We start from the raw sequence: 113852 nt of genomic DNA on the forward strand, positions 1-113852 counted from the left end.
GGGGTTACGGCGGTCATAGCGTGGGGGAAACGCCCGGTCCCATCCCGAACCCGGAAGCTAAGACCCACAGCGCCGATGGTACTGCACCCGGGAGGGTGTGGGAGAGTAGGTCACCGCCGGAACACCATTAACGGTCGAGGACCCCCACCAACAGGTGGGGGTCCTCCCGCATTTAAACCAAAAAGCCCCGGATGACTCAGGCGGGCAGTTCTGGCATATGCCTAAGAACCATGGAAAAACCTTGGGAATTCCGTTAACCGGTGGAACCTTGGGAATACCTTTAAACGGCCAGCTATTTTGGCCATCGGCATTGAGAGACCGGAATTCACCGGCTAGGGTTTGGATTCCTACGGACCACTAAGGCGCAGGGTGCGTCGACCGGACCTTATAGGAGTCCCGCGATGCGCGTAGATCCTGTTTTCGCCTCGGGCAAGAACGCAACTAAGAGGCATCGTTTGACCCGTTCCTTTGCGGGGCGCCGAGGGATTTCCCTGGCGTCAGTTGTCTTCCTGGTGGCTGCCACAATTTCCCTTATTGCCGGCCCCGCAGAAGCCGCCACGCTGACCTTTTCTACCACGGCTGACGCCGTCGTAAAACGTGACAGTCCCACCATCAACTTCCGCACGGCAACTGGCCTCAAGGCTGATAATTCGCCGGTCGAAATGATCTTCCTCAAACTCACGGTTACCGGCACTGCCGGCAGCACCGTGACCGGCGCCAAGCTCCGGCTGTTCGCTACGGATCCATCCAACTCAGGCGGCCAAGTCCAACGGGTCCTCAACAACTCCTGGAGTGAGAACACGATCACCTTCAACAACGCGCCCGTTGCGGAAACGCCGATTGTGGCGTCGCGCGGCGCTGTTGCGGACAACACCTATGTGGAGTTCGATCTCTTCAGCGCGATTAAGGGTGACGGGACGTATTCGTTCCGCATCAGCAACACATCCTCCGACGGCGTCATTTACAGTTCCAAGGAAACTTCCGTCACCACGCAACGGCCTCGATTGACCGTCACCACAAACGCGACGCCGCCGCCACCTCCTCCGCCGCCGCCGCCACCGCCTCCGCCCCCCGGCGACAACCCCTGCGGCACTGCGACCGCCCCTCCGGCGAAATACGACCACGTCATGTGGGTGCTCTTTGAGAACAAGACCTATTCACAGGTCATCGGGAACGCCAGCGCGCCGTACATGAGCACAAAGGCGACCCAGTGCGCCTCGGTGACCACCTGGAGCGACGCCGGCACGGGATTGCCCTCATTGCCGAGCTATCTGGCCATGACCTCGGGCAGCACGCAGGGCGTCACTTCCGATTCGAGCCCGAGCGGCCTGCCGCCCATTACGGCCGACAACATCTTCCGGCAGGTGCGTACGTCCGGCCAGTCCTACAAGAGCTATATGGAGGACATGCCGTCGAATTGCCGGCTGAGCGCGTCCGGGCTGTATGCCGAGCGGCACAACCCCGAAATCTACTACCAAGGGACGGGGGACAGGGCGGCATGCGCGGTCAACAATGTGCCCCTGGGCACCGTGAGCGCCGGGCAGCTGGCGGGCGACCTCGCCAACAACACTCTGCCGAATTTCTCCGTGGTGGTGCCGAATGTTTGCAATGACATGCATGACTGCAGCGTCGCAACGGGCGACACCTGGCTCTCGCAATGGCTGCCGGTCATCCTAAACAGCCAAAGCTACCGGGCGGGACGCACGGCGATATTCGTGCTTTTTGACGAAGATACTCCGGTACCCAACTTCGTGGTGGCACCATCCGTGGTCCCGGGCACCGTTATCCAGGGCAACTACAGCCACTACTCCCTGCTCCGGACCACCGAAGAAATGCTGGCCATCGGCCTGAAGTTGCAGAACGCCGGCACGGCCCTGAGTTTCCGGTCGCCGCTGCGCATCTAGGCGCTGCGGGTGATTCCCAGCAGAGTCTCGGAAAGCTCCCGGCGCCGGTGGAACGAACTCCCAGTTGCACTCGTTAGAATTCGACGGGGCTGGATTCCCAAAGACCAGCCCACCGCTTCGTTCTAAGGACACCTCAATGCCCGAGCGCACTATCGTCATCACCGGAGCCAGCGACGGCATCGGCGCGTCCGCCGCGCGGACCTTCGCCCGGCAGGGGGAACGTGTGGTCGTCGTCGGGCGTTCCGCGCAAAAGACCGAGGCGATTGCGAACGAAATCGGCGCTGATTTCTTTGTCAGCGACTTCGCCGACCTTGCCCAGGTGCGGACCCTGGCCGCGCAGCTGAAGGAAAAGTACCCGCGGATCGACGTCCTGGCGAACAACGCCGGCGGCATCATGGGGCCCCGTGAGCTCACCGTGGACGGCCACGAGAGAACCTTCCAGGTCAACCATCTGGCTCCGTTCCTGCTCACCACCGAGCTGATCGAGGTGCTGACCGCCAGCCAGGCCACCGTCATCAACACCTCAAGCGTCGCGAATTCGCTCTTCGCCAAGTTCGACATCGACGACCTCGACGCGGCCAAGAGCTACTCCACCAACCGCGCCTACGGCAACGCCAAACTCGCCAACATCCTCTTCACCGCCGAACTGCACAACCGCTACAACACCGAGGGGATCTCGACGGCGGCGTTCCACCCCGGCGGCGTGGCCACCAACTTTGCGGCCGACTCCACAAGCCCCATGCGCCTGGCCTACAAGTCCTTCCTCAAGCGCTTCATGCTGACCCCTGACCAGGGCGCGGACACCCTTGTGTGGCTCGCCAACGCCACCCCGGGCCACGACTGGATCTCCGGCGCCTACTACGCCAAACGGACGCTCTCGAAGGCCAACAAGCAGGCCTACGATGCGGGCCTGGCGAAGGCGCTGTGGCAGCGCAGCGAGGCGATGGTGGCCCAGGACCTCGACAAGCTGGACCAGGGTTCGGATCACGGCGCTTGAGCCTGACCGGAAACAGCGAATTCGTGGGTTAGCATTTTCCTGCCCCTTGCCGATCCGCGGCTGAGGGCTTCTACCTGGGGGAGTGCTCTTAAACGTGCGCCTGAAGAAATTGCTTATCGCGTCCCTGGCGGGTACCGCCGTCGTCCTGAGCGCCACGGCCGTGCCGGCATCCGCCGCGCCGGCGCCGAAGTCGTACAAGAACTGCACGGAGCTGAACAAGGTGTACCCGCACGGCGTCGGCAAGAAGGGCGCCCGGGACAAGACCAGCGGAAAGCCGGTCACCACGTTCCGCGTCGACAACACCCTGTACAACCTCAACGACGGCGGTTTCCGCCAGTACGATCTCGACCGTGACAACGACGGCATCGCCTGCGAAAAGCGCTGATCGGACCAGTCGGGATCCTCGCCAACGGCGGGGATCCCGACTGCTTTAACCGGCTACTTGAAACGGCGACGGCTTTTGACCGGCCACGGCGCTTGGGGCAGGAGGGGGACGGCTGCTGCCCGGCGCCGCCGGGCTCCCACCTACTGCGCGGCGTCGACCTTGTCCAGGGCGTTCAGGGCACTCTCCATGGTCCCGGCCAGGTGGCTGGCGGGGGCCGGCTTGGCGAACAGGTAGCCCTGCAGGGAGTCGCAGCCGCGGTCCATCAGGTATTTGGCCTGCGCGGGCGTCTCGATGCCTTCCGCCGTGACTTTCAGGCCGAGGGCATGCGCTGCGCTGATCATGGTGGCGAAGAACGGGAGCTGTTCCTGGCCGGTCTTGATCATGGCCACGAAGGAGCGGTCGATCTTGACCTTGTCCAGGGGCAGTTCCTGGAGCCGGCCGAGCGTGGAATACCCGGTGCCGCAGTCGTCCATGGCAATCCGGACACCGGCGCCGCGCAGCTGCCGCAGCTGGCCCAGCACGTCCGAGGAGGCGTCGAAGAACACGCTCTCCGTCAGCTCAAGCGTGAGCTGGCGCGGGTCAACGCCCGTGGACGCGGCAATCGCGAGCACGTCCGCGGCGAAGTCCCGGTGCTGGAACTGCAGGCCCGAGACGTTCACGGCGACGCTGTAGGCAGGATCGCCGGCCAGCCAGGGCCGGATCTCGGCGCAGGCGCGGCGCAGGACCTCGTCGCCGATCTCGCGGATCAGGCCGCTCTGCTCCGCGACGGGCAGGAACTGGTTTGGCGGCACCAGCCGCCCGTGCCGTTCCCACCGCGCGAACGCCTCGAACTGCACCACCGAACCGATGCCGGGAGAGACCACGGGCTGGTAGTGCACCGAGATCTGGCCCAGTTCGACGGCGCGCCGCAGCCCGGAATCGCCGTCGGCCTTGTGGGCCGCGGTGTTCAGCATCTCCGGCCTGAACCGCATCCAGTTGTTCTTCCCGGCAGCCTTCGCGGCGGTCATGGCGGCGTCGGCCTGCCGCAGCAGTTCCGCGCCGTCCAGCATCTGCCCCGACTTCGACGCCAGTCCCATGCTGACGCCGGGCCGGACCATGGAGCCGCCCACGCGCAGGGGGGCGTAGAGGGACTCGGCGATCCGTTTGGCCACCGCGTCCGCGTTCAGGCATTCGGTGAGCAGCACCGCGAACTCGTCGCCGCCGAGCCGGGCCACCGTGTCATGCGGGCGGACGCAGTTGCGCAGCCTGGATGCCACCTCCACCAGCAGTTCATCGGCCGCGGAGCGTCCCAGCACGTCATTGAGGTGCTTGAAGTCATCGAGATTCAGCAGCAGGATGTCCACCGGATCCGGGCGGCGCAGGGCCGCGGCGAGCCGCTCATTGAAGAGGGGGCCGTTGGGCAGCGCCGTCAAGGGGTCGCGGAGCGAGCCCGCCTTGAGTTCGTCGTCGTGCTCGGCAAACGCCGCAGGAGCGGCCGCCGCTGGACCTCCGGAAAGAGAAGCTCCCGCTGCACCAGAAGTACGACGGCGGGCAAAGTCGCCGCTGAGGGTGCGCCCGGCGCCCGGGTTCCGCCCTGCGGCGCCGCGGATGGAGAGGGCCACGGACGTTCCGGCGTCGGCTCCTCCGGCCAGGGCGGGGACCAGCGAGCACGTGATCTCAACGGAGAGTTCGGTGCCGTCGGCGCGGCGGCCCGAGCCGGCGAACGGGGAGCCGGGGGACGGGGAGCCGGCGGACGGCGAACCAGGGCTTGCGGCCTTGGCCAGCCCGGCCAGGACGCCGTGGAATTCCTCCCGCGAGGCCTCGGCCAGGAGCATGCTGTGGTCCGCGCCGAGCAGCTGCGCCCGGGGGTAGCCGAAGAGCCGTTCCGCGGCCGCATTGAGGAAGGAAATGGCTCCGTCCTGGGCGACCAGCAAAAGTGCGTCCGGGCTGTACTCCAGCAGTTGTTGTGCGAAACCAGCTTCCACGATGTCTAACAGCCCCCCGGCGATGAGTACGGATAGCGGGCACCTTGCGGAGAGCAGGCGCACCGCCGTTCCGCGGCCGAATTCACGAAGGCGATGGTCCCGTCCGCGGTCAGCAGCAGAAACGCATCAGGACCCTGCTCCAGCAGGTCTTCACCAAATCCAGTTCCCACGACGATACCGGCCCCCAAGCGACGGAAGTTCATTGAGCGATGATGTTCCCGGCCGAGGTGCCCGGAGCAATGCGTTTCACTGAATCATAGGGTCCTTCGGTCCCGTGTCCAGCACATTGGGCACGGAACTTTGCGGGTCACCGGTTGCCGGGTACCCGATCGCCCCGCAGCGCGGCGATGGCCAGGGCCGCCCGGTCCAGCGCGGGCTGGAGTGTGGCCTCCGGCTGGGGGCCCGAAAACAGGAAACCCTGCAGGGAATCGCAGTGCAGACTCATCAGGTAGCGGGCCTGGGCGGCCGTTTCCACGCCCTCCGCGGTGACGGTCAGCCCCAGTCCGTGGGCCATCCCGATCATGGCGTTGAGGATGGGGAGCTGCTCGGTGCCGGTGTTGATCATGGACACAAACGACTGGTCGATCTTCAGCGTGTCCACGGGCAGGCCCTGCAGGCGTCCCAGGGAGGAGAAGCCGGTGCCGAAGTCGTCCAGCGCCACGCGGGCGCCGGCCGCGCGCAGGGTCATGAGCTGCTGGATGACGTGGCAGTCGTCCTCGAAGAAGACGCTCTCCGTGACCTCCAGGATCAGCTGGCGCGGGTCCACGCCACAGGATTCCGTCACGGCCATCACCAGCTCGGCGAAGTCCCCGTGCTGCAGCTGGACGCCGGAGACGTTCACGGCCAGGGACCGGGTGGAGTCCTCGTCCAGCCAGGGCTTGAGTTCCGTGCAGCCGCGCAGCAGCACCTCGGTGCCGATCTCGACAATGAGTCCGCTGCGTTCCGCCGCCGGAATGAAATGCTTGGGCGGAACGAGCGCGCCGTCGCGCACCCAGCGGGCCAGGGCCTCGACCTTAGTGACGGTCCCGCTGCCGGCGGAGACGATCGGCTGGTAGTGGACGGCGATCTGTCCGCTGTCCACGGCGCGCCGCAGGCCGGCCTCGAGGTCATTGCGGTCCACGAGGGCCTTCATCATCTCCGGCTTGAAGCGCATGTACCGGTTCTTCCCGGCGGTCTTCGCGGCGTACATTGCGACGTCGGCACGGCGCAGGAGCTCGGAGGCGTCCACTTTGGACTCGCCGATCGAGGCGAGCCCCAGGCTGAGGCTGGGCCGCAGCATGGTGCCGTCGATCCACACGGGGACGCGCAGCGAGTCGACGATCCGGGCGGCGACCGCCTCGGGCTCCAGCGAGTCGAGCAGGAGGACCACGAACTCGTCGCCGCCCAGCCGGGCCACGATGTCACTCGGGCGCACGCACGCGCGCAGGCGCCGGCCGACCTCAATGAGCATCTGGTCCCCGGCGTGGTGGCCGAGGATGTCGTTGACTTCCTTGAAGTCGTCCAGGTCCAGGAGCAGGACGTCGACGGCGCCGCCGTGCTGGTCCGCCAGGGCGCTGGCGAGGCGGTCGTTGAACAGCTGGCGGTTGGACAGCCCGGTCAATCCGTCCCGGAAGGCCAGCGCCTTCAGCTGTGCGGACTGTGCGGCGAGGTCGGCCATGGCCCGGGTGATCCGGTCCTGGGCAACCTTGGCCGCGGTAACATCCCGGAAGCTCCAGACCCGTCCGACCACCTGGTCCGCGACTTTCTGCGGGCGGGAATAGCGTTCAAAGGTCCGGCCGTCGCGGAATTCCAGGATGTCGTGGCTTTCCGCCGCGGGATCGGCGTAGAGGGCCTCGACCTTCTCGACGAACTGGGCCGGATCCCGCAACTGGTCCAGGACGAAGGCCATGACCGCCTCGTCCTCCCCGGTGGCCAGCATCTCCCGGGGAATGCCCCACATGGTGACGAACTGATTGTTGACGCCGGCGATCTCGCCGTCGCTGCTGACCACCAGGATGCCGTCTGCGGTGGATTCGAGCGTCGCGCTCAGCAGCGACATGGCCTCGCGGAGGCTGTCATCGTTCTCCGGCCGGTGCGAGGTGTCCCGGACCGCGGCGATCATGCTCGCGGAACCATTACCAGTCCCGTCCCGGGCGCCTGTACCGGTGAAGAAAATAGATCCGGCCACCTCGGCCTGGAACTCCGTACCGTCCCGCCGCACCCCGTAGGCCTCCACGGGCGCAGTGTCAGTGTCAGTTCCGGCGGCAGCGGCGTCGCCGTCGGTGTGGGCGCCGCGGCGGAGGTTGAAGAACAGCCGCTCAAGGCCGTTCCGGAACCCCTCGGCCAGGAGCATGCGGTGGTCCGAGCCCACGAGTTCCCCGCGGGCGTACCCGAACATGCGCTCCGCGGCGGTGTTGACCATCCTGATGGTCCCGTCCTCGGCCACCACCAGCAGGGCATCGGGGCTGGACTCCACCAGGTCCCCGTAGCCCGGGACCGCGGCGGATACTGTCTTGGGGACTGTCTTGGGGACTGGGCCGGGGGCTTCCTCCGGGTACGACGACGCCGTCACCCGGCTACCGCCGTGCGAACCTGAGACCACCAACGAGACATTTAGAACCCTCCCATCGGGAAATCATAGGCGTCGGAAGCCTCCCTTGGGTGTCAAGAGGGTGTCAACACGTGGGCGGGGCCGGATCCGTGCCCGTGGCGCAGGACCAACCGCCCAGTTGCGCTATCACCTAGGGTGCTTAAAACCCCGGTTTGGCAGCCCTAAGTGATAGGGCAACGCGGGGGGAGCGGCCCACCTGGGACTCTCGAATCGCGGCCTTGTAGTGGCCCACGAGTTCGGCGCCGAGCACGGACCACGTCCGGCCCTGGACCGAGGCGTGCGCGGCCGCGGCGAACGCGCGGCGCTTGGCGTCGTCGCCCATCAGGTCCATTACCCGGGCGCGGAACCCGGCCAGGTCGCCGGGCTCGTACAGCCAGCCGGTCCGGGAGTTCTCCACGAGGTCCAGCGGGCCGCCGCGGCCCGTGGCCACCACCGGCACCCTGGACGCCATCGCCTCCTGGATGGTCTGGCAAAAGGTCTCGAACTCGCCGGGATGGACGAAGAGATCGAACGAGGCCACTGCCCGGGCGAGGTGGTCGCCGCCGAGGAAACCGGTGAAGACCGCCTGCGGCAGGGCAGCTTCCAGGGCGGGCCGCTGGGGCCCGTCGCCAATGATCACCAGCCGGGTCCCGGGAACATCCGCCAGCACCGCCAAATCCTCCACCTGCTTCTCGGCCGCCAGCCGGCCCACGTAGCCGATGATGCGCTCGCCGCCGGGCGCCACGGAAGCCCGCCAGCCGGCGTCGCGCTTCGCTGGGTTGAACCGCTGGGTGTCCACGCCGCGCCGCCACATGTCCACGCGCGGAATGCCGCGGCCGCGGAGCTGGTTGAGCGCGAAAGTGGAAGGAACCAGGGTGCGCGAGACCAGCAGGTGGATCTGGTCCACCCGGTTCCAAGCCCAGTTCTCCAGGAAGTGGACGCCGTAGCGGCCCGCATAGCCGGGCACCTCGGTCTGGTAAATGGCGACCGTGGGGATGCCGAGCTGGTGGGCGGCCTGCGCTGCCCGCCAGCCGAGCACGAACGGGGACGCGAGGTGCACGACGTCGGGCGCGTAGTCGGCAAGGATTCGCTTGACCCGATACACACCGCCCATCGCCACCCGCAGATTCGCGTAGCCGGCCAGCGGGAGCGAGGGGAGCCGGAGGACGCGGGCGCCATAGACCTCGTCCGATGCATCCGTATCCTGCGTGGACGGCGCGATCACCAGCACCTCGTCCCCGCGCTCCTGCAGATGCTCCAGCACGCGCAGGATGGAGTGGGTGACCCCGTTCATGAGCGGCAGGAATGATTCGGCGACGATTGCGATCCTCACCCCTCCACGGTGCGGGCGGCGGTTTGCGGCGCGGGGGAGCAGGCGTGGCCGGGAGGGGAAGAGTGGGTTAACAGGCGGGCGAACTCAGGAGGGAACGCCACAGGGCGCGCAGAAAGGCGGGCGGTTGCCGGGAACTAGTCGGGCACCCTTACGTGGGCGCAGTTCAGCGCGGCCATGCGTCCACGGCGCAAACCCCACGAAGCAGAGGTGCCGGATGGCATGACGAAAGTCGAGCTACAGCGGGTCGGGCCAGTTGCCGACCGGGAAGCGGGCACGGATGCCGGAAACCGGACCGCAACGCGCACGCTTGTTGCCTTCCATCAGAAATACCTCCAGAGGCTACGGAACTTCAGAATACGCCCGTCGCCTCCTACCGTCCAGAGGGTCAATCGGCCTTGAGGACATCCGGAAGTTCGTCCACAAACACCGTCTGCGGCGGCTCAAAATAGATGACCAGTACCTGCTCGCCCACGGCGAAAACGCTGGTCTTGTCGAAGGGGTGCGCGTGGAACGCACTGGTTCCGCCGCGGACCGGCAGCATGACCTCGCCGATGGTGCCCGGACCGATCCGTCCGGTGACGCGGCCGATCTTTCCGGTCAGGCTCCGGTCAACATCCTTATGCATCAGAACCCCAGCACATCAGAATCCCAGTACATCAGATCCTCCGGTTCCCCGCGCGCATTCCCGCCCCTACGCCTCAGGCGCCTTCGCAGGCCGTTTCCCGCCATCCCGGGTGTTTTTGAGGGCCGTGGAGAGCGCCGGGAGGTAGTCGCCCACCTGTGCCAAAATACCCCCGATCATCCGGTTGACCCCTTCGCCGCCGTTGAGGACGGTCATCTGGCCGACGTGTGCAAAGGGTTCGGCGGCCGCCGCCACGATCGCCGGCATGTTCTCGGCGAGCTGCTGGGAGATGACGGCGTCCTGGTTGGTGCCCAGTGCTTCGGCGCGGGCCTTGATGCCTTCTGCCTCGGCCAGTGCCTTGGCCTTGATGGCGGAGGCGGCGGCATCGCCGCGGGCCTTCGTGGCGGCGGCCTCGGCCTCGCCGGTGACCTTGGTGGCCCCAGCCGCTGCTGCTGCCGCCGTCGCGTTCGCCTGCGCCTGCACCTCGGTCCGCCGGGCGTTGGCCTGGGCCTCGAGCTCGGTGCGCCGGGCCAGCGCCTCGGCCGCGCTGATGTCCGCCGATTTCTGGCCTTCCGCGTCGGTGCGCTTGGCGTACGCCCTCGCGTCGGCGGGCTTGCGGACGGTGGTCTGCAGTTTCTGTTCCTCCCGGTCGGCCTCGAGCTTGGCCACCTCGGTTTCCTGGACCACCACCTGCTGGCGGGCCGTCGCGTCGGCCAGCGGCCCGGCCTGGGCCGCGTTCGCCTTGGCGCGCTCGGCGTTGGCCTGCGCCTCGGACTGCCGGATCGCGGACAGGCTCCGGGCGTCGGCAATCAAGGCCTCGGCCTCCGCTTCCTTTTCCGCCGCCTCGCGGTTCCGGGTGGCCTCTGCGATGCGGGCCTCCATCTTGACCATGGCGATGTGCGGCTTGGCGATGTTCTGGATGTAGCCCGTGGGGTCCTGGAGGTCCTTGATCTGCAGCGAATCGACGACGAGACCCAGCTTCTCCATTTCGACGCCGCTGGCGCTGCGGACCTGGGAGGCCAGCTTGTCGCGCTCGCGGATGATTTCCTCGACCGTCATGCTGCCGATGATCGAGCGCAGGTGGCCTTCAAAGACGTTGTATACCTGGCTTTCCATCTTGGGCTGCTGGCCCAGGAAGCGCCGCGCGGCGTTGGCAATGAACGGCGGGGCGTCGCCGATCTTGTAGATGACCACGCCGTCGACAATCACCTGGATGCCCTGGGAGGTGACGCAGGAGACCTTGAGTTCGGTTTCGTTCAGCGTCAGGGACAGCGGCCGCACCGTCTGCAGGCCCGGCAGCACCAGGGCCCCCTTGCCCGTGACGATCTTGAAGTCCATCCCTTCACGGGTTTCCAGCGTGCCGCGCGTCAGCCCGGAGATGATGAGGGCCTCGTTCGGTTCCGCCACCTTCCACATCAGTTTTGTTGCCACCCAGATGACGCCGACGACGGCGACCGCCCCCAGGATGATCGAAATGAGCGGATACAAAAATGACAAGTCCGGCATAACCAGGTCCTTTCACGGCGGTGGAAAAGATATTAAGCAAAGCCCCAAACGATGCTGCTGGTAGTCCCCGGCCGGCCTGGAGGCAGGAATTCCCACGCCGCCCAGCCAGCTGTTGTACACAGTCTGTGGTGCTTCCGGCCGGGAGTCCAGCAATTCGACAATGTCCGGGCATACGCCCAAGTCCCGCCGGTGCCTAAAGCCCCTGTTGGGAGCCTCCGCCGCCGTGCCAGCGTGGAAGAGGGTGCGGGCGTTGAAGGGCGGACGAGCGCGCGTGCCTGAGTGAGCGGGGAACGGCGGAGGCCATGAGTGCCTGCCCGTGAAAGGGGTGATGGGTGATGCTCGGCTCTCCCCCCGGGACGACACGGACGGCCGGGATCGCGTGGGACATCTGGCGGGCCGGTCGGGCAAGCCAGGATAAGATCGACCGCCGGCAGCGCGACCGGCTCGCCGCGCTGGTTGAGTGCGCACGGTCCTCCTCGCCCTTCTACCGCAGGCTGTACCGGGACGTCCCGGACACGGTCCCGGACTCAGCCACGGACCGGGCCAAGGACCGGGCCCAGGACCTGGGCAGGTATTTAGGGGAGCTGCCTCCGGTGGGCAAGCGCGAGCTCATGGAGAACTTCGATGACTGGGTGACCGATCCCCACGTCACGCTCGCTGGGCTGAAGCACGACCTGCTCGATGACCCGTCGCGGATCGGCGGCCTCTACCGCGGACAGTACCTCGTGGTGACGACGTCGGGGTCCACCGGTGAACCCGCGGTCCTGGTCCATGACCGGACCTCGCAGCTGGTGGCCAGTTTCCTGGGCCCGATCCGCGAACGGCGGACCCTGATGGCGGCCAAGGAGGCGCGGGCTTTCCTGCACCGGGGGCTGCGGGCCGCGGCGCTGATCGCGGACGGAGACCACTTTGCCGGCATCGTGCTGACCGAATCCGCGCGGCGGCACAGCCCCCGCATCGCCCGCCGGGTGCGCGTATTCTCCGTGCTCCGGCCGTTCCCGGACCTCGTGGCGGACCTCAACGACTTCCAGCCGACAGTGCTTTACGGGTATCCGAGCGCCATGGTGCAACTGGCCGCCGAACAGAGGGCGGGACGTCTACGGATTCATCCGCTCCTGGCGGTCGCGTCCGGGGAGAGCCTGGCAGCCCACGCCGCGGCCGAGATCGAGGCGGCCCTCGGCTGCCGGGTTACTGAACGATACCTTGCCTCCGAGGCGCTCGCCCTGACCAGCCGTTGCCGGCAGGGGCTGCTGCACGTCAATGCGGACTGGAACATCGTGGAGCCGGTGGACGACGCCTTCCGGCCCGTCCCGCCCGGCGAACTCTCCCACACGGTGCTGGTCACCAACCTGGCCAACCGGGTCCAGCCGCTCATCCGGTACAACCTGGGCGACCGGGTGCAGCTGGCTGCCGGCCCGTGCGCCTGTGGCAGCCCGTTTCCCACGCTGCGGGTCGAGGGCCGCAGCGGCGGCGTGCTGAGCTTCGCTGCCGCCGACGGGGCAAGGTCGGAAGGGACAAGGTTGGAAGGGACAGGATCGGACGGGACAGGGTCGGACAGGACAGGGTCGGACGGGGCAGTGCCGGCCGGCAAAGTGGTCACCGTGTTGCCGTTGGCGCTGGGCACGGTGATCGAGGAGACCGCCGGCGTCCGCCGGTTCCAGGCGATCCGCACCGGGCCGCGCTCGCTCACCGTGCGGCTCGAGCTCTGGCCGGATGCCGCGACGACGGCCGTGCGGACGGCGGTGGGGGAGCGCCTGGGTGCGTTCTTCGCGGCCCAGGGCGCCGCCGGCGTCGACGTCCGCTTTAGCGATGAGCCGCCCCGGCCGGACCGCAGCGGCAAGTTCCGCGAGGTGTGGTCCGCCTGAGCCGGCTGCTGCTGTCGCGGCTGTTAGGGCTGTTAGTGCTGTTCCAGGATCCGCCGGGCGTCCTGCTGGGCCTGGAGCTGCTCCGGGGTCACGGACTGTCCGGTCAGGAACCCGGCGGCGGCCATGATCCGGCGCAGCTCCGCGACGCTGCGCGGCGTCCGTACCCCGTGGTGCGCCATGGCGTGGCAGTTGGCGCAGAGCGGGACGAGGTCTGTGATGGGGTCAAGTTCATACCCGCTGCCCAGCTGTGATGCCGGGACCAGGTGGTGGACCGGGATGAAGTCCTTGCCGATCTCGCCGTAGGCGATTTCAAACGAGAATCCGCACGCGGCGCAGCTGGTCCCGTGGTGGGCGACGCAGACCCGCCGGGCGTCCGGACTGTGTTCGTACTTGTTTACTTCGACCCGGGTGACCGCCGCCGCGGGGACGGTGCCGGGCACGGGCTGGGTGGGGTCAGCCGGCAACGGTCCAAACTCACCCCAGAGGCCGCGGAGCAGGGGCTCGACGGCGGGGTCGACGGCCAGCGCGGGGCCGTGAAGGGCTTCCCAGTCGATCCCTGGCACGGCCTCGGCGAGGACCCCGGTCGGGATCTGGTCGCCGGCGGGCAGGAGGGCGTCGAAGTCCACCTGGAGGTAGAGCGGGGATGCGCTCTGCGTGCCGGCCGGTGCGCCGGCCCGGGCGCCGGCCCGGGCGGCGCTCGCGGAGTCCGGTGCCTGGGCGCGGAGAGCCTGCCGTTCCGAGACGATAACGCCGTGGCCGATCAGACCGCGTCCGTGGCGGCCCTGGAGCACCAGCCACGCGTCCGTGCCGGCGGCGTTGCCGGCGTCGCTGTCGAGAGACGTCCCGACGTCCCAGCTGGCCAGGTGCCGGCCGGTTTCGGCGACCTCGTCCAGCACGGCCGGGTAGATCCAATCGTTCCATTCGTCGGGGTCCCAGACGAGGATGATTGCTGTCATCTGCCCATTGTCGCAGTGCCCGGACTGCCTGCGGCATTGTTGAGCGGCCCGGTCGGCCCGGTCATGCACGTGGCGTTGAGGGTGTCCTCCGCGATGGACTCCATCTGGTGCAGAATGTGGGTGTCCCCGCGTGGGAGCGGTTCCGGCGGGTAGGCCACGGCCATGGTGAGCTGCCGGGTTCCGTCCGCGCTGGTCATGGTGATGGTGCCGTAGCCGGGCACGTCGCCGGGATGGCCGTAGTAGAAGTCGTTGGTGCACAAATCGTTCCAGCGGACCACGCCGAGTCCGTACCTGGCGTAGAGCGGGCTCTCCATTTGCGTGATCGTGGCCGGCTTGAGCAGCTTGTTCTGCAACAGCGCCCGGTAGAACGTATTCACGTCCGCCACGGAGGACACCATGCCGCCCGCGGCGTTGTCGATCTGGGCGGCCGGATAGGTGACGTCCAGTTGTTTGCGGTCCAGCGCGATGTAGCCGTGGACCATGGACGACGGCGCCGGCCCGGCCGCCGTCATCAAGGTCTCACTCAGGCCCAGCGGCTCGATGATGTCGGTGCTGATCACCTCGCCGATCCGCCGGCCGCTGAGGCGCTCGACGATCAGCGCCAGGGCAATGTAATTCGAGTTGGAGTATTCAAATCCCTGGGCCAGCTTCGCCTGCCAGGAGATCCGCCCCGCCATGGCCAGCAGATCCGCCAGGCTCACCTTGGTGGTCAGGGCTTCGCGCACCGTGGCCGGATCGAACAACGGCCCGTCCACCGACGGCATGCCGGAGCGGTGCTGCAGCAGCTGGCGGACGGTGACCGGTCCCGGCGGGTGCATCACCTTGTTGAACTCCGGCAGGTAGGTGCTGACCGGCGCATCCAGGTCCAGCCGGCCCTCCTCGGCCAGTTTGAGCACGCAGACGGCCACCATGGACTTGGTGACCCCGCCGATGTGCACCGGGTCCGTTATCTCGGCCCGGGACGGGCTGTTCAGGTTTCGGACCCCGTAGGCCGCGGACCACTCGTCCCCGCCCACGCGGACCTGGATGAGGACGGCCGGGGCGCCGTCGTCGAGCAATCTCCTGCCGAACTGTTCGAGCACGGCCCGGTAGCCGGAATCGGGCGACACCGGCGCCGGCGGTTTCGGCCCGGGGACGCAGCCGCCGAGGGCGGCCGTAAGCACGACGGCGAGGATTGCGGCCGTGAGCCGGCGGGATTTTGCGCGGATCCAGACCATCGGCATGAGGGTCCTTCTTGCAGGTCGGGAGTGCAGTCAGGGCAGGAGAATGCCCCCAGCCAGGCACAGTCCTAATGCTTGTGATGGTCCTCAGGCAGACATCAGCCGACCAGAGCCATAAGTCACGGGTATGGATTCGACGTTGCCTGCGACATTCCGAGATCGCGGGCAACCGGCGCAGCGGGCTCAAAGCCTTCGACCATCCGTATAGTCCCGGCCCGGCACTGGAGCTATTCGGTCCGTCTTGGTAGCTTCAACGCATGGCCATCAAACTTGAAAACGTCGGTATTGCGGTTCGGGACCTCGAAGCAACAATCGCCTTTTTCACCGACCTCGGTCTCACCGTCGTCGGCCGTGATACCGTCAGCGGCGAGTGGACCGACACTGCCGTCGGACTGGACGGCAACCACGCCAAGATTGCGATGCTCCAGACCCCGGACGGTCATGGCCGACTTGAGCTCTTCGAATACATCCACCCTCAAGCGATCGAGTCGAACCCAACCCGTCCCAACGACATCGGAATGCACCGCGTGGCCTTCTCGGTCGACGACATCGACAAGGCCCTTGAAGTAGCTGCGAAGCACGGATGCCGTCCGCTACGGGGTGTGGCGACCTACGGTGACGTCTACAAACTCACCTACCTCCGAGGTCCCAGCGGAATCCTCGTGATGCTCGCCGAGAAACTGAAAAAAGACTGACACCCGGATCGGCCCGAGCAGGGGCGTGAAGGGATCAGAAGATGCGCCGATCCGGAAAGACTGCATCATGGGCGGTCCCGCCGGCCCTGCGTGGCTACAGGATCGAGTGGCTGCGCCACGACGTGGTGGCCGGCGCCGCGCTCTTCGCGATCTTGGTCCCCGCTGGCATGGCGTACGCCCAGGCCGCCGGCCTTCCACCGGTGACCGGCCTGTACGCGACGGTAGTGCCCCTGCTTGTCTACGCGGCGGTCGGGCCATCGCGTGTGCTGGTGCTGGGCCCGGATTCCGCGCTCGCTCCGATGATCGTGGCAGCCTTGATTCCCCTGGCCGCGGATAACGAGCAGAAATCCGTGGCCCTGGCCGGTCTCCTCGCCATACTGATTGGCGGCATCTTGCTGCTCGGCTCAGTGCTGAGGTTGGGAATCGTCACTGGACTGCTGTCGAAGCCCATCCGGCTCGGCTATCTCAACGGCATCGCCTTGCTGGTGGCCGTGTCCCAACTTCCCACCCTCCTGGGGATCTCCGTGGAAGGCGGTACACCCTGGGAAAAACTCATCGCCGCCGCGCCGAAGGTGCTTGCCGGCGAGACCAATTTGACGGCACTGCTGCTCGGCTTGGTCTCGCTGGCGCTCATCTGGGTTCCCCGCCGGCTGAAATGGAAGGTTCCGGGCGTGCTCATTGCGGTGGTTGTGTCCTGCCTCGCCGTGGCAGCGCTGGGACTCCAAGAGCGTTTGACGGTCACAGGTGCCCTCCCGCAGGGGCTCCCTGCACCGGCCCTGGGCGGAATTGGCTGGGCCGACGTCCTGACACTGCTGCCCGCTGCCGCCGCAATCGCCCTCATCGTCTTCGTTGATACCGGAACCCTGGCCCAATCCCTGGCGGCCGCAGAGGGCGGCAGGGTATCCGGCAACCACGAAATGGCAGCCTTGGGCGCGGCGAACGCTGCCACCGGGCTGCTCGGCGGCTTCCCGGTGTCGGCCAGCACGTCCCGCACGCCGGTGGCAGTCGAGTCCGGGGCGAAATCCCAGCTCACGGGGGCCGTGGGCGCCGTCCTGGTGCTCGGCTTCATGCTCGTGGCGCCCGGCGTCACCGAGTTCCTGCCGGCCACAACCCTTGCCGCCATTGTCATCGCCGCAGCCGCCGCAATAGCCGACCCGGCCGGTGTGCGACGGCTCATCGGCATGAGCCGCAGTGAATCGTTGGTGATGCTCGCGGCCTTCCTGGGGGTGACCATACTGGGCGTCCTCCCGGGCATCGCCGTTGCCATCGGCTTGGCAATTCTGGACTTCCTGCGGCAGGCCTGGGACCCCTACCGTGCTGAACTGGTGGACGTGCCCGGGATCCCGGGGTACCACGACGTGAGCCGTCATCCGGAAGGGGACCGCATCCCCGGCCTGTTGATCCTGCGCTTCGACGCACCGCTGTTCTTCGGCAACGGCGCCTTGCTGGGGTCCTTCGTGCGCAACGAACTGGACCAGGCGGGGGACGGCATAGAACGCGTGGTGCTGGCGGCAGAACCAGTGACGGGAATCGACACGACTGCACTGGACGAGTTGGTGCAGCTTGACGAATGGCTGGACCGGCACGGCGTGGACCTGGTGTTCGCCGAGCTCAAAGACCCGGTCAAAGACAGATTGTTGCAGTACGGCATGGGCGCGCGCTTCTCTCCCGAACATTTCTACCCAACTGTGAGCGAAGCAGTGAGGGCGTTCCAACGGGAGAAAAGGGAGGGGTAGGGAACGGTTGTCCCCGGTCATCAGCCAGTTCGGTCACGGGCTCAGCCGACGGCGCGTGCGCCTAGAGGCGCACCCGCCACCGCAGGATGGTCGCGGTGCAGGTTTCCGAGGGCTGAGGCGCCCTGCGGCGACCCCAGCTCCTCGAAGAACTCCACGTTGGCGCGCACGTAATCCGCCCACTCATCCGGGACATCGTCCGAGTAATAGATCGCCTCGACCGGGCAGACGGGATCGCAGGCGCCGCAGTCCACGCATTCGGACGGGTGGATGTAGAGCGAGCGTTCACCCTCATAGATGCAGTCCACCGGGCATTCGTCGATGCAGGCCTTGTCTTTGACGTCCACACAGGGCTGGGCGATCACGTACGTCATGGCTGGCTACACACCCGTGTAGACGGTCTTCCCCCACGTGAAGAAGTCCAGTGCGGACTTCCCCTGTTCGCGGAACGTGTTGGTGGAGGAGTCCTTGACGCCGCCGAACGGCACATTCAGGTCCAGGCCCGCCGTCGGACGGTTGACCTTGATGACCCCGGCCTGGGCGCGGGCGGCGAAGTCCGTGGAGAACGCCAGGGAGTCGGTGCAGATGCCGGCGGTCAGGCCGTAGCGGGAGTCGTTGATCGCGGCGAGCCCGGCCTCGTAGTCCGGGACCTCGAGGACGGCCACGACGGGTCCGAAGATCTCTTCGGTCACGGCGGCGTCGTCGAAGGGCAGGTCCGTGAGGATGGCGGCCGGGAAGAGGAAGCCGGTGTCCGTGCCGCCGTCGTACTCGCCGTGCAGCAGCGTGGCGCCGCGTTCGACGGCGGTGCGTACCGCGGCCTGGTTCTGTTCGAACTGCTGGCTGCTCACCACGGCGCCCATCTTTGCGGCTTCGAGGCCGTCGCCGGCGGTGTACTGCGCGGCTTCCTCGGTGAGAGCCGCCAGGAATTCCTCGCGGATGCCGGGCGTGACGTAGACGCGGGACGTGGCGGTGCAGGCCTGGCCGGTGAGGCCGAACGCGCCGGCCGCCACCACCTGGGCAGCCTTGCGGGGATCGGCGTCGTCCAGGACCAGCACCCCGTTCTTGCCGCCCATTTCCAGCTGGACCCGGGCGCGGCGGGCGTTGAGGATCTCCTGCAACCCGAGCCCGACGTTGGTGGAGCCGGTGAAGGACAACCCGGCGATGCGGGGATCGCGGGCCAGGGCGTCGCCCACCACGCGGCCCTTGCCGTGGACCACGTTGAACACGCCGGCGGGCAGCCCGGCGTCCTGCAGGGCGCGGGCCAGGTGCGTGGCGGAGAGCGGCGTGAGCTCGGCCGGCTTGATGACCACGGCGTTGCCGCTGATCAGCGCCGGCGCGGACTTCCAGGCCGGGATGGCGATGGGGAAGTTCCACGGCGTGATGAGCCCGACGACGCCGAGCGCCTCGCGGCGGGTGGTGATGGTGGTGTCCGGCAGGCCGCTGGGCAGCACCTCGCCGGTGGCGGCCCAGCCGAGGGAACCGAAGAAACGCAGCACGTCGGAGGCGCGCTTGACCTCGCCCTTGGCCTCGGCGAGGGTCTTGCCCTCTTCACGGACGAGGTCCTCGGCGATGGCGGCCTGGCGCTCCAGGAGCAGGTTGCCGGCGGCCATCAGGATGGCGCCGCGGGACGGGGCGGGCATGGCTGCCCAGGCCGGCTGCGCGGCGGCGGCGGCGGTGATGGCGGCGTCGACGTCGGCTGCGGTGCCGCTGGGGGAGAGGGCGGCGAGCTCGCCCGGGCGGGCCGGGTTCATCCGCTCGGTGTCCGCCCCGCCGAGCCATTCGCCGTTGATCAGGTGCCGGGCGGTGAGGAGGTCCCGGGCTGTTGCGGTTGAGGTGTCTGTGTCGGTGGAAGTCATGGTGATCCTTCGTGAGAGTCGGAGCAGGGTGTGTGCTGAGTTTTCAGCGCCTGTGGCTAGAGCCCGCGGATCAGGCCGCCGTCGCAGCGCAGTGCCACGCCGGTGATGTAGGAGGCCGGCGCGCTGCAGAGAAACGCCGCGGCGGCGCCGAATTCCTCGGGTTCGCCGTAGCGCCGGGCGGGGATGGTCTTGCGGGATTCGAGCTGGATTTCCTCGGGCGTGGTGCCGCGCCGTTTGGCGGCGGCCTGGTCCAGTTCCGCGACCCGGTCCGTGGCGATGCGTCCGGGAAGGAGCATGTTGACCGTGACGGCGTCCAGCGCCACCTCGGCGGCGAGGGTCTTGAGGTAGCCGGCCAGCGCCGCGCGGCCGGTGTTGGACACGGCCAGGTTCGGCAGTGGTGCCACGACGCCGCTCGACCCGACGGCCAGGATCCGGCCCCAGCGCCGTTCCCGCATGCCCGGCAGGATGTGCGAGACCAGGGCGTGATGCGGTTTGACGAGTTGTTCGAACGCCGCGGCGATGTCGTCCGCGCCGAGCGTGGCGGCCGCGCCGGGCTTCGGCCCGGGACCGTTGAGGACCAGGATGTCGATGGGCCCGAGTTCCGCGACTGTCTGCTCGACGGCGGCGGCCACGCCTTCGGCGGTGCTGAGGTCCGCTTCGATGGCGACGGCGCCCGGTCCGTAGGCGTCCGTCAGTTCGGCCACGATCTCCTTGGCGCGGACTTCGCGCCGGCCGGTGATGGCCACCCGGACGCCTTCGGCGGCGAGGGCCCGGGCGATGGCGAGGCCCAGGCCGCCGGTCGAGGCGGCCACAAAGGCGGTCTTTCCGCTGATTCCGAAATCCATCAGTTCCTCCCCGCCGTGGTCAGCACGGCGGCCGGGTTCGGGCCGAGGGCCTTGGCGGCCTCGGCCAGGTGGGTGCGCAGCCCGGTCCGGAGAACCTCCGGGAACGGCGCGGCCGGTGCCCGGACGCCGGCGTCGGCAATGAGTCCGCGCTGGTGCAGGCATTCCTTGCGGATCGCCAGCGCGATTTTCGCCTGCTGCTCGAAGTTGATCAGCGGCAGGTAGGGCAGCAGGGCATCGCGGGCGGCCTCGTAGCCGTCTTTCTGCCAGGCCTGCACGCAGGCGATGAGCGCTTCCGGGTAGGAGAAACCGGTCATCGCCCCCGCGGCGCCTGCCATGAGCTCGTCCAGCAGCCCCTGGCCGCCGAGGCCGCCGAAGACAGAGACGTCGAGGGCTGCGGTGAGGTGCCCGATCGCCACGGACGTGGGCGGGGCCTCGGCCTTGACCGCGGTGACGAAGCCGCAGGCCTGCACCACGGCAATGAGCGCCTCGGTGCTGATGTGGACGCCGCTGGCCAGCGGGTAGTCCTGCAGCACCACGTTGGCGCCGGTGGACTGGTGGATGGCGTTCAGGTGCGCGATGACCACACCGGGGTTGGCGGAGTTTGCCTGGACCATGACGGCCGACAGCCGGTCCCCGGTGGCGGCCTGGATGGAACGGATTTCATCGACGGCCGTGCCGGTGAAGAGGGAAGTCACCCCCACCACGAGGGGCAGGCGCGTTTCCTCCACGACCACTTCCAGGACCAGGCTGCGCTCGGCCGCCGTCAGGGCCGCGGCCTCGCCGAACACGCCCAGGACCGTGAGTCCCGTGGCGCCGATCGACTCGTAGTAGCCCACAAGCCCGGCCAGGCTGTCCGTGTCGACATCCAGGGTGCTGCCCTGGAACGGTGTGGCGACGACGCCCCACACGCCGGGTGTCAGTGACTCCCGCATTGGTTTCTCCTTCTAAGCTCTTGTTGTTCTTCGAGCGGCTGAATCTTCGGGCCGCGGAACGGCTAGCGGCCCGGCCAGTGAGGCGCGCGCTTCTCCTGGAAGGCGCGGACGCCCTCGGCGGAGTCTTCGCTGTCCAGCGCCGCCATGAGGGCGGGGAGCCGGAGGCCGCGGGCCTCGGTGGCGGTCAGGTGCGCGGTCTGCGTGACCATCTGCTTGACCGCCCGGACCGAGGTGGGGGCGCAGGCGAGGATCTGGTCCACCCAGCGCTGTACCGCGGCGTCGAGCTGGTCCGCGGGGACCACCTCATTGACCAGGCCCATGGACTGCATCTCTGTGGCCTCGGCCTTCCGCCCGGTCAGGAGCATGCCCATTGCCTGGGTGTACGGGATCCGGCGCACCAGCTGGTGGATGCCGCCGTCGAGCGCCAGACGCCCCACGCGCGGTTCCGTCAGCCCGAAGCGGGCCGTGTCCGCGGCGATCACGATGTCCGCGCCGAGCACGATCTCCATGCCGCCGCCGAGCGCATAACCGTTGACCCGGGCGATCACCGGGATGTCCAGCGTGGTGCGCAGGCTGAGCCCGCCGAAGCCGTTCGGGTCCAGGCCCGCCCAGTATTCGAGCCCGGTCTTGTCCACGGCGGAGGCGGACATGTCCGCGCCGACGCAGAAGGCCCGGGTTCCGGCGCCGGTGATGACCACGGCGCGGACGTCCGGATCGGCTTCGAGCTGGTCCCAGATCTCGTTGAGCCGGGCCTGCGCGCCGCCGTCGACGGCGTTGAGCACATGCTGGCGGTCGATGACCACGGTGGCGACGTGGTTCTCGATGGTCAGGGTGACCTGGTCAACGGCGGTGGGAACTGAGGCGGTCGTCCCGGCCTCTGAAACGGCGGTCACCGAAGGACCCCCAGCTGCTGCAGGCGCTCGATGGTCTCGGCGTCGAAGCCGTTCTCCAGCAGCACCTCGACGTTGTGTTCGCCGAGGCGCGGGGCCACCCGGCGGATGGTGGGCGGGGTGGCGGAGAGCCGGATGGGCGCGTTGAGCATCTTCACGGTGCCGACGCCGGGGTGTTCTGCCTCGACGATCATGTTGTTGGCGTGTGTCTGCGCATCGGCCAGGGTCTGCTCCAGGGTGTGCACCGGGGCGTTGAGCAGCCCCTGGTCTTCGAGCCGGGAGGTCCAGTATTCGGTGGTGTTGGTGGCCATGCGCTCGCGGAAGATCGCCTGCAGTGCCGGCTTGTGCTTGAACTGCTGTTCGAGGTTGGCGAACTCGGGCCGCAGCGTGAGGTCCTCGTCCAGGCCCAGGGCCTCGGAAATGCGCAGCAGCGGGTCCGGGGTGAAGCCGCCCACCATGCAGACGGCGCCGTCGGTGGTTTCAAAGACGCCGCTGAGCGGCATGGCGCCCCAGTTGACCTCGTAGCCGCGGTTGAGCTGCATGCAGGCCTCCTGCATCTGCAGGTGCAGCATGGAGTCGTACATGGTCACCTCCACCTTCTGCCCGACGCCGGCGGACTCGCGGGTGCGCAGTGCCAGCAGGATGCCCTGCATGAGGTGCATGCCCGTGATGTAGTCGCACAGCGTAGTGGGGTAAATGGCCGGCTTCATGTCATCCGACTCGCGCCGCCACATGACGCCGGAGTAGGCCTGGGCGATCGCGTCCTGGCCGCCCTTGTGCGAGTAGGGGCCCTCGGGGCCGAATCCGGTGCCGGAGGCCCAGATGATGCCCGGGTTCTGCTCCTTCAGGTCCTCGTAGCCGAAGCCCATCCGCTCCATGACGCCGGAGCGGAAGTTGCTGACCACGACGTCCGCGTCGGCGAGCAGCCGGCGGAGGACGGCTTTGCCGTCATCGGTGCGGGTGTCCACCGAGATGCTGCGCTTGTTCCGGTTGATGGACAGGAAGATCGGGTTGTCCTGGCCGTCCTTGTCCGGGAACGAGTTGCGGGAGATGTCCCCGGCGCCGGGGCGTTCCACTTTGATGATGTCCGCGCCGTAGTCGCCCAGCAGCTGGGTGCAGGACGGGCCCATGAAAACCTGGGTGAAGTCCACGATCTTGATGCCGTCCAGGGGGAGCGGGGTGCCAGCCGGCTGTGCCTCCGTGGCGGCCGCCGTCGTGCCTTCTGCCGTTGTGCCTGAGAACAGGTCGTCGATGACGGTGCTCATGCCCCCACCACCGCGTCCACGTCAAGGGTGGCGTTCGACGACGGGACGTCGCCCGGGTCCGCGCCGTGCCGGCGCATGCCCTGCTGGATGTCCAGGGCGGAGACGTCGCGGACGAGGGTGCCGTTCTGGATCGCCAGCGCGGCGGCGACGCCGACTGCCTGGCCCATGGCCATGCAGGGCGGGATCTCGCGGGACATCTTCTGGGCCTCGGGGGTGGCGGAGTAGTGCCGGCCGGCGACGAGCAGCTGGTCAACTTCCTTGGGCAGCAGCGAGCGGAAGGGGTAGTAGTAGTCGCGGCCGCGGGCCACGGTGTCGGCGAAGTGGCGGCGGGAGGTGACATCTTCCTTCGTCATGACGTACTCGCCTTCGAGCAGGCGGGTCTGGCGCACGCCCATCTGGGACGCGACGTCGAGCATGTAGCAGTTCTCGAAGCCGGGCAGGTTGGCGCGGACGTAGTCCACGGCCTCGGTGATGCGGTCCCGCGCGGCGAACTCGGCGGCCGTCATGTCCGCCGGGTCGACGCCGTCGAACCCGGTCATGTGGGGTGCGTTGCACCAGACGACGCCGTCGATGGGGGTCTTGAGCCACCACAGTTCCCAGGCGCCGCCGAGGAGGCGCTTGATCTTGCGGTTGATGGCGCGGGCTTCCTTCGGGTTGGCCTGTTCGAAGGCCTCCGCGGCGTTGGTGTCCACGTTGCCCAGGCGGAAGACGAGCGTGGTGAGGTAGCTGTCCTTGACGTAGCTGGCGCCGGCCCGGGAGGCGACGTCGATGTCGCCGGTGGTGTCGATGACGACGTCGGCCATGAAGGCCTGCGGGCCGGATTTGGTCTCGCAGATGACGCCCTTCATGACGCCGTTGTCCACGATGGGGCGGGAGAACCAGGAGTGCAGGCGCAGGTTGACGCCGGCCTCGCGGACGAGGTCGTTGGAGACACGCTTCCAGCCGTCCGGGTCGAAGGCTGCGGCGTAGCAGACCGGCTTGGGGGTGGTGTGGGAGTGGAAGTCGAAGGTGCCGTAGCGGCCCCACTTGTTCCACAGTTCCTCGGAGGTCTTGCGGTCATCGGCCGGCGGGACGATCGCCAGGCCCAGCTTCTGCAGCCGCTCGACGTACTCGGAGACGATGCCGGTGACCGTGATTTCCTGGCCGTTGATCATGTCATCGAGCACCAGGACCATGCCGCCGGAGGCGAGGCCGCCCAGGGAGGAGTAGCGTTCCAGCAGCGTGACAGAGGCGCCCGAGCGGGCCGCGGTGACGGCTGCGGCCACGCCTGCGGGGCCACCGCCGACGACGAGGACGTCGGAGCGGGAGATGACGGGGGCGGTGAGGTCCGCCGTGGTGGTGCTGAGTTCCAGCGACGACATGGCTGTGGACGGGTTCATGGGGGATCCTTACTGTTTCGGCCGAAGTGCCGTTAGAGGCGTGCCGTGGGAACGGGTGCCGTTGGAACGGTGCCGGTGACGTAGAAGACGGTGCCCGGCAGTAACGCGGCAACGCTGACCGCGAAATCGACCCGGCAGAGGGTATGACGCATCGCGGCCCGTTGCGGGCCGTGGTGCGGGCTATTGGAGGGTTCCGGCGGACGCTGCGGTATAGAAGAGGCGTCCGGACTGGAGAAAGGTGACGGCGGCTAGTGCCGGCGGATCACCACGCGTGAGGTGCGTTAACCCAGATTGCTACGCAGACCTCTTCGTAGCTGTTCTTGTACCAGTGGGGCGTATCCGAGGAGAAGGTGATCGAATCGCCTTCTTCCAAGGTGTACTTCTCGCCGTCCAGGAAGATGTCCTTCCGGCCGGAGAGCACGATGCCGAATTCCTCGCCGCTGTGCCGGAAAGGAGTGGCGCTGGTGTCGTGGCCTGGCGGACTCACGATCCATTGGGCCTCCAGCGCACCGTTGAGGTCCGGGGTGAGCAGTTCATAGACTGCTTCACCGACGGACTTCTTGGTGACGCCCTTGAGGTTCCGCCGCTCGGCCTTGCGGACCACGGGGGACCTGGTTTCCTCCTGTCCGAGGAAGAACTTCCCCACCGGAATGTCCAGGCCGTGTGCCAGCTGCGCCAAGGTGGTGAAAGAGGGATTGGCCAGTCCGCGTTCGATCTGGCTGACGATCGCCGGGCTGAGGCCAGTGACTTCCGAGAGCTTCGCGAGGGTCATTCCTTTGTCCTTGCGCATGTTGCGGACCTTGTTGCCGACGGTGGCAAGAAGGACGCTTGTGCCGGCGGGGGAATGTCCCGTGACGATTTCGTTGGTCATGCTCCGACTCTCTCTTGGTGAGCTAACACACATAACTATAGTGAAAACTTTTAGCGAATCAAGGTTTTAGTAAATATTTTTGCGGTTCCGGGCTGAATCTGCGCCTGACGTGGGACTTTGTCACCCGGCCTGGGCCCGGCCTGCCGCGGGCGGACGGGACTTCTCCGAAAACCATTGACTCTGTGAAGATCTTCAATATAGTTGTGTGAGCCGCAACACTTTGGGCAGGAACGCTTCAAACAGGTTAGGGTGCACAGCCTTCTGGCGGAAGGTGCATCCGACCCGCGAACCCGTTCCTTTCCTTAAGCAAAGCTGCCGTGACATCTGCCAAGCCATCCGCAGAGCACGATGTTGGCCGGTCACCAGGGACCAGTTCCTTGTTGCCGAGCTGGATGGCCCGTTTGCATTCAAGCGCTACGAAGAGGCATGCGTAGCTATCTGGGCTAACTCGCCTCCCATGTGGCGAGCCGGTCCCGCCCCGCGGACCAAGCCAAACGATAGTTTCGATTGCCGGCGACCCCAACAGGGGTGCCCGCCGGCAATCCGTACCCTCACGCACCCCGAAAGTGCGGGGGAAGGAAAAAGGAATCATGACTGACACTGTCGTCAAGACTGACCTGGAGACCGGCCGCAACTCCCGGCTATCTCCGGAAGTCCGCCGGGGACTGCTCGGCCTTGGACTTGGAAACACCCTGGAATGGTACGACTGGATGGTCTTCGGCCTGCTGTCGGCCTTCATCGGACCCAAGTTCTTCCCGTCGCAGGACCCCGTTGCCGCGACGCTGAGCGCGCTCGCAGTCTTTGCCGTCGGCTTCGCGTTCCGTCCGCTGGGCGGCATCCTGCTCGGCACCTTCGCCGACAGGATCGGACGACGACGGGTAATGCTCTGGTCCATCATGATGATGGCGATCACCACCCTGATCATTGCCGTGTCGCCGACCTATGACCAGATTGGCCCCGCGGCCGGCGTCATCCTGCTGGTCTGCCGCATCGTTCAGGGCATCTCCACCGGTGTCGAAGCTCCGCTGTCCACCGCCCACGCCGTCGAACTCGTCCCCGAAGGACGCGAGGGCTTTGTCGCCGGCATCATCTCCTTCTACGTCAACGCAGGCATCCTGCTCGCCTCGCTGGTCAGCTACCTCTCGTCCCTGATGCTCGGCGGGGCCGTCATGGCCGACTGGGGATGGCGTGTGCCGTTCATCGTCGGCGCGGCCTTCGGCTTCGTCGTTGTCTACCTTCGCCGGACGCTTCCGGAAACCATGAAGCCGGAAGAATTGGCGAACAACTCCGCCAAGACCGTCTGGGGTGGAGTGCGCAAGCACTGGCTCAGCGTCCTGGCCATCACCTTCGTCGTCGGCGCGGCGCAGGCCTACAACTACGCCTGGAACACCGGCCTCCCGACGGCGGCCCGCACCGGCTTCAAGGAGGACGCAACCGCCGTCTTCGCGCTCACCACCATCCTCGGCGTCGTGCTGGTTGTCGGCAGCCTCATCATCAGCAAGGTCGCTGACGGCAAGTCGATGTCCAAGTGGTTCCTGATCACCCGTGCCCTGGCCATTCCGTCCGTCTTCCTGATGCTGATGTACGTCAAGCCCGGCATCGCCGGCTTCGCGGCCGTCCTCCTCGGCGGCTCGGTTGTGCTGGTCCTGAACATGACGCTGTACAACGTGGTCACCAGCTCCCTGATGCCGAAGGGTTGCCGCGGCGCCGGCACCGCGCTCGGCTACGGCCTGGGCGTCGCCCTCTTCGGTGGCACGGCCTCCTACCTCCTGGTCTGGCTCCAGTCCATGAACGCCTCCTGGATCTTTCCCGTTTACGTGGCCGTCCTGTCGGCGCTCAGCATCGTCTTCTACCTGCTCGCCCGGAAGAAGAACGGCATCTTCATCGGCCGGTAGAGCACGCAGCCGGCCACGACCACGGCCGGCCACGAAAACAGCCAGTTACCAAAACAGCCAGGCCAGAACACAGGCACGCAAGAACAGCGGTAAGCAGGAACGGAAAGTGGGAACCCTCATGAACGCCAGTCGCCCGGACACAAACGGTTTGCAGGCAAACGTGATCTCCTTTGATCTCGACGCCTCCGACGTGGAGCTTTACGAGGCAGCGCGCGCGCTGTTGCTCACCGCCCACCACAGCGAGAACCACCGGGTGGCGGCCGCCATGCGCGGTGAATCGGGGGCCATCTATCTCGGACTGCACCTTGGCGCCAAGCGCATCAATGTGTGCGCCGAATCCAGCGCCCTCGCCAATGCCCGCATGGCCCAGGAGCCAGCAATCCACTCCGTGGTAGCCGTCAGCATGGACGGGCAGGGACACCCCCAAGTCACCAACCCGTGCGGCCTCTGCCGGGAACTGCTGCGTTCTTACGGAACCGAGACGTCTGTACTGGTCGATGCCGGGGGCGAGGTGGGCAAGGTCCGGATCAAGGAACTGCTGCCCTTTCCCTGGATGCGTGCCACCGAAACGGAATGGGACACTGTTCCGCCCCGCGTTCAGGAACACGCAAGCTAACGAGCCGCCGCGGCACCCGCATCATCACCGGCGGCAACGGCAGCGGCAGGGCATCACGGAAGGCCGGGACTCACAAAGTCCCGGCCTTCCGGCGTGCCGGGAGGCTCCGCCGTCGGGCAGCCCCAGACGCCACACAGAAAGCTGGTGCAGCGGCCGCGTTTCCGCTAAACCACTGCACCAGCAGGTAGTACGAATTTTCTGAATACTATGAAACGTTACTCATTCGCGGCTCCCTATGTCCCGGGGGTTGATGACCGGGTCTTTACGTCTTCTTCCAGGTGCCTTGTCATCAGCCAGCCTGCGCCGGCCATTACTACGCCCATCACCATAAAGGCCCAATTGTCCATGGTGTTCAGCGACAGGAAGTTGGCCGCCGAATCCACGCCGACGATGAAACCGTAAATGCTAAGGACGATGTACAGCAGACCGGAGCCCATGAGGAAATTCCGGGCGCCCATGGCAGTCCGGGACATGGTCAGGCCGGTGGCGCCGATCGCGAGCTGAACGATGTTCAGCAACATCGACACCTGGAACAGGCCCAGGAACAGGGCCTTGGAATCGGGCCCGAAGAACCTCAGTTCGCTGTAATTCGTAGTGATGCCGGGGATGAACCCCAAGATGCCCACGACGATCAGGACGATACCTGCACCCATGCCGACGTTCTGTACATCTGTCCGACCAAAATGAACGCCGTGCGCATGAGGAGATGCGGTAGTCATTATCTGCCTCCAACCACTGATTGCGGACATTTACAATTTTACGACCGGGGTGTGCAAAAAGCGCCGGGGGCCCCCGACGGCAAATCCGGCGGATCCGGCCAATGTGCCTGTCGGAAACCGGCCGGGTGCCGGGCCCGTGGCACCATGGATCTCGATGAAACTGCGCGCTGATCAGACCGGACAACGTGGCCTTCCCATGCCCCTGTGGCTGCAGGGTGCCCTCGAGTCCGCCCGGGCCGCCGTCATTTCCGCCCTCGTGGTGGTGGCCCCGATTGTCATGGTCTGGGCCACGGCCGGATTCCAGCATGACGGATTCGATGTCCTGGCGCGCCTGGCCGGCCAGGCCTGGCTGCTGATCCACGGCGTGCCCCTGCTGCTGGACACCGCCGGTGCCGGGTCCGCCGCGCAGCCGGAATCCGGGACGCTCTCGCTCATTCCGCTGGGCCTGGCCCTCATCCCGTTCCTGCTCGCCTGGCGCGCCGGACGGCGCCTTGCCCGCGCCTCATATACGGACCAGCTCTGGCAGGCGCTGCTCGGCTCCTGGCTGGCGTATGCCGGATTCGGGATTGCGACGGGCTTCGTCTGCCGCACGGCCGACGTCGGCATCAGCCTGTGGGCCGCTGCGTTCATTCCCCTCGTCCCGTTCGGGCTCGGCATGGTGGTGGGTGCGCGCCGCGAGGCCGGGTCGTGGAGCCGGCTGATCGGCGTCGACGCCGTGGCCTGGCTGTCCCGTACCAGCCAGCACTCGCGTTGGGCCGGATCCTACCTGGGCTCGGCCATCAAAGCCGGATCGGTGGCGCTGATGGCGAGCCTGGCGATGTCCGCCGCGCTGCTGGCCGTCGACCTCTTCATCCACTGGAACCTTGTGGTCGCCGTTTATGAAGGGCTCGACGCCGGCGCCATGGGCGGCGGTGTCCTCACCATCGTGCAGCTCGGCTTCCTGCCCAACCTCGTCGTCTTTGCCCTGGGCTGGATCTCCGGCGCGGGGTTCGCCCTGGGCGTCGGGTCGCTGGCCGGACCACTTGGGACCGCCGTCGGGCCGCTGCCGTCCGTTCCGGTGTTCGCCGCGCTGCCGGCCGGTTCCCTCGACTTCGGCTTCGTGGCCCTGGTGGTGCCGGCGCTGGCCGGGGCGCTGGCCGGCTGGTGGTTCCTGCGCGAAGGCGAAAACCACTTCGATGAATGGCTGTCCATCAAGATCCGGGCCCGCTGGTTTACCGCCGCCGCCTCCACCCTGGTGCTGGGTGCGGTGATCGGCTCCGTCGCCGGGCTGCTCGCGGCGGGGCTCGCCTGGCTGGCCGGCGGTTCGGCCGGCATCGGTCGGCTGACGGAGATCGGGCCCGACCCGCTGCGCACGGCACTGTTCGTGGCCGCGGAGGTCGGGATCGGCGTCGTGATCGGCTACGCGGCCGGACCGTGGCTGGAACGCCAGCAGAAGCTGCGCGAGGCAGACCTGGAGACGGTCAGCAGCCGCTAGCGCGGAGTGGGTGCAGCTGTTAGCGCAGCTGCGTGGGCAGTTGCGTCGGCAGGGACTTCTCCAGTTGCGTCCTGCATTCCGAGGTTGCCTGCTGCGTCAGGGCGTAGCGGACGCACTGCTGGTAATCGCGGATCTGGTTGAAGAACAGCGTCGAGGCCAGGACCACCAGCAGCATCACCGCCGAAGCCACCAGCCCGGAGATCGCGCCGTACAGAACCAGCCGCGATTCCTTGTATTTCACCGCCCGGACCAGCACCACGATGCCCAGCACAATCCCCGCCACCGTGAGCAGCGCCGTCAGCCACACGTAACCCACGTCGAGCTGGAAGACGAAGAACGAGCCCAGCACCGCGATGACGAACAGCCGGAACAGGGTGTGCGTCAGCCGCGCGGAATCTTGTGCTGCCTGGCCGGCCGGTTGCCGGTCGGACTGGCCGCTGCCGGATTCCGTGGGGGGATTCATGTTTTCCAGCCTACGCGAGCGGCCCCATAAGCTAGGACCATGCGCATTGTTGTCCTCGTTTCCGGCACCGGCTCCAACCTCCAGGCAGTAATCGATGCCGTTAAGTCCGGCGCGCTCGACGTCGAGATCGCCGCCGTCGGCGCCGACCGGCCGGGGACGTTCGGGGTGGAACGCTCCGCCGCCGCCGGGATTCCCACGTTTGTAGTGGACTTCAAGGCCTACCCGGACAGGGCGGCCTGGGACGCGGCCCTGACCGAGGCCGTCGCCGGCTTCGCCCCGGATGTGGTGGTGTCCTCGGGCTTCATGCGGATTGTCAGCGCCGACTTCATCGACGCGTTTGGCGGCAAGTACCTCAACACCCACCCGGCGCTGCTGCCGTCCTTCCCCGGCGCCCACGGTGTCCGCGACGCGCTGGCCTACGGCGTGAAGGTCACCGGCTGCACGGTGCACTGGGCCGACGCCGGGGTGGACACGGGCCCCATCATCGCGCAGGAAGCCGTGGCGGTCGGGGACGGCGAGAGCGAGGAATCCCTGCACGAGCGCATCAAGGTGGTGGAACGCCGACTCCTGGTCTCCACGCTCGCTTCCCTCGCCGCGGACCACACCCCCGCCTGATTTCGGCGCTGCCTGGTTCCCGCGATGCGCTATCACGTGGGGTGGCTATCAGCGCCCAGAACAGCCTGAAGTGATAGCGCATCGGGTGGTGGGCGCGTTACTCGAGCCGGCGCTGCTTCGTCTCGGGGGCGAAGAACGCCATCCACAGCACGGAGAGCAGCACGAGGCCGCCAGCCAGTGCGAACGACGTCGCGAGCCCCAGTTCCGGCCACAGGAAGGCCGCGAAGATCAGCGGACCGAACCCGGCGCCGAGCCGGGAGAACGTCGAGGCCCAGCCGAAGCCGGAGCCGCGCAGTTCCGTGGGGTAGAGCTCGGAGACGTAGGTGTAGAGCACCGGGATGGCCACCTGCACCACGAAGCCGAACACCAGGAGCCAGAAGACGGCGGCGGTGGGGATGTCCACCACGATCGCAACAATCACCAGCGTCAGCGCGGACAGCGGGCCGGTGATCGCCAGGATCCACTTGCGGCCCACCCGCTCCACCAGCAGGGCGGCCACCACCACGCCCAGGAGTCCGACGGCGGCCATCGACGCCGTGGTCAGGAAGGCCTTGTACTCCTCGAAGCCGGCGCCGATCAGGATCCGCGGCATCCACGTCAGCGACAGGTAGTAGACGAGCAGGATGCTGAAGAACAGGGCCCATGCCGCCGTCGTGATCTTCCAGTTGAACTGCCAGAGGGCGCGCAACTGCGTCCACGCGCTCCCTGCCGAGAGGCGTGGCGCATCCTGCGGTGCCGGCAGGCTGTAGACGCGGGCCTCGGCGCCGGTGGCCTGGACCAGGGCGTCGATCACCTTGGCGGCCTCGTCGCGGCGGCCCTTGCGGATCAGGAACAGCGGGGATTCCGGCACGCTGCGGCGGATCCAGAACACCAGCAGCGCCGGAAGCACCATGACCAGCATGGTCAGCCGCCAGTCCGCGAAGGCCGCGACCAGCCCGGCGGAGACAAAACCGCAGAGGGCCGCGCCGATCGGCCACCAGCCGTCCATCGCGGTGAGCACCCGGCCGCGCTGTTTGCGCGGGGTGAACTCGCCCACCAGCGCGTAGTCCACCGGGATGCAGCCGCCCAGGCCGAACCCGGCCAGGAACCGGAACACGACAAACCACATGAAGTCGGGGGAGAGGGCGCCGAGCACGGTGAAGATGGAGAAAATCAGGAGGGTCGCGGTGAAGGCCTTCTTGCGGCCGATGGTGTCCGCGATGGTGCCCCAGACGAACGCGCCCAGGGCCATGCCAATGAGGTTCGCCGTGCCGATCCAGGCGGCATCGCCCGGGCTCAGTGACCAGTGCTTGGACAGCAACGGAATGAGGATGCCGTTGAGGGTCACGTCCCAGGCATCGAACATGAAGCCCAGCCCGCCGATCAGGAAGATCCGGCCTTGGACCTTCCACTGCCACGGCAGTTCCTGGACCACCTGTTCGCCGCTGGGCACAGTGGTGTACGTGTTCATCTTGGCCTCCTGTGAAAACTCTACGTGGCCGGGCCGCGGCCCGCGCGTGCTTCACACTCCGGCGCGCGGGAGGGCCCGGCGGCGGGACGCGATAAACTTGCCGCATCCCCACCACCCGCGGCCCCGCCGCGATATAAGACGGAGACTTTTGTGAGCTTCACTCAGCTTGACCGTGTATCCATCGACCGAGTTCCCATCCACCGGGCACTGATTTCGGTCTACGACAAGACCGGTCTGGAGGAGCTCGCTCAGGGCCTGCACGCCGCCGGCGTCAAGATCGTCTCCACCGGCTCCACGGCCAAGAAGATCGCCGCCGCGGGCATCCCCGTGCAGGAAGTCGAGGAAGTCACCGGCTCCCCGGAAATGCTGGACGGCCGCGTCAAGACCCTGCACCCGCGCGTGCACGGCGGCATCCTCGCGGACCGCCGCGTCCCGGCCCACATGCAGACCCTGGCGGACATGGAGATCGAGCCGTTCGACCTCGTCATCGTCAACCTCTACCCCTTCGTGGAGACCGTGAAGTCCGGTGCCGCGCCGGACGACGTCGTCGAACAGATCGACATCGGGGGCCCCGCGATGGTGCGCTCAGCCGCGAAGAACCACGCCGCCGTCACCATCGTGGTGGACCCGGCGTCCTACGGTGCCGTGGTGGAGGCAGCCGCCTCGGGCGGTTTTGACCTGAAGACCCGCCGCCGGCTCGCTGCCAAGGCGTTCGCGCACACCGCGGCCTACGACACCGCCGTGGCCACCTGGACCGCCAGCCAGTTCCGCGACGAGGACGGCGACGGCGTGATCGACTGGCCCGCCTACGCCGGCCTGGCCCTGGAACGCTCCGAGGTGCTCCGCTACGGCGAAAACCCGCACCAGCAGGCCGCACTGTACGTGGACAAGGCCGCCCCGGCCGGCATCGCCCAGGCCGACCAGCTGCACGGCAAGGCCATGAGCTACAACAACTTCGTCGACGCCGACGCCGCCCTGCGCGCCGCCTTCGACTTCGCCGAGCCCGCCGTCGCCATCATCAAGCACGCCAACCCGTGCGGCGTGGCCGTGGGGTCCGCGGCCGCGGCCGACCCGATCGCCGACGCCCACGCCAAGGCCCACGCCTGCGATCCCGTGTCCGCGTTCGGCGGCGTCATCGCCGCGAACCGCACCGTCACCGCCGGGATGGCACGGACCGTCGCCGGCATCTTCACGGAGGTCGTCATCGCTCCGGGCTTCGACGACGAGGCAGTGGAGATCCTGTCCAAGAAGAAGAACATCCGCCTCCTGGCCCTCCCGGACGGATACGGCCGCTACCCGACCGAGTTCCGCCAGGTCTCCGGCGGCATGCTGGTGCAGGCCACGGACAAGGTCGACGCCGACGGCGACACCCCCGCGAACTGGACCCTGGCCGCGGGCGACGCCGCCGACGCCGCCACCCTGGCCGACCTCGCGTTCGCCTGGACCGCGTGCCGCGCGGCGAAGTCCAACGCCATCCTGCTCGCGGACAACGGTGCCGCCGTCGGCATCGGCATGGGCCAGGTCAACCGGCTCGATTCCTGCAAGCTCGCGGTCGAGCGCGCCAACACCCTCGGAGTCACCGTGGAGTCCGATGTCGAGGGTGCAGGCGGGGCGGCTGCCGTTCAGGCAGAACCAGGCGCCGCCGGTGCACCGGAACGGGCCCGGGGCGCCGTTGCGGCGTCGGACGCGTTCTTCCCGTTCGCCGACGGACTGCAGATCCTGGTCGACGCCGGCGTGCGCGCCGTCGTCCAGCCCGGCGGCTCTGTCCGGGACGAGGAAGTCATCGCCGCAGCCAACGCCGCCGGCATCACCATGTACTTCACCGGAGCCCGCCACTTCTTCCACTAGGGCTCGCCCACTCGGTTAGGGCTCTTACACTCGGGCTGCGGTTCGCGCACAAGGGACCAGCGCAAGAGACCCCCAAGAGACCCCCGCATAAAAAATGGACATGCCCTCCCTATCCGGGGGACATGTCCATTTTTTGTGCCATCGAGTGGGCTGATGGCCAGTGCCGGGGACATGCTCATTCTTTCCGCGGGACATGCTCATTTTTCGCGGCAAAGAGTGGGCATATGGGGGATATGTCCAGGCTTCGGAATGTGGGGAGGGCATGTCCCGTGCGACCCGGGGCTGCCTGGACCGGCCGGGGGACATGCTCATTCGTTCCCAAGCGCCGAGAAGCCACCCGGGAGGACATGTCCATTCCTAACACCAAGGCCCGGACATATGGGGCATATGTCCGGGCCTGGGTGTTAGCGGAGGGCATGTCCAGCGGGCGGGGGCGATCCGCCGCCGCAGATAGAGCCAGCGCGGGGCCACTGCGTCCTCCCCACTGCTGAAGATGGGACGCAATGACCCCGCGCTGGGGTAAACAGGGTAGGCAGGGGAAACAAGCCAGGCCGCGCTGCCCCCGCGAACGGAGCCCGGCCCCGCGAACGGCCCCCGCGAACGGAGCCCGGCCCCGCGAACGGCCCCCACGAACGCTGCCCCCGCGAACGGCCCCCGCGAACGGCCCCGCGAACGGCCCCGCGCTCCGGCCCCCGCGAAAGGAGCGCGGCCCCGCGCGAACGGTTCCCGTGCCCTCAGGTCAGGAAGCGGCCGCCGTGGTGTAGGCCTGCTGGATCACGCTGCCCCAGTACGGGCCGTACATCGTGGTGGACTTGCTGCCGTAGCCGTAGCTGTTGATGGAGTTCTGGTAGCCGGCGGCGCTGGTGCCGATGAACCACGGACCGCCTGAGGAACCGCCGGTCATGTTGCAGGGGATCCCCTGGGTGTTGAACTGCGGGTTGTAGGGATCGTTCGTCGCGGTGCCGGAGCAGCTCTTGAGGGATTCACCGTTGAAGGGCGCTGCGGCGGGGTAGCCGAATGACTTGTAGCTCAGGCCGCGGGCGGCGTTGAACTGCAGCCCGGAGCCGCCGACGACGTCGCTCAGGTACTGGCCGTTGAGCGTGGACATGACGGCGAAGCCGGTGTCGTAGGTCATGTCACCCGAGGAGCTCCACTGGGTGGGGGCGTAGAGGGCCTTGGCCGTCCACTTGCCGTAGGGGGCCGCGCCGTTCAGGTACGCCGGGACGAACGTGAACTTGGTGGCGAAGGCGCCCGGGCCCTCATTCACGCAGTGCCCAGCCGTGGAGACCGTGCTCTTGTTGCCGGAGGAGACCGAGTTGCCGGAGCAGACGTAGTTCGTCCCGCCGAGGGTGAAGAAGACCTTGCCGATGTGCGGGACGGGGGTTTCGCTCGCATTGGTCTTGGTCTGGAGCGTCTGGGATTGCAGCTTGGGAGCCGCGGCCTCGACCTTGCTCGGCGCGCCCGTTTCCGCCGGGCCCCTGGCCGCGGCGGCCTTGCCGCTGCGCTTCATGGCCCTGTCGGCCAGGACGTCGCCGGGGACGGCGCTGCGCATGCGTTCCGCGGTCCAGTAATCGGCCGCGCCCGTCTCGGTGACGGTGTGGCTGGCGACATCGGAGGTGGAAACCGGTGCCTTGGCCGGTGCGGGGGAGGCCGTGGCCGCCCCCGCGGCACTCAGGGCCAGCAGCGCGGCGGCCGAAAGAGTCAGCAGGCTGGTGGCCAGAGTCTTGGGTGTTCTCATGGGTGTCCTAACCGGTGGAAAAGGGGGGCGGCCGCTGTTGGCGGCCGCTGGATGGAACGAAACTACGGCAATTTGACTAACCTGTAAAGTAACCTGTCAATTTTTGTTATGCCGTGTCGGGATGTCACTCATCCGTCCGCGCACGACGCCGGTAGGCGCCAACGGGGGCACCTCGGGTAAGTTAGGGGTGTTGAGATAACACAAGATTCCGGAAATACCCAGACCTTCAGGGAGACGCCCGCGCAATGGCAAAGATTATCTATACCCACACCGACGAAGCGCCGATGCTGGCCACCTATTCGTTCTTGCCGATCATTGAGGCGTTCGCCTCGACGGCCGGTGTGGAAGTGGAGACCCGCGACATCTCGCTGGCCGGCCGCATCATCGCCGTGTTCGGCGACTACCTCACCGAAGAGCAGCGCCTCAGCGACGCCCTGGCCGAGCTTGGTGCCCTCGCCAAGACGCCCGAAGCCAACATCATCAAGCTGCCCAACATCAGCGCCTCCGTGCCCCAGCTGAAGGCCGCCATCGCCGAACTCCAGGGCCACGGCTACGCGCTGCCGGACTACCCGGACAACCCCTCCTCGGACGAGGAAACGGACATCCGGTCCCGCTATGACAAGATCAAGGGCTCCGCCGTGAACCCGGTCCTGCGCGAAGGCAACTCGGACCGCCGCGCCCCGCTCTCGGTCAAGAACTACGCCCGCCAGAACCCGCACAGCATGGGCGCCTGGACGCCGGAGTCCAAGACCAACGTGGCCCACATGGACGCCGACGACTTCCGCTCGAACGAGCTGTCCGTGGTGATCGAGGCCGACACCAACATCAAAATCCAGCTCGTCAAGGAAGACGGCACCGTCAAGGTCCTCAAGCGTGCCTTCCCGGTCCTGGCCGGCGAGGTCATCGACGGCACCGTGATGCGTGCCTCGGCCCTGGATGAGTTCCTCGCAGCCCAGATTGTCCGGGCCAAGAACGAGGGCGTGCTGTTCTCAGCCCACCTCAAGGCCACCATGATGAAGGTCTCGGACCCCATCATCTTCGGGCACGTCGTCAAGGCCTACTTCGCGGACCTCTTCGCCACCTACGGTGAGCAGATCGCCGCCGCCGGCCTGAGCCCCAACAACGGCCTTGCCTCCATCCTCAACGGCCTCGAGGACCTGCCGGAGGAGATCCGCGGCGACGTCCAGGCAGCCATCGAAAAGGGCCTCAACGAGGGCCCCGAACTCGCGATGGTCGATTCCGACAAGGGCATCACCAACCTGCACGTGCCCTCCGACGTCATTGTCGACGCCTCGATGCCGGCCATGATCCGCAGCTCGGGCCACATGTGGGGCCGCGACGGCCAGGAAGCCGATACGCTCGCCGTCCTCCCGGACAGCAGCTACGCCGGCATCTACCAGGTCGTGGTTGATGACTGCCGCGCCCACGGGGCCTTCGATCCCACCACCATGGGCACCGTCCCGAACGTCGGCCTCATGGCCCAGGCCGCCGAGGAATACGGCAGCCACGACAAGACGTTCGAGATCCAGTCCGCCGGTACCGTCCAGATCGTCGACGACGCCGGCACCGTGCTGATCGAGCACAAGGTTGCCCCGGGCGACATCTGGCGCGCCTGCCAGACGAAGGACGTGCCGATCCGCGACTGGGTGAAGCTGGCCGTCACCCGCGCCCGCGCCTCCGCCACGCCCGCCGTCTTCTGGCTGGACAAGGGCCGCGCGCACGACGCCCGGATGATCGCCAAGGTGGAGGAATACCTTAAGGACCACGACACCGAGGGCCTGGAAATCGCCATCATGTCCCCGGATGAGGCCACGGCCTTCACGGTGGAACGCCTCCGCAAGGGCGAGGACACCATCTCGGTGACCGGCAACGTGCTCCGCGACTACCTCACCGACCTCTTCCCGATCCTGGAACTGGGCACCAGCGCCAAGATGCTTTCCGTGGTGCCGCTGATCAACGGTGGCGGCCTGTTCGAGACCGGCGCCGGCGGATCCGCCCCGAAGCACGTCCAGCAGTTGCTCAAGGAAAACCACCTGCGCTGGGACAGCCTGGGTGAATTCCTCGCACTGGCCGTCAGCTTCGAGCACCTCGCCACCAGCACCGGCAACGCCCGCGCCCAGGTCCTGGCCGACACCCTGGACCGCGCCACCGGCACGTTCCTGCTGGAGGACAAGTCCCCGAAGCGCAAGGCCGGCGAGTTGGACAACCGCGGCAGCCACTTCTACCTGGCCAAGTTCTGGGCCCAGGAACTGGCCAGCCAGAACGACGACGCCGAGCTCGCCGCGGCCTTCGCCGCCGTTTCTGACGCGCTGAACTCCAATGAGGACACCATCACCGGCGAACTCCTGGCCGTCCAGGGTTCCCCGGTGGACCTTGGCGGGTACTACCGGCCGGATGCGGCCAAGGTCGCAGCGGTCATGCGCCCCTCGGCGAAGTTCAGCGAAGTGCTTGCGACGCTGACCAAGTAGTCCCAGCCTCAACGCTCCGGCAGCGCGGTAGGTCGCCACGCAGAACGCCCCGCCTCCCGAAAGGGAGGCGGGGCGTTCCGCTGTTCGTCCGGCGGAGTAAACAAACCAGCCAGATCAGTGCGAACGTCCGGTCAGCGCGGCTGGTCGTGGCCGAAAGGCGGCTCGGGGGCGAGGTCGGGATCGGCGTCCACACGCTCGAAGGCAGGTTCCGCGCCATATCCCACTTCTTCTTGGAGCGGCACGGCGGTGGTGGTGCCCGGGGCGACTCCGTCCACACGTCCGCGCCATCCGCCCGTCTCGGCCCCGCGTTCTTCGATGAACTGCTTGAATTTCTTCAGGTCGGCAGCAACCTGACGGGAGTCAAGGCCGATGGCCGCGCCGATCTTTTCCGCCGCCGAGTCCGGCTCCCAGGTCAGCTCGACGTTCACCTTCGTTGCGGCCTCGCCGAGATCATCGAACCAGACGGTGCCGGCGTTCCGTGGTTCATCAAGGCTCTCCCACGACACGCGCTGGTCCGGTTCCTGCGCGGTGATCCGCGCATCGTACTCACGCCGGACTCCACCGATGCTGGTCTTGAAATGCACAGTGGTGTCGTCCAGCTGATTAACCGATTCCACGCCGTTCATGAAGTGCGGAAATTCCTCGAATTGCGTCCACTGGTTGTAGGCCTGGCTTAGCGGAACATTGACTTCGATGGATTCCTGAACTGTTGCCATGCAGGCGTCACTCCTTCGATTGGCGGACCGCGGTCCGCGATTCTTGTCGTTGACCGGCATAAAGCCGTTCCTCCACGCTAGCGGGCTTCCGCTGAAATGGTAAGCAGGCTGACGATAGTGGCGGCGGAGGCGCCGCGTTCGGTCTGCGGCCAGGTCGATGCCGGTCGCGGCCTCAGGTGTCGTGGAAGCCCGTCCGGCAGCAGGGTAATCAGCGCGCCTTAGCCCTTACCCTTCCCTTTGTCCTTCGACTTCCCCTTTCCGGCCGGGGCCGGGGCCGGGGCCGGGGCGACGGCGGTCGGGGCCGTCCGCGGGGCAGCGACCTGGGCTGCTGCCTGGGCCGCGGCAGCCTGTTCAGCCGCTGCTTTGTCGGCTGCCGCCTTGTCAGCCGCTGCTTTTTCTGCAGCCTTCCGGGCCGCCTCGGCCGCCTGCTGCGCGGTAAGGTCCGCCCGGACGGCGTCAATCGATGACTTGATGCTCTGGTGGCGTCTGAAGGACACCTCGCCGCTCGCGGCGACGGCATCCAGCCGGGTCAGCAGCTCGTCAAGGTGCTTCAGGGAACCCTCCGGGTCGTTGGCGGCTGCAGCCTCGCTGACAGCCAAGACTTCGGACTGAAGTTGACGGGCCGCGCCGCTGCCCAGTTCGGGGGCGGGGGAGCCGCAGCCGGCCAAAGCCCCGGCGGCCAGCAGTCCGGCGAGGAGGCTTGCGGACACCCGATACCTCACCCCGCCGCGGTCTTGCCCGGCGGTTCGCGAATCGCTCATGGTTCCACGCCCTTCTGCAGTTCCCTCAGGTGATCGCCGAGCGGTCCGGTGACGGTGGGGTAGGGGACGACGTCGGGCGCCGCGGGGGCGGACAGGGCGACCGCGATCGTCGCCACGACGGCAAGGACTGCCAGCGCGGCGAGCAGCACGGCCACGCGGGTGCGCGGCCGGGCCCGGAGGAACCATGCGGCCCCGCGCGACACGGAGCGGCGGCGCGGCCGCAGCGGCAGGGCATCCGGGTCCAGCGAGTTCAGGGGGCGTGTTCCCGACGCCGCAGCCGTTGCGACTCCGGGCCTGGATGGGCGGGGCCGCCTGGCCGGCGGGGCCGGGAGGACCCGGGTGGGTTCCGCTGTGACCGGTCCCGGCAGCGATCCGGGGGAAACGAGGGCCACACGGAAGGCTGCCTCGAGATCGGCGGCCGCGGGGCGGTCCAACGGGTCCAGGACGGTCATGGCCTGGATGAGCCGGGCCCACTCCTCGGGCACGGCGTCCGGAATGACGGGGGCGCGGTGCAGGCGGGCCACGGCGGATTCGACGGCGCTGCCCGGGTACTCCACCTCGCCCTTGAGGCATTCGAGCAGGACCAGGCCCAGCGAGTAGATATCGCTCGCCGGACCGAGGTCGGCACCGCGGGCCTGTTCGGGACTGAGGTAGGCGGCGGTTCCCACCATGGTTCCAGTGGCCGTCAGCCGGGTCCCGTCGATGATCCGGGCGATGCCGAAGTCTGTGAGCTTGGGCCGAAGCGGCTCTCCCGGCCGGACCGGCACCAGGAGGATGTTGGCGGGCTTGATGTCCCGGTGGACGATGCCGAGGCCGTGGACGTAGGCGAGGGCATCGGCGATCCCGGCGCCGACCACGGCCAACTCGGCCAGCGGGAGGGGGCTGTGGCGGATCCGGGTCCGCAGATCCTGGCCGTCCACGAGCTCCATGGTCAGGAAGGGCCGGGGCTCATCGGGAATCCGGGTGTCCGTCCCGGCGTCGAACAGCGTCACCAGGCTTGGATGATTCAGGGTGGCCAGCAACTCGATCTCCGCTTCCTGGCGGCGAAGCTCGTCAGGATCCGCCGATTGCGGTGCAAAGAGTTTCAGGGCAACGTCCCGGCCAAGGTTCAGGTCCTTGGCCGTGTAGACCGACGCCATGCCGCCCCGGCCAATCACCTCCCCCAGCTGGTAGCGGCCGCCCAAGGGCTCCGCCGTGATGCTGTTGGGCGAACTGTTCACGATGTCCCCGTATCTTCCGTGTGCGCACAGACGGCGCACCTAAAGAATGATAAGGGTAATTAGTATCCACTTCTGTTCAGAGGGGACCTCCGGTCCCGGCGCCGAAGCGTATTCCCTCACCGGACGCCCCGAGGACGCCCCTCCGCCGGAGCATGCCGTTGGGTCCCCCAGCGGACCCAACGACCTCGCTCCGGCGGTACAGGACCGTGATGGGAGCGGTGGCATGCGCTAGGGCGGGCGGAGCTTGCAGCCGGGCCTCGGCTGCGGACCGGAGCGCTCCGGGTGGGCGGGCGCTGAGGGGGTCAGGCCGGCGGGAATTGGGGTGCCGGAAGCCCGGCGGTGGACGGTCGTGTCCATGGGGGATTCTCCTGGGTGACTGTTGGCGGGCGGCAAAGGCAGCCCGACGGGCCGTGCTCTGTGGAGGCAGAGACGGCCCGACTAGTCAGGAGAAGAACCGGGATCAGCGGTAACGGCTGCGTACTCGTGCTGGAGCGGTCCGCCGATGGCGTCGACCCCGATGGTGGGCAGGTAGAAGACCAGGCTGGGCATCCACGCAGCCGTTCCGGCAGGCCCGCCGCCGGAGTGCCCGCTGCCGGACCCCGAGCCCGGAGCCGGCGGGAGTGCGTCAGGCGCAGGCAGTCCCGTTCCGCCATGCCATGGGCCCGGACCCGGGTTGCCGGAGGGAGCCGGCGGTTCACCGGTCCCGGCAGGGGCCTTGGCCGGCGGGGCAGCGCCGGACTGGACAGCTGCCGCGCCCCGGGGTTCAGGGATCAGCAAGGCGGGATAAGCAACCGTGGCACCCGGGGAAGGAGATGCCGGGAAGGAACGGGCCGCCACGGTGCCGGTGGGAGCAGGCGCCGGCAGTTCAGCTGGGGCTGCGTTGGCGGCCGTTGCTTTTGCGGCGCCCGCGGGTGCCGATTCGCCATCGACGGCGGCCGGCGTCCCCGCCGGCGATCCCGCCGCGACGTCGCCGCCCGGACCGATGCCGCCTGGAACGACGCCGTCTGGTGGCCCGGCCGCCGGGTCGCCGGGGAGCGGAGCTGCTGGCTCCGGAACCGGGGCCGCGGGGTCGCCCGGGAACGGAGCTGCTGGATCCGGAGCCGGGGCCGCGGGGTCGCCGACCGGCGGACCGACGCCGGGAACCGGTACCGCAGGGTCCACCACCGGCGGAACAACACCGGGAACCGGACTCGCAGGGTCCACCACGGGCCCGGTTGCGGGCGGGGTGACTGCCGGCGCAGGGAGCGAAGGGTCAGGGAGCGCCGGGGAGGGGAGTGCCGGGTCCGGTGCCGCCTGCCCAGGGGCGGGCGGTGGCGCGTCGGGAACCGCCGGGTCAGGGGCGGTGTCCGCGGGCCCGTTCGGGTCGGCAGGAACGACGTCCGCGGAAGCTGCAACCGGCCCCGGAACAGCGCCCGCCGCCCAGGTGGCCGCCGGGACCGCGGGGAGGTCCACGGAAACCACGCCGTCGAGGGAGGGAACAGGGAGGTCGTCGGCGTCCGTACAGGAGGCGGCGGCCGCGCTCTCCCCGGCGCCGTCGGCCGTCCCGTAGAACGCGCAGGCGTCGTCCGCCTGCGCGGCTGTGCAGGTCAGTGTCAGCCACGCGGCGCCGGCGACGGCGGCCAAAAGCACGCGGCGCAAGGGGCGCAGGGGGCGCACGGTGCGGCCCGCGCGGGAGGACGCTGCTGCAGGATCCATGCGCGCACCCCCGCTCCCGGAAGACTGGACAATTGCCTACAGGGTAAGTCGGCTCCAACAGGAGAGTCCAGAGCGGGGCCGAAACTGTAGGCATACCGAGACACTTGGAATGCGCCGGGTCCGTTGCCTGGGGCGTGGAAAGTGGGAGGCGGTTAGTGGGCGTCGTTGGGGTAGCTCACGCCGAGCTGCGCGCGTACGCCGTCGAAAAGCCGCATGGTGTTCAAGGAGTCCTCCAGCGGCATGACCGGGCTCTCGGTGAGGCCCTGCTGGATGCACCGCGTGACCTCCCGGAGTTCGTAAGTGTAGCCACGTCCCACCACCGTGAACCGCTCCGTCCGTGGCCCCTCGAAGCCGATCCGGACCAGCAGTTCCTTCGGGTTGTTGATGGAGCCCGGGCTCTGGAGGTAGCCCTTGGTGCCGGCGACGGTGGCCGTGCGGGGGCCAAAGGCCATCAATGACGAGGTCAGTTGGGCCTGGGCGCCGTGGTGGTAACCGAGCGTCAACGCATTCTGGGCATCGACGCCGTCGTCGTTCAGCCAGCCGGTGGCGCTGACCGTTTGCGGGAACCCCAGGGTGCCGAGCGCCCAAAGCAGGGGATAGACCGTCATGTCAAGCAGGGCGCCGCCACCGTCCTTGGGTGCCCAAAGCCGGGAACCGGGCGAGTACGGTGCCGGAAAGCCGAGGTCGGCGCCGACCCATTTCACCTCGCCGATCTCGCCCGAGGCAGCGATCTCGAACGCCCGCTGCATGCTGGGCAGGAACCGGCTCCACACCGCCTCCATCAGGAAGACTCCGTTGGTCCGGGCCGCCGCGATCAACTCGGCTGCTTCCCGGGCATTGATCGTGAGGGCCTTCTCGCACAGCACGTGCTTGCCGGCGTTGAGGGCGGCGAGGGCTATCTTGTGATGGTGGGCGTGCGGGGTGGCAACGTAGACGACGTCGACGGCGTCATTGGCGAGCAAGCGGGCGTAGCCACTGGCGCCGTCCTGGTCACCGTAGGCGTGGACAAAGCCGTAGTCGGCCGCGAACGCGTCCGCGGCCGCCTGTGTGCGGGAGCTGACGGCGTACAGTTCCGCATCCGCCAGCAGCCCAAGGTCGCGTGTGACCGAAGCGGCGATCCCGCCGGTGGCGATGACGCCCCAGCGCAGCCTGGCACCGGTGGCTGTGCGGGGATCCTGGTCCGGCTGGCTGAAGAGCCACGGCTTTGCGATGAGGGCAGACATGGTGCCATCTTCTCACCCAGGGGCGGGCGGGCCGCAGTGTTGACGGCCCTGGCATGGCGGAGTTTCGACGCGGAGATCCAGTCTCACGAAGTTCAGCCCCGGCGGCTCGACGCCGGAGCCGCGGGCGAGCCCCCAAGGCCTGCCCGCAGCTCCCACGCCGAATCCCCCGCAGCTCCGCCGCCGGAGTCCCGCAGCCGCGCGGACCTCAGGGGGTCGGCCGCGGCTGGAGTTCAGCAGCCGGCCGGTCCTCAGCCGGGCAGGGCCGCCGTCGCACGGGTCCGGGCCGTTTCCTCCGTGAGCCGGCCCTGCTGGAGCCGGAAGCGCCGGTCCGTCTTGTTGGCCAGGGCACGGTCGTGGGTGACCACCAGGATGGTGGTGTTGTGGTCCCGGCTGAGCGTGCTGAGCAGCTCGATGATGTGCTCGCCGGTCTGCTCGTCCAGGTTGCCGGTGGGTTCATCGGCCAGGATCAGTTTGGGTTCGTTCGCCAGCGCCCGGGCGATCGCCACCCGCTGCTGCTCGCCGCCGGAGAGCCGGTTGATGCGCCGCCCGTGCTTGTCCGGATCGAGCTGGACCTGTTCGAGCAGCTGCCGGGCCCGCTCGGCGCGCGCCGCCTTGCGCACGCCGGCGAATTCCATCGGCAGCATCACGTTGTCCACGGCCGAGAGGTTCGGGATCAGGTTGAACTGCTGGAACACGAAGCCGATGTCCCGGCGCCTGTAGTTGGTCAGTTTCCCGTCGGGCATGCTGGCCAGGCTCACGCCGTTGACCACCACGTCGCCGCTGGTGGGCTTGTCCAGCGCCCCGAGCAAGGAGAGCAGGGTGCTCTTGCCGCTGCCGCTCTTGCCCACGATCGAGGCCAGCGTGCCCTGCTCGAGCTCGAAGCTGACATCGTTGACCGGCTTGATGGTCCGGTCGCCGGACTTGAACGTGCGGACCAGGTTCTTGACTTCGATCATGGCTATTCTCCTCGGAGGACTTCGATGGGACGGATGCGGGCGGTGAGCAGGGCCGGGACGAGCGCGCCGATGATGGCGACGCCGAAAACTGCGGCGATGCCCGCGGCGATCACGCCGGGGGAGGCGCTCGCCGTCACGGAGGTCAGCAGCTGGCTTGCCCCGCCCAGCGGTCCGCCCGCCCCGCCCGGGAACCCGCCTCCGGGAAAGCCGCCAGCGCCGCCGCGCTGGCCGGTGGCCGCCGCGCTCGTGCTGCTGCTTGAACTGATGAGGGCGCTGGCGATGCCGCCGCTGGCGAAGGAGGCGACGGCGGCGCCCACCACGCTGCCCATGGCCACCAGCACGAGTGCCTCCAGCACAAACTGCAGGCCGATGGTGCGGTTCGGAGCGCCGATGGCCTTCAGGACACCGATCTCGCGGCGTCGTTCGCGGACCAGCATGACCATGATCAGGAGGATGATCAGGCCGGCGGTGCCAAGGGCCGCGACGAAGGCGATGAAGGAAATGTTCTTGACGCTGTCCAGCGAGCTGACGGCGGTCTCAAGGTTCCGCTGGCCCTGGGTGACGTCGGCCTTGTCGGAGCCCAGGGCCGCCTGCAGGGCGGTCTTGGCGGCGTCGACGTTTTCCATGCTGTTGACCGTGACGATCATGGTGGAGAGTTCGTCCGGCAGCCCGGCGAGGGTCTGGGCGGTCGGCAGCGTCACGTAGAGCGCATTGTTGCCGAACGCGGTCCCGGCGTCGAACAGCCCCTGGACGGTGAAGGTTTTATCACCGATGGTGAACGTCGAGCCCACGCTGAGGCTGTTCTTGGTGGCCAGGGTGGTGCCCAGCAGGGCGCCGGTGGACGCGGCGGTGTAGTTGCCCAGGCCGGTGCCCTGCGTCAGCTGCAGTGCCTTGCCGGTGGAGTCCACCTCGGCGCCGATGCCGGTTGCCGTGATGGGCAGCGAGAACGCCGGCGCCGCCTGCGCGGTGCTGCCGGTACTGCCCGAGGTGGTGCTTCCGGAGGCGCCGGTACTGGCTTGGTTACGGTTGCCGAGGGTGCCGGCGTCGACGGCGGCCGTGAGGCTCGTGGTGACGGAGGTGGCCGACTGGCCGCCGGGGCCGCCTTGGCCTGTCCGTCCTGACGCGGCCTCGGCGGCAATGTCAGCGGCGTTGCGCAGGCGCAGCGCCTTGGTGCCGACCACGCTGCTGACGTTGGGGACGGCCGCCGCCGTGGCTGCCTGGGCGGATGTCAGCGGCTCGCCGCCGCCCTCGAACCCCTGGCCGCCGGCCGGGTTCACGGTCAGGACCGTGCCCACCGAGGCGTTCAGCTCGGCAACCTTGCCGGTGACGGCCTGGTTGGCCACGAGCATGGCCAGGGCAAGTCCAATGGCTACGGCCAGGACCGCCACCACGGCGGCCGTCCTGACCTTGTTTCGAAAGGCGTTGCCTACACTCCGGGCAAGAACGCTCACGGTGCTCCTAGTTTTTCTTGAGTGACTTTGGGGGGGTATCTCCTGCCGGGCCCGATGCCCGGCGCTGGTCCCACAGTGGTACGGGCCGCTGTGCGAACCTCCCCCGGGAGCTATGGATCTGCTGTGAAGCCGGTTGCTGCAGGCAAGGTCACCGCCAAGGTCACCGCCAAAGTCACCGCCAAGATCACTGCCAAGGTCACCGCCGGCGCACCACGGCCAACGCACCACTGCCAACGCAAGAGCCCCGGCCCTCCCTTGCGGGAGAGCCGGGGCTCTGTACTCTGGCGCGGCCGGTGAAGCGGTCGCCCAGATAGGGAACTACTGCTTGGTGATCGGGCCGAGGACCGGATCGTTCTCGTACGCCGTGTGGACGTTGTCCTTGGTGACGATGACCGGCTTCAGCAAGTACGCGGGAACAACCTTGTTTCCGTTGTTGTAGGACTTGTCGTCGTTAATCTCCGGCGTCTTGCCTGCCTGGACGTCGTTGACCATGGTGATCGAGTGGTCAACGAGCGCATTGGTGTCCTTGTTGATGGTGGAGTACTGCTCGCCCGCCATGATGGACTTGACCGACTCAACCTCGGAGTCCTGACCCGTGACAACCGGGATCGGCTTGCCGGCGGCCTTGACAGAGGTGATGATCGCGCGGGCCAGGGTGTCGTTCGGGGACAGCACGCCGTCAAGCGGGGCGCTGCCGTACGTTCCGGCGAGCAGGGTGTCCATGCGCTTCTGGGCGTTCTCTGCCTTCCAGCCCTGGGTAACGGCCTGTTCGAAGCTCGTCTGGCCCGAGAGGACCTTGAGGGTGCCGTCGTCGATCTTCGGCTTCAGGACGCTCATGGCGCCGTCGAAGAAGACCTTCGCGTTGGCGTCGTCAGGGGAACCTGCGAAGAGCTCGATGTTGTACGGGCCTGCCGGCTTCTTGCCCTTCATGCCGTCCAGCAGCGCCTGGCCCTGGAGTTCACCGACCTTGAAGTTGTCGTAGGCCACGTAGTAGTCCACGTCCGGGGTGTTCAGGAGCAGACGGTCATACGCGATGATCGTGGCGCCGGCATCCTTGGCCTGCTTGAGCTGGGTGCCCAGCTGCGCACCGTCGATGGCACCGACGATGATGAGCTTGTCGCCCTTGGTGATCATGGCACTAATCTGGTTCTGCTGATCCGAAACGCCGCCATTGGCGAACTGCACATCCGGCTTGTAGCCGGCCTTGGTGAGGCCGTCGTTGAACAGCTGCTCCGCCAGAACCCAGTTTTCCGAGGTCTTCTGGGGCAGCGCGACGCCGATCGACGAGCCCTTCGGGAATGCTTCGCCTCCGGAGCTCGAACCGCCGGTAGTCCCGGTGTCGGAACGGCCGCAGGCCGTCAGCGCCAGTGCCGCAATAGCAGCGATTGCTGCTGCCTTTCCTGCTTTACCAATCATTCGCATTGCTTGGTTCACTTTCTTTTGGTGGTGTGCGGAGAATTGTGGGGTTGGGGAGCCGCTCAGGCTCCCCTGGAGATGACGTCTGTGGTTTGGGTTGTCTCGTCGGCCTTGATCTCGTTACTGCGGCTGAAGTTCTTCATCAGCATCCCGACGACGGACCTCTTGCCCTGGGTCTTGTTGTAGACGTCGAAGGCGACGGCGATCAGGAGCACCAGGCCCTTGATGATCTGGGTGAGGTCGGCGCCGACGCCGAGCAGCTGCAGGCCGTTGTTCAGGACTGCCATGACCAGGCCGCCGATGATCGAGCCGATCACGGTGCCCACGCCACCGGTGACCGCGGCGCCGCCAATGAACACGGCGGCGATGGCGTCCAGTTCCCAGCCGACGCCGTCGAACGGGCCTGAGGCGGTGGAGCGGCCGACGAAAATCATGCCGGCGAGGCCGGCCAGGAAGGACATGTTCATCATGACCAGGAAGTTGACCTTCTTGGACTGGACACCGGAGAGCTCGGCGGCGTGCCGGTTGCCGCCGACGGCGTAGATGTGGCGGCCGATTACGGTCTTGGAGGAGATGAAGCCGTACACGAGGACCAGGACGGCCAGGATCAGGCCCGGCACGGGGAAGGAGGTGCCCGGCCGGCCGGTGGCAAAGAGGTAGGTCGCGTAGAGGATGGCGCCGGAGATCAGCACCAGTTTGAGGACCATGACCCACGCTTCGGGAACCTCGGCACCGAGGGCCTTGGCGTTGCGGCGGGAGCGGATCTCGCTGAAGATCACGAACGCGACGCCGAGCAGGCCAATGAGCATGGTGGGGTTGTTGTAGCCGGTATTCGGTCCAAACTCGGGCAGGTAGCCGGAGCCGATGTACTGGAAATCCGTGGGAACCGGGATGGTGTTCGACTTGCCGACCAACTGGTTGGCGCCGCGGAAGATCAGCATGCCGGACAGCGTCACGATGAACGCGGGGATGCCGACGTAGGCCACCCAGAATCCCTGCCAGGCCCCGATCAGTACGCCGAGCCCGAGCCCCATCAGGACGCCGATGTACCAGGGCAGCCCCCAGTCGCGGATGAAGAGTGACACGCAGACACCCACGAAGGCCGCGACGGAACCGACCGAGAGGTCGATGTGCCCGGCGATGATGACCAGCACCATGCCGATGGCGAGGATCAAGATGTAGGAGTTGCCGTTGAAGAGGTTGATGACGTTGCCCGATGTGAGCGTGCGGCCCTCCGTGAAAATCTCGAAGAACACGATCAGCGCAACCAGGGCGAAGATCATGCCGAATTGGCGGGTGTTGCCGCCAAAGAGCTTCTTGAGCGCGTTCATTGTTTCAGTCCTTGTGTCCGGGGTGTTCGGATTGTTCTGGTTTGTCCCAAAGGGTCAAGCGGTCTTGCGGGCGGACGTCATGAGTTTCATGAGGCTTTCCTGGCTGGCTTCGTCCTTGTTCAGGACGCCGGTGATGGCGCCTTCGAAAATCGTGTAGATCCGGTCCGAGAGGCCCAGCAGCTCGGGCAGCTCCGAGGAAATGACGATCACGGCCTTGCCCTCGTTGGCCAGCTTCTGGATGATGCCGTAGATCTCGTACTTGGCCCCGACATCGATCCCGCGGGTGGGTTCGTCCAGGATCAGCACGTCCGGGTCGGTGAACATCCATTTCGCCAGCACGACCTTCTGCTGGTTGCCGCCGGAGAGCTTCGCGACGCCTTCCTCCACGGAGGGCGTCTTGGTCCGCAGCGACTTCCGGTATTCCTCCGCGACGGCGTATTCCTTGTTGGCGTCCACCACGAAGTTCTTGCTGATCTTGCGCAGGTTTGCCGAGACCGTGGTGGCCTTGATGTCGTCCAGCAGGTTCAGGCCCAGGGACTTGCGGTCCTCGGTGACGTAGCCGAGACCGGCGTCGATCGCCTGGCGGACGCTCTTGAGCTGCAGTTCCTTGCCGTCTTTGTAGACATGGCCCGAGATGAAGCGGCCGTACGAGCGCCCGAACACGGACCGGGCCAGTTCGGTGCGTCCGGCGCCCATCAGGCCCGCGAACCCGACGATCTCGCCGCGGCGGACGAAAAAGCTGGAGTTCTTGCAGACCAGGCGGTCCTGGATCTGCGGGTGCCCGACGTTCCAGTTCTTCACCTCGAAGAGGACATCGCCGATCTTCGGCTCGTGGTCCGGGAACCGGGATTCCAGGGTCCGGCCCACCATGCCCTTGATGATGCGGTCCTCGTCGACGCCGTCGGCCTTGACGTTCAGGGTCTCGATCGACTTGCCGTCGCGGATGATCGTGATTTCATCGGCGATCTGTTCGATCTCGTTGAGCTTGTGCGAAATGATGATCGAGGTGATTCCGCGGCCCTTGAGGCCTAGCATGAGGTCCAGCAGGTGCTGGGAGTCGGACTCGTTCAGCGCCGCCGTGGGCTCGTCCAGGATCAGGAGCTTGACCGACTTGTTCAGGGCTTTGGCGATCTCGACCAGCTGCTGCTTGCCGACGCCGATCTCCTTGATGGGGGTGTCCGGGTCCTCGCGCAGCCCCACCCGGGCCAGCAGTTCGGTGGACCGGGTCCGGGCCTCGGCCCAGTCGATCACGCCGCGCTTGGTGGGCTCGTTGCCGAGGAAGATGTTCTCCATGATCGACAGTTCGGGGATGAGCGCGAGTTCCTGGTGGATGATCACGATGCCGGCGTGCTCGCTGGCCCTGATGTCCTTGAACTCCTGGACTTCGTTCTGGTAAACGATGTCCCCGGTGTACGTGCCGTAGGGGTACACGCCTGAGAGCACCTTCATCAGGGTCGATTTCCCGGCGCCGTTCTCACCGCAGATGGCGTGGATCTCGCCGGCCTTCACCCGCAGGCTCACATCGGCCAAAGCTTTAACGCCGGGGAACTCCTTGGTGATGGATCGCATCTCGAGGATTAGCGGATCACTGTGCGTGTTGAGGGACGTCATCTGCCCTTACGCCTCCAATGCATGACTTCGTTGTCCGCCCCTGCAAACCGCAGGGCCGTCTGATGGAAAAGTAAACTGGATCACAGCCCTTGTCGTCAAGTCTTTAACGCAACAGCCACATAACGAAATGGTTAGTTTCGCCGGATTCCGGCGTGCTGGAAGACCAAAGCCGTGGCCCCGAGGGCCTCGGCCCGGTCGCCCAGGGACGACATCGTGAGGGTGGTTGTCTCGCCTATGACCGGCACCGCGTGGCGGATCAGGCCGCGCCGGATCGGGTCCAGCAGCAGCTGGCCAAGGCCCGCCAGCGGGCCGCCGACGACAATGACCTCGGGGTTGATCAGGTTCGCCACGTTGCCCAGCGCGCGCCCGACGGCGAGCCCGGCGTCGTCCACGACACGGAGCGTGGCGGAGTCCTTCTCCAGGGCCTTGCGAACGATGTCCCCGGGCGAGAGTGGCCGGTCCTCGCCGCGGCTCAGGAGTTCGATCATGGTGGTGGTGGAGGCGATGGTTTCCAGGCAGCCGCGGTTCCCGCAGCGGCAGATCAGCCCGTGCTCGTGGATGGTGGCATGGCCGATTTCGCCGGTGATGCCCACGTTGCCGTAGTACGGGACGCCGTTGAGGATCAGCCCCGCGCCGATGCCCGAACCGATCTTGAGGAACATCAGGTTGCTGATGCCGCTGTGCGGCCCCCAGGTGACCTCGGAGAGGGCGCCCAGGTTGGCGTCGTTGTCCACGAAGACGGGGAGTTCCAGCGCTTCTTCGAGGCGTTTGAGGATGTTGATGCCCACCCATTCGGGCAGGATCGCGCCTTGCGCCACGGTGCCGGTGCGGCGGTCGATCGGGCCGGGAATTCCGACGCCGGCACCCACCAGGGCGCTGCGTTCCACACCACTGTCCGTGAGCAGCCGGTCCAGCACGCCGACGGCGGCCTGGATGCCTTCCTCGGCGTGGTGGCCAAGGGGCAGCAGGACAGACTCTTCGGCGATCACGTGGTAACTCAGCGAGGCCAGCACGACGCGCAGGTGGCGCCGGCCGAAGTCGATTCCGACGGCGACGGCCCCGTTGCTGTTGAGCCGGACGTTCAGGGCGCGCCGCCCGGAACTGGTGATCGGTTCAGTCGAGGCCAGCCCAGCGTCCTGCATGATTTTTACGATGTTCGAGACCGTGGCTGTCGAAAGCCCGGTCTGGCGGGCCAGTTCCGCCTGCGTAGATGGGCCCGCGAGGAGGCATTCGATGATCCGCTGCTGGTTCAAATGCCGGAGGGCGGACTGCGATCCGGGGTTCTTGGTTCGGCTCCTCGTTGAGCGCGTTGGTGAGGGCATGCTATGAAGCGTGACGCATTCGCGCCTTGTAGTCAAGAAGTTAACGCAACGATAACGGCCGCGCCGGTCGAATGCCGGGGAGAGAGCGGTCAGTAGCCGCCGTCTCCGCGGCAAGGACGTTCTGCCCCGCTGGCACGCTGTCCGGGTGGAATTGCACCACACCCCGCGTTCCGGGCCGCGGCTACTCTGGTCGGGAGAGCCCGCCGCGACCAGCGGAGGCGTCCGGAAACGTGAGGTGGTAACGGTGCTGCTGGCCCTGATGCAGGCGAACTCCGCCGTGCTGGACATCGAGGCGAACTGCGCCGCGGTGGAGGTCGCGGCGCGCAATGCGTCCGCCGCGGGTGCGCAGCTGCTGGTGACCCCGGAACTCTTCCCCGTGGGCTACGCGCCGCGCCGGCTGCGGGAGGCGTTCGATCCCGGCAGGTTGCCCGCGCTCCGGGAAGTCCTGGCCGGCATCGCGCGGCGCAACACCATCGCCCTGGTCTACAGCCTGCCCGCGGTGACACCGGCCGGCGGGTGGCATATTTCCGCCACCCTGGTCGACGAGGCGGGCGACGAGCTGCTCAGTTACGACAAGGTGCACCTGTTCGGCCCGGACGAGCGGGCGGCGTTTACGCCCGCCGCGGCTGCCCCCGGCGTCGTGGATTTCCACGGGCACAAAACGGCGCTGGTCATCTGCTACGACATTGAGTTTCCCGAGTCGGCGCGGGCTGCCGCCCTGCGCGGCGCGGACCTGCTGCTGGTGCCGACGGCACTCGCCGGCGGATTCGACGTCGTGCCGCAGGTGCTGATCCGGGCCCGCGCCCTGGAGAACCAGCTGACGGTCGCCTACGCCAATCACACCGGTTCGGAGGATGATTGCGACTTCCGCGGCGGCAGCGTCGTCGCGGGCCCGGACGGCTCGGTCCTGGCCGCGGCCGGAGCGGGGCCGGAACTGTTGTTTGCCGAGCTGGGTGAGCCCGGCCGCGCCGCGGCAGACGGCATCGAGGACGCCGTGGACTACCTGCGCGACCGCCGCCCGGAGATCTACCGCTCCTGGGAAGTCTGACCGGCGGCGGACGCCTGACCTGCGGTGGCCGGTGCGCCGGACGTTGCTGGGGCGGCCGGGGTGGGCGGATCAGGCTCGGCCTGGTACTGCAGGGCGATCCAGAGTTCCGCGCGCGCCTGGGCCTGGTTGAGATCAAGGCCCAGCAGCTCAGCGATGATGCCGATCTGCCGGCGGACGCTGTTTCGATGCAGTCCCGTGGCCTTTGCTGTGGCGTCCCAGCTTCCGTTTTCGCCCAGCCAGGCCCGCAGGATGCCGAGCAGGCTGTCGCGGCGCTCCGGCTCGAGGGCGAGCAGGGGTGCCAGCAGATGGCCCGCCAGCAGGGTGCCGGCAGCCGGTCCCAGCAGGCCGGCCACCGACCACGTCACGTCGTCCGCCCGGACGCTCCGGCGGCTCGTGAGAACGCGGTTGCGCAGTGAAGCGGCGTGCCGGTAGGCCTCCGGCAGGTTCGCGAAATCGGTGCCGCTGCCGATCACAAGGCGCCAGCCGAGCCGCTCGACTTCTGCGAGCAGGGCGTCGTCGACCTTTAACCGGGTGATGGCGGCAAAGCCGTACTCGGTGAGCTCCACCAGTTTGGTGTCGAACAGCCGCCGCCACTCCAGCAGCGCCCGCACCGGAGCCTCGCCCGGTCCGCCCGGGGTCCGGGAGCCGCCCGGGGTCCGGGCGCTGTCCGGGGCGGCGTCAATCCGGAGACCCTGTACGACCCGCAGCTGGCCGGACCGGGTGGAGGAGATGCTTTGGGCCAGCAGGTCCTTGAACCCGTTGACATGCCGTGCGGATCCTGAGGCCACGCTCTCCGGGTGCAGCAGCAGCGCCGTGGCCAGCTGGCTCGGGGCCAGGGAGCCGCTGATGCGCTGGCGGACCAGCAGTTCCAGCAGCCCGACCGCGGTGGAGACAACGCTGTTCTGGGCCGGGGTCAGCGGGGCGTCCGTGCCGAGGATGAGCGCGCCGAGGTTGGCGTCCCGGGTGCTGCGCAGCGGATACCCGAAGACCAGGGACGAGCCCACGGCATCGAACGAATCCATCTCCACCCGCGGACCGCTGCCGGCGAGCAGCCTGGCCAGCAGCGGCTGCAGGTCGGCGGAGTCAACGCCCGGCACGGTGCCGGCAGCGGCGCCGGCGGCCTGCGGGCCGGGGGAGGGGCCCGAACCGCGGGCGCGCACCCGCCCGTCGGCGCCGACCAGCACGGCCCAAACCGGGACGCGCTGGACCAGGGCCGCGAGGAGTTCGTGCTCGGGGCGCGCGGACAAGACCGCGCGCATGAGCTGCCGGCTGGTGTCGGCCAGCTGGCGGAAGGTCTTGGCGTTGTCTGACTCGAGGAGCCGGGAGAATTCCAGTCCCAGCGCGGCGAACGGGAGGCTCTCCGGGATGGCGACCAGGGTCAGGTTGTGCTGCCTGCAGGCCCGCACCACGGGATCGGGCACGGCGTCGAAATACGGCTCCAGCCCAAAGCCCAGGGCGCCCACGCGGGCCTGGACCAGGCGCCGCACGTAAGCGTCCACCGCATCCTCGCTGCCGCCCCCGCCCACGAACGGCAGGCCGGCCGTGAGCAGGAACTCGCCGTCGAGCAGGTAGGGGGTGGGATCTTCCAGTTCGCTGGGCTCCACCCAGCGCAGGCGCTCCTGGCCGTTGCCGCCGTCGTGCACGACGGCCAGTGCGGACAACTGGCCCAGGAACTGCGCCAGCGTGACGAAGCCGAGCCGCTCCGGGTCCTCAGCAGCCACGGCCGCGGCCCCCGTGCCGGCCGCCTGGCCGGCGGGGTCCAAGTGCATTAAGTCTCATGAGTGAAGACTACAGGTCATTTTGCACAACCTTGAGAGGTGGCTCACACGCCTAGGGTTGGTTCGGGAAACCGACCACTACTGAAGATAAGGACGTCAACGATGACTGTGCCAACTCTGATCGGCGAACGCCCGCCGGCGGAAGCCTCCCGTCCCGGGCTCACCGCCCAGCTCCTGCGCCGCAAGCCGATCGGACAGCTGGTCCGCGAGGCCGAGACCGGACACGGCGGCACGCGGCTGGTCCGCAGCTTCGGTGTCCTGCAGCTGACCATGATCAGCGTCGGCGCCACCCTGGGCACCGGAATCCTGGTCATCCTGGGCCAGTCGGTACCGCTCGCCGGCCCGGCCATCTGGATCTCCTTCGCCATCGCCGGCTTCGCCGCCCTGCTCTCCGCCGTGTCCTACGCGGAAATGGCCGGCCTGGTCCCTGCCGCCGGTTCCAGCTACTCCTACACCTATGCCACCATGGGCGAGGGCATGGCCTGGATCTGCGGCTGGTGCCTGGTGCTCGAATACGCCGTCTCCGTGGCCGCCGTCGCGGTCGGTGCGGGCCAGTACGTCAACGAGGCCCTGGCGGTCTTCGGCCTGGAACTCCCGGACGCCATCTCGCAACCGCCGGGAGCCGGCGGCGTGCTGAACGTGCCCGCAATCGTGATTGTCGCCCTGGCCACCGTGCTGTTGGTCCGCGGCGCCAAGGAGAGCGCCTGGATCAACACGGCGATCGTCCTGGTCAAAGTCGGCATCCTGCTGTTCTTCTGCGCCGTGGCCTTCACCGCCTTCAACGGCGGACACTTCGAACCCCTCATGCCGATGGGCGCCGCCGGCGTCTCGGCCGCAGCCTCCCGGGTCTTCTTCTCCTACATCGGCTTCGATGCAGCCTCCACGGCCGGCGAGGAGGCCCGGAATCCCAAGCGCGACCTCCCGCGGGCCATCCTGCTCTCCATGCTGATCGTCACCAGCATCTATGTGCTTGTGGCCGTCGCCGCCATCGGCGCGCGCCCCTGGGGCTGGTTCGACGGTACCGAGGCGGCCCTCGTGAAGATCCTTGAGGAAATCACCGGCCAGCCCTGGGTTGGCGTGGTGTTCGCCGTCGGCGCCGTGCTCGCCATCGCCAGCATCGTGCTGACCGTGCTGTACGGGCAGACCCGGATCCTGCTTTCGATGTCGCGCGACGGCCTGGTGCCCAAGGTCTTCGGCCGGATCTCGGCCCGGACCGGCACGCCGGCTGCCGGAACCCTGATCGTGGGCACCGCCGTCGCACTGACCGCCGGCCTGGTGCCGCTCGGTGCCCTCGCGGACGCGACCAGCATCGGTACCCTGTTCGCCTTCGCCCTGGTCAACGTGGCAGTCATTTACCTGCGGCGGACCCGGCCCGAACTCACGCGCAGCTTCCGCGTCCCGCTCTTTCCGCTGACACCGGTTCTCGGCGCCCTCATGTGCGCCTACCTGATGGCCAACCTCGGCGCCGAGACCTGGGCTGTGTTCGGTGCCTGGATGCTCGTTGGCTGTGCCGCCTACTTCGGCTACGGCCGGAAGAACTCCAGGGTGGCTGCGCTGAGCCACGAGGACTACCTTGACCTATCAAGCCGCCACCCTGACAACACCACCACACACGAGGAACTGAAGGCAGAGATCTCATGACCATCGCCACCGAACTTCCGGCTCCCGAACCCGCTGCTGAGGCGGGCGCGGCGCCCGTCACCATGCTGAATCCGGACTTCCCGTTCAGCTACGACCACTACCTCGCCCACCCGGAGGGCCTGGGATCGGTGCCGCCCGAGCTCTACGGGACCGAGGTCGCCGTCGTCGGTGCCGGACTGTCCGGACTGGTGACCGCGTATGAGCTCATGAAGCTCGGCCTGCGGCCCGTGGTCTACGAGGCCGACAGGATCGGCGGCCGGCTGCGGACCGCCAGTTTCCCGTCCGCGCCGGGCATCGTGGCAGACCTCGGCGGAATGCGTTTCCCCGAATCCGGCAAGGCCTTCTACCACTACGTGGACCTGCTCGGGCTGCAGACCCGGGCCTTCCCCAATCCGCTGGCGCCGGCGACCTCCAGCACGGTGATCGAGCTCGCTGGCCAGAAATACTATGCCGAGACCGCGGCAGACCTGCCGCCGTTCTTCCGTGAGGTGGCAGACGCGTGGAAAGCCGCCGTGAACGACGGCGCCGGGTTCGCCGAGATGCAGGACGCCATCCGCGCCCGGGACACAGCCCGGATCAAGGAACTCTGGAACGCGCTGCTCCCGCAGCTGGACGAGCAGACGTTCTACGGCTTCATCGCCGGCAGCGACTCCTTCAAGGAAGCCGGATTCGCCCACCGCGAGGCCTTCGGGCAGGTGGGATTCGGCACCGGCGGCTGGGACACCGACTTCCCCAACTCGATCCTCGAAATCCTTCGCGTGGTCTACACCGACGCCGATGACCGGCACCGGCTCATCGACGGCGGCGCGCAGCGGCTCCCCGAGGCACTGTGGGAGCACGCGCCTTCGGGTATGGCCCACTGGCCGGACGGCACCTCGCTGGCGTCGCTGCACGCAGGCGCGCCGCGCGGCGCCGTGGACCGCATCGCCCGCGACGGCGGCGGGGACTTCCGGATCCGGGAACGCTGGGGTCGCGAATCCGCCTACCCGGCGGTGGTGACCACCTGCCAGTCATGGCTGCTCTCGACCCGGATCCACACGGACGAGGCCCTGTTCCCCGCCGAACTGTGGACGGCGATCGAACGCTCCCACTACATGCAGTCCTCCAAAACCTTCGTCATGGTGGACCGGCCGTTCTGGAAGGACATCGACCCGGCCACCGGCCGCGAGGTCCTGTCCATGACGCTGACCGACCGGCTGAACCGTGCCACCTACCTGCTGGACAACGGCCCGGACCAGCCGGCCGTGATCCTGCTGTCCTACACCTGGAACGACGACGCGCTGAAGTGGCTCTCGCTCACCGCGGAGGAACGGGCGGAGCTCATGTTGCACTCGCTGGAGCAGATCTACCCCGGGGTGGACATCGCCAGCCACATCGTGGGCCAGCCCATCACCGTCTCGTGGGAGGCCGACCCCAACTTCATGGGCGCCTTCAAGGCCAACCTGCCGGGACACTACCGCTACCAGCAGCGGCTCTTCACGCACTTCAAACAGGACGGGCTGCCGGCCGAACAACGCGGGATCTTCCTCGCCGGCGACGACGTCTCCTTCACCGCCGGCTGGGCCGAGGGAGCCGTCACCACCGGGCTCAACGCCGTCTGGGGCGTAGTCAACCACCTCGGTGGCTCCACCCCCGCCGGGAATCCCGGACCGGGCGAGCTGCTCTCCGAGCTCGGGCCGATCGCCCTGGACTGAACGGCGCCGGCCCCGGCGCTGGTTTCCTCAGGCGTTGTGAAGTTCGCGGTGCGCGCGTGCCAGTTCCTGGTAGTGGGCGGCGTTGTGCTGGACACCGGCGAACTCCTCGTCGCTGAGCTCGCGCCGGACCTTGGCCGGAACGCCGGCCACCAGCGAGCGGGGCGGGATAACGGTGCCCTCCAGCACCACGGCACCGGCGGCGATGAGGGACCCGGCGCCGATCACGGCCCCGTTGAGGATGGTGGCGCTCATGCCGATCAGGCAGTCGTCCTCAACGGTGCAGCCGTGGACCACGGCGCTGTGGCCGACGCTGACCCGCGCACCGACGGTGCAGGGGAAGCCGGGGTCGGCGTGCAGCACCACGTTGTCCTGCAGGTTGCTGCCGGCGCCGACGGTGATGGCGGCGGTATCGGCGCGGACACTGACACCGTAGAAGGCGCTCGAGTTCTCGGCCAGGGTGGCGTTGCCGATCACGGACGCCGTGGGCGCGACGAAGGCGGAGTCATGGACGGCCGGAGTGGTACCGGCGAATGCGTAGAGGGGAGCCATGCCTCCAGCCTAGGACACACCGCCGCCCCCCGTCAGGCGGGGGAGCGGAGCACCGTGAAGCCCTCGCCGCGCGGGTCGCCTGAGGTGCGCGGGTCGCCTGAGCTGCGCGGGTCGGGTGCGGGGAGTACGACGGCGATCGGCGCGCCCGGTCCGGCCACCCGCCCGAGTTCGCGGACGACGTCGTCCCACTGTTCCGGGGGCAGGCCCGCCAGGGCGTCTACCGCCCACACCGAGTCAAACGCGGCATCGGCGAACGGCAGGGAAACCGGTCCCGCCACGGAGGCTTCCAGCCCGTGGGATCGGGCGATGTGGATGTTCTCCTCGGACTGGTCGACACCGGTGAAATGGATGCCGGACTGCACAAAGTGCAGCCCGTCGGCGCCCGGGCCGCAATCCAGGCCCAGCACGCCGTGCCGGCCCTCGTTCTTCAACAGCGCCACAAACGATTCGAGCCGGTCCCTGCGGGAGGATTCCATAGCTCCAGTTAATGACCGCTTCTAGTTAAAGACAACCGTCCGGTTGCCGTCGAGCAGGACGCGGTGCTCGGCATGCCACTGCACGGCCTGGGCGAGGGTCCGGCCCTCCACATCGCGGCCCATCTGGACGAACTGCTCCGCGGTGCGCCGGTGGTCCACCCGGATGACTTCCTGCTCGATGATGGGCCCCTCATCCAGGGCCGCCGTGACGTAGTGCGCCGTGGCGCCGATGAGCTTCACGCCGCGGGCATGCGCCTGGTGGTAGGGCTTGGCACCCTTGAAGGAGGGCAGGAACGAGTGGTGGATGTTGATGGCCTTGCCCGTCAGTTCGGTGCAGAGCTCGTCCGAGATGATCTGCATGTACCGGGCCAGGACGGTGAGCTCGATGTCGTGTTCCTTCATCAGGACCCGGAGGGCGTCCTCCGCCTGGATCTTGGTGTCCGGGGTGACCGGGATGTGGTGGAACGGGATGCCGTAGAACTCCGCCAAACCCTCGAGGTCGCGGTGGTTGGACACGATGGCCGGAATGTCGATCGGCAGGGTTCCGGAGCGCTGCAGGAACAGCAAGTCATTGAGGCAGTGGGCGGACGTGCTGGCCATCAGCAGGGTGCGGACCTTCCGGCCGGCCGGGTTGAGGCTCCACTGCATCCCGAAGGCCTGCGCCACAGGTTCCAGCGCCGCCTGCAGCTCCGCCTGGGCCGCCGCCGTCGTCGCCTCCACCCGCATGAAGAAGGTGCCCGTTCCCTGGCTGCCGTACTGCTGGGAATCTGTAATATTGCAGCCCGCCACCAGGAGGGCCCCGGCGACGGCGTGCACGATGCCAGGCCGGTCAGGGCAGGAAAGAGTCAGGATGTAGGAGGCAGTCAGGTTCTCATCAGTCACGAGGAACAGCCTACCTGCGCTTCAAGGGCAGTTTTGAAAGGGTTTTGGTAGTGTTAACCCGTCGCAACTGGCGTTGGATGGCTAACCATCAGGGAGCGGCACTCACGAAGACCACGGATCGTACGCCTGGGCCGAGGGTCATGTCTTACCGGTCGGCAGCATCACCGCTGCCGCACCGTTGCTGGTGCCCGCACGGGGTGCCGGCCGCCGCTGTCGCGGCCCGCTGTTAAGGGGCCCGTAATCAAGGGGCGGCGCAACGGGCCAGCCGGTAGCCTGACCAATAGCCGTACCCGTTGCCAACCAGGAGTTCCTCGTGACTACTACCACCGCCACCTCAGCCGCCGTGAGCAACCAGCCGCTGGCCGAACTCGACCCTGAAATCGCCGCCGTCCTGGCCCAGGAACTTGGCCGCCAGCGCGGCACCCTGGAAATGATCGCTTCCGAGAACTTCGCCCCGCGCGCCGTGATGGAAGCCCAGGGCTCCGTCCTGACCAACAAGTACGCCGAGGGCTACCCGGGACGCCGCTACTACGGCGGGTGTGAATACGTCGACGTCGCCGAGCAGCTCGCGATCGACCGCGTCAAGGAACTGTTCGGCGCCGAATACGCCAACGTGCAGCCGCACTCCGGCGCGCAGGCCAACGCCGCCGCGCTCGCCGCCATGATCACCCCGGGCGATAAGATCCTGGGCCTGTCCCTGGCCCACGGCGGGCACCTCACCCACGGCATGAAGCTGAACTTCTCCGGGAAGCTCTACAACGTCGCCGCCTACCAGGTCGAGGAAGATGACTTCCGGATCGACATGGACAAGCTGCGCGAGCAGGCCATCGCCGAAAAGCCCCAGGTGATCATCGCCGGCTGGTCCGCTTACCCGCGGCACCTCGATTTCGCGGCCTTCCGTTCGATCGCCGACGAGGTCGGCGCCCTGCTCTGGACCGACATGGCGCACTTCGCCGGCCTGGTCGCCGCTGGGCTGCACCCGAGCCCGGTCCCGTACTCCGACGTCGTGACCTCCACCGTGCACAAGACGCTGTCCGGTCCGCGCTCCGGCGTGATCCTGGCCAAGCAGGAGTGGGCCAAGAAGCTTAACTCCGCCGTGTTCCCCGGCCAGCAGGGCGGCCCGCTCATGCACGTGATCGCGGCGAAGGCCGTGGCCTTCAAGATCGCCGGCACGGAGGAATTCAAGGAGCGCCAGGAACGTGTGCTCGAAGGCGCCAAGATCATCGCCGAGCGCCTCGGCCAGGCCGACGTCGCCGGTGCGGGCGTCTCGGTCCTGACCGGGGGCACCGACGTGCACCTGGTCCTGGTGGACCTGCGCAACTCCCAGCTGGACGGCCAGCAGGCCGAGGACCTCCTGCACTCGATCGGCATCACCGTCAACCGCAACGCCGTGCCGTTCGATCCCCGCCCGCCGATGGTCACCTCCGGCCTGCGCATCGGCACACCGGCCCTGGCCACCCGCGGCTTCGGCGCCGAGGAATTCACCGAGGTGGCGGACATCATCGCCACGGCGCTGAAGTCCGGAGCTGCCACGGAGATCGAACCCCTGCAGGCCCGCGTGGACAAGCTCGCCGCCGATTTCCCGCTGTACCCGCAGCACGAGCAGTGGTAGGCCATGACTTCTTCGCACACCGCAAAAACGGCTGAAACTGCACGGATCCTTGACGGCAAGGCCACCGCCGCCGCCATCAAGGCCGAGCTGACCGAGCGCGTGGCAGTGCTCAAGGCCCAGGGCATCACGCCCGGGCTGGGCACCATCCTGGTGGGCTCCGATCCCGGCAGCACCTGGTACGTCGGCGGCAAACACAAGGACTGCGCCGAGGTGGGCATTACCTCCATCCGCCGCGACCTGCCGGAAGAGACCAGCCAGGACGAACTCCTGGCCGTGGTCCGCGAGCTCAACGAAAACCCGGAATGCACCGGCTACATCGTGCAGCTGCCCCTGCCCAAACACATCGACCAGGACGTCATCCTGGAGGCCATGGATCCCGAGAAGGACGCCGACGGCCTGCACCCGATGAACCTGGGCCGGCTCGTGGCCAACGTCAGCGGCCCCATGAAATCCCCGCTGCCGTGCACGCCCAAGGGCTGCGTGGAGCTGCTGACCCGGCATGGGATCGACCTGAACGGCAAGCGCGTCCTCGTGGTGGGCCGCGGCGTCACCATCGGCCGTCCCGTGGGTCTGCTGCTGACCCGGAAGGACGTCAATGCCACGGTCATCCTGGCGCACACCGGAACGGTGGACCTGCCGGCGGAACTGCGGCAGGCCGACGTCGTAATTGCCGCCGCCGGGCAGCCGCACATGATCAAGGCCGCGGACCTCAAGCCCGGGGCGATCGTGCTCGACGTCGGTGTCAGCCGGGTCGATGACGGCAGCGGCAAGGCAGTGGTCACCGGCGACGTGGACCCCGCTGCGGCCGACGTCGCCGCCTGGCTCTCGCCGAACCCCGGGGGAGTGGGGCCCATGACCCGCGCCATGCTGCTCGCCAACGTGGTGGAAACCGCGGAACGCCAATGGGCAGAGAAAAACCGCTGGGCAGAGGAACGCCGCCCGGGGCGCGACTAAGGCTCCCGCGGTGGTTGGGCCGGCTTTCGGCGGGCCCAACCACCGCAGGATTCCGCACGTTCTACCGCCGGCCGGCATAACGGAACGGATACGTCAGGAGTTTTTACGAAAAGACTCTTTCATAGTTTGCGGGGATCCACTACCGTGGTGCGGGTGTCCGAACTTGCCTCTAAAGAATCACGCGCGAGCAGCCCCTCCGACGCCGCTCTCCCATACGTCATCACTGCCGAGAACCTGACCAAACGTTACGGCGACGTCACCGCCGTCGACGGCATCTCCTTCCGCGTTCCCGCCGGGGAAGCGTTCGGCCTGCTGGGCCCCAACGGCGCCGGCAAGTCCACCACGATGAAGATGATCGGCGGGGTCTCGCAGCGCACCTCCGGCAGCCTGAACATCATGGGCCTGGACCCCGAGCAGCACGGGCCGGAGGTCCGCGCCCACCTCGGCGTCGTGCCGCAGCAGGACAACCTGGACGAGGAACTGAAAGTCCGGGACAACCTGCTGGTCTACGGCCGCTATTTCGGCCTGCCCATGAGCTACCTCAAACCCAAGGCCGACGAGCTGCTGGAATTCGCCCAGCTCACCGACAAGGCCAACTCCAAGGTCGATGCCCTCTCCGGCGGCATGAAGCGGCGCCTGACAATCGCCCGCTCGCTCATCAACGAGCCCCGGATCCTGCTGCTGGACGAGCCGACGACCGGCCTTGACCCGCAGGCCCGGCACATCCTCTGGGACCGGCTGTTCCGGCTCAAGGAACAGGGCGTCACCCTGATCCTCACCACGCACTACATGGACGAGGCCGAGCAGCTGTGCGACCGGCTGATTGTGGTGGACAAGGGCAGGATCATGGCCGAGGGATCGCCGGCCAGCCTGATCCGCGAATACTCCACCCGCGAGGTCCTGGAACTGCGCTTCGGCTCGGAACGCAACGCGAGCGTCGGCGCGGAGCTCGGCGGCATCGGCGAACGCGTGGAAACCCTGCCGGACCGGGTGCTTATCTACGCCCACGACGGCGAGGCCGCCCTGGAGCAGGTCACCGCCCGCGGCCTGCGTCCGGTCACCTCACTGGTCCGCCGCTCCTCACTCGAAGACGTCTTCCTGCGCCTGACCGGCAGGAGCCTCGTTGACTAAGAAAGAGCAGCTGGCTAAGCCAATTCAGGCAGCGGGCACGACGGCGGGCGCCGCGGCGGCGGGGACGGCCCTGCGCGCGCACTCGCCGGAAGTCTCGGCCGCCCGTGCCCGCCGCTGGGGCGCGTTCTACTACGCCGAACAGGTCCTGCGGGTCATGAAGGGCTACGGCTGGACCATCGTGATGTACGGCGTGGGACAGCCGGTGGCCTACCTGTTCGCGATGGGCGTTGGCCTGGCCACCCTGGTCGAGTCCAACGGCACCGGCGTCTTCGGCGGGGTCAGCTACCTGACGTTCATCGCGCCGGCCCTGCTGATCTCGGCCGCCGTCATGACGGCCGCCAACGAGTTCACCTTCCCCGTGATGGACGGCTTCAAGTGGCGGCGCGTCTACTACGGCCCGCACGCCTCACCGCTGACTCCCGAGCAGATCGCCGGCGGCCAGATCATCGCCGTGACGGTGCGCTTCCTGCTGCAGTCGGCCATCTACTTCGCCGTCGTCGCGCTCTTCGGCGCCTCGCCCGGCGCCTGGGGCTGGGTGTCGATCCTCATCGCCACCCTCGCCGGCCTGTCCTTCGGCCTGCCGCTCATGGCCTACGCGGCCACCATCCAGCACGACAAGGGCCAGTTCGCCATGGTCATGCGGTTCATCGTCATGCCGTTGTTCCTGTTCTCCGGCACGTTCTTCCCGCTGGAGACGCTCCCGCTCGCAGTCCGCTGGATCGGCTGGATCTCACCGATCTGGCACGGAACCGAGCTTGGCCGCGTGGTCAGCTACGGGTACGAGGAAGAGCCGTGGCTCACCGTCGTCCACATCCTCTTCCTGCTGGGCCTGGCGGCTGCCGGCTGGATCCTGACAAAACGCCAGTTCGCCAAAAGGATGGCCTCATGAGCGTCCTGACGGGAAGTTTCAACACAGGGGACCACAGCGTCACCGAAGCCGCGCGCCGCCGCCGCTTCGGGCCCATCTACTCCCGCAACGTCCGCGCCGTCGTCGCCCGCGGGCTCATGGCCACCAAGAGCAGCAACTGGATGGTCATGGTCTCCGGGTTCTTCGAACCCGTGCTGTACCTGATCTCCATGGGCGTGGGCCTGGGCGCCATTGTCGGGTCGGTCCAGGGCCCGGGCGGGCAGGAAATCAGCTACGCCGCGTACATCGCGCCGGCGCTGCTGGCCGTGTCCGCCATGAACGGCGCCGTCTACGACTCCACGTGGAACGTCTTCTTCAAGATGAACTTCGCCAAGCTGTACCAGGGCATGCTCTACACCTCGCTGGGGCCGCTGGATGTCGCCATGGGCGAAATCTTCCTCGCCCTGCTGCGCGGGGCCATGTACGCGACCGGCTTCACGGCCGTCATGGGCCTGATGGGCCTCATCACCACGCCGTGGGCCATCCTGATGATCCCGGCCTCGGTGCTGATCGCGTTCGGCTTCGCGAGCTTCGGCATGGGGATCACGAGCTACATGAAGACATTCCAGCAAATGGACTGGATCAACTTCGTCATGCTGCCGATGTTCCTCTTCAGTGCCACGTTCTACCCGCTCAGCGTCTACCCGCAGTCCATCCAGTGGCTGATCCAGGCCATGCCGCTGTGGCACGGCGTGGAACTGCTGCGCCAGATCAGCGTGGGGGTGTTCACCCCGGCCACCGCCGTGCACATCGGCTACTACCTCGTCATGATTGCCCTCGGCGTCCTGCTCACCACGAGCCGGCTGCGCAAACTGTTCCTCAAGTAGCCGTCCTTCCAAAAAGGAGACCCCATGATCGGAAAATGGCAGGCCCTCGTCATCGACTGCGAGGACCCGGACAAGCTCGCCGGCTTTTACCAGGAGCTGCTGGGGATGATCCGGGTGCAGGAGGACGAGGAATGGATTTCGATCGGCGACGCCGCCGACCGTCCCGCCGTCGCCTTCCAGCGGGTGGAACGGCTGGTCCGCCCGCAGTGGCCCGACGCCGAGCACCCGCAGCAGATGCACGTGGACGTGCTCGTCGGGGACCTCGACGCCGCCGAAGCCGAGGTGCTCCGGCTCGGCGCCACCAGCCTCGACGCCGGGACGGAAACCTTCCGGGTCTACACGGACCCCAGCGGCCACCCGTTCTGCCTGGTCCTGACCTAAACGCTGGTCCTGACCTAGGCCGGGCGCCGGGGCGGCGTTCGCCCGGGGTGGAAGCGCAACGGGCGGCCGGCCCCGTTTGCGATAATGGGCTCATGCAATCTCTGGGTAGCTCCTCGTCCACGTCCAACGACACCACGGCCCGCGGCCGGTTTTCCATGTTCCGCATCAGCGGGCCGGGGCTGCTGGTCTTCATCATCGCGTTCGTGGTGGCCGTGATCTTCGCGGCCAACCAGAACGATGTCGTGGGCTGGATCGTGGCGATCATCGCCGGCTTCTGGCTGGCGCTGGCCTCCTTCGTCGTGTTCAGCATCCAGAAGGCCGCCAAGAAGGCCGGGGCCAGGCTGAACGAGGCCCAGAACGCGTTCAACGCCGCAGCGGGCCGGCCGCCCGCGGCAGGCAGCGCGGACCACGGCGGAACCCGCGTGGTGAGCGAAAGCCGCGCAGCGGACAGCGTCCGCGACATGAAGCTGGACCACTCCTTCAAGATTGTCCAGGTCCAGGTCCGGGTGGTCGAGCAGGAGCGGGCGAAGGGCGACGCGGCGGACCGCGACACGATCAGCCGCGCCCTGGAGACCATCGAGATCACCGCCACCAACGCGCGGGACATGATCAAATCCTCGGGCGGCGATGACGCTCCCGTCAGCGGAACCATCATCGACTAGAGTGGATCGGGTGAGCTCGGCATTGAAGAAGGACCACCTTCGCATCGCGTCAGTCAACGTCAACGGCCTCCGTGCCGCCTACAAGAAGGGCATGGCGGAGTGGCTTGAGCCGCGCGAGGTGGACATCCTGTGCCTCCAGGAGGTCCGCGCGCCGGACGCGATCGTCGAGGAACAGCTCGGCGAGGGCTGGTACATTCTCCATGCCGAGGCCGAGGCCAAAGGCCGGGCCGGCGTTGCCATTGCCTCCCGGGAAGAGCCCCTGGCCACCCGGGTGGGGATCGGCGATGACTTCTTCGCCACGGCCGGACGCTGGGTCGAGGCGGACTACATCGTGCGGGACGCGGACGGGCAGGCTTCACAGATGACCGTCGTGAGCGCCTACGTGCACTCGGGCGAGGCCGGCACTCCCAAGCAGGACGACAAATTCCGTTTCCTCGACGTCATGGCCCAGCGGCTGCCCGAACTCGCCAAGCACAGTGACCACGCGCTGGTGGTGGGCGACCTCAACGTCGGCCACACGGAGCTGGACATCAGGAACTGGAAGGGCAACGTCAAACGTGCCGGCTTCCTGCCGGAAGAGCGGGCCTATTTTGACCGCTTCTTCGGCGAGGAAATCGGCTGGAAGGATGTTCACAGGGGCCTGGCGGGTAACGTCGACGGCCCCTACACTTGGTGGTCGCAACGGGGCCAGGCCTTCGACAACGACACCGGCTGGCGCATCGACTACCACATGGCCACGCCCGCTCTCGCTGCTGCCGCAGTGTCAGCCGTTGTTGACCGGGCAGCGTCCTGGGACACACGCTTCTCCGACCACGCCCCGCTGGTAGTGGACTACCGGCTCTAGTCTTAAGGCTTCCACGAATGACCACCACTTCAACTGCGACCACTGTGGCCCAGGCCGGCGTCGCCCCCGACGCTCAGACTGCCACCGCGAAGGACGCCTCTGCGGCCACCGCGGCCCGGCACCGCATCCTCTCCGGCATGCAGCCTTCCGCCGACTCCCTGCACCTGGGCAACTACCTCGGCGCCCTCGTGAACTGGGTCCGGATGCAGGACGAGTACGACGCCGTCTTCTTCATCCCTGACCTGCACGCGATCACCGTTCCGCAGGATCCGGCCGAGCTGGCGCACCGCACCCGGGTCACGGCCGCGCAGTACATTGCCGGCGGCGTCGACGTCGACAAGTGCACGCTCTTCGTCCAGTCCCAGGTTCCCGAGCACGCCCAGTTGGCGTGGGTCCTGAACTGCATCACTGGCTTCGGCGAGGCGTCCCGGATGACCCAGTTCAAGGACAAGGCGCACAAACAGGGATCAGACCACGCCAGCGTCGGGCTGTTCACCTACCCCATCCTGCAGGCAGCGGACATCCTGCTGTACCAGCCGCACGGTGTCCCCGTCGGTGAGGACCAGCGCCAGCACGTGGAACTCAGCCGTGACCTGGCCCAGCGGTTCAACTCCCGCTTCGGCGACACGTTCACGGTGCCGCAGCCCTTCATCCAGAGGGAATCCGCGAAGATCTACGATCTGCAGCACCCCACCGCCAAGATGTCCAAGTCTGCGGAGTCGCCGGCGGGGCTGATCAACCTGCTGGACGAGCCCAAGGTCACGGCCAAACGGATCAAGTCCGCCGTGACGGACACGGAGACCGAAATCCGGTTCGACCGGGAGGCGAAGCCGGGCGTGTCCAACCTGCTGACCATCTACTCCTCGATCACCGGGCAAAGCGTCGACGCCCTCGTCACCGCCTATGAGGGAAAGATGTACGGCCACCTGAAGGCGGACCTCGCCGAGGTGGTCACGGAGCACCTGACCCCGATCCGGAACCGGGCCAAGGAGCTGCTGGACGATCCCGCGGAGCTGGACCGGCTGCTGGGCCTCGGCGCGGACAAGGCCCGGGAGATTGCCTCGCTGACCCTGCGCGACGTCTACGCCAAGGTGGGTTTCCTGCCCTACGCCGGCGCCCAGGGAGTCCGCTAGGTCAATGTCCTCCGTCAGCAAAGTCACCGCGAAAGCCGCCACGTCGAACGGACAGCGCAGCGAAGGCATCAGCATCGGTGTGATCCTGAGGTTCCCGGCGGACATCGCCGAGGAGCTCCAGCGCTGGCGGGCATCCTTCGGGGATCCCATGGCCGCCGTCGTCCCGGCCCACATCACTCTGGTCACCACCACCATGACGAAGGACTGGGCCGCGACCCAACGCCATGTCCGGGACGTGGCACGGCGGCAGGAGCCCTTCACTGTGACCATCGCAGGGACCGGGTCTTTCCGGCCGGTGTCCCCGGTGGTCTTCCTGAACGTAGAGGACGGCTTCGGGGACTGCGTGAACCTGCACCGCCAGCTGCAGTCCGGCCCGCTGGAGCGGGAACTGCCGTTCGGCTACCACCCGCACGTCACCGTGGCCCACGATGTCGCCCCGGAAAGCCTCGACGAGGCCGAAACGGTCCTGAAGGATTACAGGGCCACGTTTCCTGTGGCTAGCATGGGACTTTACGAGCACGATGACAACGGCATCTGGCAGCTACGGGAAGAGCTTGATTTTGGGACCAAACCTGACCACGACAGAGGCCCGGACGGCACCGCCGGCGCCCGATAAGCCGCCGCTCCCCACCGATCTGGCCGGGCTGAAACTGGAAGTCATCCGCAAGAGGGTCGAATGGGGCCGGGCCCGGCGCTCCGGCGGCGGCATGGTCGCGTCTCTGATCGCGATGATGAACTGGCTCCTGGCCCGGCTGAATATGCTGCTGCCCCTGCGCGCATACTCGCACTACCTGCGTCAGCGTGGCCCGCTGTTGAGTGCCGGCATCGGCTTCCGGATGTTTTTCTCCATCACGGGCCTGTTGGCCACTGGCTTGTCCTTGGCCGGCCTCGTGCTCAGCGACCACCCGGCCCTGCTGGACCAGGTCATCAGGAGTGTGGCCGCCGCCGCGCCGGGCCTGCTGCAGGTCGACGGCAGCGAGGGGCTGGTTGACCCCTATGCGCTGCTGAACCCCACCAGCCTGGGTTGGGCCGCCGGGATCGCCGCCGTGGTGACGGTGTTCACGTCCCTGGGCTGGATCAGCGGCATCCGCGACGGCATGCGGAGCATGATGCAGCTCGGCCCCTTGGTGATGAATCCGATCCTGCAGATACTCAAGGACGTCGGCACGCTGCTGCTGATGGGGTTGGCCCTGGTAGTCAGCTCCGCGGCCTCGCTGATCTTCGGCACGGCCGCCGGATGGGTTACCGAGCAGCTGGGCCTCGAGCCGCTAGTTGCCGGGCCGCTGACGACCTCCGTCACGATCCTCGTCCCGCTGCTGCTCGGCTGGGGCACCGCCCTGATCATGTACCGGGTGGCCGCCGGGCTGAAGCCGACCCGGCGCTCCCTGCTGGAAGGGACCACTCTCGCCGCGGTGGGCACCACCATCCTCCAGATCTTCAGCACCCAGCTGCTGGCCAGCGCCGGCAAGAACCCCATTCTGGCGCCCTTCGCCATCATCATCGGCCTACTGATCTGGTTCAACCTGGTCAGCCAGGTCTACGTGATCTGCGCCGCGTGGGTGGCGATCCGGGAGGAGGACCTCAAGGCCGGGCCCGCCGCCGCGACCACCGGCTGGGGTGCCCGGCGCGTCCAGCCGGGTAAAACCCCGGTCGAGCAGCGGGTCCGCCGCAGGCCGCTGGCCGCCGCGTTCAGGCGTCGAGGTACTGGTCGGCCCACGCCGAAATAATCCTCGCCGCACGGGCCGCCTGGCCTTTGCCGGTCAGGAGATGGTCGCTGCCCTCCAGCGAGACGAAGCTGCGCGGGTGGCGTGCCGTCTGGAAGATGGTGCTGGCGTTTTCGATCCCGACCGTATTGTCGGTGGGGGAGTGCAGCACCATGAGTGGCTTGTGCAGCTGCCGGATGCAGTCCGTCAGGTCCGCGTTCTCGAGATCCTCGACGAAGTGCCGGCGGATCTCCACCCGCTTGCCGCCGAGATCCACCTCGGCGCTTCCCTCGCTCAGGATGCGGTCCAGGGCCGCGTCAAAGACGTGGGCCACGTGCTTGGGGGAGAAGGGGGCACCCACGGTGGCCACGGCCCTCAGCTCCGGGATCTGCCGCGCGGCGGACAGGACGGCCGCGCCGCCAAACGAGTGGCCCACCAGCAGGGAAACCCGCCGGTCTGAGTCCCGCATGAATTCGGCGGCCTTGACGGTGTCGGCCACCTTGTGGCTGAAGGACCCCTCCGACCACATTCCCGCCGACTCTCCGAGCCCCACGTTGTCGAACCGGAGCATGCCCACGCCGTTGTCCGCCAGGGCCTTGCACATCCGCGACGCCGAGGGGCTGTCCTTGCCCAGGGTGAAGCCGTGCGAGAACACACCCCAGCCCTTGACCGGGCCCTCCGGCAGGTCCAGCACGCCGGAGAGCCGCTCGCCGGTGGAACCCAGGAACGAGACTTTTTCTGAGTGGGACAAAGTGTCCCCTTTCGTGTGAGGGCGAATCATTGAGGGCCGAAACGACGGCGGCGCCCCCACCCGGAAGGTGAGAGGCGCCGTCGTCGGTAACTACTGAAGGTGAAGCCGGTAATGCGGGCCGGGGAACCGGTCCTTAGACCTTGCGGGACAGGATGGCCTGCTTGACCTCAGCGATCGCCTGCGTGACCTGGATGCCGCGGGGGCATGCTTCGGTGCAGTTGAAGGTGGTGCGGCAGCGCCACACGCCTTCCTTGTCGTTGAGGATCTCCAGGCGCATGTCGCCGGCGTCATCACGGGAATCGAAGATGAAGCGGTGCGCGTTGACGATCGCCGCCGGGCCGAAGTACTGCCCGTCGGTCCAGAACACCGGGCAGGACGAGGTGCACGCGGCGCACAGGATGCACTTGGTGGTGTCATCGAACCGTTCGCGGTCCTCGGCGGACTGCAGGCGTTCCTTGGTGGGCTCGTGGCCACGGTTGATCAGGAAGGGCATGACTTCGCGGAAGGACTGGAAGAACGGCTCCATGTCCACGATCAGGTCCTTCTCCACCGGCAGGCCCTTGATGGGCTCGACCGTGATGGGCTTGGACGTGTCCAGGTCCTTCAGAAGGGTCTTGCAGGCGAGGCGGTTGCGGCCGTTGATGCGCATGGCATCGGAACCGCAGACGCCGTGGGCGCAGGAACGGCGGAAGGAGACGCTGCCGTCCATCTCCCACTTGATCTTGTGCAGGGCGTCCAGGACACGGTCGGTGCCGTACATGGTGACCTTGAAGTCATCCCACGTGGCGTCCTCGGAGACCTCGGGGTTGTAGCGGCGCACACGCAGGGTGACGTCGAAGGACGGGATTTCCCCGCCCCCGCCGACGCCGGCGGGCAGGTCGATCTTGGATGCTGGCTCAGCGAGTTCAGCGCTCATCTTAGTACTTCCTCACCATCGGCTCGTAGCGCGTAAAGACCACCGGTTTGGTGGCAAGCCGGATGCCGGCAATCGACTCGGCGGAACCGTCCGCCGGGGCGTGGTCATCCTTGTACGCCATGGAGTGCTTCATGAATTTTTCGTCGTCGCGCTCGGGGAAGTCCTCGCGGAAGTGGCCGCCGCGGGATTCCTCGCGGTGCAGGGCCGCCACGGTCATGACCTTGGCGAGCTCGAGCAGGAAGCCCAGCTCGACGGCCTCGAGCAGGTCCAGGTTGAAGCGCTTGCCCTTGTCCTGGACGCTGATGCGCTGGTACCGCTCCTCGAAGGAGGCAATGTCCTTCAGGACCTGGTTCAGCGTGTCGGCGGTGCGGAACACCTGCATGTTGGCGTCCATGGTGTCCTGCAGTTCCTTGCGGATCGCAGCGACCTTCTCGGTGCCGTCAGAGGTGCGGACGTGGTCCAGCAGGTTCAGCGTGTAGGCCTCCGGGTCAACGGGGAGCTCCACGAAGTCGGCGGTCTTGGCGTACTCGGCGGCGGCGATGCCGGCGCGCTTGCCGAACACGTTGATGTCCAGCAGCGAGTTGGTGCCCAGACGGTTGGAGCCGTGGACGGAGACGCAGGCGACCTCGCCGGCGGCGTAGAGGCCCGGGACCACCGTGTCGTTGTCCTGGAGGACCTCGGCGCTGATGTTCGTGGGGATGCCGCCCATGGCGTAGTGCGCCGTCGGGAACACCGGAACCGGCTCCGTGTACGGCTCCACACCCAGGTAGGTGCGGGCGAACTCGGTGATGTCCGGCAGCTTGGCATCGATGTGCGCAGGCTCAAGGTGCGTCAGGTCCAGGAGGACGTAGTCCTTGTTCGGGCCGCAGCCGCGTCCCTCACGGACTTCGTTGGCCATGGAGCGGGCCACGATGTCGCGCGGGGCGAGGTCCTTGATGGTGGGCGCATAGCGCTCCATGAAGCGTTCACCCTCGGAGTTGCGCAGGATCGCGCCTTCGCCGCGGGCGGCCTCGGAGAGCAGGATGCCCAGGCCGGCCAGGCCGGTCGGGTGGAACTGGAAGAATTCCATGTCCTCCAGGGGGATGCCCCGGCGGAACGCGATGCCCATGCCGTCACCGGTCAGGGTGTGGGCGTTGGAGGTGGTCTTGAAGACCTTGCCGGCGCCGCCGGAGGCGAACACCACGGACTTGGCCTGGAAGACGTGCAGCTCGCCGGAGGCGAGGTCGTAGGACACGACGCCGGCGACGCGCTTCTGCTTGTACGGCGTGCCGTCCTCGCGGACGGCGTCCTCTTCGACGGTCAGCAGGTCCAGGACGTAGTACTCGTTGTAGAACTCGACGTTGTGCTTGACGCAGTTCTGGTAAAGGGTCTGCAGGATCATGTGGCCGGTGCGGTCGGCGGCGTAGCAGGCGCGGCGGACCGGTGCCTTGCCGTGGTCGCGGGTGTGGCCACCGAAGCGGCGCTGGTCAATGCGGCCCTCGGGCGTGCGGTTGAACGGCAGGCCCATCTTTTCCAGATCCAGGACGGCGTCGATCGCTTCCTTCGCCATGACCTCGGCGGCGTCCTGGTCAACCAGGTAGTCGCCGCCCTTGATGGTGTCGAAGGTGTGCCACTCCCAGTTGTCTTCCTCGACGTTGGCCAGGGCTGCACACATGCCGCCCTGCGCCGCGCCGGTGTGGGACCGCGTGGGGTACAGCTTGGTCAGTACTGCTGTTCGGGCGCGCTGACCTGATTCGATCGCCGCGCGCATCCCGGCGCCACCGGCACCGACGATCACGACGTCGTACTTATGGACCTGCATACCAGACGCTCTTTCTCTCAAAATTCGCTATAAACCACCGGCAGGCCGCGCCTGCCCGGTGAAGTCTCGTGCAATCTGCGCCTGCGCTCGGCAGGCAAGATCAGTTGCCGTGACGGACCGCGGATTCCTGCCCGGACGGGCTGCTGTCCGCGGCGGTTCCGCCGCTACGGCTGAACCATTACGGCTGCGCCGCTAAGGCGCGGGGCAGAAACCGCCGGGAAGCTGGACGCCGTTGGCCACGGGGCACGGATTGAACGTGAAGATGACCAGGGTGCCCAGGATGATGATGACCGTGGTGGCCGCGTAGAGCACAATCTTCAGCCAAAGGCGCGTTGCGTCCTTCTCGGCGTAGTCATTGATGATCGTGCGGACGCCGTTGGTGCCGTGCAGCATGGCGAGCCACAGCATGGCCAGGTCCCAGACCTGCCAGAACGGGTCGGCCCACTTGCCGGCCACAAAGCCGAAGTCGATCGCGTGGATGCCCTCGCCGACCAGCAGGTTCACTGTCAGGTGGCCGAAGATCAGCACCACCAGCACGACGCCGGAGAGGCGCATGAAGAGCCACGCGAGCATCTCGAAGTTGCCCTTGGAACCGCCAGTGCGGCGGTACTTGGGCTGGATCTTGCCGCTACTGGGTTTTCCACTGCTGGGTTTTCCGCTGCGCGGACTCTGAATGGTTGCAGTCATGGCTTAGTGACCTCCAAGGGCGAGGGACAGGTGGCGGATGGAGAAGCCGACCATGACGACGACCCAGAGGCCCAGGACCGTCCAGAGCATCTGACGCTGGTACTTGGCACCCTTCTTCCAGAAGTCGACGGCGATGATCCGCAGGCCGTTGAAGGCGTGGAACACGATCGCCGCGACAAGGCCCGTTTCACCCAGGGCCATGAGGGGGTTCTTGTAGGCACCAATCACTGCGGTGTAGGCCTCGGGGGACACACGCACCAATGAGGTGTCCAGCACGTGGACCAACAAGAAGAAGAAAATCACTACACCGGTAATGCGGTGTCCAACCCAGGACCACATGCCTTCACGGCCGCGGTACAAGGTGCCAGCTGGTTTTGTCGGCACTGAATAAACCTCCCTGCAACACAGCGGCGCTGGCATGGGATCCACGCGGGGGGAACGCCTGCTGCGAGAGCACTCGTAAGCTCAAGCCTAAATCTAGGCTTCGCTAACAGCTTATTCAATTTGGGAACTCCTTGTTGACCGGCCCCGGCGCGGTTTTGCGTTTGTTTTGAGACGAACGCCACATTTGGCTGTGGTCGCAGGTGCCTGTAGGGCCGGATCCCGGCTCAATTCGGACCGAATTGGCCGCCGTCGGCTAAAGTAGCCGTGATGACTACAGACAAAGTGACAAGCCAGGATTCACCGCTGGACCGTTTTATTGCGGTCATTCCGGCGGGCGGAGTGGGGACCCGCCTCTGGCCCCTGTCACGGGCAGCAGCCCCGAAATTCCTTCACGACCTCACCGGTTCGGGCAGCACTCTGCTGCGCGCGACCTATGACCGCCTCCAGCCCGTCGCCGGCAAGCACGTGCTGGTGGTGACCGGCTCCGCCCACAGGGCAGCCGTCTGCCGCCAGCTGCCTGAGGTCCTGGAAGCCGACCTCGTCCTGGAGAGCGAACCCAAAGACTCCGGTGCTGCGATCGGCCTCGCCGCGGCCATCCTCCACGAGCGGGACCCGGACATCATCATGGGCTCGTTCGCCGCGGACCAGGTCATCAGCCCGGATGACCTCTTCCAAGACGCGGTCCGTGAGGCCGTCTACACCGCGGCCGCGGGCAAGATCGTCACCATCGGCATCAAGCCGACCCATCCCTCCACCGGATTCGGCTACATCCGGTCCGGCGCGAACCTCCACATCCCGGACGCGCCCAGTGCGCAGTCCGTGGTGGAGTTCGTGGAGAAGCCCAGCGAGGAAGTGGCCCAGGAGTACGTCGACAGCGGCGAATATGTCTGGAACGCGGGTATGTTCGTGGCCCCGGTCTCGCTGATGCTCAAGCACCTCGAAGCCAACCAGCCCGAGCTCTTCGCCGGACTCCAGGAGATCGCCAAGGCCTGGGACACTCCGGAACGCGACGCCGTCACGGCCCGGGTGTGGCCCACGCTGCCCAAGATCGCTATTGACTACGCCGTCGCCGAGCCCGCCGCCGCCGCCGGCGACGTCGCCGTGGTGCCCGGAACGTTCCTCTGGGACGACGTCGGGGACTTCGCCTCCGTGGGCCGGCTCAACAGCGCCAAGGAAGTCGACGAGGTCACGGTCCTGGGCGAGGGCGCACGCGTCTTCACCGAGAACGCGAGCGGCGTGGTGGTCTCCGATACCAAGCGGGTGATCGCCCTGATCGGCATCAAGGACGTCGTGATCGTTGACACCCCGGACGCCCTGCTGGTCACCACCAAGGAACACTCGCAGCGGGTCAAGCAGGCCGTGGATGCCATCAAGGCCAAGGGCGACACCGACGTCCTGTAGCCGGAGCAGAGCGGATCACGGCCTGTGCAATGTTCAGCAATCCGTAACGCGCCGTACCCGATGCCGCTATTCTTTGGCCGCTCGATAGAGTTATTCCGTGCGCAACTATTCGACTGAAGCTGAGCCCACGACTCTCGTGGGGCCGTGGCTGGAGCCCCTCCTGCCGGAGCTGATCGCTTTCCGCCGCGACCTCCATGCGCATCCGGAACTTTCGTTCAAGGAGTTCCGCACCACCGACAAGCTGGCGAAGCGGCTCGAGGAAGCCGGGCTCAAGCCGCGCCGCCTCGAGGGCACAGGCCTGACGGTCGACGTCGGACAGGGTCCCATCGCCACCGCACTGCGCGGGGATATCGACGCCCTGCCCATCATCGAGGAAACGGGCCTTGAGTTCGCCTCGAAGAACCACGGCGTGACCCATGCCTGCGGCCACGACGTCCACACTGCCACCATGCTCGGGATCGCGCTGGTCCTGCAGCGCATGCACGAGGCCTCCCCGCTGCGCGGAACCGTCCGGATCATCTTCCAGCCGGCCGAGGAGACCATGCCCGGCGGCGCCACCTCGTGCATCGAACAGGGCGTCCTGGAAGGCGTGCCGCGCATCCTGGCGCTGCACTGCGACCCCCGGATCGAGATCGGCAAGATCGGCACCCGGATCGGGGCGATCACCTCCGCCTCGGACACCATCAAGATTGAACTTTCCGGCCGCGGTGGCCACACCTCGCGCCCGCACCTGACCGAGGAGCTGGTCTTCGCCCTGGCGCAGATCGCGGTCAACGTTCCCGCAGTGCTCTCGCGCCGCGTCGATGTCCGCAGTGGCGTGTCCGTGGTCTGGGGGCAGATCTCCGCGGGCTCGGCCCCGAACGCCATCCCGGGCAGCGGCTACATGGCCGGCACCATGCGCTGCCTGGACCGCGACGCCTGGCACGACGCCGGCGAGCTGCTCGACGACATCATCCGGCAGGTCGCCGAGCCGTACGGCGTCGATGTCCACCTGGAACACACCCGCGGCGTGCCGCCGGTGGTCAACTCCGAGCACGAGACCGCGCTGATCGAGGCCGCGGCCCGCGCCGAAATCGGCGAGGGCGCCGTGGTCCTGACCCCGCAGTCCATGGGCGGGGAAGACTTTGCCTGGTTCCTGGCCGACACCCCCGGCGCCATGATGCGCCTCGGCACGAAGACGCCCGGCGGGGAAGAGTATGACCTCCACCGCGGTGACTACATCGTCGATGAGCGGGCGCTGGGCCTGGGCATCCAGGTGCTCACGGCGGCGGCCCTGCGCACCATCCGCGACCTGTAAGCCGTTCCGCCCGGACCCGTACAGCGGGCCCGCCCTGCTGCACCCGGCCAGGACCGCCGCGCGGAGTTTCCCCACCTTTGCCGGCACGACGCCGGGACACGCCGGCGGTTGCGGGCCGACACGCCGGCGGCACCCGTCAAACATCGGGAAACTCGGCGGCCGCGGCTGGGAACGGTGCCGCGGCTGGCCCCCTGCACACCTGTTACCTGTTCCCGCTGCGCAATTCAGTTGTGCACAATTGAATTGCACACAACTAAATTGTGCAGTAGGGTGGAATCATGACCACCTCAGAAGAGGCCCGCACGGGCGGCCCGGAAGCGCTCCGCCTGAACCGGCAGGTGTGCTTTGCGATGTACTCTGCCTCACGTGCCGCCACGGCCGCCTACCGGCCCATGCTCGAGGAGCTCGGGCTGACCTACCCGCAGTACCTCGCCATGCTGGTGCTCTGGGAAGCGGAGCCGCGCAGCGTGCGTGAACTGGGGGAGGAGCTGGGCCTGGACTCCGGCACGCTCTCGCCGCTGCTCAAGCGGCTCGAAGCGCTCGGCCTCGTCCAGCGCCGCCGCTCCGCCGAGGACGAGCGCCGCGTGGAGATCTTCCTGACCGACGCCGGCGCCGCCCTGAGCGCCAAGGCCAGCGGTATCCCGCAGCGACTGGCAGACGCCGCCGGGCTCACCGCCGCGGAACTGGACCAGCTCCGCGACACCCTGGGCCGGCTGACGAACGCGCTTCACGCCTCCCATTAAGCCCTTCCCTTAAGCCCTTCCCCCTCCACCACCCTTCCCAGGCCCACACGGCCGACGTCGAAATCGCGGGAGGCGTGCCAACTCGCCGGAAATTTACGGCGACTCCGCAGGCTTCCGGCGAGTTCCCACTGAACCCCTTCTTCCCGCCGACAGAACGGAAACCCCATGAAGACCCTTTACACAGCAGAGGCCCTGGCCTCCGGCGAAGGCCGCGACGGCACCGCCATCAGCAAGGACGGCAAGCTGAGCGTCACCCTTGCCAGCCCGGTCGAACTCGGCGGTGACGGCGCGGGCACCAACCCCGAACAGCTCTTTGCCGCCGGTTACGCGGCGTGCTTCCACTCCGCCCTGCGCCTGGTGGGACGCAAGGAACGCGCCGACCTGACGGACTCCGCCGTCGCCGCCAAGATCCACTTCGGCGCCCTCGAGGACGGTGCCGGCTATGGTCTGGCCGCCGAACTTGAGATCGCCCTGCCCGCCGTGGACCGGGACACGGCCGAGGCCCTCGTGGCCAAGGCCCACCAGATCTGCCCGTACTCCAACGCCACCCGCGGCAACATCACTGTCGACATCACCATCCTGGAGGTAGCCGCATGAGCAACAACACCGAAACTCTCACCCTTCCCGCCACCACGCGCGAGATCCAGCTTGCGTCCCGCCCCCACGGCCGCCCCGTCCCGGCGAACTTCCGCCTCGCCGAGTCGGCGCTGCCAGAACTGCAGGACGGCCAGGTCCTGGTCCGCAACCTGTTCATCTCGGTGGACCCGTACATGCGCGGACGCATGAACGACGTCAAGTCCTACTCCGCGCCGTTTGCGCTGGATAGCGCCCTCGACGGCGGCGCCGTCGGCGAAGTCATCGCGTCCCGGGCCGAAGGGCGCGCTGTGGGCGACACGGTGGTGCACGGCCTCGGCTGGCGCGAATACGCCGTCGTCGATGCAGCGGCCACCACGGTGGCGCGCACCGATCTTGCCCCCGCGTCAGCATTCCTCGGCGCCCTCGGCATGACCGGGCTGACCGCCTACGCGGGACTGCTGAAGGTCGCGGAATTCAAGCCCGGCGACGCCGTGTTCGTCTCGGGCGCCGCCGGCGCGGTCGGCTCGCTTGTCGGGCAGATCGCGAAGGCCATGGGCGCGTCCAGGGTGATCGGCAGCGCCGGCTCGCCGGAAAAGGTGGCACGCCTGCTCGAACTCGGCTTCGACGCCGCGTTCAACTACCACGACGGCCCCGTGGCGGAACAGCTCGCCGCGGCCGCGGGTGAGCGCGGGATCGACGTCTACTTCGACAACGTCGGCGGCGAGCACCTCGAAGCCGCGCTGTCCGCCCTCACGGTCGGTGGCCGGGTGGCCATGTGCGGGGCCATCGCCCAGTACAACGCGACCGAGCCCACGCCGGCGCCGCGGAACCTCATGCTGGCGATCGGCAAGCAGCTGACGCTCAAGGGCTTCCTGGTGGGCGGCTACTGGCAGCACATGGCCGAGTTCGTCGAGACCATGTCCGGCTGGCTGGCCGACGGAACGGTCCGCTACGACGAGACGGTGGTGGACGGGCTGGAAAACGCCCCGCAGGCCTTCATGGACCTGCTCGACGGCGCCAACACCGGCAAGATGCTCGTGCGGCTGTAGCCTGACACCCGGCAATCGCCGTGCCGCCACATACGCCTCCGGCGCCGGTTCCTGCGGGGACCGGCGCCGGAGGCGTATGTGGTCGCGGCGGGCACCGGCTACCTCTAGGTAACAAGTTCTCAACAATCTGGGCATTCGCCGGGACGTGTGTTATCGGGACGTGGCGCAGGCCACTACAGTAGCTTGCATCAGTGCGCCTCGGCGCAGTGCTGCGAAATCCATCAGTGACAACAGAGATCAGCGGAACACCGCAGACAGACACTCATTGAACTTCCGTCGTAGCGCCTACTCTTTCTTCCTGGAGGAAAATTGAAGAACTCTCTGCGTGCCACCTTTAAGCGCGGATCAATGGCCGGCGTCGCCACCGCGGGCGCGGCTGCACTCCTGCTGACCGGTTGCGGGGCTGCCCCGGAGGCCAGCACCGCCACCCAGACCGCCAGCGACTTCAAGGGCTGCATCGTGTCCGACTCGGGTGGGTTCGACGACCAGTCGTTCAACCAGTCCTCCTACGAGGGCCTGAAGAAGGCCGAGAAGGATCTTGGCATCAAGACGGCCGAGGCCGAGTCCAAGACCAACAACGACTTCGAGCCCAACCTGCGCGCCATGGTCTCCGCCGGCTGCAACCTGACCATCACGGTCGGCTTCCTGCTCGGTGACGCCACCAAGGCCCAGGCCACCGCGAACCCGGACAAGCACTTCGCCATCATCGACTTCGGCTACGAAACCCCGGTCGCCAACGTCAAGCCGATCATCTACGACACCGCCCAGGCCGCATTCCTGGCCGGCTACCTCGCAGCCGGCACCACCAAGACCGGAACGGTCGCCACCTTCGGCGGCATCAAGATCCCCACGGTCACCATCTTCATGGACGGCTACGCCGACGGCGTGAAGTACTACAACGAGAAGAAGGGCAAGGACGTCAAGGTCCTTGGCTGGGACAAGGCCAAGCAGGACGGCTCCTTCACCGGCGACTTCGAAAAGCAGGACAAGGGCAAGCAGTTCACCCAGAACTTCCTGGACCAGGGCGCCGACATCGTCATGCCCGTCGCCGGTCCGGTCGGCAAGGGTGCAGGCGCGGCCCTGCAGGAAGCCAAGGCAGCCGGCAAGGACGTCAAGCTCATCTGGGTTGACTCTGACGGCTTCCTCACGGCACCGGACTACAAGGACATCATGCTCTCGTCCGTCATGAAGCAGATGGGCGAGGCCGTCGAGACGGTGGTCAAGCAGGACAAGGACGGCCAGTTCACCAACAAGCCGTACATCGGCACGCTCGCGAACGACGGCGTCCAGCTTGCCCCGTTCCACGACATGGATTCCCAGGTTCCGGCCGAACTGAAGTCCGAGCTGGACCAGATCAAGAAGGACATCGCCGACGGCAAGCTGAAGGTTGAATCTGCAGCCAGCCCGAAAGCCTAACTTCCTCCGCTAAGCGCCACGGCCCGTCCGGTCATCACCGCACGGGCTGTGGCGCTTTTCGTTGCGGCCCTTAGTGCCTCAGATCCCAGGCACTAAGCTGGTGCTGCAGCGCCCCTACGCGTCCGGACCAAGCCTTCCGGACACCTCGAGATTGGTCAGAGTTTTGAAACTTGAACTCAAGGGCATTACCAAACGCTTCGGCTCCCTGGTAGCAAACGATCACATCGATGTGGTTGTTGAACCCGGGCAGATCCACTGTCTGCTCGGTGAGAACGGCGCTGGCAAGTCCACGCTGATGAACGTCCTCTACGGACTGTACGAGCCCACAGAGGGCGAAATCCTCATCGACGACAAACCGGTCACGTTCCGCGGCCCCGGCGACGCCATGGCGGCCGGCATCGGCATGGTGCACCAGCACTTCATGCTGGTCCCCGTCTTCACGGTCGCGGAGAACGTTGCCCTGGGAGCGGAGACCACCAAGACCGGCGGATTCCTGGACCTGGATGACACCCGCCGGAAAATCCGGGAGATCTCCGACCGGTACGGTTTCGACGTCGACCCCGACGCGCTGATCGAAGACCTCCCCGTGGGCGTGCAGCAGCGCGTGGAGATCATCAAGGCACTGGTCCGCGACGCCAAGGTGCTCATCCTCGATGAGCCCACAGCCGTGCTGACCCCGCAGGACACCGATGAACTACTGGACATCATGCGCCAGCTCAAGAGCCACGGCACGTCGATCGTCTTCATTTCCCACAAGCTGCGTGAGGTGAAGGCCGTTTCGGACACCATCACCGTCATCCGGCGCGGCAAGGTAGTGGGCTCGGCCGATCCCGGCGCCTCGACCACCGAGCTGGCCTCCATGATGGTGGGCCGGGCCGTGAGCCTGACCCTGGACAAGGCTCCCGCGAATCCGCAGGAGACCACCTTCGAGGTCAAGGACCTCACCGTCATCGCCCCCAACGGCCAGCACGTGGTGGACGGGATCAGCTTCGGAATCGCCCGCGGCGAGATCCTCGCCGTCGCCGGCGTCCAGGGCAACGGCCAGACGGAACTGACCGAAGCCATTTTGGGCCTGCACGAGCGGGTCCACGGCTCGATCACCCTCGACGGCGAAGAACTCGTGGGCCGCAGCGTCAAGGAGGTCCTCAACGCCGGCGTCGGGTTCGTGCCGGAGGACCGCTCCCTCGACGGGCTGATCGGCACGTTCTCCATCGCCGAGAACCTGATCCTGGACCGCTACGACCAGGCGCCGTTCGCCAAGGGCATCAGCATGAGCCCGGCCAAGGTCCTGGAGAACGCCAAGACCCGGATCGCGGAATTCGACGTCCGCACCCCGTCCGGCTCACTGGCAGCCGGCACCCTGTCCGGCGGCAACCAGCAGAAGGTCGTCATGGCCCGGGAGCTCTCCCGGCCGCTGCGGCTCTTCATCGCCTCCCAGCCCACCCGCGGCGTGGACGTGGGCTCCATCGAGTTCCTGCACAAGCGGATCGTCGCGGAGCGGGACCACGGCACGCCCGTCATGATCGTCTCCACCGAACTGGACGAGGTGATTGAACTCGCCGACCGGATCGCCGTGCTGTACAAGGGCCGGCTGGTCGGGATCGTCCCGGCCGGCACCGGGCGTGACGTCCTGGGCCTGATGATGGCCGGCGTTTCCCCGGACGAGGCCCAGGCCGACGCCGCAGGCAGGCACTCGGCCCGATCCCTTTCTGAAAACCCGGCCACGAACGCAGCAGAAAACCCGGCCGGCACCCCGGCCGAAAACCCCGCAACGAAGCCGGCCATGAACCCGGCCCCCGCCGCCCCGTCCGTGCAGGAGCCCGGCTCCGGCGCCGTAGGAGACCCCCATGAGTGAGAACACCGAGCCGCGGTCCGCGGCCGCACCGGACCCGGACCAACTTCCGGCATCGCAGGCCACCGACGTGGAGCCTGAACCGCTCGAGGACGATGCAGACTTCGTCACCTCGCTGGACACCGCGGGAGGCGCCCACCAGCCATCGGCCGTTCCGGTCTCGACCCAGAGCGGAGCTCTTCCGGGTGCCCCGGAAGAGGAGTCGCTGCTGCGCAAGATCTTCACCGGCAACGGCATCGTGACCATCCTGGCGGTGCTGCTCGCGCTGATCCTGGGCGGTCTGCTCATCGCCATGACGGACAAGGTTGTCGGCACCACGGCGGGCTATCTCTTTGCCCGGCCCAGTGACTTCCTCATCGCCGTCTGGTCCGCCGCCACCGATTCGTACGTCGCCCTCTTCCAGGGCGCGGTCTTCAACCCCCGCGGGAACGGCGTGGCCGGACAGTTCGCCCCCCTCATGGAGACGCTGACCATCGCCACCCCGCTGATCACCGCTGGCCTCGGCGTCGCCCTGGCCTTCCGCGCGGGCCTGTTCAACATCGGTGCGCAGGGCCAGATCATCATGGCCGGCATCCTCGCCTCGTGGGTCGGCTTCGCGCTGCACCTGCCGCTGGGGATACACCTGCTGCTGGTCCTGGTGGCCGGCGTCATCGGCGGCGCCGTCTGGGGCGGCATCGTCGGCGTGCTCAAAGCCCGGACCGGCGCCCACGAGGTCATCGTGACCATCATGTTCAACTACATCGCACTCTATTTCCTGCGCTACCTGCTCGACACGGACTTGTTCCAGCGTCCGGGGGCGGACACACCGATATCGCCCATCGTGGACCCCAGCGCCGCGTACCCGCTGATCTTCGGCAGCCAGTACCGGCTGCACCTCGGATTCCTGCTGGCCATTGCGGCCACCGTGTTTGTTTCGTGGCTGCTGAACCGCTCCACGCTCGGTTTCGAATTCCGTGCCGTCGGGGCCAACCCCAAGGCGGCCCTGACCGCCGGCATCAACGTCTCCCGGGCCACGATCCTGGTGATGACCATTGCCGGTGGCCTGGCCGGCCTGGCCGGCGTGGCACAGGTGGCGGGCACCGAAAAGGTCCTGACCGACGGTGTTGCGGCAACCTACGGCTTTGACGCGATCACGGTCGCGCTGCTGGGACGGTCCTCGCCATGGGGCACCTTCGCCGCCGGCCTGCTGTTCGGGGCCTTCCGCGCAGGCGCTGTCCAGATGCAGATCCAGACCGGAACTCCGATCGACATCGTGCTCGTGGTCCAGTCGCTCATCGTGCTGTTCATCGCGGCGCCGCCGCTGGTCCGGGCGATCTTCGGACTCAACCCGCGCAAGAAGAAGGCCGCGACCGCCGGCAAAACCAAGCAGGCCGCAACCACCGGAGGTGCCGCATGAGCACAACAGCAACCTCGCCCGTTGAAGGAAAACCACAGCCGGAGAAGAACCACAGGCCGACGGTGTCCGCCAAGCCCGTGACTTGGAAGTTGCCGGTCACGCTTGCGGTGCTGGCCACCGTAGCGTTCATCTTCTTCGGACTGCTGGGCCCGCAGGCGAACGCCAAGTTCGGGGTTTCATCCAGCGGAGACTTCTTCCAGCTCCCGGCGATCGAAGTACCCGCGTTCCTGTCCGGCATGGTGCTCTCCCTGATCCTGCTGGTCCTCGCGGGCTACGCCCTGGTCCTGAAGGCGAGAGCGAACCGGCGGCCCCCGCGCTGGGTGCCGGCCGTGTTCACCGTCGTTTTCGTGGTCGCCTTCCTGATCTGGGTGGTGGGCGGCGCCCGGACCCCCAGTATTTCGCTGGCAGGCCTCATCGCCGGATCCGTGACCCTCGCCGTGCCGATCGTCTTCGGCTCCCTCTCAGGTGTGCTGTGCGAACGCGCCGGCGTCGTTAACATCGCCATCGAAGGCCAGCTCCTGGGCGGTGCCTTCACGGCCGCGCTCGTCGCCAGCCTGACGCACAACCCCTACCTGGGCCTGCTTGCGGCGGCCGTGGCGGGCGCCCTTGTGTCGGTGGTGCTGGCAGTGTTCAGCATCAAGTACGTGGTCAACCAGATCATCGTTGGCGTCGTGCTCAACGTCCTGGTCTCCGGGCTCACCGGCTTCCTGTTCACCACGGTGATGCAGTCGGACCCCGAGAAATACAACTCGCCCGCCGAGCTGCCCATCATCGATATCCCGGTCCTGTCCAGCATCCCCGTGATCGGGCCCATCCTCTTCAAACAGTCCGTGGTGGGCTACCTGATGTACGTGGCGGTCATCGTGATCTGGGTCGCACTGTTCAAGACGAAGTGGGGCCTGCGCGTCCGTGCCGTGGGCGAGCACCCGCAGGCGGCCGACACCCTGGGCATCAAGGTCAACGCGACCCGCTTCTGGAACGTCACTCTCGGCGGCGCCGTCGCCGGGATCGGCGGATCGTTCTTCACCCTTGTGGCGATCGACAGCTTCACCAAGGAAATCTCCGGCGGCCGCGGCTTCATTGCCCTCGCCGCCATGATCCTGGGCCGCTGGAACCCGATCGGGGCGTTCTTCGCGGCGCTGCTGTTCGGCTTCGCCGACAACCTGCAGAGCATCGTGACGATCATCGGCACCCCGGTGCCGAGCCAGTTCATGGCCATGCTGCCGTACGTGGTGACCGTGTTTGCCGTGGCCGGGCTCGTCGGCCGCTCCCGGCCGCCGGCCGCTGACGGCATACCGTACATCAAGGGCTGAGAATGGACAGCACCGACGTCGACTGGGCTGCACTCGAAGCCGCGGCAGTCTCCGCCATGAAGAACGCCTATGCGCCGTATTCGAAGTTTCCGGTGGGGGCCGCGGCCCTCACCGGAGACGGGCGGATCGTCAGCGGCTGCAATGTCGAAAACGCCAGCTACGGGCTGACCTTGTGCGCCGAGTGCGCCCTGGTGGGCAACCTGCAGATGACCGGCGGGGGGCGGCTGCGCGCCTTCTACTGCGTCGACGCCGGCGGGAATGTCCTCATGCCGTGCGGGCGCTGCCGCCAGCTGCTCTACGAATTCCGGGCTCCGGACATGGAGCTCATGACCACGCAGGGAATCAAGACCATGGACCAGGTCCTTCCCGATGCCTTTGGCCCCCAACACCTGGAGGAACCCCGGTGACACAAACGACACAGAGCCCCAACAACAGTGAAACGTTCGACGCCGTCGACATCATCCGCATCAAGCGGGACAAGGGTGTGCTTAGCCCGGCCCAGATCGACTGGACAATCGACGCGTACACCCGCGGCGCCATCGCCGACGAACAGATGGCCGCCCTGAACATGGCCATCCTGCTCAACGGCATGGACCGGGCCGAGATCTCCCGCTGGACGGCGGCCATGATCGCCTCCGGCGAGCGGATGGACTTCTCCAGCCTGCGGCGGCCCGACGGCGGCGTGAAGGCGACGTCGGACAAGCACTCCACCGGCGGCGTCGGGGATAAGATCACCCTGCCGCTGGCTCCGCTTGTGGCGGTGTTTGGCGTGGCCGTGCCGCAGCTCTCGGGCCGCGGCCTCGGCCACACCGGCGGCACCCTGGACAAGCTCGAGGCCATCCCGGGCTGGCGTGCGGCCCTGAGCAATGACGAGATGATGGCCCAGCTCCAGGACGTCGGCGCCGTCATTTGCGCGGCCGGGGCCGGGCTGGCCCCGGCGGATAAGAAGCTCTACGCGCTCCGCGATGTCACCGGGACCGTGGAGGCCATCCCGCTGATTGCCTCCTCGATCATGAGCAAGAAGATCGCGGAAGGCACCGGCTCGCTGGTGCTCGACGTCAAGGTGGGCAGCGGCGCGTTCATGAAGGACGAGGCCCGCGCCCGCGAACTGGCCGAGACCATGGTGGCGCTGGGCAAGGACGCCGGCGTCAACACGGTGGCCCTGCTCACCAACATGAACACGCCGCTGGGCCTGACCGCGGGCAACGCGATCGAGGTCGAGGAATCCGTGGAGGTCCTCGCCGGCGGAGGCCCGGACGACGTCGTCGAACTCACCGTCCGGCTCGCGGAGGAAATGCTGGCATGCGCCGGCATCCGCGACGCCGATCCCCGGGCGGCACTCCGGGACGGCCGGGCCATGGACGTCTGGAACCGGATGATTGAGGCCCAGGGCGGAGACCCGCGTGCCAAGCTCCCGGTCGCCAAGGAATCCGAGGTCATCTACGCTCCGGCCGACGGCGTCCTGGTGGAGCTCGACGCGATGGCCGTCGGCGTCGCTGCCTGGCGGCTCGGCGCCGGACGCGCCCGCAAGGAGGACCAGGTCCAGGCCGGTGCCGGGGTGCGGATGCACGCCAAGCCCGGCGCCACGGTCAAGGCGGGCGAACCGCTCATGACCCTGCTGACGGACACCCCGGAGAAGTTCGAGCGTGCCAAGGAAGCGCTCGAACACGCCGCCGTGATCGCCCCCGAGGGCTCCCGGCCCGCCCAGAAGCTCATCATCGACCGCATCGCCTAACCCCGTTGCCCTATCCCTTATGGCGCCCAAAACCTGGGGATAACAGCCGTACGTGACAGGACAACGGCGGCCGGAGCCGGCGGTACACTAACTCCACAAGACTGACTCCACAGCAGTACCCGTCAAGCGCAGGCCCGGCTCCGGCCGAGCCTGCGCTTGGATCGATCTGGCCCCGCCGCGCGTTAGGAAGCTGTGCAGGCAATCAACGACTTCATCCTTGCCGCCGCAGGGCAACCCTGGGTCCTCGTCCTGGTTTTCGCCTGCTGCGTGATCGACGGCTTCTTCCCCCCGATTCCGAGCGAATCGGTGGTGGTGGGCCTGGCTGCAGTCGCCGCCACGGCGGGCGTCCCCAACCCTCTGCTCCTGATCGCAACGGCTGCCGCAGGGGCTCTGGTGGGCGACAACATGGCCTACCTGATCGGCCGCGGGACCGGAACCCGGCGCTGGGCGTGGCAGCGCGGCCCGCGCATGCAGGCGGCCTTCCGCTGGGCCGGCCGGGAACTGCGGAAACGGCCTGCCTCACTGATCCTTGTGGCGCGCTTCGTCCCGATCGGGCGGGTGGCCGTTAACCTGACCGCCGGTGCCACTCACTACCCGTGGCGCAGATTCGTCAGCCTGACGGTGCTCTCGGCGCTGCTGTGGGCCAGCTACTCGGTGGGGATCGGCCTGACTGTTGGTCCGTGGTTTGAGAAGAACCACGTGCTGGGAGCGGCAATTGCCATCGTCTGCGCGATCGTCCTGGGCGTCGTCCTGGACCGCGTGATCAGCAGGGTGCGCGGCCGTGCACCGGAGGAACCGACGCATTCCGTGCCGCCCGCCGAGTCCTAGGCGGATTGGCCCGCCCATGGGACACTTAGGAGCGATTTGGGTCACGTTTGTTGGCCGCATGTCGTGCAAAGTTTCGTCCATAGTTCTACCCACTGTCATCGCGAGTACGTTACGGCTTAGTTGTCCGTTCCCAGTCATCAAGGAGGACCACCTGCATGGAGTTCATTAACGAGGCCGTGCTCCATGCCGCTGGCCAGTGGTGGATCTACCCCCTCCTGCTGGTTTTCTTCTTCGTGGACGGCTTCGCGATGGTGGTCCCGAGCGAGACCCTGATCGTTGCCCTGGCGGCGTACTCCGTGCACAGCGGCCAGCCCAACCTGTGGATCCTGGGCCTCACGGCGCTCGTGGGAGCCATGGCCGGCGACAACATGGCCTACATGCTCGGCCGCAAGATTGGCCTCGAGCGGTTCCGCTGGATGCGCAAGCCAAAGGTGCAGAAAGTCTTTGGCTGGGCACACTACGAACTTGAGAAGCGCGGCGCCGTCCTGATCTTCACCGCCCGGTACATTCCGTGGGGCCGCGTCGCCGTCAACTACGTGGCGGGCACGACGGCGTTTCCGCACCGCCGGTTCTTCTTCCTGGACGGCTTCGCCTGCCTGACGTGGGTCGCCTACTCCATCGGCATCGGCGTCCTGGCCAGTTCCTTCCCGTGGCTGCACCACAACCCGTTGCTCAGCGCGGGCATCGCGGTGGTATTCGCCATTGTGCTCGGTGTCCTCATCGACCATCTCCTGCGCTGGTGGCACAAGCGCCTGGGCCGCCACGACACCGGTCCGGTCCCGTCCGAGACCGAATACGTCGCCGAACCGGCCTCCGGTGAGCGTGCTTCCGAGCTGCACGGCACGATGCTGGCCGGTCCGTCCGCTGAGTCCGGAGCGTCCGGAAAGTAGCTTCCGGCGCCCGGCGACCCTATGGTTGGAACGTGACTGAGACTATTCCTGACGCTGCCCCTGACCTCGACTTCGACCTGAAGGGCCTTCCCAAGGTTTCCCTTCACGACCACCTGGACGGCGGACTCCGCCCGGCCACCATCATTGAACTTGCTGAGGCCGTTGGCCACACCCTGCCGTCCACGGACCCCGTCGCACTGGGGGAGTGGTTCCGCGAATCCGCCGACTCCGGCTCCCTGGTCCGCTACCTGGAGACTTTCGACCACACCATCGCCGTGATGCAGACCAAGGAGGGCCTGTTCCGCGTCGCGAAGGAATTCGTCGAAGACCTGGCCGACGACGGCGTCGTGTACGGCGAGGTGCGCTGGGCGCCCGAACAGCACCTGCAGAAGGGCCTGAGCCTGGACGACGTGGTCGAAGCCGTGCAGGCCGGCCTCGAAGCCGGTGTGGACGCCGTGGCAGAGACCGGCCGCGATATCCAGGTGGGTCAGCTCATCACCGCCATGCGCCACGCCGACCGCGGCCAGGAGATCGCCGAACTGGCCGTCCGCCACCGCAACAACGGCGCCGTCGGCTTCGACATCGCCGGCGCCGAGGACGGCTTCCTGCCGTCCCGCTTCAAGGACGCCTTCACCTACCTGGCCCAGCACAACTTCCCGGCCACCGTCCACGCCGGCGAAGCCGCCGGTCTGGAAAGCATCCAGTCGGCCCTCGTTGACGGCCGGGCCCTGCGCCTGGGCCACGGCGTCCGGATCGCCGAGGACGTCACGATCGAATTCGAAGAGGACGAAGAGGCCGCCGACGCCGAAGGCTTCGACGACTCCGTCAACGACACCATCGGCATGGTGACCCTGGGCGAGCTCGCCAGCTGGGTGCGGGACCGTGGCATCGCCCTGGAGATCTGCCCCTCCTCCAACCTGCAGACCGGTGCCATTGCCGGCTTCGGTGAGGGCATCGAAAGCCACCCGCTGGACATGCTTTACCAGCTCGGCTTCAACGTCACCATCAACACCGACAACCGGCTCATGAGCGGCGTGACGCTGACCGACGAGTTCGAACTCCTGGTTGAGACGTTCGACTACGACCTCGATGACCTGCTGGAGCTGACGCTGAACGCGGCCGAGGCCGCCTTCCTGCCGCTCGAGGAGAAGGAAGCCCTGGTCGAATACATCAACGAGGCCTACTCCGATCTTGGCTAACGAGGACACATCACCCGTCCAGGGGCTCGTCGCTTTGATCGCGGCCCTGCGCGAGCATTGCCCCTGGATGGGTGCCCTCACCCACGAGTCTCTCGTGGAGTACCTCCTGGAGGAGGCCTATGAGGTGGCCGAGACCATCGAGACCGGCGCCGGCGACGCGGAACTACAGTCTGAACTGGGGGACGTCCTGTTGCAGGTGGTGCTCCACGCCCGGCTCGCCGAGGAACGCGGCGCCTTTGACCTGGGCGATGTCGCCCGGGGCCTGAAGGCCAAGATGATCCGGCGCAACCCGCACGTGTTCCGGCCCGACGGCTCGCTGCAGGATTCCTTCCCGGCAACGGTGGAGGAGATCGTCCTGAAATGGGACGCCGTCAAGAAGGCCGAGATGCCCGAACGCGGCCACGTCTTCGACGGGGTTCCCGCCGCGCTGCCGGCCCTCGCACGGGCCCAAAAGCTCCTGGACCGCGCCGAACGCGCGGGCATGGCAGCGGCCGCCGGCCAAACCGCCGGCCAAACCGTCGTTGACCTCCCGGCCGCCGGCCAAACCGCCGTCGACCTCCCGGCCGCCGAGGAGGAACTCGGCGACCTGCTGTTCGGGATCGTGGCCGCTGCCCGGGCCGGCGGGCTCGACGCCGAACGCGCCCTCCGCGGCGCCCTGCGCCGGTTCCAGGACAGCACCGGCCCCAGGCCCTCGGCACAATAGTGCTGGCAGACTGGAGTCGGCACGGTAGCGGCACCATCATGACGTCCGGGGATTGGATAGGTTTCCGTAACTTATCCCGCTCTCGACTACGCTAGTAGCGACGACGACGTCGGCTTTTCCGCTTGATGTTCAGCCAGAGTCCAAGCAGTCAGATTCCCTGCAGATCGCTTCACCCAAAGGAGCATATCCATGGCGCTTATCGATGCCATCCACGCCCGCGAAATCCTCGATTCCCGTGGCAACCCGACCGTAGAAGTTGAAGTCCTGCTCTCGGACGGCCAGATCGGCCGCGCAGCAGTTCCCTCCGGCGCTTCCACCGGCGAGCACGAGGCCGTTGAACTTCGCGACGGCGACAAGGGCCGCTACCTCGGCAAGGGCGTCCAGAAGGCGGTCGACGCGGTCATCGACCAGATCGCCCCGGCCCTGACCGGCTTCGACGCGACCGACCAGCGCAGCATCGACCAGGCCATGATCGACCTGGACGGCACCCCCAACAAGGGCAAGCTCGGCGCCAACGCCATCCTGGGCGTGTCCCTGGCCGTGGCCAACGCCGCCGCCGCCTCCGCTGACCTGCCGCTGTACAAGTACCTGGGCGGGCCCAACGCGCACGTGCTGCCCGTGCCGCTGATGAACATCCTCAACGGTGGCTCGCACGCCGACTCCGACGTGGACATCCAGGAATTCATGATCGTCCCGATCGGCGCCGAGACCTTCTCCGAAGGCCTGCGCTGGGGCGTCGAGGTCTACCACAACCTCAAGTCCGTCCTGCAGGCCAAGGGCCTGTCCACCGGCCTGGGTGACGAGGGCGGCTTCGCGCCGAACCTGCCGTCCAACCGTGCCGCCCTGGACCTGATCCAGGAAGCCATCAAGAACGCCGGCTACACCCCGGGCAAGGACATCGCCCTGGCCCTCGACGTCGCCTCCTCCGAGTTCTTCAAGGACGGCGCCTACCAGTTCGAAGGCAAGGCACTTTCCGCCACCGAGATGAGCGCCTACTACGCCGAGCTCGTGGCCGACTACCCGCTCGTTTCCATCGAGGACCCGCTGGATGAGAACGACTGGGAAGGCTGGAAGACCCTCACCGACACCATCGGCGACAAGGTCCAGCTCGTGGGCGATGACCTCTTCGTCACGAACCCGGCCATCCTTCAGCGCGGCATCGACACCAAGACCGCGAACTCGCTGCTCGTCAAGGTCAATCAGATCGGTTCCCTGACCGAGACCCTGGACGCCGTGTCCCTGGCCCAGCGCGCCGGCTACACCACCATCACCTCACACCGCTCCGGCGAAACCGAGGACACCACCATTGCTGACATCTCCGTTGCCACCAACGCGGGACAGATCAAGACCGGTGCCCCGGCACGCTCCGAGCGCGTGGCCAAGTACAACCAGCTGCTGCGCATCGAAGAGGAACTCGACGACGCCGCACGGTACGCCGGCCGCAGCGCCTTCCCGCGTTTCAAGGGCTAGTTAGCCGCGAAAACCGGTAACCGGTGGCTATGGTTGAAAGACCATGGCCACCGGTTCTTTTTTGGTCCGCTTTTGAAGGAGTGACATGGCAACCCGACGCCCCAATGTTCCCCGGGCTACGCCTGCCGCCAAGGCTGCTGCTGCCAAGCCTGCGGCCACGGGCCTGGGGGCAGCCGACGGCGGCGAGGTCATCCAGGCGGACTTTGGCGGCGCCCGCAGCGGCGCGGCGGCGCCGGACGGCGCTGCGCCTGCCCCGCCACGGGTATCAGCACCCATAGGCAAGCCGGCCCCGAGCAGCTCCGGCGCCGCATCTGCGGCCAAACCCCGTCCCGCAACAGCCCCGGCAGGAGCACCGGCAAAGCCCGAGAGCCGCCCGGCGGCCGGGAAAGACGGCGCCAAGTCCGGCAGCAGGACCGACGCCAAGACCGGAGGCAAGAACCCGGGCCGGACCGCCGCAGGGGGCCCGGACGAATCCCTGGACCCCGTGCCCGCCAAAGCGTTCTCGGGCCGGCTGCTTGCCCTGGGTGTCGTCATGATTGCCATCACCATCCTGCTGGCCCCCACGGTCAAGATCTTCCTGGACAAACGCGCCGAAATCGCGGCGCTGCAGGCCGACATTGCGGCCAAGCAGACGAAGCAGGAGGACCTCAAACGCCAGGTGTCGCGGTGGCAGGATCCCAACTATGTGAAACAGCAGGCCCGCGACCGCATTAACATGGTTATGCCCGGAGAGACGGGCTACTGGGTATTCGGCAGCGATCTTCCTGCCGCGCAGTCCGGTGGCGCGGCGGGTGCAGCATCAGCACAAGACCCGGCCAACCTGCCCTGGGTGGACGCCCTCTGGGAGTCCATCAGGCGATCGGCAACAGACTAGAAGCGGCGCCCGCCGCCGGGATTGTCCCGCGGACAATCCGGAACAGGGCAGGAAGGTGCCACTCCCGTGGACGAGAACCGAGTGGACCAGAACCGAGCAGCCGGGAACAACGACGGGGCCAAGACCCCGGCACCACGGCACAGGGCAGACGCCCCGGAAGGCTCCCGCCAGCCGTCGCCGCACGATCTCGAGGTCCTCAGCCGCCAGTTGGGCCGGCCCGTGCGCGACGTCGTCGAAATCCCGGCCCGCTGCGTCTGCGGAAACCCGCTCGTCGCCGCCACGTCGCCGCGGCTAAGCAACGGTACGCCGTTCCCCACCACGTTTTACCTCACCCACCCGGTGATCACGTCGGCGGTATCGCGGCTGGAGGCCGCCGGTCTGATGAATGAAATGAACGACCGGCTCGCTGCCGACGCCGGCCTCGCGGCCCGGTACCGGTCCGCCCACGAGGCATATCTGGCCTCCCGTGCCGAGATCGGCGCACGCTCCGGCATCGGGGCCGTTCCCGAAATCGACGGCGTCTCCGCCGGCGGAATGCCGACCCGCGTCAAATGCCTGCACGTCCTCGTGGGGCATTCGCTTGCGGCCGGCCCGGGCGTGAACCCGCTGGGGGACGAATCGATCGCGGCCATCGCCGAATGGTGGACCGTGGAGCGCTGTTACTGCGACGGCGCCTGGGACACTGGCGGGGAGGCCCCGTCCCGGGACCTCAGCCGCCATGGCCCCCAAGGCCTGCCGGAGATCGTGGGCCGGCCCGCGCCGGTCCGCAAGTCCCGCGTCGACTCCGCCGGCGCCGCTGACACGACCGCCACCGCCGGCGCTGCTGAGACGGCCGGTGCCACCGGCACGGGGGAGTCCAAGTGACCCGGGTCGCGGCCGTAGACTGCGGCACCAACTCCATCCGCCTGCTGATCGCAGATGTGAGCGCAGGCAACGCAACAGGGCCGGCCACACAGCGGCTGACCGACATCGTGCGGGAAATGCGCGTGGTCCGGCTGGGCCAGGGCGTTGACTCCACAGGTGAACTGGCCCAGGAAGCGCTCGAGCGCACCTTCGCCGCGACCCGGGACTACGCTGCCCTCATCCGCGAGCACGGCGCCGAAAAGGTGCGCTTCGTGGCCACCTCCGCCACCCGCGATGCCCGCAACCGCCAGGTTTTCGTCGACGGCATCCGCGACATCCTCGGCGTCGAACCCGAGGTGATCACAGGCGACGAGGAAGCCGCGCTGTCCTTCGCCGGCGCCAGCAGTGTCCTGCCCTCCCGCGGGCAGGACCCCGTGCTGGTGGTGGACCTCGGCGGCGGCAGCACGGAGTTCGTGCTGGGCAACGCCGACGGCGTCATCGCGGCCCGCTCGGTCGACGTCGGCTGCGTCCGGATGACCGAACGGCACCTGCGCAGCGACCCGCCCACCGCGGATCAGATCGCAGCCGCGGAGGCCGACGTCGACGCCGCCATCAGCGAGGCGGCACAAACCGTTCCGCTGGAACGCACCACCGCCGTCGTCGGCGTGGCCGGCTCCGTCACCACCATCACCGCGCACGCGCTGCGCCTGCCGGAGTACTCGCCGGCCGCGATCCACGGCACCGAACTGGACCTGGATGCGATCCGGAAAGCCTGCACCGAGCTGCTCGAAATGACCCGGGAAGAGCGGGCCGCGCTGCCCTACATGCACCCCGGGCGGGTGGACGTGATCGGCGCCGGTGGCCTGGTCTGGCGGCGGGTCCTGATGCGCCTGGCCGAGGTCACTGGCGGGCGCATCACCACGGCCGTGAGCAGCGAACACGATATTCTTGACGGAATTGCCCTCAGCATCCGATGATCCCGCCCCAGCAGCCGTGCCCCAGCGCGCGCCCGTGCCGCTGGTGCATCCGCCGATAGGACCTGAATGACCAGAGCAACAGCCCGGCGCCGCCGGACCGCCTCCGCGTTGATGGCCTTGGCCCTCGCCGGCGGGGCGTCCACGGCGGCGCTGACCCTGGCCGCGCCCGCCCACGCCGACTCCTGGCGGGACAAGGAATACTGGCTCGCCGAGTCCGGCATCACCAAAGCCTGGGACGTTTCCAAGGGAGCCGGGGTCAAGGTCGCCGTGATTGACAGCGGCGTGGACGGCCGGCATCCGGATTTGGGCGGCGTGCTCGCTGGCGGCGCGGACATTTCCGGCGCCGGCAAGGCCAATGGCCAGGAGAGTATCGGCGCCAAACCCGAACACGGCACCCTCGTGGCCACCATGCTCGCCGGGCGGGGGCACCAGGCGCCCGAAGCGACTGCCAAACCGAGCGCCAGCGCAACTGGCCCTGCCGCTGGCCCGGCCGTTGGACCTGACGGAGTTGTCGGCGTCGCCCCGGAAGCGCAGCTGTTGTCCGTCTCCACGTGGCTCGGTTCCGCCAACCCGGGCGGCAAGAGCGACCAGGACCAGATCCCGGAGGCAGTGCGCTGGGCCGTGGACAACGGCGCCCGCGTCATCAACATCTCCCTCGGCAGCACGTCGCCGGAATGGCCGCAGAGCTGGGACGCGGCATTCCTCTACGCCGAACAGAAGGACGTCGTGATCGTCGCCGCTGCGGGCAACCGGGTGGGCGGCAACGTCCAGGTCGGCGCCCCGGCCACCATCCCCGGGGTCCTGACGGTGGCAGGCCTGGACCGCACGGGCGCGGCCAGCATCGACTCGTCCTCCCAGGGCATCAGCATCGGCGTCGCAGCTCCCGCCGAGGACCTGGTTGGCGGCCTGCCCGGCGGCGGCTACGCCGACTGGGCCGGCACCTCCGGAGCCACGCCCATCGTGTCCGGCGTCGCGGCCCTGATTCGCTCCAAATGGCCCGAAATGTCCGCCAGCCAGGTCATCAACCGGATCGTCACCACGGCCAAGGACGCCGGGGCGCCAGGGAAGGATCCGCTCTATGGCTTCGGCGTGCTGAACGCCGAGGCCGCCCTCAAGGCCGATGTCCCGGAAACCAAAGTCAATCCGCTGGGGTCCATTTCGGACTGGATCCGGGTCCACCGGCGCGGAAACCTCGCCACGACTGACCCTGCCGCGGAGCCCGCACCCTCCAGCGCTGCGCCCACCCTGCCCGAAGCGACCGTGCCCGTCGCGGAGAAGCCGTCCCAGCTGGACAGCGCCGTGCCGGCCGCGGTGGTCCTGGGCTTCGGAGCCCTGCTCGTGGGAATCGTTGTGGCCGCCGCGTTCCAGCTGCGGGCCGCCATGCGCACGCCGCCGAAGGACGGCCCGGACGGGACCGGCAGGGCCGAACCCGAGGCCGTCAATCCGGTGGACTCCAGCAAGCCGTCATAGTTAGTGAAGGTTTTCACAAACTACTGTATTCTTGAGATATGGCATCCTCCCTTCAGCTCCAGGACCGTCCCAGGGTACTCGTCGTCGGCGGCGGGTACGTCGGCCTGTATGTAGCCCTCAAACTTCAGAAAAAGATCGCGAATGCCGGTGGCATCGTCACCCTCGTGGATCCGCTGCCCTACATGACTTACCAGCCCTTCCTGCCGGAAGTTGCCGGCGGCAACATCGAGGCGCGCCACGCAGTCGTCTCGCACCGCCAGCACCTGAAGCAGACGGAACTCATTCAGGGCCGCGTCACCTCGATCGACCACGCCAACCGCACGGCAGTGGTCGCACCCTCCGACGGTGGCGGCACCTTCGAGATTCCCTACTTCGACGTCGTGCTTGCCGCCGGCGCCATCACCCGCACGTTCCCGATCAAGGGCCTCGCGGACAAGGGCATCGGCCTGAAGACCATCGAAGAGGCCGTCGCCCTGCGCAACAAGGTTCTCGAGCGGATCGAGACCGGTTCCCTCATGACGGACCCCGTTGAGCGCGCCCGCGCCCTGACGTTCGTCGTCGTCGGCGGCGGCTTCGCCGGCATCGAGTGCATCACCGAAATGGAAGACCTGGCCCGCGCCGCGGTCAAGAACAACCCGCGCATCAAGCAGGAGGAAGTCCGCTTCGTCCTGGTCGAGGCGATGGGCCGCATCATGCCCGAGGTCACGGCATCTCAGGCCGAATGGGTCGTCGAGCACCTCCGCAGCCGCGGCATCGAGGTCCTGCTGAACACCTCCCTCGACAACGCCGAGGGTTCCCTGAAGCTCATCAACCTCCCGGACAAGAGCCCGGCCCAGGAATTCGAGACCGACACCCTGGTCTGGACTGCCGGTGTGCAGGCCAACCCGATGGTCCGCTCCACCGACTTCCCGCTCGAGCCGCGCGGCCGCGTCCGTGTCCTGGCCGATCTGCGCATCGCAGGCGACGAGGGCATCATCGAGAACGCCTGGGCAGCCGGCGACGTCGCTGCCGTCCCCGACCTCACGGGCAGCGGCCTGCCGGACGGCACGTGCGTGCCGAACGCGCAGCACGCGCTGCGCCAGGCCAAGCGCCTCGCCAAGAACCTGTGGGCCTCCCGCTGGGACAAGCCGCTCAAGGATTACAAGCACAAGAACCTGGGCGCCGTCGCCGGCTTCGGCGAATGGAAGGGCGTGGCGAACATCAACCTGCTTGGCCGCATCGGCCTCAAGGGCCCGCTGGCCTGGCTGGCACACCGTGGCTACCACGGCATGGCCATCCCCACCGTGGAGCGCAAGATCCGCGTGATCTCCGGCTGGATCTGGGCCTTCTTCCTGGGCCGCGACACCACGCAGCTGATGGATCTGGACAACCCGCGCGGCGCCTTCGTGGCCGCTGCGACGCCGGCCCCGAAGCCTGCCGCTGCTCCCGTTGCCGGCACGCCTGCGGATGCTGCCAAGAACGACGCCGCGAAGAACGGCACTGCCAAGAACGACACCAAGGAAGCTGTTCCGGCCGACTCCAAGTAGCCTGATCTGAGCCTTCGACGGCGGCCGTCCCCCTCAGGGGGAGCGGCCGCCGTTTTCGTGGCGGGCAGCCGCCCCAGGACGCCGGGAGCGGACCGGAGCGCGGGGCCCGCGCCTAGACTGGCTCCATGACAGCTGAAAAGGACCTGCACGCCCTCCTGGCCACCATGCACCCCGAACTGCGCGAGGGCGAATACGTCTACGCCCTGTGGCCGCACGGCAAGCCCCTGGCCGGGGCCATTGCGGCCGCCGTCCGTGAGGCGGAAGGGCTGACCGTCGTGCTGCCGCGGAACGAAGCGGACAGCCTGGGGCTCTCCTACGATTTCGTCGCGGCCTGGATCACGCTCCAGGTGCACTCTTCGCTGGAGGCGATCGGCCTCACGGCAGCCGTCAGCGCGGCCCTGACCGAGGCGAAGATCAGCTGCAACGTCCTTGCCGGCTTCCACCATGACCATCTGCTGGTGCCGGTGGCGGACACCGAACGGGCGCTGGAGGTGCTGCACGAGCTCGTCGCGGCCAACGGGGTGCACAAACCGGCGCCGGAACTGGTGCTGCGCAGCGAGGAACCGGCGGACCGTCCCGCCATCCTCGCCCTCACCGCCGCCGCGTTTGCCATCTCGCCCGCCACCGGAGAGCACATCGACGGCGAACCCGAAGAAGTGAAGCTGCTGGCGCGGTTGTTCGAGTGCCAGGAATACCTGCCGGCGTTCAGTATCGTGGCCGAACTCGACGGCGAAATCGTGGGGCATGTGATCAGCACCCGCGGATGGGTGGACGGGCTGGAGCTGCTCGGCCTCGGGCCGATCGGGGTGGTGCCGCGGCTGCAGCGCCACGGCATCGGCACCGCGCTCATGAACGAGACTGTGGCGCGGGCCAACACCGCGGGGGAGCGGGGCATAGCCCTGCTGGGCAGCCCCGAGTACTACTCCCGCTTCGGCTTTGTTCCGTCCACCTCGCTCGGGGTGGCGCCGCCGGAGGCAGGCTGGGCCGCGCACTTCCAGTTGCTGCCGCTGGCCGTCTGGCCCGGCGGCGTGAGCGGCACCTTCCGCTATTCGGAGCCTTTCGCGGACTGATCCGCCCGGCGACGGGATACCATTGACCGGGCGCCCCAGTAGCCCAATTGGCAGAGGCAGCGGACTTAAAATCCGCGTGTTGTGGGTTCGAGTCCCACCTGGGGCACAAACGAAAAGACCCCCGATTCCTTTAAGTTCAAGGGGAACCGGGGGTCTTTACACGTCGCAGACCACGGAGGGGCGCCCGGGCCTTGGTGGCTATTTGGAGGCCTAAGACTTTGGCCGCGTAGAACCACACCTGACGGCCACGGTCACGATCGAGAAGGCAGACCTATGATGCTCACCTTACTTCTTCGCAACAGCGCCCCCTAAGTGTTGGGTCTGGTGGTCAGTTGGGTGCTTACGCTACTGCCGTGCTGTCGCGTGCGGCTAGGATTGATGGCGTCTTGTCTAACCGCAGTCTCGAAGCGTAGGTCTTAAATGAGTGATTTCCAACCCATCAAAGTGGCAGTCTTTGGGAGCTGCGTAACGCGAGACAACTTGAATAGGACCTTCAACCCCGGATACAAGGACCTGTTCGACTGCGTTGCGCTGGCCGACCACGTGTCCATGGTCAGCCTCATGAGCGAGCCCATCGACGTGGACCCCGAAATGCTGGACGGGCTGGCGCCCCGAAACTTTAACAACTTGCAGCGGGAGTTCTCTCGGGCGTATCTGGCAGAACTAAAAGAGGCCCAGCCCGAATACCTCATTATGGACTTCTGGCCAGACCTGATCTTTGGTTTTGCCCGACTCGGCACTGGCCAGCACATAACCAACAACGCGTGGTCCACCGTTAACACAGCCTTCTACAAGTCCCAGGACGTTGATGTGTACCGCATCCAGAGCCAAACTGACGCCTTTATGGAAGCGTGGACCGACGCAATTGACCGCTTCATGACCTACGTAAAAGAGATATGCCCGCAAACGCGAGTCATCGTTCATCGTTCACGCAACGTGGCGACGTGGGTGGACAAATCCGGCGCCACCCACGAGTTCAACCCGTGGGCTGTGTCCATGAACTCGCATTGGGACGCGATGGACGACCACCTAGCCGCGAATTTCGACGTCGACTGTATTGACGTGATGCCTGACGGTCTCCAAAGCTTCGAAGGTCATCCCTGGGGCAAGTTCCCCGTTCATTACACGTTCAACTACCATGCGTTGTTCTTGACGCGACTTGCCAAAATCGCGCTGCGCGACCGAAGCTTAGATTCAATCCCACAGGATCCGACGCGAACCCCTAGGCATAGAGCAGATTAACCGTAACCGCAGCCTGGATTGCCCGATGGCATCGTTCACCCTCGACGGGGAAACCTACGAGTACCTCCGGCCCGATCCCGCTCACCCCGCGGAGGAGTCGCTCTCGTGGGAGGACGGTAGCTACCCGAACGTCGTGGCGAGCGTCTCCCGCTGGCGGGCAGTGCCACAGTGGACGTCTACGCCGTCGCCGTAAGAGGGACCCTCCTACGTCCTCGTCTCCTGGTGCGACGACGCCGGCCACACACTGGGCGGTGTTCCCGTCCCGGGGAGCCGTTCCGGGCCGTCGCCCCCGACAAAACAGCCGTCGCAACCGTCCAGATTTCCTCTATGCAACGAGTGTTATAAGGATGTGACCGTAGTCACTTATTTTCACGTCGAAATTGCACTAGCTTGAAGTGGAATCAGGAACACCTGATCTTTCGCGTCAAAGGCCGTTCGCACCTTTAGATCGAGGAGCTTGTACATGACTTCACTCCCCCGGGTTGCGCCCCGCGTCGCTAAGCTCACCGTGCTTAGCCTCGGCGTCGCCCTTTTGGCTACGGCTTGTGGCGGGTCACCCGCCCCGAGTTCGTCGGGATCCAGCTCAGCCGCGGCCGCGGGAATCGCGTGCCCGGCACCCAGCGCCACCGGTGGCGGTACCAGCGCCGCCGGCGAAACGGGCACTGTGCCCGCTTCGGCCACCACCACCCCCACGCCCCTGAAGATCGGCTCGCTCCTGCCGACGACGGGTTCGCTGGCCTTCCTCGGCCCGCCCGAAATTGCAGGTGTTAACCTCGGCATCAAGGAGGTCAACGATGCCGGCGGCGTCCTGGGCAAGCCGGTAGAGGTCATCCACCGTGACTCCGGCGACACCAAGACCGACATCGCCACCCAGTCCACCACGGCACTGCTCGGACAGGGCGTCAGCGCAATCGTCGGCGCCGCCTCCTCGGGTGTCTCCAAGACCGTGATCAACCAGATCACCGGTGCCGGCGTCGTCCAGTTCTCCCCGGCCAACACCTCCCCGGACTTCACGGCGTGGGATGACAAGGGCCTCTACTGGCGCACCGCGCCCTCGGACGTGCTCCAGGGCAAGGTCCTCGGCAACTACATGGCCACCTGTGGCGCCCAGACTGTCGGCATGATCGTCCTGAACGACGCCTACGGAACCGGCCTTGCAAAGAACGTCCAGGCAGCTTTCGAGGCGGCCGGCGGCAAGGTTGTTGCCCAGGAGCTGTTCAATGAAGGCGATTCCCAGTTCAGCAGCCAGGTGGACAAGGTTCTGGCCGCCAAGCCGGATGCCATTGCCCTGATCACCTTCGACCAGGCCAAGAGCATCGTTCCGCTGATGACGGGCAAGGGCGTCAAACCGACCCAGATCTTCATGGTGGACGGCAACATGTCCGATTACAGCAAGGACTTCCAGGCAGGAACCCTGAAGGGCGCCCAGGGCACCATCCCGGGTACCTTCGCCAAGGAGGACTTCAAGAAGAAGCTCCTGGGGATTGACCCGGCGCTGAAGGACTACAGCTACTCCGGCGAGTCCTACGACGCAGTGAACCTGATCGCACTGGCTGCCGAGGCCGCCAAGAGCACCAAGGGCACCGACATCGCAGCCCAGCTCAAGGCTGTCTCTGAGGGTGGAGAGAAGTGCAACACCTTCCCCTCCTGCGTCACCCTGCTCCGCAACGGTAAGGACATCGACTACGACGGCCAGTCCGGCCCCGTAACGTTCTCCGACGCCGGCGACCCGACGGAAGCCTACATCGGCATCTACGAGTACCAGGATGACAACACCTACAAGCCGGTCAAGGAGGAATTCGGCAAGCTGTAAGCCGCTTCCCCCGACTAACAGAAGACCCCCGTCCAGTCCGGACGGGGGTCTTTTGTGTGCGGGGGAGAGCGGGGGCGGAGCGTCAGGACCGCGGAACCGGACGCGGTTGCGGAACCGGATTTGCGCTGCGGATTCGGACAGGGGCGGCGTGGATCCGAGGTGCGCCGGTCCCAAACCGCCGTGAAAACGTGGCTCAAACGAAGGGCGACGGAGGCAGGCGCTTGTGAAACGCCGTTGTTGGGGGGCCGCCGGGTGGGCCCACGGCGGCAGGGATCCCTGCCCGAGCTAGCGAGGGGAGGGGGCCGCCGGGGAGGGACGAGCGCAGGCGCCGAGCAAGCGGCGGCAGAGGCGACCGGAGGTGACTGGAGATGCCGTGGGGCCACGGAATGTTGTAGCCCGCCGCCGGGCACGCAGAAGGGCCGCCACCGGCTGGTAACGGCCCTTGCGGGGAGATACTGCCCGGAGCGCTATTCGACAGTGTCTGCGAGCGTCCCCAGATAGAGCTGGATGACCTTGGGATCCTTCATGAGCTCCCGGCCAGTACCGGTGTACGCGTCCTTGCCCTGGTCCAGCACGTAGGCGCGGTCGCAGATCTGCAGGCAGCGGCGCGCGTTTTGTTCCACCATGATGACGGAGACGCCGGCCCGGTTGATCTCGTGGACCCGGAGGAAGGTCTCATCCTGCTTGACAGGGGAGAGGCCCGCGGAGGGCTCATCGAGCAGCAGAACGGCCGGGTCCATCATGAGGGCCCGTCCCATGGCGACCATTTGGCGTTCGCCGCCGGAGAGCGAGCCGGCACGCTGGGCGCGCCGTTTGGCGAGCTCCGGGAACAGTTCGGAGACAAAGTCGAACCGTTGGGCGAAGTCCTTGGGCCGCTGGAACATGCCCATCTGCATGTTTTCCTCGATGGTCAGGGCGGCGAACACGTTGTTGTTCTGCGGAACGAAGCCGACGCCCTTGCTGACCAGCTTGTTGGCCTTGAGCCCGGTGATGTCCTGCCCGCGGACCACCACCGAGCCGGAGTGGACCTTGACCAGGCCAAACATGGCCTTCAGCAGCGTAGACTTGCCGGCGCCGTTGGGGCCGATGATGCCGATCAGCTCACCCTTGCGGGCCTCGATGCTGCAGCCGTTGAGGATATTGACGCCGGGGATGTAACCAGCCACCAGATCGGTGACCTTCACGACCGAGTCGCCATCGAAGGCGGGCTGGGCGGCCGGTGCCGCGCTGGTGGCGCTCATTCTTTGTCCTTCTCTGTGCGGTTTGGCTCTTCGGCGCGGTTCGGCTCTCCGGCGCTGCGGCGGCCGCGCGTCGTCCCGTTCGCCGCCTCCTCCGCCTCGGTGGTGAGGACGTCGGCGGAGATGATGCCGGCGTTTTCAGTGCCGACAATCGATTCCTCGTCGGCGACCAGCTCCGCGGCCAGTTCCTTGATGCCCTCGGCGTCGCCGAGATCGACGTCGTGGTGGGCGCCGAGGTAGGCGTCGATCACGGCGGGGTTCTTCATGACTTCGGCGGGAGGCCCTTCGGCCACGATCTTGCCCTCTGCCATCACCACCACCCAGTCGGCGATATGGCGGACCATGTTCATGTCGTGCTCGACGAACAAGACGGTCATGCCCTCGGCCTTGAGGTTCTTGATGTGGTCCAGCAGCGACTGCGTCAGCGCAGGGTTGACGCCGGCCATCGGCTCGTCGAGCATGACCAGCTTGGGCCGCACCATGAGGGAGCGGGCCATTTCCAGCAGCTTCCGCTGCCCGCCGGACAGCGACGCCGCGTAGTCGTCCCTCTTGGCGTCCAGTTTGAACTTCTCCAGCAGCACGTTGGCTTCCTGGGTGATCTTCTTTTCCTGGCCGCCCCAGATGCCCTTGAACAAAGCCTTGGACAGGCGTTCGCCGGACTGGCTGGAGGCGCCGAGGCGCATGTTCTCCATGACGGTGAGCTTGCCCATGACCTTGGTGAGCTGGAACGTGCGCACCATCCCCATCCGGGCAACCTTGTACGAGGAGACGCCGGCGATGTTGTTGCCCTCGAACTGCCATGTACCCGAGTTCGGGGTATCGAATCCCGTCAGCAGGTTGAACAAGGTGGTCTTGCCGGCGCCGTTGGGGCCGATCAGTGCGGTGATCTTGTGCCGCGGGATCTCGAGGTACTGGACGTCGACGGCGTTGATGCCGCCGAAGGTGCGGGTGACGTTTTCTGCCACCACGATCGGATCACGCTTCTTGCAACCGGGCGCGATCTCGCCAGCGGCGATCGGACGGTTGTCCGTCATGTAGTCGATCTCTTCCGATGTGCGGGGTTCGTCCCGTGACTCTTCGCTTGGAATGCTCATGCGAATGCCAGCTCCTTCTTATTGCCGAGAACGCCCTGGGGCCTGAAGATCATCAGCAGCATGAGCGCCACGCCGACCAGGATGTAACGCAGCTGCCCGGCCTGGACCGTGTTCAGCCACGTGATGGTGCCGGACTCGATCAGGCCGTAGAGGATGCCCTGGGTGAGCGAGAGCACCACCCAGAAGATCATCGCGCCGACCACCGGGCCGAGCACAGTGCCGAGCCCGCCGAGCAGCAGGCAGGTGTAGAGGAAGAACGTCAGTTCCGTGCCGTAGTTGGCAGGCTGCACCGCACCGCGGGGAATCGTGAAGATCATGCCTGCCAGGGCACCGAGCGCGCCGCCGATGATCAGGGACTGCATCTTGTAGGCGTACACGTTCTTGCCGAGCGAGCGGACGGCGTTCTCGTCCTCGCGGATGCCCTTGAGTACCCGGCCCCAGGGGCTTCGCATCAGCAGCCAGACCAGGGTGCAGAAGAGGGCCACAACTGCCCAGGCGACCACCCGGATGAAGAAGTCGCGGTTGTTCATGCCAACGTACGTCCCCGGCGGGAAGGGGTTCATGGCGTAGAAATCGCCCTCGAAGGCGGCCAGGCCGTTGGCCGAGCCGGTGATGGCGGTCAGCTGGTTGGTCGTGACGATGTAGCGCACGATTTCGGCCGCCGCGATGGTCACGATGGCCAGGTAGTCCGCCCGCAGCCGCAGCGTCGGGATGCCCAGCAGCAGGGCGAAGATGGCGGAGGCGACGACGGCGATGAGCAGTCCGACGAAGAACGGCACATGGAACGTCAGGGTGGAGATGGCGAAGCCGTAGGCTCCCACTGCCATGAAGCCGGCCTGGCCAAAGTTGAGCAGGCCGGTGTAGCCGAAGTGAACGGCGAGGCCGAGTGTGGCCAGCGCGTAGGCAGCTGTCGTCGGGCTGAACAGTTCGCCGGCGGCGCTGGAGAAAATGAATCCGAAGTCCATGGCTGTCTCCTAACCCACGCGCTCTTTGCGGCCCAGAATGCCCTGAGGGCGGAACAGGAGGACAACAATCATGATGAACAACGCTCCCACGTATTTGAGGTCGGCTGCGAGGCCGAACACGGTGGTCAGCTCAACGAAGATGCCGACGATGATGGAACCGACCAGGGCGCCCCAGACTGTGCCGAGGCCGCCGAGGGTGACGCTGGCGAAGATGAGCAGCAGGATCTGCGAGCCCATGTCGAAGGTGACGCCGGGACGGTAGTAGGCCCAGAGGATGCCGCCGAGGGCGGCGAGCATGCCGCCGACCACCCAGACGATTCGGATGACGGAGTCGACGTCGATGCCGGAGGCCGCGGCCAGCGCCGGGTTGTCGGCCACCGCACGGGTGGCCTTGCCGAGGCGGGTCTTGAGCAGGACGACGCCGAGGGCGGCGATCACGACGGCGCTGACGAGGAGGGACAAGAGGTTGTTGGGCGAGATGGAGATCGGGCCGATCAGGATTTCCACGCTCTGGGCGAACGGCAGTTGCTGGGTGGCGCCGCCGAAGTAGAACTGGATGATGTAGCGCACGGACAGGGCCAGGCCGATGCTGACGATCATCATCGGAACAAGCCCCGTTCCGCGGCGCCGCAGGGGTTTCCACAGGCCCGCGTCCTGGACGTAGCCGAACAATCCGCCGCCGATGACGGCCAGGAGGACGGCCAGCCAGAACGGCAGGTGCATCTGGTTGAAGGCGAACACCAGTACCGCGCCGAGGGTGACCATTTCTCCGTGGGCGAAGTTGGTCAGGCCGGTGGTGCCAAAGATCAGGGACAGGCCCACGGACGCGAGGGCGAGCAACAGGCCGAAGCTCAGGCCTGCCACCAGCCGGTTGAGCAGGTTTTGCATGAAGTTCTGCTGCTCCACGACAATGCCCTTGCCAAACGTGAAGATGACAGAGAGGTTTGAGGTCTGGCTGAAGGTGACGTTGCGGGGGTTCTCCTGGCCCTCGGCCAGTTTGATGCCCTGCGGAAGCGTGGACTCATCGAGTTTGACCTCGTAGGTTCCCTGGGTGGGGACGCCGATGGTCCAGGCGCCGTTGGCTCCCGATTTCGTGGTTCCCGTGAAATCCCCGCTCGTGGCGGTGATGGTCACCCCGGGGATCGGTGCGCGGTCGTCGCCGCGCAGGAAGCCGCTGATGCTGTTCGTGAACTGGGTGGCCGACGGGGATGGTGTCGGCGAGGGGGTCGTAGCGCTGGACGCCGGGGCCACGATGAGTAGTAGCGCAGCCATGGCGGCGAATACTGCCCCCACAGACCTCAGTAGTCTGCCGCGCCGTCTCTGCGACAGGCCGCTCGTTGTGCTTCTCAAATTGAAAACCTCCACATGGGGGTGCTGTGGGTTGCGCCTTTGCAACCGTTGCGAACGGTCAGGGGACGAGCGTCTGGCACTACGATCATGTGTTGTGATGTCCGTCACCCTGTGTGGCCTATGCTACAGCCCGGGCGACCCAAAGAATGCCGCTGCGAGCAGGGAGAACGTCGCGATCGGGTAACAACCGTGTAGCGCCGCCGACACCTTGGTGTAGCCCAGCTAAAGAAAACTTTTGTTGATTCCGAGTATGCCTAAACAGTGGCCGGCCCGGCCCCCAATTCGCCGGGCCGCCCGGGGCAGGCGCGGGCGGCCGGCCACGTCCGCTCCGGCCCGCGGAACCGGCACCCCCAAGCTTTTTCCAAGCCCGCCAGCATTATGGTGCGAAGAGCGCCGGAACCCGAGTCCGTTCGTCCCGGAATCCGGCCGGCGCCGATGGCAGGGGCCGATCGTGGAGGGCCGACTGATGAACCGGGTGGTTAAGCTGTGCCTCGCGGGTTCGCTTGTACTGGCGATCCTGGGCCTCCCGGCGCTCAGCCTGGGCCCCGAAACCGCCGGGGCGCAGGCCTGCGTTCCCTCCACGGAGGCACTCAGGGACCCCTATCCGGGGATCCAGGCGGCGGCATCCAGCTTCGAGGCAGGCACCCTGGACGGCTTCGGCATTTCCGCGGCCGGGACGGGGAACGCCTCGGTGTCCACCGGGCTCTCGCACTCCGGGAACTGTGCCGCCCTCCTGCACACCACCGCGGTGCCGGGCTCCATCGCCAGGCTGACGGTGGGCCTGACCCCCGGGGCCACGGAGGCATTTGCGGACGGCTGGTTCAACATCGCCGCCGAAGGGATGGCGGGAAACAATGTTCCCTACTTCCGGTTCTTTGCCGGCGGAGTCCGCGTCCTGGATGTTTTCCGGCAGAACATTTCCCATGAACTCGTGCTCCGTACTTCGTCACCCGCAGGGTTCGCCTACACCACCTTGCGGCGGGACGTCCCGACTGACTCCTGGCACCGGCTGGTCATGCACGTGGTCCCCAACGGCCCCGGGACCAACGTCCAAATCTGGTGGGACGGGCGTTCGGTCTACGCCGGCACTGTCAGTATTTCCGCGACGACGCTCGACACGCTCCAGCTTGGCTCCGAACACGATCAGCAAATGGCCGACATCTATATCGACGACGTCATTGTCAACAGCGGCACGGGAACGCCGGCGCCGGTTCCCGGCCCGCTCCCCGAGCCGAAGGGTGCCCCGTCGCAGCGGTTCGACGATTTCCACGGTGACGGACAGTCCGGCCTGCTGGCGGCCGGTGCTGTCACGAGCCGCGCTGTCACGAGCCGCACTCTCGCGAGCCGCACTCTCGCGAGCCGCACCGGGAGGCCGGCGTCCGCGGACATGGTAGGCCTGAAAAACCCGCTGACCTAGATCACGGTTCGGTTGCGGCGGTCCCCGGGGGGAACTATCCCTCCCTGTCAGCCGTGGGAATTGGTAGCGTGACTATATAAAATCCCATTTCGTCTAGTCCGCATCGCACCGGAACATCACCCACCCCCTTATTTTGGAGGACACCCGCAATGGCACATGGCGGAAACCCGATCTTCAGCGGAAAGAATTTCCGCGAAGCCACCCAGGCACCGCCTGCCCCGCAGGCCCCGTACGGTCAGAACCCGTACGGCCAGAACCCGTACGGCCAGAACCCGTATGGCCAGACCGCTTACGGTCAGGCCCCGGGCCAGGGCGGGTGGAATTCGGCCCAGCAGGGCATGTCCCAGGAACAGCTCCAGGACCTGTACAACCGCCCGGCGGCCGGGCCGGCTGACATTGGCCGGATGACGTACGACGACGTCATCGTCAAGACCGCCGGGTGCCTCGGCATCCTGGTAGTCGGCGCCGCAGTGGCGCTCGCCGTCCCGCAGGGCACCGGATCCATGCTGATGATCCTCGGAGCCCTCGGCGGCTTCGCCCTCGCAATGGTCAACACCTTCAAGAAGCAGCCGTCACCCGGACTGATCCTGGCCTACGCCCTGCTCGAAGGGTTCTTCCTCGGCGGCCTGACCCGCATCCTTGACAACCTGTTCCCGGGAGTCGGCATCCAGGCCGTCGTCGGGACGCTGTCCGTCTTCGCCGTGACGCTCGTGCTGTTCAAGAGCGGCAAGGTCCGGGCGACGCCCAAGCTCATGCGGTTCTTCATGATCGCCCTGATCGGCTATGCGGTGTTTGCGCTCGTCAACGTCGTCATGATGATGACCGGGGCCGTGACCACGCCGTTTGGCCTGAGCACCAGCGTGGAGATCATGGGTATCCCGCTCGGCGTCTTCATCGGCTTCCTGGCGATCGGCCTGGCCGCCTTCTCCCTGATCATGGACTTCACGTCCATCGAGGCGGCCATCAGCGCCGGAGCCCCGCAGCGCTTCTCCTGGACCGCAGCCTTCGGCCTCACGGTCACGCTGGTCTGGCTCTACGTCGAGATCATCCGGCTCCTGGCCATCCTGCGCGGCGACGACTGACCGGCGTCGTTCCTGAACGACCCTGATTTCCCGCGAGGAGCCCCGCCCGATGGCGGGGCTCCTCTCGCGTATGCGGCTCAGCAGGAAGCCGTCAGCTGAGCCGCTCGAACACAACCGCCATGCCCTGGCCGCCGCCCACGCACAGCGTGGCCAGTCCCAAAGAGGCGTCGCGGGCGCGAAGCCCGTTGATCAGCGTGGTGGTCATGCGTGCGCCGGTCATCCCGAAGGGGTGGCCGAGGGCAATGGCGCCGCCGTGGACATTGAGCATCTTCGGATCGATGCCGAGCTCCCGGGCGCTGGCCACCACCTGGACCGCGAAGGCCTCGTTGAGCTCCACAAGGTCGATGTCCCCGATGGTCAGCCCGGCGATCGTGAGCGCCCGGCGCGTCGCTTCCACCGGCCCCATCCCCATCAACTCCGGGGACAGGGCGCTGACACCGGTGGAGACGATCCGGGCAAGCGGCTCGAGGCCCAGTTCGCGGGCGCGAGAATCACTCATGACCACGACGGCGGCGGCCCCGTCGTTGAGCGGGCACGCGTTCCCGGCCGTCACGGTGCCGTTGCTGCGGAAAACCGGCTGCAGGGCGCCGACCGCCTCTGCTGTCACACCGGGACGCGGTGAATCGTCGCGGTCCACCACCGAGCCGTCGGCGCGGGTATACGGCGTGATTTCGCGGGCGTAGAATCCGGAAGCGATGGCCGCCTCGGCCCGGTTCTGGCTGAGCACCGCCCAGGCGTCCTGCTCTTCACGGGTGATGCCGTAGCTTGTGGCGACGTTCTCCGCCGTCTGGCCCATGGCGATGTACACGTCCGGCATCCGGCCGCCCAGCCGCGGGTCGGTCCACGGCGTGTTGGCGGCCGCGCGGGCCTCGGTGCGTTTCCGGGACGCCTCAAAGCGCGGATTGTGCGTGCTGGCGTCGGTCTCGCCGGCACCGGCCCAGTCCCGGTAGCGGGACACCGCCTCAACCCCGGCGGCCACGAACGCGTGGCCTTCGCCGGCCTTGATGGCGTGGAAGGCCATCCGGAGCGTCTGCAGGCTGGAGGCACAAAAACGGTTGATGGTGGCGGCCGGAACGTTGTCCAGCCCGGCCAGGATGCTGACCACACGCGCCATGTTGGTGCCGGCCTCGCCGCTCGGCTCGGCGCACCCCAGATAGATGTCGTCCAGGCCGTGGCCGGGCCCGGCGGCGGCGTCGAACGCAGGAATCCCGGCGAGGGCCGCCGTGATCATGGCCGCGGCGAGATCGTCCGGCCGTTCGTGTCTCAGGGAACCTTTGAACGCGCGGCCGATCGGGCTCCGGGCAGTAGAAACGATGACAGCTTCTGGCATGCGCCCAGACTACGCCCCGCCTAGGCCAGCCGCATGGCTCCGGCCGCGGGGCTGACGCTGAAGATCTCCGGCGCGGCATACCCGGCCCGGGCGAAGGCACGTTCGACGGCGGAGCGCACCTGTTGCGCCGATCCCGCCGGGGTCAGGGCGATCGCGGAGCCGCCGAAGCCGCCGCCGGTCATGCGGGCGCCGATCGCGCCGGCCGACCGCGCCGTGTCCACGGCAAGGTCCAGCTCCGCGCAGGAGATCTCGAAGTCATCGCGCATCGAGGCATGGGACGCGTCGAGCAGGGGGCCGATGGCGGCCGGGCCCCGGGTGTCCAGCAGCTCCACCGTCTGCAGCACGCGCTGGTTCTCGGTGACCACGTGCCGGAGCCGGCGGAAGGTCTCCTGGTCCAGAAGCCCGCTGGCCTCCTCGAGGTCCTCGAGCCCGACGTCGCGCAGCGCCCGCACGCCAAGGACCTCGGCGGCGAGTTCGCACGACTCCCGGCGGGCCGCATAGCCGCCGTCGGCGTGGGAATGGGAAACCCGGGTGTCGATAACCAGCAGCACCAGTCCCGCGGCATCGGCGTCGAACGGCACCAGCCGGACACTCTGGTCCCGGCAGTCGAGGAAGACGGCGTGGCCGGCCGTGGCCCGGAGCGAGGCGGACTGGTCCATGATGCCGGTCGGCGCGCCGACGAAGTCATTCTCCGCCCGCTGGGTGGCCAGGACCATGTCCTGCACGGAGAGGCCGGCGTCCATGAGCCCGTTCAGCGCCGAAATCACGGCGCATTCGATGGCGTGGGAGGACGACAGGCCGGCCCCTCGCGGAACCTCGGAATCCAGGAGCAGGTCCACGCCGGGAACCTGAAGTCCCCGTTGCTGCAGGGCCCAGATGACCCCGAGCGGGTACTTTGTCCAGCCCCTGGCGCTGGCGCGGGCCAGCGAGCCGGTCTCCGCGGTGGTCAGCCCCTGGTTGCCGAACGTGGAGAGCATCCGCACCGTGGAATCCGGCCGGACCCGGACGGCAACCCGGGCCGCCCGGTCGATGGCGAACGGCAGGACGAAGCCCTCGTTGTAATCGGTGTGCTCGCCGATGAGGTTGACCCGCCCCGGTGCCTGCCACACGCCGTCGGGCCGGGCGCCGAAGACCGTCTCAAACCGGGCGGCGAGCCCGCGGCCGTCCAGGGGTGGATTCATGGCCTGGCTCCTGCGCTGCTGGAATTCATGGGTCCAAGGTATACGGGTTCGCGGGGTTGTTTGTGTGGTGCGGGCTGTACGGTGGTCACCATGGATCTCTCAGCGACACCCCCGGCATCCGGCACTGTATCCGCCGCCAATGACACGATGCGCAGGTACGCGTCCGGCCGGCAGTACGAGCTCCGGCGCGGCGACGCCCTGGCAGTCGTCACCGAACTCGCCGCCGGCCTGCGGCTCTACAGCCGCGGAGACACCGCCCTGACGGAAACCTACGCGGATGCCGACATTGCGCCCGGTGCCACCGGAATCACGCTGGCACCCTGGGCCAACCGGGTGGAGGACGGCGTCTGGCACCTCAACGGCAAGAAGCTGCAGCTGGACATCACCGAGGTCTCCCGCAATAACGCCAGCCACGGTTTGCTGCGGAACTCCTCCTACGATCTCGTGGACGAGGACGAGTTCTCCGTAACCCTGGAGGCGGCGGTTTTTCCGCAGCACGGCTACCCGTTTCTTCTGCGGCACCGGGTCCGCTACGAACTGGCCGAGGACCTGGGGCTGGTGGTGCGCCAAACCCTGATCAACGACTCCCAGGACCGCGCGCCGTTCGTGCTCGGCGCCCACCCGTACCTGCGGCTGGGCGACGTGCCCAGCGAGGACCTCACCGTGAGTGTGGACGCCCGGACCAGGCTGGTCGCCGACGGCCGCCTCATCCCGCGCAGCAGTGAACCGGTCAGCGGCGACTTCGATCTGCGCGGCGGGCGGCCGGTGGGGACCCTGGACCTCGATTCGGCCTACACGGACCTGGAGTTCGACGGCGGCGTCGCCCGGCACACGCTGCGCTCACCCGACGGGCGGACGGTGAGCCTGTGGCAGGACGCGAGTTGCGGGTATGTCCATGTCTTCGTGACGACGGAATTTCCGGGCCGGTCGAAGGCGGTAGCGATCGAGCCGATGACCGGTCCCGCCAACGCGTTCA

100 protein-coding genes, 1 tRNA gene and 1 rRNA gene (1 of these 102 running past the window's edge) are annotated in these 113852 nt (G+C 67.3%); 57 read left to right on the top strand and 45 right to left on the bottom strand.

Going from position 1 to position 113852, the window contains the following annotated elements; genetic code table 11:
- Positions 1-5 precede the first annotated feature (5 nt).
- The 4 genes from rrf (at position 6) to AC1DRO_RS07155 (ending at position 3286) form a co-directional block, all read left to right on the top strand.
- A 5S ribosomal RNA gene (gene rrf, locus AC1DRO_RS07140) occupies positions 6-122 on the top strand.
- A gap of 279 nt (positions 123-401) precedes the next feature.
- Complete coding sequence (locus AC1DRO_RS07145; RefSeq protein ID WP_476950331.1) at positions 402-1904, top strand: CBM96 family carbohydrate-binding protein; 1503 nt, start codon at positions 402-404, stop codon at positions 1902-1904.
- 136 nt (positions 1905-2040) lie between these two features.
- Positions 2041-2901 carry an SDR family NAD(P)-dependent oxidoreductase gene (locus AC1DRO_RS07150; protein WP_028277282.1) on the top strand — a complete coding sequence of 287 codons (861 nt, stop codon included), beginning with the start codon at positions 2041-2043 and terminating at the stop codon, positions 2899-2901.
- Positions 2902-2995: 94 nt separating this feature from the next.
- Positions 2996-3286: an excalibur calcium-binding domain-containing protein gene (locus AC1DRO_RS07155; RefSeq protein WP_476950332.1), complete on the top strand. Its 291-nt coding sequence runs from the start codon at positions 2996-2998 to the stop codon at positions 3284-3286.
- Positions 3287-3426: 140 nt separating this feature from the next.
- On the opposite strand, the gene AC1DRO_RS07160 is transcribed toward AC1DRO_RS07155, so the two are convergent.
- The 5 genes from AC1DRO_RS07160 to AC1DRO_RS07180 form a co-directional block, all read right to left on the bottom strand.
- The gene (locus tag AC1DRO_RS07160; protein ID WP_476950333.1) at positions 3427-5250 is read right to left on the bottom strand and encodes a putative bifunctional diguanylate cyclase/phosphodiesterase; all 1824 of its coding nucleotides are present in this window, start codon (positions 5248-5250) and stop codon (positions 3427-3429) included.
- Between the two features lie 307 nt (positions 5251-5557).
- The gene (locus tag AC1DRO_RS07165; RefSeq protein WP_476950334.1) at positions 5558-7831 is read right to left on the bottom strand and encodes a putative bifunctional diguanylate cyclase/phosphodiesterase; all 2274 of its coding nucleotides are present in this window, start codon (positions 7829-7831) and stop codon (positions 5558-5560) included.
- A 148-nt stretch (positions 7832-7979) separates the two neighbouring features.
- Positions 7980-9152, bottom strand: a complete 1173-nt coding sequence (locus AC1DRO_RS07170) for a glycosyltransferase family 4 protein (RefSeq protein ID WP_476950335.1) — start codon at positions 9150-9152, stop codon at positions 7980-7982.
- 385 nt (positions 9153-9537) lie between these two features.
- Positions 9538-9777, bottom strand: coding sequence for a hypothetical protein (locus AC1DRO_RS07175; RefSeq protein WP_143264731.1), 240 nt, complete (start codon positions 9775-9777; stop codon positions 9538-9540).
- A 66-nt stretch (positions 9778-9843) separates the two neighbouring features.
- A complete protein-coding gene (locus tag AC1DRO_RS07180; protein ID WP_079553343.1) occupies positions 9844-11280 on the bottom strand; it encodes a flotillin family protein in 1437 nt (478 codons plus the stop codon).
- Between the two features lie 335 nt (positions 11281-11615).
- Here AC1DRO_RS07180 and AC1DRO_RS07185 point away from each other — a divergent pair, with 335 nt between their 5' ends.
- On the top strand, positions 11616-13145 hold the full coding sequence (locus AC1DRO_RS07185) for a phenylacetate--CoA ligase family protein (protein WP_476950336.1): 1530 nt from the start codon (positions 11616-11618) through the stop codon (positions 13143-13145).
- Positions 13146-13177: 32 nt separating this feature from the next.
- Here AC1DRO_RS07185 and AC1DRO_RS07190 read toward each other — a convergent pair whose 3' ends face one another.
- On the bottom strand, positions 13178-14101 hold the full coding sequence (locus AC1DRO_RS07190; RefSeq protein ID WP_476950337.1) for an HNH endonuclease: 924 nt from the start codon (positions 14099-14101) through the stop codon (positions 13178-13180).
- A complete protein-coding gene (locus tag AC1DRO_RS07195; RefSeq protein WP_476950338.1) occupies positions 14098-15324 on the bottom strand; it encodes a serine hydrolase domain-containing protein in 1227 nt (408 codons plus the stop codon). The genes AC1DRO_RS07190 and AC1DRO_RS07195 overlap by 4 nt, the downstream gene beginning before the upstream one ends.
- Before the next feature lie 254 nt (positions 15325-15578).
- On the opposite strand from AC1DRO_RS07195, the gene AC1DRO_RS07200 reads away from it, so the two are divergent.
- The gene (locus tag AC1DRO_RS07200; RefSeq protein WP_476950339.1) at positions 15579-16016 is read left to right on the top strand and encodes a VOC family protein; all 438 of its coding nucleotides are present in this window, start codon (positions 15579-15581) and stop codon (positions 16014-16016) included.
- Positions 16017-16057: 41 nt separating this feature from the next.
- On the top strand, positions 16058-17752 hold the full coding sequence (locus tag AC1DRO_RS07205) for a SulP family inorganic anion transporter (protein ID WP_476950340.1): 1695 nt from the start codon (positions 16058-16060) through the stop codon (positions 17750-17752).
- A 41-nt stretch (positions 17753-17793) separates the two neighbouring features.
- Here the strand turns inward: AC1DRO_RS07205 and fdxA are convergent, their stop codons facing one another.
- The 8 genes from fdxA to AC1DRO_RS07245 form a co-directional block, all read right to left on the bottom strand.
- Positions 17794-18123: a ferredoxin gene (fdxA, locus tag AC1DRO_RS07210; protein WP_476950341.1), complete on the bottom strand. Its 330-nt coding sequence runs from the start codon at positions 18121-18123 to the stop codon at positions 17794-17796.
- Positions 18124-18129: 6 nt separating this feature from the next.
- Entirely contained in the window at positions 18130-19605 is a 1476-nt protein-coding gene (locus AC1DRO_RS07215; RefSeq protein WP_476950342.1) for an aldehyde dehydrogenase family protein, read from the bottom strand.
- Between the two features lie 56 nt (positions 19606-19661).
- On the bottom strand, positions 19662-20450 hold the full coding sequence (locus tag AC1DRO_RS07220; RefSeq protein WP_223915886.1) for an SDR family oxidoreductase: 789 nt from the start codon (positions 20448-20450) through the stop codon (positions 19662-19664).
- Positions 20450-21382 (bottom strand): dihydrodipicolinate synthase family protein, encoded by a 933-nt coding sequence (locus AC1DRO_RS07225; protein ID WP_476950343.1) that lies wholly within the window; start codon positions 21380-21382, stop codon positions 20450-20452. The genes AC1DRO_RS07220 and AC1DRO_RS07225 overlap by 1 nt, the downstream gene beginning before the upstream one ends.
- Before the next feature lie 62 nt (positions 21383-21444).
- Positions 21445-22275, bottom strand: a complete 831-nt coding sequence (locus AC1DRO_RS07230) for an enoyl-CoA hydratase-related protein (RefSeq protein ID WP_476943931.1) — start codon at positions 22273-22275, stop codon at positions 21445-21447.
- On the bottom strand, positions 22272-23537 hold the full coding sequence (locus AC1DRO_RS07235; protein WP_476950344.1) for a CaiB/BaiF CoA transferase family protein: 1266 nt from the start codon (positions 23535-23537) through the stop codon (positions 22272-22274). The genes AC1DRO_RS07230 and AC1DRO_RS07235 overlap by 4 nt, the downstream gene beginning before the upstream one ends.
- Entirely contained in the window at positions 23534-24916 is a 1383-nt protein-coding gene (locus tag AC1DRO_RS07240) for an FAD-dependent oxidoreductase (RefSeq protein WP_476950345.1), read from the bottom strand. The genes AC1DRO_RS07235 and AC1DRO_RS07240 overlap by 4 nt, the downstream gene beginning before the upstream one ends.
- 262 nt (positions 24917-25178) lie before the next feature.
- Positions 25179-25787, bottom strand: coding sequence for a helix-turn-helix domain-containing protein (locus tag AC1DRO_RS07245; protein ID WP_028277301.1), 609 nt, complete (start codon positions 25785-25787; stop codon positions 25179-25181).
- Between the two features lie 590 nt (positions 25788-26377).
- Between AC1DRO_RS07245 and AC1DRO_RS07250 the strand changes: the two genes are divergently transcribed.
- Both AC1DRO_RS07250 and AC1DRO_RS07255 read left to right on the top strand, forming a co-directional pair.
- Entirely contained in the window at positions 26378-27682 is a 1305-nt protein-coding gene (locus AC1DRO_RS07250) for an MFS transporter (protein ID WP_476950346.1), read from the top strand.
- A 148-nt stretch (positions 27683-27830) separates the two neighbouring features.
- Positions 27831-28298, top strand: a complete 468-nt coding sequence (locus AC1DRO_RS07255; RefSeq protein WP_476950347.1) for a cytidine/deoxycytidylate deaminase family protein — start codon at positions 27831-27833, stop codon at positions 28296-28298.
- A gap of 233 nt (positions 28299-28531) precedes the next feature.
- Here AC1DRO_RS07255 and AC1DRO_RS07260 read toward each other — a convergent pair whose 3' ends face one another.
- The gene (locus AC1DRO_RS07260) at positions 28532-28951 is read right to left on the bottom strand and encodes a DUF4383 domain-containing protein (RefSeq protein WP_253906807.1); all 420 of its coding nucleotides are present in this window, start codon (positions 28949-28951) and stop codon (positions 28532-28534) included.
- 220 nt (positions 28952-29171) lie between these two features.
- On the opposite strand from AC1DRO_RS07260, the gene AC1DRO_RS07265 reads away from it, so the two are divergent.
- The gene (locus AC1DRO_RS07265) at positions 29172-30491 is read left to right on the top strand and encodes a cell division protein PerM (protein WP_476950348.1); all 1320 of its coding nucleotides are present in this window, start codon (positions 29172-29174) and stop codon (positions 30489-30491) included.
- Positions 30492-30510: 19 nt separating this feature from the next.
- Here AC1DRO_RS07265 and AC1DRO_RS07270 read toward each other — a convergent pair whose 3' ends face one another.
- A complete protein-coding gene (locus AC1DRO_RS07270; protein WP_476950349.1) occupies positions 30511-30954 on the bottom strand; it encodes a hypothetical protein in 444 nt (147 codons plus the stop codon).
- A 39-nt stretch (positions 30955-30993) separates the two neighbouring features.
- Here AC1DRO_RS07270 and purN point away from each other — a divergent pair, with 39 nt between their 5' ends.
- The gene (purN, locus tag AC1DRO_RS07275) at positions 30994-31569 is read left to right on the top strand and encodes a phosphoribosylglycinamide formyltransferase (RefSeq protein WP_476950350.1); all 576 of its coding nucleotides are present in this window, start codon (positions 30994-30996) and stop codon (positions 31567-31569) included.
- Positions 31570-31666: 97 nt separating this feature from the next.
- Here the strand turns inward: purN and AC1DRO_RS07280 are convergent, their stop codons facing one another.
- A complete protein-coding gene (locus AC1DRO_RS07280) occupies positions 31667-33019 on the bottom strand; it encodes an MFS transporter (RefSeq protein ID WP_476950351.1) in 1353 nt (450 codons plus the stop codon).
- Positions 33020-33169: 150 nt separating this feature from the next.
- Between AC1DRO_RS07280 and purH the strand changes: the two genes are divergently transcribed.
- Positions 33170-34867, top strand: coding sequence for a bifunctional phosphoribosylaminoimidazolecarboxamide formyltransferase/IMP cyclohydrolase (gene purH / locus AC1DRO_RS07285; protein WP_476950352.1), 1698 nt, complete (start codon positions 33170-33172; stop codon positions 34865-34867).
- A gap of 739 nt (positions 34868-35606) precedes the next feature.
- On the opposite strand, the gene AC1DRO_RS07290 is transcribed toward purH, so the two are convergent.
- Entirely contained in the window at positions 35607-36605 is a 999-nt protein-coding gene (locus tag AC1DRO_RS07290; protein WP_476950353.1) for a trypsin-like serine peptidase, read from the bottom strand.
- 245 nt (positions 36606-36850) lie between these two features.
- On the opposite strand from AC1DRO_RS07290, the gene AC1DRO_RS07295 reads away from it, so the two are divergent.
- Positions 36851-39073, top strand: coding sequence for an NADP-dependent isocitrate dehydrogenase (locus AC1DRO_RS07295; RefSeq protein WP_476950354.1), 2223 nt, complete (start codon positions 36851-36853; stop codon positions 39071-39073).
- 131 nt (positions 39074-39204) lie between these two features.
- Here AC1DRO_RS07295 and AC1DRO_RS07300 read toward each other — a convergent pair whose 3' ends face one another.
- The 7 genes from AC1DRO_RS07300 to AC1DRO_RS07330 form a co-directional block, all read right to left on the bottom strand.
- The gene (locus AC1DRO_RS07300; protein WP_476950355.1) at positions 39205-39849 is read right to left on the bottom strand and encodes an SRPBCC family protein; all 645 of its coding nucleotides are present in this window, start codon (positions 39847-39849) and stop codon (positions 39205-39207) included.
- 158 nt (positions 39850-40007) lie between these two features.
- Positions 40008-40550 (bottom strand): mucin-associated surface protein, encoded by a 543-nt coding sequence (locus AC1DRO_RS07305; protein WP_476950356.1) that lies wholly within the window; start codon positions 40548-40550, stop codon positions 40008-40010.
- Positions 40547-41773, bottom strand: a complete 1227-nt coding sequence (locus AC1DRO_RS07310; protein ID WP_476950473.1) for a serine/threonine-protein kinase — start codon at positions 41771-41773, stop codon at positions 40547-40549. Before AC1DRO_RS07310 ends, AC1DRO_RS07305 begins: the two co-directional genes overlap by 4 nt.
- A 435-nt stretch (positions 41774-42208) precedes the next feature.
- Positions 42209-43465 (bottom strand): hypothetical protein, encoded by a 1257-nt coding sequence (locus tag AC1DRO_RS07315; RefSeq protein WP_476950357.1) that lies wholly within the window; start codon positions 43463-43465, stop codon positions 42209-42211.
- Positions 43466-43617: 152 nt separating this feature from the next.
- On the bottom strand, positions 43618-44688 hold the full coding sequence (locus tag AC1DRO_RS07320; RefSeq protein WP_476950358.1) for a Gfo/Idh/MocA family protein: 1071 nt from the start codon (positions 44686-44688) through the stop codon (positions 43618-43620).
- Between the two features lie 248 nt (positions 44689-44936).
- On the bottom strand, positions 44937-45644 hold the full coding sequence (locus AC1DRO_RS07325) for an ABC transporter ATP-binding protein (protein WP_476950359.1): 708 nt from the start codon (positions 45642-45644) through the stop codon (positions 44937-44939).
- A gap of 2 nt (positions 45645-45646) precedes the next feature.
- On the bottom strand, positions 45647-47095 hold the full coding sequence (locus AC1DRO_RS07330; protein WP_476950360.1) for an ABC transporter permease: 1449 nt from the start codon (positions 47093-47095) through the stop codon (positions 45647-45649).
- Positions 47096-47218: 123 nt separating this feature from the next.
- Here AC1DRO_RS07330 and AC1DRO_RS07335 point away from each other — a divergent pair, with 123 nt between their 5' ends.
- Positions 47219-47392 carry a hypothetical protein gene (locus AC1DRO_RS07335; RefSeq protein WP_476950361.1) on the top strand — a complete coding sequence of 58 codons (174 nt, stop codon included), beginning with the start codon at positions 47219-47221 and terminating at the stop codon, positions 47390-47392.
- A gap of 21 nt (positions 47393-47413) precedes the next feature.
- Here AC1DRO_RS07335 and AC1DRO_RS07340 read toward each other — a convergent pair whose 3' ends face one another.
- From AC1DRO_RS07340 to AC1DRO_RS07355, 4 genes are all read right to left on the bottom strand, one after another.
- Entirely contained in the window at positions 47414-48517 is a 1104-nt protein-coding gene (locus tag AC1DRO_RS07340; protein ID WP_476950362.1) for a substrate-binding domain-containing protein, read from the bottom strand.
- A gap of 56 nt (positions 48518-48573) precedes the next feature.
- Positions 48574-49842 carry a multiple monosaccharide ABC transporter permease gene (gene mmsB, locus AC1DRO_RS07345; RefSeq protein ID WP_476950363.1) on the bottom strand — a complete coding sequence of 423 codons (1269 nt, stop codon included), beginning with the start codon at positions 49840-49842 and terminating at the stop codon, positions 48574-48576.
- Positions 49843-49896: 54 nt separating this feature from the next.
- A complete protein-coding gene (gene mmsA, locus AC1DRO_RS07350) occupies positions 49897-51453 on the bottom strand; it encodes a multiple monosaccharide ABC transporter ATP-binding protein (protein WP_476950364.1) in 1557 nt (518 codons plus the stop codon).
- A 131-nt stretch (positions 51454-51584) separates the two neighbouring features.
- Positions 51585-52775: an ROK family transcriptional regulator gene (locus AC1DRO_RS07355; protein ID WP_028277321.1), complete on the bottom strand. Its 1191-nt coding sequence runs from the start codon at positions 52773-52775 to the stop codon at positions 51585-51587.
- A 259-nt stretch (positions 52776-53034) separates the two neighbouring features.
- Between AC1DRO_RS07355 and AC1DRO_RS07360 the strand changes: the two genes are divergently transcribed.
- Entirely contained in the window at positions 53035-53823 is a 789-nt protein-coding gene (locus AC1DRO_RS07360) for a nitrilase-related carbon-nitrogen hydrolase (RefSeq protein WP_476950474.1), read from the top strand.
- On the opposite strand, the gene AC1DRO_RS07365 is transcribed toward AC1DRO_RS07360, so the two are convergent.
- Complete coding sequence (locus AC1DRO_RS07365) at positions 53802-55592, bottom strand: PucR family transcriptional regulator (protein ID WP_476950365.1); 1791 nt, start codon at positions 55590-55592, stop codon at positions 53802-53804. The two genes, AC1DRO_RS07360 and AC1DRO_RS07365, sit on opposite strands and share 22 nt — an antisense overlap.
- A gap of 111 nt (positions 55593-55703) precedes the next feature.
- Here AC1DRO_RS07365 and AC1DRO_RS07370 point away from each other — a divergent pair, with 111 nt between their 5' ends.
- Positions 55704-57242: an amino acid permease gene (locus tag AC1DRO_RS07370; protein ID WP_476950366.1), complete on the top strand. Its 1539-nt coding sequence runs from the start codon at positions 55704-55706 to the stop codon at positions 57240-57242.
- A complete protein-coding gene (locus AC1DRO_RS07375; protein ID WP_476950367.1) occupies positions 57239-58936 on the top strand; it encodes a flavin monoamine oxidase family protein in 1698 nt (565 codons plus the stop codon). The genes AC1DRO_RS07370 and AC1DRO_RS07375 overlap by 4 nt, the downstream gene beginning before the upstream one ends.
- A 27-nt stretch (positions 58937-58963) precedes the next feature.
- On the opposite strand, the gene AC1DRO_RS07380 is transcribed toward AC1DRO_RS07375, so the two are convergent.
- The 3 genes from AC1DRO_RS07380 to purU are packed head-to-tail and all read right to left on the bottom strand — an operon-like array spanning position 58964 to position 60843.
- Positions 58964-59485, bottom strand: coding sequence for a gamma carbonic anhydrase family protein (locus AC1DRO_RS07380; RefSeq protein ID WP_028277325.1), 522 nt, complete (start codon positions 59483-59485; stop codon positions 58964-58966).
- Positions 59486-59517: 32 nt separating this feature from the next.
- Positions 59518-59961, bottom strand: a complete 444-nt coding sequence (locus tag AC1DRO_RS07385) for a class I SAM-dependent methyltransferase (protein ID WP_476950368.1) — start codon at positions 59959-59961, stop codon at positions 59518-59520.
- Between the two features lie 21 nt (positions 59962-59982).
- Entirely contained in the window at positions 59983-60843 is an 861-nt protein-coding gene (gene purU, locus AC1DRO_RS07390; RefSeq protein ID WP_028277327.1) for a formyltetrahydrofolate deformylase, read from the bottom strand.
- Between the two features lie 313 nt (positions 60844-61156).
- On the opposite strand from purU, the gene glyA reads away from it, so the two are divergent.
- The 11 genes from glyA to AC1DRO_RS07445 all read left to right on the top strand — a co-directional run bounded on the left by glyA (position 61157) and on the right by AC1DRO_RS07445 (position 71021).
- The gene (gene glyA, locus AC1DRO_RS07395; RefSeq protein ID WP_459384157.1) at positions 61157-62455 is read left to right on the top strand and encodes a serine hydroxymethyltransferase; all 1299 of its coding nucleotides are present in this window, start codon (positions 61157-61159) and stop codon (positions 62453-62455) included.
- A gap of 3 nt (positions 62456-62458) precedes the next feature.
- Positions 62459-63409 (top strand): bifunctional methylenetetrahydrofolate dehydrogenase/methenyltetrahydrofolate cyclohydrolase, encoded by a 951-nt coding sequence (locus AC1DRO_RS07400; RefSeq protein WP_476950369.1) that lies wholly within the window; start codon positions 62459-62461, stop codon positions 63407-63409.
- A 153-nt stretch (positions 63410-63562) separates the two neighbouring features.
- Entirely contained in the window at positions 63563-64540 is a 978-nt protein-coding gene (locus AC1DRO_RS07405; protein ID WP_043436284.1) for an ABC transporter ATP-binding protein, read from the top strand.
- A gap of 10 nt (positions 64541-64550) precedes the next feature.
- Positions 64551-65429, top strand: a complete 879-nt coding sequence (locus AC1DRO_RS07410) for an ABC transporter permease (RefSeq protein WP_476950475.1) — start codon at positions 64551-64553, stop codon at positions 65427-65429.
- Entirely contained in the window at positions 65426-66274 is an 849-nt protein-coding gene (locus AC1DRO_RS07415) for an ABC transporter permease (RefSeq protein ID WP_079553256.1), read from the top strand. The genes AC1DRO_RS07410 and AC1DRO_RS07415 overlap by 4 nt, the downstream gene beginning before the upstream one ends.
- Before the next feature lie 24 nt (positions 66275-66298).
- Entirely contained in the window at positions 66299-66655 is a 357-nt protein-coding gene (locus AC1DRO_RS07420) for a VOC family protein (protein WP_230009984.1), read from the top strand.
- Between the two features lie 92 nt (positions 66656-66747).
- A complete protein-coding gene (locus tag AC1DRO_RS07425) occupies positions 66748-67317 on the top strand; it encodes a hypothetical protein (RefSeq protein WP_476950370.1) in 570 nt (189 codons plus the stop codon).
- Positions 67318-67327: 10 nt separating this feature from the next.
- The gene (locus AC1DRO_RS07430) at positions 67328-68161 is read left to right on the top strand and encodes an exodeoxyribonuclease III (RefSeq protein ID WP_476950371.1); all 834 of its coding nucleotides are present in this window, start codon (positions 67328-67330) and stop codon (positions 68159-68161) included.
- Positions 68162-68178: 17 nt separating this feature from the next.
- Positions 68179-69294 carry a tryptophan--tRNA ligase gene (gene trpS, locus AC1DRO_RS07435; RefSeq protein ID WP_476950372.1) on the top strand — a complete coding sequence of 372 codons (1116 nt, stop codon included), beginning with the start codon at positions 68179-68181 and terminating at the stop codon, positions 69292-69294.
- A gap of 4 nt (positions 69295-69298) precedes the next feature.
- The gene (locus AC1DRO_RS07440; RefSeq protein ID WP_223914197.1) at positions 69299-69910 is read left to right on the top strand and encodes a 2'-5' RNA ligase family protein; all 612 of its coding nucleotides are present in this window, start codon (positions 69299-69301) and stop codon (positions 69908-69910) included.
- Complete coding sequence (locus AC1DRO_RS07445) at positions 69855-71021, top strand: YihY/virulence factor BrkB family protein (protein ID WP_476950476.1); 1167 nt, start codon at positions 69855-69857, stop codon at positions 71019-71021. Before AC1DRO_RS07440 ends, AC1DRO_RS07445 begins: the two co-directional genes overlap by 56 nt.
- On the opposite strand, the gene AC1DRO_RS07450 is transcribed toward AC1DRO_RS07445, so the two are convergent.
- From AC1DRO_RS07450 to sdhC, 5 genes are all read right to left on the bottom strand, one after another.
- Positions 70984-71748 carry an alpha/beta hydrolase family protein gene (locus tag AC1DRO_RS07450; RefSeq protein ID WP_476950373.1) on the bottom strand — a complete coding sequence of 255 codons (765 nt, stop codon included), beginning with the start codon at positions 71746-71748 and terminating at the stop codon, positions 70984-70986. The two genes, AC1DRO_RS07445 and AC1DRO_RS07450, sit on opposite strands and share 38 nt — an antisense overlap.
- A gap of 133 nt (positions 71749-71881) precedes the next feature.
- Positions 71882-72664 carry a succinate dehydrogenase iron-sulfur subunit gene (locus AC1DRO_RS07455; protein ID WP_476950374.1) on the bottom strand — a complete coding sequence of 261 codons (783 nt, stop codon included), beginning with the start codon at positions 72662-72664 and terminating at the stop codon, positions 71882-71884.
- Position 72665: 1 nt separating this feature from the next.
- The gene (gene sdhA / locus AC1DRO_RS07460) at positions 72666-74465 is read right to left on the bottom strand and encodes a succinate dehydrogenase flavoprotein subunit (protein ID WP_028277340.1); all 1800 of its coding nucleotides are present in this window, start codon (positions 74463-74465) and stop codon (positions 72666-72668) included.
- A gap of 192 nt (positions 74466-74657) precedes the next feature.
- The gene (locus AC1DRO_RS07465) at positions 74658-75152 is read right to left on the bottom strand and encodes a succinate dehydrogenase hydrophobic membrane anchor subunit (RefSeq protein ID WP_476950375.1); all 495 of its coding nucleotides are present in this window, start codon (positions 75150-75152) and stop codon (positions 74658-74660) included.
- Positions 75153-75155: 3 nt separating this feature from the next.
- A complete protein-coding gene (gene sdhC, locus AC1DRO_RS07470) occupies positions 75156-75536 on the bottom strand; it encodes a succinate dehydrogenase, cytochrome b556 subunit (RefSeq protein ID WP_079553238.1) in 381 nt (126 codons plus the stop codon).
- 267 nt (positions 75537-75803) lie between these two features.
- On the opposite strand from sdhC, the gene AC1DRO_RS07475 reads away from it, so the two are divergent.
- The 26 genes from AC1DRO_RS07475 (at position 75804) to AC1DRO_RS07600 (ending at position 103219) form a co-directional block, all read left to right on the top strand.
- A complete protein-coding gene (locus AC1DRO_RS07475; RefSeq protein ID WP_026537818.1) occupies positions 75804-76937 on the top strand; it encodes a mannose-1-phosphate guanylyltransferase in 1134 nt (377 codons plus the stop codon).
- Positions 76938-77034: 97 nt separating this feature from the next.
- Positions 77035-78234: an amidohydrolase gene (locus AC1DRO_RS07480; protein ID WP_223914196.1), complete on the top strand. Its 1200-nt coding sequence runs from the start codon at positions 77035-77037 to the stop codon at positions 78232-78234.
- 278 nt (positions 78235-78512) lie between these two features.
- Positions 78513-78977 carry a MarR family winged helix-turn-helix transcriptional regulator gene (locus AC1DRO_RS07485; RefSeq protein WP_476950376.1) on the top strand — a complete coding sequence of 155 codons (465 nt, stop codon included), beginning with the start codon at positions 78513-78515 and terminating at the stop codon, positions 78975-78977.
- A gap of 165 nt (positions 78978-79142) precedes the next feature.
- Positions 79143-79574, top strand: a complete 432-nt coding sequence (locus AC1DRO_RS07490; protein WP_028277343.1) for an organic hydroperoxide resistance protein — start codon at positions 79143-79145, stop codon at positions 79572-79574.
- Positions 79571-80602 carry an NADP-dependent oxidoreductase gene (locus AC1DRO_RS07495; RefSeq protein WP_476943522.1) on the top strand — a complete coding sequence of 344 codons (1032 nt, stop codon included), beginning with the start codon at positions 79571-79573 and terminating at the stop codon, positions 80600-80602. Before AC1DRO_RS07490 ends, AC1DRO_RS07495 begins: the two co-directional genes overlap by 4 nt.
- Before the next feature lie 309 nt (positions 80603-80911).
- Positions 80912-82018, top strand: a complete 1107-nt coding sequence (locus AC1DRO_RS07500) for a BMP family lipoprotein (RefSeq protein WP_476950377.1) — start codon at positions 80912-80914, stop codon at positions 82016-82018.
- Positions 82019-82181: 163 nt separating this feature from the next.
- Positions 82182-83873, top strand: a complete 1692-nt coding sequence (locus AC1DRO_RS07505) for an ABC transporter ATP-binding protein (protein ID WP_476950378.1) — start codon at positions 82182-82184, stop codon at positions 83871-83873.
- Positions 83866-85266: an ABC transporter permease gene (locus AC1DRO_RS07510; RefSeq protein WP_028277346.1), complete on the top strand. Its 1401-nt coding sequence runs from the start codon at positions 83866-83868 to the stop codon at positions 85264-85266. The genes AC1DRO_RS07505 and AC1DRO_RS07510 overlap by 8 nt, the downstream gene beginning before the upstream one ends.
- Positions 85263-86579, top strand: a complete 1317-nt coding sequence (locus AC1DRO_RS07515; RefSeq protein ID WP_476950379.1) for an ABC transporter permease — start codon at positions 85263-85265, stop codon at positions 86577-86579. Before AC1DRO_RS07510 ends, AC1DRO_RS07515 begins: the two co-directional genes overlap by 4 nt.
- 2 nt (positions 86580-86581) lie before the next feature.
- Positions 86582-86986, top strand: coding sequence for a cytidine deaminase (locus tag AC1DRO_RS07520; protein WP_028277348.1), 405 nt, complete (start codon positions 86582-86584; stop codon positions 86984-86986).
- Positions 86983-88314 carry a thymidine phosphorylase gene (locus AC1DRO_RS07525; protein WP_476950380.1) on the top strand — a complete coding sequence of 444 codons (1332 nt, stop codon included), beginning with the start codon at positions 86983-86985 and terminating at the stop codon, positions 88312-88314. The genes AC1DRO_RS07520 and AC1DRO_RS07525 overlap by 4 nt, the downstream gene beginning before the upstream one ends.
- A 192-nt stretch (positions 88315-88506) precedes the next feature.
- Positions 88507-89142, top strand: a complete 636-nt coding sequence (locus AC1DRO_RS07530; protein ID WP_476946365.1) for a DedA family protein — start codon at positions 88507-88509, stop codon at positions 89140-89142.
- 155 nt (positions 89143-89297) lie between these two features.
- A complete protein-coding gene (locus AC1DRO_RS07535) occupies positions 89298-90032 on the top strand; it encodes a DedA family protein (RefSeq protein ID WP_476950381.1) in 735 nt (244 codons plus the stop codon).
- A gap of 32 nt (positions 90033-90064) precedes the next feature.
- Positions 90065-91231 (top strand): adenosine deaminase, encoded by a 1167-nt coding sequence (locus AC1DRO_RS07540; protein WP_243180079.1) that lies wholly within the window; start codon positions 90065-90067, stop codon positions 91229-91231.
- 67 nt (positions 91232-91298) lie between these two features.
- On the top strand, positions 91299-91934 hold the full coding sequence (locus AC1DRO_RS07545; protein ID WP_476950477.1) for a MazG nucleotide pyrophosphohydrolase domain-containing protein: 636 nt from the start codon (positions 91299-91301) through the stop codon (positions 91932-91934).
- Positions 91935-92123: 189 nt separating this feature from the next.
- Positions 92124-93404 (top strand): phosphopyruvate hydratase, encoded by a 1281-nt coding sequence (gene eno, locus AC1DRO_RS07550; RefSeq protein ID WP_018774732.1) that lies wholly within the window; start codon positions 92124-92126, stop codon positions 93402-93404.
- 85 nt (positions 93405-93489) lie between these two features.
- On the top strand, positions 93490-94278 hold the full coding sequence (locus AC1DRO_RS07555) for an FtsB family cell division protein (protein ID WP_476950382.1): 789 nt from the start codon (positions 93490-93492) through the stop codon (positions 94276-94278).
- A gap of 66 nt (positions 94279-94344) precedes the next feature.
- Complete coding sequence (locus AC1DRO_RS07560) at positions 94345-95142, top strand: DUF501 domain-containing protein (protein WP_476950383.1); 798 nt, start codon at positions 94345-94347, stop codon at positions 95140-95142.
- Positions 95139-96098, top strand: coding sequence for a Ppx/GppA phosphatase family protein (locus AC1DRO_RS07565; RefSeq protein WP_476950384.1), 960 nt, complete (start codon positions 95139-95141; stop codon positions 96096-96098). The genes AC1DRO_RS07560 and AC1DRO_RS07565 overlap by 4 nt, the downstream gene beginning before the upstream one ends.
- A 66-nt stretch (positions 96099-96164) precedes the next feature.
- Positions 96165-97568 (top strand): S8 family serine peptidase, encoded by a 1404-nt coding sequence (locus AC1DRO_RS07570; RefSeq protein ID WP_476950385.1) that lies wholly within the window; start codon positions 96165-96167, stop codon positions 97566-97568.
- Between the two features lie 38 nt (positions 97569-97606).
- Positions 97607-99094, top strand: coding sequence for an NAD(P)/FAD-dependent oxidoreductase (locus tag AC1DRO_RS07575; RefSeq protein ID WP_028277356.1), 1488 nt, complete (start codon positions 97607-97609; stop codon positions 99092-99094).
- A 125-nt stretch (positions 99095-99219) separates the two neighbouring features.
- Entirely contained in the window at positions 99220-100164 is a 945-nt protein-coding gene (locus AC1DRO_RS07580; protein WP_476950386.1) for an N-acetyltransferase, read from the top strand.
- Positions 100165-100196: 32 nt separating this feature from the next.
- Positions 100197-100270, top strand: a tRNA-Leu gene (locus AC1DRO_RS07585).
- Positions 100271-100584: 314 nt separating this feature from the next.
- Positions 100585-101406: a DUF6270 domain-containing protein gene (locus AC1DRO_RS07590; protein WP_476950387.1), complete on the top strand. Its 822-nt coding sequence runs from the start codon at positions 100585-100587 to the stop codon at positions 101404-101406.
- A 25-nt stretch (positions 101407-101431) separates the two neighbouring features.
- On the top strand, positions 101432-101599 hold the full coding sequence (locus AC1DRO_RS07595) for a hypothetical protein (RefSeq protein WP_476950388.1): 168 nt from the start codon (positions 101432-101434) through the stop codon (positions 101597-101599).
- A 270-nt stretch (positions 101600-101869) separates the two neighbouring features.
- Entirely contained in the window at positions 101870-103219 is a 1350-nt protein-coding gene (locus AC1DRO_RS07600; protein ID WP_476950389.1) for an ABC transporter substrate-binding protein, read from the top strand.
- Between the two features lie 467 nt (positions 103220-103686).
- On the opposite strand, the gene AC1DRO_RS07605 is transcribed toward AC1DRO_RS07600, so the two are convergent.
- The 4 genes from AC1DRO_RS07605 to AC1DRO_RS07620 are packed head-to-tail and all read right to left on the bottom strand — an operon-like array spanning position 103687 to position 107788.
- A complete protein-coding gene (locus tag AC1DRO_RS07605; protein WP_476849103.1) occupies positions 103687-104460 on the bottom strand; it encodes an ABC transporter ATP-binding protein in 774 nt (257 codons plus the stop codon).
- Positions 104457-105551: an ABC transporter ATP-binding protein gene (locus AC1DRO_RS07610; protein ID WP_476950390.1), complete on the bottom strand. Its 1095-nt coding sequence runs from the start codon at positions 105549-105551 to the stop codon at positions 104457-104459. The genes AC1DRO_RS07605 and AC1DRO_RS07610 overlap by 4 nt, the downstream gene beginning before the upstream one ends.
- The gene (locus AC1DRO_RS07615) at positions 105548-106516 is read right to left on the bottom strand and encodes a branched-chain amino acid ABC transporter permease (protein ID WP_476950391.1); all 969 of its coding nucleotides are present in this window, start codon (positions 106514-106516) and stop codon (positions 105548-105550) included. Before AC1DRO_RS07615 ends, AC1DRO_RS07610 begins: the two co-directional genes overlap by 4 nt.
- Positions 106517-106525: 9 nt before the next feature.
- Complete coding sequence (locus AC1DRO_RS07620; protein ID WP_476950392.1) at positions 106526-107788, bottom strand: branched-chain amino acid ABC transporter permease; 1263 nt, start codon at positions 107786-107788, stop codon at positions 106526-106528.
- 544 nt (positions 107789-108332) lie between these two features.
- Between AC1DRO_RS07620 and AC1DRO_RS07625 the strand changes: the two genes are divergently transcribed.
- Together AC1DRO_RS07625 and AC1DRO_RS07630 are read left to right on the top strand one after the other, a co-directional pair.
- Positions 108333-109283 carry a hypothetical protein gene (locus tag AC1DRO_RS07625; RefSeq protein WP_476950393.1) on the top strand — a complete coding sequence of 317 codons (951 nt, stop codon included), beginning with the start codon at positions 108333-108335 and terminating at the stop codon, positions 109281-109283.
- A gap of 149 nt (positions 109284-109432) precedes the next feature.
- Positions 109433-110365 carry a Bax inhibitor-1/YccA family protein gene (locus AC1DRO_RS07630; RefSeq protein ID WP_476950394.1) on the top strand — a complete coding sequence of 311 codons (933 nt, stop codon included), beginning with the start codon at positions 109433-109435 and terminating at the stop codon, positions 110363-110365.
- Between the two features lie 91 nt (positions 110366-110456).
- Here the strand turns inward: AC1DRO_RS07630 and AC1DRO_RS07635 are convergent, their stop codons facing one another.
- On the bottom strand, positions 110457-111695 hold the full coding sequence (locus AC1DRO_RS07635) for an acetyl-CoA C-acetyltransferase (RefSeq protein ID WP_476950395.1): 1239 nt from the start codon (positions 111693-111695) through the stop codon (positions 110457-110459).
- A 20-nt stretch (positions 111696-111715) separates the two neighbouring features.
- Positions 111716-112876 (bottom strand): galactokinase, encoded by a 1161-nt coding sequence (gene galK, locus AC1DRO_RS07640; protein WP_476950396.1) that lies wholly within the window; start codon positions 112874-112876, stop codon positions 111716-111718.
- Positions 112877-112966: 90 nt separating this feature from the next.
- On the opposite strand from galK, the gene AC1DRO_RS07645 reads away from it, so the two are divergent.
- Positions 112967-113852: the 5' portion of an aldose 1-epimerase family protein gene (locus tag AC1DRO_RS07645; RefSeq protein WP_476950397.1), read on the top strand. It continues 92 nt past the right edge of the window; only the first 886 of its 978 coding nucleotides appear in the window; its start codon is at positions 112967-112969; its stop codon lies off the right edge, out of view.

This window comes from Arthrobacter sp. P4_F11 (assembly GCF_056401395.1).

What these genes read in the sequence shown, in the direction of transcription:
- AC1DRO_RS07145 (WP_476950331.1), top strand. Translation starts at nt 402, where the DNA reads ATGCGCGTAGATCCTGTTTTCGCCTCGGGCAAGAACGCAACTAAGAGG.
- AC1DRO_RS07150 (WP_028277282.1), top strand. Translation starts at nt 2,041, where the DNA reads ATGCCCGAGCGCACTATCGTCATCACCGGAGCCAGCGACGGCATCGGC.
- AC1DRO_RS07175 (WP_143264731.1), bottom strand. Translation starts at nt 9,777, where the DNA reads ATGCATAAGGATGTTGACCGGAGCCTGACCGGAAAGATCGGCCGCGTC.
- AC1DRO_RS07180 (WP_079553343.1), bottom strand. Translation starts at nt 11,280, where the DNA reads ATGCCGGACTTGTCATTTTTGTATCCGCTCATTTCGATCATCCTGGGG.
- AC1DRO_RS07185 (WP_476950336.1), top strand. Translation starts at nt 11,616, where the DNA reads ATGCTCGGCTCTCCCCCCGGGACGACACGGACGGCCGGGATCGCGTGG.
- AC1DRO_RS07190 (WP_476950337.1), bottom strand. Translation starts at nt 14,101, where the DNA reads ATGACAGCAATCATCCTCGTCTGGGACCCCGACGAATGGAACGATTGG.
- AC1DRO_RS07195 (WP_476950338.1), bottom strand. Translation starts at nt 15,324, where the DNA reads ATGCCGATGGTCTGGATCCGCGCAAAATCCCGCCGGCTCACGGCCGCA.
- AC1DRO_RS07200 (WP_476950339.1), top strand. Translation starts at nt 15,579, where the DNA reads ATGGCCATCAAACTTGAAAACGTCGGTATTGCGGTTCGGGACCTCGAA.
- AC1DRO_RS07205 (WP_476950340.1), top strand. Translation starts at nt 16,058, where the DNA reads ATGCGCCGATCCGGAAAGACTGCATCATGGGCGGTCCCGCCGGCCCTG.
- fdxA (WP_476950341.1), bottom strand. Translation starts at nt 18,123, where the DNA reads ATGACGTACGTGATCGCCCAGCCCTGTGTGGACGTCAAAGACAAGGCC.
- AC1DRO_RS07215 (WP_476950342.1), bottom strand. Translation starts at nt 19,605, where the DNA reads ATGACTTCCACCGACACAGACACCTCAACCGCAACAGCCCGGGACCTC.
- AC1DRO_RS07220 (WP_223915886.1), bottom strand. Translation starts at nt 20,450, where the DNA reads ATGGATTTCGGAATCAGCGGAAAGACCGCCTTTGTGGCCGCCTCGACC.
- AC1DRO_RS07225 (WP_476950343.1), bottom strand. Translation starts at nt 21,382, where the DNA reads ATGCGGGAGTCACTGACACCCGGCGTGTGGGGCGTCGTCGCCACACCG.
- AC1DRO_RS07235 (WP_476950344.1), bottom strand. Translation starts at nt 23,537, where the DNA reads ATGAGCACCGTCATCGACGACCTGTTCTCAGGCACAACGGCAGAAGGC.
- AC1DRO_RS07240 (WP_476950345.1), bottom strand. Translation starts at nt 24,916, where the DNA reads ATGAACCCGTCCACAGCCATGTCGTCGCTGGAACTCAGCACCACCACG.
- AC1DRO_RS07245 (WP_028277301.1), bottom strand. Translation starts at nt 25,787, where the DNA reads ATGACCAACGAAATCGTCACGGGACATTCCCCCGCCGGCACAAGCGTC.
- AC1DRO_RS07250 (WP_476950346.1), top strand. Translation starts at nt 26,378, where the DNA reads ATGACTGACACTGTCGTCAAGACTGACCTGGAGACCGGCCGCAACTCC.
- AC1DRO_RS07260 (WP_253906807.1), bottom strand. Translation starts at nt 28,951, where the DNA reads ATGGGTGCAGGTATCGTCCTGATCGTCGTGGGCATCTTGGGGTTCATC.
- AC1DRO_RS07265 (WP_476950348.1), top strand. Translation starts at nt 29,172, where the DNA reads ATGAAACTGCGCGCTGATCAGACCGGACAACGTGGCCTTCCCATGCCC.
- AC1DRO_RS07270 (WP_476950349.1), bottom strand. Translation starts at nt 30,954, where the DNA reads ATGAATCCCCCCACGGAATCCGGCAGCGGCCAGTCCGACCGGCAACCG.
- purN (WP_476950350.1), top strand. Translation starts at nt 30,994, where the DNA reads ATGCGCATTGTTGTCCTCGTTTCCGGCACCGGCTCCAACCTCCAGGCA.
- AC1DRO_RS07280 (WP_476950351.1), bottom strand. Translation starts at nt 33,019, where the DNA reads ATGAACACGTACACCACTGTGCCCAGCGGCGAACAGGTGGTCCAGGAA.
- AC1DRO_RS07290 (WP_476950353.1), bottom strand. Translation starts at nt 36,605, where the DNA reads ATGAGAACACCCAAGACTCTGGCCACCAGCCTGCTGACTCTTTCGGCC.
- AC1DRO_RS07295 (WP_476950354.1), top strand. Translation starts at nt 36,851, where the DNA reads ATGGCAAAGATTATCTATACCCACACCGACGAAGCGCCGATGCTGGCC.
- AC1DRO_RS07300 (WP_476950355.1), bottom strand. Translation starts at nt 39,849, where the DNA reads ATGCCGGTCAACGACAAGAATCGCGGACCGCGGTCCGCCAATCGAAGG.
- AC1DRO_RS07305 (WP_476950356.1), bottom strand. Translation starts at nt 40,550, where the DNA reads ATGAGCGATTCGCGAACCGCCGGGCAAGACCGCGGCGGGGTGAGGTAT.
- AC1DRO_RS07315 (WP_476950357.1), bottom strand. Translation starts at nt 43,465, where the DNA reads ATGGATCCTGCAGCAGCGTCCTCCCGCGCGGGCCGCACCGTGCGCCCC.
- AC1DRO_RS07320 (WP_476950358.1), bottom strand. Translation starts at nt 44,688, where the DNA reads ATGTCTGCCCTCATCGCAAAGCCGTGGCTCTTCAGCCAGCCGGACCAG.
- AC1DRO_RS07325 (WP_476950359.1), bottom strand. Translation starts at nt 45,644, where the DNA reads ATGATCGAAGTCAAGAACCTGGTCCGCACGTTCAAGTCCGGCGACCGG.
- AC1DRO_RS07340 (WP_476950362.1), bottom strand. Translation starts at nt 48,517, where the DNA reads ATGCGAATGATTGGTAAAGCAGGAAAGGCAGCAGCAATCGCTGCTATT.
- mmsB (WP_476950363.1), bottom strand. Translation starts at nt 49,842, where the DNA reads ATGAACGCGCTCAAGAAGCTCTTTGGCGGCAACACCCGCCAATTCGGC.
- mmsA (WP_476950364.1), bottom strand. Translation starts at nt 51,453, where the DNA reads ATGACGTCCCTCAACACGCACAGTGATCCGCTAATCCTCGAGATGCGA.
- AC1DRO_RS07355 (WP_028277321.1), bottom strand. Translation starts at nt 52,775, where the DNA reads ATGCCCTCACCAACGCGCTCAACGAGGAGCCGAACCAAGAACCCCGGA.
- AC1DRO_RS07360 (WP_476950474.1), top strand. Translation starts at nt 53,035, where the DNA reads ATGCAGGCGAACTCCGCCGTGCTGGACATCGAGGCGAACTGCGCCGCG.
- AC1DRO_RS07365 (WP_476950365.1), bottom strand. Translation starts at nt 55,592, where the DNA reads ATGCACTTGGACCCCGCCGGCCAGGCGGCCGGCACGGGGGCCGCGGCC.
- AC1DRO_RS07370 (WP_476950366.1), top strand. Translation starts at nt 55,704, where the DNA reads ATGACTGTGCCAACTCTGATCGGCGAACGCCCGCCGGCGGAAGCCTCC.
- AC1DRO_RS07375 (WP_476950367.1), top strand. Translation starts at nt 57,239, where the DNA reads ATGACCATCGCCACCGAACTTCCGGCTCCCGAACCCGCTGCTGAGGCG.
- AC1DRO_RS07380 (WP_028277325.1), bottom strand. Translation starts at nt 59,485, where the DNA reads ATGGCTCCCCTCTACGCATTCGCCGGTACCACTCCGGCCGTCCATGAC.
- AC1DRO_RS07385 (WP_476950368.1), bottom strand. Translation starts at nt 59,961, where the DNA reads ATGGAATCCTCCCGCAGGGACCGGCTCGAATCGTTTGTGGCGCTGTTG.
- AC1DRO_RS07400 (WP_476950369.1), top strand. Translation starts at nt 62,459, where the DNA reads ATGACTTCTTCGCACACCGCAAAAACGGCTGAAACTGCACGGATCCTT.
- AC1DRO_RS07415 (WP_079553256.1), top strand. Translation starts at nt 65,426, where the DNA reads ATGAGCGTCCTGACGGGAAGTTTCAACACAGGGGACCACAGCGTCACC.
- AC1DRO_RS07420 (WP_230009984.1), top strand. Translation starts at nt 66,299, where the DNA reads ATGATCGGAAAATGGCAGGCCCTCGTCATCGACTGCGAGGACCCGGAC.
- AC1DRO_RS07425 (WP_476950370.1), top strand. Translation starts at nt 66,748, where the DNA reads ATGCAATCTCTGGGTAGCTCCTCGTCCACGTCCAACGACACCACGGCC.
- trpS (WP_476950372.1), top strand. Translation starts at nt 68,179, where the DNA reads ATGACCACCACTTCAACTGCGACCACTGTGGCCCAGGCCGGCGTCGCC.
- AC1DRO_RS07440 (WP_223914197.1), top strand. Translation starts at nt 69,299, where the DNA reads ATGTCCTCCGTCAGCAAAGTCACCGCGAAAGCCGCCACGTCGAACGGA.
- AC1DRO_RS07455 (WP_476950374.1), bottom strand. Translation starts at nt 72,664, where the DNA reads ATGAGCGCTGAACTCGCTGAGCCAGCATCCAAGATCGACCTGCCCGCC.
- sdhA (WP_028277340.1), bottom strand. Translation starts at nt 74,465, where the DNA reads ATGCAGGTCCATAAGTACGACGTCGTGATCGTCGGTGCCGGTGGCGCC.
- AC1DRO_RS07465 (WP_476950375.1), bottom strand. Translation starts at nt 75,152, where the DNA reads ATGACTGCAACCATTCAGAGTCCGCGCAGCGGAAAACCCAGCAGTGGA.
- AC1DRO_RS07475 (WP_026537818.1), top strand. Translation starts at nt 75,804, where the DNA reads ATGACTACAGACAAAGTGACAAGCCAGGATTCACCGCTGGACCGTTTT.
- AC1DRO_RS07485 (WP_476950376.1), top strand. Translation starts at nt 78,513, where the DNA reads ATGACCACCTCAGAAGAGGCCCGCACGGGCGGCCCGGAAGCGCTCCGC.
- AC1DRO_RS07490 (WP_028277343.1), top strand. Translation starts at nt 79,143, where the DNA reads ATGAAGACCCTTTACACAGCAGAGGCCCTGGCCTCCGGCGAAGGCCGC.
- AC1DRO_RS07495 (WP_476943522.1), top strand. Translation starts at nt 79,571, where the DNA reads ATGAGCAACAACACCGAAACTCTCACCCTTCCCGCCACCACGCGCGAG.
- AC1DRO_RS07510 (WP_028277346.1), top strand. Translation starts at nt 83,866, where the DNA reads ATGAGTGAGAACACCGAGCCGCGGTCCGCGGCCGCACCGGACCCGGAC.
- AC1DRO_RS07515 (WP_476950379.1), top strand. Translation starts at nt 85,263, where the DNA reads ATGAGCACAACAGCAACCTCGCCCGTTGAAGGAAAACCACAGCCGGAG.
- AC1DRO_RS07520 (WP_028277348.1), top strand. Translation starts at nt 86,582, where the DNA reads ATGGACAGCACCGACGTCGACTGGGCTGCACTCGAAGCCGCGGCAGTC.
- AC1DRO_RS07535 (WP_476950381.1), top strand. Translation starts at nt 89,298, where the DNA reads ATGGAGTTCATTAACGAGGCCGTGCTCCATGCCGCTGGCCAGTGGTGG.
- AC1DRO_RS07545 (WP_476950477.1), top strand. Translation starts at nt 91,299, where the DNA reads ATGGGTGCCCTCACCCACGAGTCTCTCGTGGAGTACCTCCTGGAGGAG.
- eno (WP_018774732.1), top strand. Translation starts at nt 92,124, where the DNA reads ATGGCGCTTATCGATGCCATCCACGCCCGCGAAATCCTCGATTCCCGT.
- AC1DRO_RS07555 (WP_476950382.1), top strand. Translation starts at nt 93,490, where the DNA reads ATGGCAACCCGACGCCCCAATGTTCCCCGGGCTACGCCTGCCGCCAAG.
- AC1DRO_RS07570 (WP_476950385.1), top strand. Translation starts at nt 96,165, where the DNA reads ATGACCAGAGCAACAGCCCGGCGCCGCCGGACCGCCTCCGCGTTGATG.
- AC1DRO_RS07575 (WP_028277356.1), top strand. Translation starts at nt 97,607, where the DNA reads ATGGCATCCTCCCTTCAGCTCCAGGACCGTCCCAGGGTACTCGTCGTC.
- AC1DRO_RS07580 (WP_476950386.1), top strand. Translation starts at nt 99,220, where the DNA reads ATGACAGCTGAAAAGGACCTGCACGCCCTCCTGGCCACCATGCACCCC.
- AC1DRO_RS07590 (WP_476950387.1), top strand. Translation starts at nt 100,585, where the DNA reads ATGAGTGATTTCCAACCCATCAAAGTGGCAGTCTTTGGGAGCTGCGTA.
- AC1DRO_RS07595 (WP_476950388.1), top strand. Translation starts at nt 101,432, where the DNA reads ATGGCATCGTTCACCCTCGACGGGGAAACCTACGAGTACCTCCGGCCC.
- AC1DRO_RS07600 (WP_476950389.1), top strand. Translation starts at nt 101,870, where the DNA reads ATGACTTCACTCCCCCGGGTTGCGCCCCGCGTCGCTAAGCTCACCGTG.
- AC1DRO_RS07605 (WP_476849103.1), bottom strand. Translation starts at nt 104,460, where the DNA reads ATGAGCGCCACCAGCGCGGCACCGGCCGCCCAGCCCGCCTTCGATGGC.
- AC1DRO_RS07610 (WP_476950390.1), bottom strand. Translation starts at nt 105,551, where the DNA reads ATGAGCATTCCAAGCGAAGAGTCACGGGACGAACCCCGCACATCGGAA.
- AC1DRO_RS07615 (WP_476950391.1), bottom strand. Translation starts at nt 106,516, where the DNA reads ATGGACTTCGGATTCATTTTCTCCAGCGCCGCCGGCGAACTGTTCAGC.
- AC1DRO_RS07620 (WP_476950392.1), bottom strand. Translation starts at nt 107,788, where the DNA reads ATGGCTGCGCTACTACTCATCGTGGCCCCGGCGTCCAGCGCTACGACC.
- AC1DRO_RS07625 (WP_476950393.1), top strand. Translation starts at nt 108,333, where the DNA reads ATGAACCGGGTGGTTAAGCTGTGCCTCGCGGGTTCGCTTGTACTGGCG.
- AC1DRO_RS07630 (WP_476950394.1), top strand. Translation starts at nt 109,433, where the DNA reads ATGGCACATGGCGGAAACCCGATCTTCAGCGGAAAGAATTTCCGCGAA.
- AC1DRO_RS07635 (WP_476950395.1), bottom strand. Translation starts at nt 111,695, where the DNA reads ATGCCAGAAGCTGTCATCGTTTCTACTGCCCGGAGCCCGATCGGCCGC.
- galK (WP_476950396.1), bottom strand. Translation starts at nt 112,876, where the DNA reads ATGAATCCACCCCTGGACGGCCGCGGGCTCGCCGCCCGGTTTGAGACG.